Origin of the sequence: Streptomyces sp. NBC_01275 (assembly GCF_026340655.1) — a bacterium.
Classification (GTDB): Bacteria; Actinomycetota; Actinomycetes; order Streptomycetales; family Streptomycetaceae; genus Streptomyces.
The window spans coordinates 1-115343 of record NZ_JAPEOZ010000001.1 but is presented as its reverse complement, the minus strand read 5'-3'; the positions used below and the strand labels follow the sequence as shown (position 1 = coordinate 115343).

Annotated in this window: 88 protein-coding genes and 6 pseudogenes (1 of these 94 running past the window's edge); 35 read left to right on the top strand and 59 right to left on the bottom strand. The window is 72.0% G+C overall.

Annotated elements, in window-relative coordinates; translation table 11 throughout:
* From OG562_RS00470 to OG562_RS00450, 5 genes and pseudogenes are all read left to right on the top strand, one after another.
* Positions 1-554, top strand: the 3' portion of a protein-coding gene (locus tag OG562_RS00470; protein ID WP_266392036.1) for a YihY/virulence factor BrkB family protein. The gene continues 508 nt to the left of window position 1, outside the view; 554 of the gene's 1062 nt are visible here — the last part of the coding sequence; its start codon lies off the left edge, out of view; the stop codon is at positions 552-554.
* Between the two features lie 434 nt (positions 555-988).
* Positions 989-1409 (top strand): annotated as a pseudogene (locus OG562_RS00465) (phage holin family protein).
* Positions 1406-1876, top strand: coding sequence for a DUF3618 domain-containing protein (locus OG562_RS00460; RefSeq protein ID WP_266392033.1), 471 nt, complete (start codon positions 1406-1408; stop codon positions 1874-1876). The pseudogene OG562_RS00465 and the gene OG562_RS00460 overlap by 4 nt, the downstream one beginning before the upstream one ends.
* Entirely contained in the window at positions 1873-2139 is a 267-nt protein-coding gene (locus tag OG562_RS00455) for a DUF4235 domain-containing protein (protein ID WP_266392030.1), read from the top strand. The genes OG562_RS00460 and OG562_RS00455 overlap by 4 nt, the downstream gene beginning before the upstream one ends.
* A gap of 144 nt (positions 2140-2283) precedes the next feature.
* On the top strand, positions 2284-3360 hold the full coding sequence (locus tag OG562_RS00450; RefSeq protein WP_266392027.1) for a hypothetical protein: 1077 nt from the start codon (positions 2284-2286) through the stop codon (positions 3358-3360).
* A 216-nt stretch (positions 3361-3576) separates the two neighbouring features.
* Here OG562_RS00450 and OG562_RS00445 read toward each other — a convergent pair.
* Positions 3577-3717 (bottom strand): annotated as a pseudogene (locus OG562_RS00445) (transposase); the annotation flags it as partial.
* A gap of 209 nt (positions 3718-3926) precedes the next feature.
* Here OG562_RS00445 and OG562_RS00440 point away from each other — a divergent pair.
* The 4 genes and pseudogenes from OG562_RS00440 (at position 3927) to OG562_RS00425 (ending at position 6541) form a co-directional block, all read left to right on the top strand.
* Positions 3927-4457, top strand: coding sequence for a transposase (locus OG562_RS00440; protein ID WP_266392022.1), 531 nt, complete (start codon positions 3927-3929; stop codon positions 4455-4457).
* A gap of 913 nt (positions 4458-5370) precedes the next feature.
* Positions 5371-5550 (top strand): annotated as a pseudogene (locus OG562_RS00435) (MFS transporter); the annotation flags it as partial.
* A gap of 145 nt (positions 5551-5695) precedes the next feature.
* Positions 5696-6214 carry a hypothetical protein gene (locus OG562_RS00430; protein ID WP_266392013.1) on the top strand — a complete coding sequence of 173 codons (519 nt, stop codon included), beginning with the start codon at positions 5696-5698 and terminating at the stop codon, positions 6212-6214.
* 129 nt (positions 6215-6343) lie between these two features.
* Positions 6344-6541: a hypothetical protein gene (locus OG562_RS00425; protein ID WP_266392008.1), complete on the top strand. Its 198-nt coding sequence runs from the start codon at positions 6344-6346 to the stop codon at positions 6539-6541.
* A gap of 113 nt (positions 6542-6654) precedes the next feature.
* Here OG562_RS00425 and OG562_RS00420 read toward each other — a convergent pair whose 3' ends face one another.
* The gene (locus OG562_RS00420; RefSeq protein WP_266392006.1) at positions 6655-8061 is read right to left on the bottom strand and encodes a DUF2252 domain-containing protein; all 1407 of its coding nucleotides are present in this window, start codon (positions 8059-8061) and stop codon (positions 6655-6657) included.
* Positions 8062-8421: 360 nt separating this feature from the next.
* Here OG562_RS00420 and OG562_RS00415 point away from each other — a divergent pair, with 360 nt between their 5' ends.
* From OG562_RS00415 to OG562_RS00400, 4 genes are all read left to right on the top strand, one after another.
* On the top strand, positions 8422-9018 hold the full coding sequence (locus OG562_RS00415) for an HdeD family acid-resistance protein (RefSeq protein ID WP_266408920.1): 597 nt from the start codon (positions 8422-8424) through the stop codon (positions 9016-9018).
* Positions 9019-9164: 146 nt separating this feature from the next.
* A complete protein-coding gene (locus OG562_RS00410) occupies positions 9165-9635 on the top strand; it encodes an SHOCT domain-containing protein (protein ID WP_266392004.1) in 471 nt (156 codons plus the stop codon).
* 40 nt (positions 9636-9675) lie between these two features.
* Complete coding sequence (locus tag OG562_RS00405; RefSeq protein WP_266392001.1) at positions 9676-10110, top strand: hypothetical protein; 435 nt, start codon at positions 9676-9678, stop codon at positions 10108-10110.
* A gap of 5 nt (positions 10111-10115) precedes the next feature.
* Positions 10116-10952: a class II glutamine amidotransferase gene (locus OG562_RS00400; RefSeq protein WP_266391999.1), complete on the top strand. Its 837-nt coding sequence runs from the start codon at positions 10116-10118 to the stop codon at positions 10950-10952.
* Positions 10953-10972: 20 nt separating this feature from the next.
* Here the strand turns inward: OG562_RS00400 and OG562_RS00395 are convergent, their stop codons facing one another.
* The 11 genes from OG562_RS00395 to OG562_RS00345 all read right to left on the bottom strand — a co-directional run bounded on the left by OG562_RS00395 (position 10973) and on the right by OG562_RS00345 (position 23130).
* Positions 10973-11467: a lamin tail domain-containing protein gene (locus OG562_RS00395; RefSeq protein ID WP_266391996.1), complete on the bottom strand. Its 495-nt coding sequence runs from the start codon at positions 11465-11467 to the stop codon at positions 10973-10975.
* Between the two features lie 175 nt (positions 11468-11642).
* On the bottom strand, positions 11643-12641 hold the full coding sequence (locus OG562_RS00390; protein WP_266391993.1) for a sugar phosphate isomerase/epimerase: 999 nt from the start codon (positions 12639-12641) through the stop codon (positions 11643-11645).
* Positions 12642-12670: 29 nt separating this feature from the next.
* Positions 12671-13867, bottom strand: coding sequence for a Gfo/Idh/MocA family protein (locus OG562_RS00385; RefSeq protein WP_266391992.1), 1197 nt, complete (start codon positions 13865-13867; stop codon positions 12671-12673).
* 34 nt (positions 13868-13901) lie between these two features.
* Positions 13902-15401 carry a CoA-acylating methylmalonate-semialdehyde dehydrogenase gene (locus OG562_RS00380; protein WP_266391989.1) on the bottom strand — a complete coding sequence of 500 codons (1500 nt, stop codon included), beginning with the start codon at positions 15399-15401 and terminating at the stop codon, positions 13902-13904.
* Positions 15402-15413: 12 nt separating this feature from the next.
* Complete coding sequence (gene iolD, locus OG562_RS00375) at positions 15414-17300, bottom strand: 3D-(3,5/4)-trihydroxycyclohexane-1,2-dione acylhydrolase (decyclizing) (RefSeq protein WP_266391988.1); 1887 nt, start codon at positions 17298-17300, stop codon at positions 15414-15416.
* Positions 17297-18178, bottom strand: a complete 882-nt coding sequence (locus OG562_RS00370) for an aldolase (RefSeq protein ID WP_266391986.1) — start codon at positions 18176-18178, stop codon at positions 17297-17299. Before OG562_RS00370 ends, iolD begins: the two co-directional genes overlap by 4 nt.
* Positions 18175-19143, bottom strand: coding sequence for a 5-dehydro-2-deoxygluconokinase (gene iolC / locus OG562_RS00365; RefSeq protein ID WP_266391985.1), 969 nt, complete (start codon positions 19141-19143; stop codon positions 18175-18177). Before iolC ends, OG562_RS00370 begins: the two co-directional genes overlap by 4 nt.
* 117 nt (positions 19144-19260) lie before the next feature.
* Positions 19261-20118, bottom strand: a complete 858-nt coding sequence (locus OG562_RS00360) for a sugar phosphate isomerase/epimerase (RefSeq protein ID WP_266391983.1) — start codon at positions 20116-20118, stop codon at positions 19261-19263.
* Positions 20119-20144: 26 nt separating this feature from the next.
* On the bottom strand, positions 20145-21029 hold the full coding sequence (locus OG562_RS00355) for an ATP-binding cassette domain-containing protein (RefSeq protein WP_266391980.1): 885 nt from the start codon (positions 21027-21029) through the stop codon (positions 20145-20147).
* A gap of 5 nt (positions 21030-21034) precedes the next feature.
* Positions 21035-22111, bottom strand: a complete 1077-nt coding sequence (locus OG562_RS00350) for an ABC transporter permease (RefSeq protein WP_266391977.1) — start codon at positions 22109-22111, stop codon at positions 21035-21037.
* Positions 22111-23130 (bottom strand): sugar ABC transporter substrate-binding protein, encoded by a 1020-nt coding sequence (locus OG562_RS00345; RefSeq protein ID WP_266391974.1) that lies wholly within the window; start codon positions 23128-23130, stop codon positions 22111-22113. Before OG562_RS00345 ends, OG562_RS00350 begins: the two co-directional genes overlap by 1 nt.
* 216 nt (positions 23131-23346) lie before the next feature.
* On the opposite strand from OG562_RS00345, the gene OG562_RS00340 reads away from it, so the two are divergent.
* Positions 23347-24378 carry a LacI family DNA-binding transcriptional regulator gene (locus tag OG562_RS00340; protein ID WP_266391971.1) on the top strand — a complete coding sequence of 344 codons (1032 nt, stop codon included), beginning with the start codon at positions 23347-23349 and terminating at the stop codon, positions 24376-24378.
* A 27-nt stretch (positions 24379-24405) separates the two neighbouring features.
* Here the strand turns inward: OG562_RS00340 and OG562_RS00335 are convergent, their stop codons facing one another.
* A complete protein-coding gene (locus OG562_RS00335; RefSeq protein WP_266391968.1) occupies positions 24406-25128 on the bottom strand; it encodes a response regulator transcription factor in 723 nt (240 codons plus the stop codon).
* A 337-nt stretch (positions 25129-25465) separates the two neighbouring features.
* On the opposite strand from OG562_RS00335, the gene OG562_RS00330 reads away from it, so the two are divergent.
* The 4 genes from OG562_RS00330 to OG562_RS00315 all read left to right on the top strand — a co-directional run bounded on the left by OG562_RS00330 (position 25466) and on the right by OG562_RS00315 (position 30179).
* Positions 25466-27004 carry a hypothetical protein gene (locus tag OG562_RS00330; protein WP_266391965.1) on the top strand — a complete coding sequence of 513 codons (1539 nt, stop codon included), beginning with the start codon at positions 25466-25468 and terminating at the stop codon, positions 27002-27004.
* Positions 27005-27067: 63 nt separating this feature from the next.
* The gene (locus OG562_RS00325; protein ID WP_266391963.1) at positions 27068-28342 is read left to right on the top strand and encodes an AAA family ATPase; all 1275 of its coding nucleotides are present in this window, start codon (positions 27068-27070) and stop codon (positions 28340-28342) included.
* A complete protein-coding gene (locus OG562_RS00320) occupies positions 28339-29670 on the top strand; it encodes a VWA-like domain-containing protein (RefSeq protein ID WP_266391960.1) in 1332 nt (443 codons plus the stop codon). The genes OG562_RS00325 and OG562_RS00320 overlap by 4 nt, the downstream gene beginning before the upstream one ends.
* 218 nt (positions 29671-29888) lie before the next feature.
* Entirely contained in the window at positions 29889-30179 is a 291-nt protein-coding gene (locus tag OG562_RS00315; protein ID WP_266391957.1) for a DUF6355 family natural product biosynthesis protein, read from the top strand.
* Here the strand turns inward: OG562_RS00315 and OG562_RS00310 are convergent.
* A complete protein-coding gene (locus tag OG562_RS00310) occupies positions 30158-30946 on the bottom strand; it encodes a GbsR/MarR family transcriptional regulator (protein WP_266408917.1) in 789 nt (262 codons plus the stop codon). The genes OG562_RS00315 and OG562_RS00310 overlap by 22 nt on opposite strands.
* A gap of 225 nt (positions 30947-31171) precedes the next feature.
* Between OG562_RS00310 and OG562_RS00305 the strand changes: the two genes are divergently transcribed.
* From OG562_RS00305 to OG562_RS00270, 8 genes and pseudogenes are all read left to right on the top strand, one after another.
* A complete protein-coding gene (locus tag OG562_RS00305) occupies positions 31172-31840 on the top strand; it encodes a DUF4097 family beta strand repeat-containing protein (protein WP_266391954.1) in 669 nt (222 codons plus the stop codon).
* 77 nt (positions 31841-31917) lie between these two features.
* Positions 31918-32778 carry an alpha/beta fold hydrolase gene (locus OG562_RS00300; RefSeq protein WP_266391951.1) on the top strand — a complete coding sequence of 287 codons (861 nt, stop codon included), beginning with the start codon at positions 31918-31920 and terminating at the stop codon, positions 32776-32778.
* A gap of 656 nt (positions 32779-33434) precedes the next feature.
* Positions 33435-34718, top strand: coding sequence for an MFS transporter (locus OG562_RS00295; RefSeq protein ID WP_266391948.1), 1284 nt, complete (start codon positions 33435-33437; stop codon positions 34716-34718).
* 246 nt (positions 34719-34964) lie between these two features.
* Positions 34965-35099 carry a hypothetical protein gene (locus tag OG562_RS00290; RefSeq protein ID WP_266391945.1) on the top strand — a complete coding sequence of 45 codons (135 nt, stop codon included), beginning with the start codon at positions 34965-34967 and terminating at the stop codon, positions 35097-35099.
* A pseudogene (locus OG562_RS00285) lies at positions 35096-35236 on the top strand (hypothetical protein); the annotation flags it as partial. The gene OG562_RS00290 and the pseudogene OG562_RS00285, both read left to right, overlap by 4 nt.
* Before the next feature lie 1054 nt (positions 35237-36290).
* Positions 36291-36809, top strand: a complete 519-nt coding sequence (locus tag OG562_RS00280; RefSeq protein ID WP_266391942.1) for a hypothetical protein — start codon at positions 36291-36293, stop codon at positions 36807-36809.
* A 51-nt stretch (positions 36810-36860) separates the two neighbouring features.
* Complete coding sequence (locus OG562_RS00275) at positions 36861-37622, top strand: PQQ-binding-like beta-propeller repeat protein (protein ID WP_266391939.1); 762 nt, start codon at positions 36861-36863, stop codon at positions 37620-37622.
* Positions 37619-38440: a hypothetical protein gene (locus tag OG562_RS00270; RefSeq protein WP_266391936.1), complete on the top strand. Its 822-nt coding sequence runs from the start codon at positions 37619-37621 to the stop codon at positions 38438-38440. Before OG562_RS00275 ends, OG562_RS00270 begins: the two co-directional genes overlap by 4 nt.
* A 74-nt stretch (positions 38441-38514) precedes the next feature.
* Here OG562_RS00270 and OG562_RS00265 read toward each other — a convergent pair whose 3' ends face one another.
* Complete coding sequence (locus OG562_RS00265) at positions 38515-40965, bottom strand: hypothetical protein (RefSeq protein WP_266391928.1); 2451 nt, start codon at positions 40963-40965, stop codon at positions 38515-38517.
* Between the two features lie 94 nt (positions 40966-41059).
* On the opposite strand from OG562_RS00265, the gene OG562_RS00260 reads away from it, so the two are divergent.
* Entirely contained in the window at positions 41060-42109 is a 1050-nt protein-coding gene (locus OG562_RS00260) for a hypothetical protein (RefSeq protein WP_266391924.1), read from the top strand.
* A 45-nt stretch (positions 42110-42154) separates the two neighbouring features.
* Here OG562_RS00260 and OG562_RS00255 read toward each other — a convergent pair whose 3' ends face one another.
* The 3 genes from OG562_RS00255 to OG562_RS00245 all read right to left on the bottom strand — a co-directional run bounded on the left by OG562_RS00255 (position 42155) and on the right by OG562_RS00245 (position 47639).
* Entirely contained in the window at positions 42155-43321 is a 1167-nt protein-coding gene (locus OG562_RS00255; protein WP_266408914.1) for an alpha-hydroxy-acid oxidizing protein, read from the bottom strand.
* Positions 43322-43391: 70 nt separating this feature from the next.
* Complete coding sequence (locus OG562_RS00250) at positions 43392-45281, bottom strand: glycoside hydrolase family 97 protein (protein WP_266391921.1); 1890 nt, start codon at positions 45279-45281, stop codon at positions 43392-43394.
* 48 nt (positions 45282-45329) lie between these two features.
* The gene (locus OG562_RS00245; RefSeq protein ID WP_266391917.1) at positions 45330-47639 is read right to left on the bottom strand and encodes a Tat pathway signal sequence domain protein; all 2310 of its coding nucleotides are present in this window, start codon (positions 47637-47639) and stop codon (positions 45330-45332) included.
* Positions 47640-47802: 163 nt separating this feature from the next.
* Between OG562_RS00245 and OG562_RS00240 the strand changes: the two genes are divergently transcribed.
* Positions 47803-48462 carry a polysaccharide lyase family 7 protein gene (locus OG562_RS00240; protein WP_266391915.1) on the top strand — a complete coding sequence of 220 codons (660 nt, stop codon included), beginning with the start codon at positions 47803-47805 and terminating at the stop codon, positions 48460-48462.
* A gap of 123 nt (positions 48463-48585) precedes the next feature.
* On the opposite strand, the gene OG562_RS00235 is transcribed toward OG562_RS00240, so the two are convergent.
* The 5 genes from OG562_RS00235 to OG562_RS00215 all read right to left on the bottom strand — a co-directional run bounded on the left by OG562_RS00235 (position 48586) and on the right by OG562_RS00215 (position 53564).
* Positions 48586-50262: a dolichyl-phosphate-mannose--protein mannosyltransferase gene (locus OG562_RS00235; RefSeq protein ID WP_266408911.1), complete on the bottom strand. Its 1677-nt coding sequence runs from the start codon at positions 50260-50262 to the stop codon at positions 48586-48588.
* Positions 50263-50478: 216 nt separating this feature from the next.
* A complete protein-coding gene (locus OG562_RS00230) occupies positions 50479-50673 on the bottom strand; it encodes a hypothetical protein (protein WP_266391913.1) in 195 nt (64 codons plus the stop codon).
* A gap of 135 nt (positions 50674-50808) precedes the next feature.
* Complete coding sequence (locus OG562_RS00225) at positions 50809-51840, bottom strand: zinc-binding dehydrogenase (RefSeq protein ID WP_266391910.1); 1032 nt, start codon at positions 51838-51840, stop codon at positions 50809-50811.
* Entirely contained in the window at positions 51837-52697 is an 861-nt protein-coding gene (locus OG562_RS00220; RefSeq protein ID WP_266391907.1) for a fumarylacetoacetate hydrolase family protein, read from the bottom strand. Before OG562_RS00220 ends, OG562_RS00225 begins: the two co-directional genes overlap by 4 nt.
* A gap of 33 nt (positions 52698-52730) precedes the next feature.
* The gene (locus tag OG562_RS00215) at positions 52731-53564 is read right to left on the bottom strand and encodes an IclR family transcriptional regulator (protein ID WP_266391904.1); all 834 of its coding nucleotides are present in this window, start codon (positions 53562-53564) and stop codon (positions 52731-52733) included.
* A 50-nt stretch (positions 53565-53614) separates the two neighbouring features.
* Between OG562_RS00215 and OG562_RS00210 the strand changes: the two genes are divergently transcribed.
* Together OG562_RS00210 and OG562_RS00205 are read left to right on the top strand one after the other, a co-directional pair.
* Positions 53615-55327: an IlvD/Edd family dehydratase gene (locus tag OG562_RS00210; protein WP_266391901.1), complete on the top strand. Its 1713-nt coding sequence runs from the start codon at positions 53615-53617 to the stop codon at positions 55325-55327.
* The gene (locus OG562_RS00205; RefSeq protein ID WP_266391898.1) at positions 55314-56009 is read left to right on the top strand and encodes an SDR family NAD(P)-dependent oxidoreductase; all 696 of its coding nucleotides are present in this window, start codon (positions 55314-55316) and stop codon (positions 56007-56009) included. Before OG562_RS00210 ends, OG562_RS00205 begins: the two co-directional genes overlap by 14 nt.
* A 140-nt stretch (positions 56010-56149) precedes the next feature.
* Here OG562_RS00205 and OG562_RS00200 read toward each other — a convergent pair whose 3' ends face one another.
* Positions 56150-57061: an NAD(P)-dependent oxidoreductase gene (locus tag OG562_RS00200; RefSeq protein WP_266408909.1), complete on the bottom strand. Its 912-nt coding sequence runs from the start codon at positions 57059-57061 to the stop codon at positions 56150-56152.
* A gap of 666 nt (positions 57062-57727) precedes the next feature.
* Positions 57728-58195 (bottom strand): hypothetical protein, encoded by a 468-nt coding sequence (locus OG562_RS00195; RefSeq protein ID WP_266408908.1) that lies wholly within the window; start codon positions 58193-58195, stop codon positions 57728-57730.
* Between the two features lie 45 nt (positions 58196-58240).
* On the opposite strand from OG562_RS00195, the pseudogene OG562_RS00190 reads away from it, so the two are divergent.
* Together OG562_RS00190 and OG562_RS00185 are read left to right on the top strand one after the other, a co-directional pair.
* Positions 58241-58456, top strand: a pseudogene (locus OG562_RS00190) (BMP family ABC transporter substrate-binding protein); the annotation flags it as partial.
* Positions 58457-58659: 203 nt separating this feature from the next.
* Positions 58660-58845, top strand: a pseudogene (locus OG562_RS00185) (ATP-binding cassette domain-containing protein); the annotation flags it as partial.
* A gap of 143 nt (positions 58846-58988) precedes the next feature.
* Here the strand turns inward: OG562_RS00185 and OG562_RS00180 are convergent.
* The 12 genes from OG562_RS00180 to OG562_RS00125 form a co-directional block, all read right to left on the bottom strand.
* On the bottom strand, positions 58989-59255 hold the full coding sequence (locus tag OG562_RS00180) for a hypothetical protein (RefSeq protein ID WP_266409870.1): 267 nt from the start codon (positions 59253-59255) through the stop codon (positions 58989-58991).
* Positions 59252-60274, bottom strand: coding sequence for an LLM class flavin-dependent oxidoreductase (locus OG562_RS00175; RefSeq protein ID WP_266391896.1), 1023 nt, complete (start codon positions 60272-60274; stop codon positions 59252-59254). The genes OG562_RS00180 and OG562_RS00175 overlap by 4 nt, the downstream gene beginning before the upstream one ends.
* Entirely contained in the window at positions 60271-61959 is a 1689-nt protein-coding gene (locus OG562_RS00170) for an ABC transporter ATP-binding protein (RefSeq protein ID WP_266391893.1), read from the bottom strand. The genes OG562_RS00175 and OG562_RS00170 overlap by 4 nt, the downstream gene beginning before the upstream one ends.
* Entirely contained in the window at positions 61956-62891 is a 936-nt protein-coding gene (locus OG562_RS00165) for an ABC transporter permease (RefSeq protein ID WP_266391891.1), read from the bottom strand. Before OG562_RS00165 ends, OG562_RS00170 begins: the two co-directional genes overlap by 4 nt.
* Entirely contained in the window at positions 62888-63847 is a 960-nt protein-coding gene (locus tag OG562_RS00160; RefSeq protein WP_266391888.1) for an ABC transporter permease, read from the bottom strand. The genes OG562_RS00165 and OG562_RS00160 overlap by 4 nt, the downstream gene beginning before the upstream one ends.
* A 3-nt stretch (positions 63848-63850) precedes the next feature.
* Positions 63851-65500 (bottom strand): ABC transporter substrate-binding protein, encoded by a 1650-nt coding sequence (locus tag OG562_RS00155; protein ID WP_266391885.1) that lies wholly within the window; start codon positions 65498-65500, stop codon positions 63851-63853.
* Between the two features lie 156 nt (positions 65501-65656).
* Complete coding sequence (locus tag OG562_RS00150) at positions 65657-65782, bottom strand: putative leader peptide (protein WP_266391882.1); 126 nt, start codon at positions 65780-65782, stop codon at positions 65657-65659.
* Positions 65783-65873: 91 nt separating this feature from the next.
* Positions 65874-66950 (bottom strand): phosphotransferase enzyme family protein, encoded by a 1077-nt coding sequence (locus OG562_RS00145; protein WP_266391879.1) that lies wholly within the window; start codon positions 66948-66950, stop codon positions 65874-65876.
* Positions 66947-67720 carry an ABC transporter ATP-binding protein gene (locus OG562_RS00140; protein WP_266391876.1) on the bottom strand — a complete coding sequence of 258 codons (774 nt, stop codon included), beginning with the start codon at positions 67718-67720 and terminating at the stop codon, positions 66947-66949. Before OG562_RS00140 ends, OG562_RS00145 begins: the two co-directional genes overlap by 4 nt.
* Entirely contained in the window at positions 67717-68490 is a 774-nt protein-coding gene (locus OG562_RS00135) for an ABC transporter permease (RefSeq protein ID WP_266391874.1), read from the bottom strand. The genes OG562_RS00140 and OG562_RS00135 overlap by 4 nt, the downstream gene beginning before the upstream one ends.
* On the bottom strand, positions 68487-69536 hold the full coding sequence (locus OG562_RS00130; RefSeq protein ID WP_266391872.1) for an ABC transporter substrate-binding protein: 1050 nt from the start codon (positions 69534-69536) through the stop codon (positions 68487-68489). The genes OG562_RS00135 and OG562_RS00130 overlap by 4 nt, the downstream gene beginning before the upstream one ends.
* A 129-nt stretch (positions 69537-69665) precedes the next feature.
* Positions 69666-70598: an ABC transporter substrate-binding protein gene (locus OG562_RS00125; RefSeq protein ID WP_266391869.1), complete on the bottom strand. Its 933-nt coding sequence runs from the start codon at positions 70596-70598 to the stop codon at positions 69666-69668.
* A 432-nt stretch (positions 70599-71030) separates the two neighbouring features.
* On the opposite strand from OG562_RS00125, the gene OG562_RS00120 reads away from it, so the two are divergent.
* On the top strand, positions 71031-72017 hold the full coding sequence (locus OG562_RS00120; protein ID WP_266391866.1) for a sulfurtransferase: 987 nt from the start codon (positions 71031-71033) through the stop codon (positions 72015-72017).
* A gap of 13 nt (positions 72018-72030) precedes the next feature.
* Here the strand turns inward: OG562_RS00120 and OG562_RS00115 are convergent, their stop codons facing one another.
* From OG562_RS00115 to OG562_RS00065, 11 genes are all read right to left on the bottom strand, one after another.
* A complete protein-coding gene (locus OG562_RS00115) occupies positions 72031-72918 on the bottom strand; it encodes a 3-hydroxybutyryl-CoA dehydrogenase (protein WP_266391863.1) in 888 nt (295 codons plus the stop codon).
* Positions 72919-72950: 32 nt separating this feature from the next.
* Entirely contained in the window at positions 72951-74141 is a 1191-nt protein-coding gene (locus tag OG562_RS00110; protein ID WP_266391860.1) for an acyl-CoA dehydrogenase family protein, read from the bottom strand.
* A 113-nt stretch (positions 74142-74254) separates the two neighbouring features.
* A complete protein-coding gene (locus OG562_RS00105) occupies positions 74255-75373 on the bottom strand; it encodes an alcohol dehydrogenase catalytic domain-containing protein (RefSeq protein ID WP_266391856.1) in 1119 nt (372 codons plus the stop codon).
* Positions 75374-75477: 104 nt separating this feature from the next.
* Entirely contained in the window at positions 75478-76965 is a 1488-nt protein-coding gene (locus OG562_RS00100) for a class I adenylate-forming enzyme family protein (RefSeq protein ID WP_266391852.1), read from the bottom strand.
* Positions 76962-78239, bottom strand: a complete 1278-nt coding sequence (locus OG562_RS00095) for an NAD(P)/FAD-dependent oxidoreductase (protein WP_266391849.1) — start codon at positions 78237-78239, stop codon at positions 76962-76964. Before OG562_RS00095 ends, OG562_RS00100 begins: the two co-directional genes overlap by 4 nt.
* Positions 78236-78559, bottom strand: coding sequence for a 2Fe-2S iron-sulfur cluster-binding protein (locus tag OG562_RS00090; protein WP_266391846.1), 324 nt, complete (start codon positions 78557-78559; stop codon positions 78236-78238). The genes OG562_RS00095 and OG562_RS00090 overlap by 4 nt, the downstream gene beginning before the upstream one ends.
* A 23-nt stretch (positions 78560-78582) precedes the next feature.
* Positions 78583-79782: a cytochrome P450 gene (locus tag OG562_RS00085; protein ID WP_266391843.1), complete on the bottom strand. Its 1200-nt coding sequence runs from the start codon at positions 79780-79782 to the stop codon at positions 78583-78585.
* Positions 79779-80309 (bottom strand): cupin domain-containing protein, encoded by a 531-nt coding sequence (locus OG562_RS00080; RefSeq protein ID WP_266391839.1) that lies wholly within the window; start codon positions 80307-80309, stop codon positions 79779-79781. The genes OG562_RS00085 and OG562_RS00080 overlap by 4 nt, the downstream gene beginning before the upstream one ends.
* A 159-nt stretch (positions 80310-80468) precedes the next feature.
* The gene (locus tag OG562_RS00075; protein WP_266391836.1) at positions 80469-81056 is read right to left on the bottom strand and encodes a MarR family winged helix-turn-helix transcriptional regulator; all 588 of its coding nucleotides are present in this window, start codon (positions 81054-81056) and stop codon (positions 80469-80471) included.
* 34 nt (positions 81057-81090) lie between these two features.
* Positions 81091-81939 carry a fumarylacetoacetate hydrolase family protein gene (locus OG562_RS00070; protein WP_266391833.1) on the bottom strand — a complete coding sequence of 283 codons (849 nt, stop codon included), beginning with the start codon at positions 81937-81939 and terminating at the stop codon, positions 81091-81093.
* A complete protein-coding gene (locus OG562_RS00065) occupies positions 81936-82544 on the bottom strand; it encodes a carboxymuconolactone decarboxylase family protein (RefSeq protein ID WP_266391830.1) in 609 nt (202 codons plus the stop codon). Before OG562_RS00065 ends, OG562_RS00070 begins: the two co-directional genes overlap by 4 nt.
* An 80-nt stretch (positions 82545-82624) precedes the next feature.
* Between OG562_RS00065 and OG562_RS00060 the strand changes: the two genes are divergently transcribed.
* On the top strand, positions 82625-83497 hold the full coding sequence (locus OG562_RS00060; protein ID WP_266391827.1) for a VOC family protein: 873 nt from the start codon (positions 82625-82627) through the stop codon (positions 83495-83497).
* A gap of 78 nt (positions 83498-83575) precedes the next feature.
* Positions 83576-85138, top strand: coding sequence for a phenylacetic acid degradation bifunctional protein PaaZ (gene paaZ / locus OG562_RS00055; protein ID WP_266391824.1), 1563 nt, complete (start codon positions 83576-83578; stop codon positions 85136-85138).
* A gap of 122 nt (positions 85139-85260) precedes the next feature.
* Here the strand turns inward: paaZ and OG562_RS00050 are convergent, their stop codons facing one another.
* The 10 genes from OG562_RS00050 to OG562_RS00005 all read right to left on the bottom strand — a co-directional run.
* Entirely contained in the window at positions 85261-85890 is a 630-nt protein-coding gene (locus OG562_RS00050; RefSeq protein WP_266391821.1) for an RICIN domain-containing protein, read from the bottom strand.
* A gap of 197 nt (positions 85891-86087) precedes the next feature.
* The gene (locus tag OG562_RS00045; protein WP_266391819.1) at positions 86088-87959 is read right to left on the bottom strand and encodes an FAD-dependent monooxygenase; all 1872 of its coding nucleotides are present in this window, start codon (positions 87957-87959) and stop codon (positions 86088-86090) included.
* The gene (gene ubiG, locus OG562_RS00040) at positions 87959-88732 is read right to left on the bottom strand and encodes a bifunctional 2-polyprenyl-6-hydroxyphenol methylase/3-demethylubiquinol 3-O-methyltransferase UbiG (protein WP_266391817.1); all 774 of its coding nucleotides are present in this window, start codon (positions 88730-88732) and stop codon (positions 87959-87961) included. The genes OG562_RS00045 and ubiG overlap by 1 nt, the downstream gene beginning before the upstream one ends.
* An 83-nt stretch (positions 88733-88815) precedes the next feature.
* Complete coding sequence (asnB, locus tag OG562_RS00035; RefSeq protein ID WP_266391814.1) at positions 88816-90657, bottom strand: asparagine synthase (glutamine-hydrolyzing); 1842 nt, start codon at positions 90655-90657, stop codon at positions 88816-88818.
* Between the two features lie 37 nt (positions 90658-90694).
* Entirely contained in the window at positions 90695-91192 is a 498-nt protein-coding gene (locus tag OG562_RS00030) for an SRPBCC family protein (protein ID WP_266391811.1), read from the bottom strand.
* A gap of 53 nt (positions 91193-91245) precedes the next feature.
* The gene (locus OG562_RS00025) at positions 91246-91935 is read right to left on the bottom strand and encodes a class I SAM-dependent methyltransferase (protein ID WP_266391808.1); all 690 of its coding nucleotides are present in this window, start codon (positions 91933-91935) and stop codon (positions 91246-91248) included.
* Positions 91936-91943: 8 nt separating this feature from the next.
* Entirely contained in the window at positions 91944-99239 is a 7296-nt protein-coding gene (locus tag OG562_RS00020; protein WP_266391805.1) for a type I polyketide synthase, read from the bottom strand.
* 68 nt (positions 99240-99307) lie between these two features.
* Positions 99308-105241: a type I polyketide synthase gene (locus OG562_RS00015; RefSeq protein WP_266391802.1), complete on the bottom strand. Its 5934-nt coding sequence runs from the start codon at positions 105239-105241 to the stop codon at positions 99308-99310.
* 72 nt (positions 105242-105313) lie between these two features.
* Entirely contained in the window at positions 105314-111838 is a 6525-nt protein-coding gene (locus OG562_RS00010; RefSeq protein WP_266391800.1) for a type I polyketide synthase, read from the bottom strand.
* 138 nt (positions 111839-111976) lie between these two features.
* Positions 111977-115343: type I polyketide synthase (locus OG562_RS00005; protein ID WP_266391797.1), on the bottom strand; the 3367-nt coding region annotated here is incomplete at its 5' end.

Sequence of the window (115343 nt, the reverse complement as noted above, 5' to 3'; positions counted from 1 at the left end):
GTCCGGTATGGAAGGTGCTGCCGGTGCGGGTCGGCGTGACCGTGGTGCTGATGGTCATGGCCGTGATCAGTGCGCTGATCGTGGTGTTCACCGGCGGTCTGGCCCGGCAGGTCGGCACCGCGCTCGGGGTCGGGGACACGGCGCTGACCGTGTGGTCGATCGCGAAGTGGCCGGTGCTGGTGGTCCTGGTCACGGTGATGATCGCGGTCCTGTACTGGGCGACCCCGAACGCGAAGGTCCGCGGCTTCCGCTGGATCACGCCGGGCAGTTTCCTCGCCCTGCTGATCTGGATGATCGCCTCGGCGGGATTCGCGTTCTACGTGGCGAACTTCGGCTCGTACAACAAGACCTACGGCACCCTCGCCGGGGTGATCATCTTCCTGGTGTGGCTGTGGATCACCAACCTGGCGATCCTGCTCGGCCTGGAGTTCGACGCGGAGATGAACCGCCAACGGGCTGTTGCGGGCGGTCACCCGGCCGGAGAGGAGCCGTACGTCACGCCGCGAGACACCCGGAAGTGGGACGAGGAGGACCGCCGTCGGCTCGGATCCTGAGGTGGCGGAGCACTCGCGTGTGCCCGGGCTCTGCGGGTGGGGGATCGGCGGCTCGTCGCCAGGCGGACGATCGTGCGGGGCCGCCGTGGCTCCGGCGCGGTCGGGGGTGAGGCCGGCTCCCGGGGTCGCCTGCGGGCTGACGGCGACTCGGTCGCCGGGCAGCGGGTGCAGCGGAGCCCGCTACCCCGCCGACGTGGCGGCGGGCGGCGCGATCGGCCTGGCTGTGGCGACCCTGATGCGCGCCGCCCCGCGGCTGCCGCGGAGACACGTGTTCTGACAGGTGGTGATGTGGCGTTGCGGGGGTACTCGGGCACCCGGCCGAATGGGCGCAAGGCGAGATCGCCGTACCGTCGTCCGTTGCCGCCAACGGGCCGGAACGCCGACGAAGTCGCCACGTACGCCGGAAGCAATGACGCAAGGACGGGTGAGCACCCATGACAGCAGACGGCTCCCCTCGCAGCGGCGGGGGAGCGCAGGAACCGGTGGGCGAACTGGTCCAGCGTGCGACGCAGCAACTCTCACAGATGGTCCGGGACGAGATGCGCCTGGCTCAGGCCGAGATGACCGAGAAGGGCAAGCGGTTCGGCAAGGACGGCGGTCTGTTCGGCGGCGCCGGCCTGGTGGGTGTCCTCACTCTGCCAGGCACTGGTGGCCGCCGTGATCGCCGCGCTGTCGCTCGTCATGGATGTGCGGGCGGCGGCACTGATCGTCACAGCTGCCCTGGCTGCCGTCACCGCCCTGATGGCGGCACTCGGCAAGAAGCAGATCGGCAGGGCGTCCCCGCCCACGCCGGAGCGGACGGTGGACAGCGTCAAGGCTGACGTGGCCGAGATCAAGGAGAAGGCACAGCGATGACCCAGGACAAGCCGCACAGGGGTGACGAGGCAGCACCCTCCTCGGAGGAACTGTGCGAGCGTGTCGAGGCTACGCGAGGGGACCTCGGCGAGACCGTCGAGGCGCTCGCGGCGAAGACCGATGTGAAAGCCCGTGCCCATGAGAAGACGACCGCCGTCAAGCAGCAGGTCGCAGAGAAGACCAACCAGGTCACTGCTCAGCTGCGGGACACGGCTGCGCGCGCCGCCCATCTGCTGCAGGACGGGACCCCGGAGCCGATGCGTGCCAAGGCCGCCGCAGCCACCGGGCAGGTCCGCGACAGGGCCGTGCGCGTCGGAGAGCCGGCCCGTGAGAAGGCTCCCGAGCCGGTGCGTGAAAAGGCGGATCAGGGCATGCGGATTGCGCGGGCCAACCGCAGCCCCTTGTTCGCGGCGGCGGGCGCGGTGGTCGCGTTGCTGCTGGTACGTCGAGCCTGGAGGCGGCGATGAAAGCGTCGAAGATCGTCTACAAGCCGGTCGGCCTGGCATTGGGCGCGGTCAGCGGAATGCTGGCCGGCGGAGTGTTCAAACAGGTGTGGAAGAAGCTCGGGCATGAACAGGAGGCCCCCGACGCCACTGACGAGCGCCGCACCTGGCGCGAGGTGCTGTCGGCAGCCATCCTCCAAGGCGCGATCTTCGCCGGCGTCAAAGCCGTCGTCGACCGCGGTGGCGCCGTCGCGACTCGCCGCCTGACCGGCACCTGGCCCGACTGACCCCGCCCGTCGACGTCCGCCGTGGAAGACGCTGTCGCTGTGGCCGAGGCTGCATGCGTTGGACTTGACCAGCTGAACACCGATGCCACCGAAGTTGGTTGAGGCGGCCAGGGGTTGTCAGTGGCTGGTGACAGGATCACCGGCATGGTTTTCGTACGCACTACTCCGCCGCGGCCCGTGGACGTGACCGCGGTCTTTCCCGAGCTGGCGCCGTTGGCACGTCCTGCGATTCGGCTGCACCCTCGTCCCGGGTCGCCTTCGGTCGGGGAGAGCTCGGTCGGGGGGCCGTTGCTGTGGCCGGCTGAGGAGCCGTGGCCGCACTGCGAAGCCTCGCACCTGCACCGTGACAGTGGGTTCCGCCAGTCGCCGGCCGAAGTGCGGCTCATAAGGCGCATGCGGGCCCGGTGGCACGGTGATCACGATGGTCCTGGGATAACGCCCGAGGAGGAGGCGGTCAAGGAACGGAACGCCGCGAGGCTCGCGGAGCGCCTCGACGCCGGCCCTCCGTTGCCCGCGGACTGCCCGGTCCCCATGCTGCCCGTGGCCCAGCTGTATCTACGCGACATACCCCTGCTGCGGCCGCCCGGACAGGGCGATCTGCTCCAGGTTCTGTGGTGCCCCTACGACCACGTTCCGAATTGGAAGCCGTCGACCGCACTGTTCTGGCGGTCCGCCGCGGAGGTCGTCGACATCCTCGCCACACCGCCCGAGCCGTACGAGGTGAACTATGAGGGCTATGTGCCGGAACCGTGCGTGCTGGCACCGGAAGCGATCACCGAGTACCCCGCCAGCCTCGATCTGAGCCCGCAGATGCTGCTGATGGTGGAGGACTGGAGCAGATGGCAGGCAGCCGGCGCCGACGTGGACAGCTCCTACGCGGACTTTCCACGGGACTTCTATGACATCCATCTGGCAGACGCACCCGGATGGAAGGTCGGCGGCTGGCCTCCATGGGGCCGCACCGACCCCAACCCCCGATACTGCACTGTCTGTGATGTGCGGATGGTCCCGCTGCTGACCATCGCCTCCTTCGAATGGGACGGCGGTGAGGGACACAGCTGGGCGCCTTGCGAAGAACAGGCCGCCGCCAACACCGCCGGTCATTGCTGTGGCCAGAACCCCTCGCAGCCGACCAAGGTCGAAGTCGGCAGCACCGACAACATGCAGATCTACGTCTGCCCGACCTCTCCCGAGCATCCGCACACCGACCTGATCCAATGAGCTGTCGAGCCTGTCACACACCCTCCGCAGTCGGTGGCAGAAGTGCCGCCGCGTCAGGGTGTGTGACAAACCGTTTGCCTCACGGCGGAGGAACCCGCAACGCACGAGGCTCCTGTGCCGTTGGGGGAGGTGTTCGAAGTCTCAACCCGTCGGCACAGGAGCCTCGTTGGTTCCCCATCCTGCCGCACTCGACCTGCCGCACGCACTGGTTGAGTGGATCAGCGTCAGGATCTGTGACTCGTCGTTGATCACCTTCGTTGAAAAGAGCCGCTCGCCCTCGGCGCTCACCGCTACCGCCCAGTGATGGCCCTTGCCGGCATCGATGCCGACCCATATGCATGTGTGCCGCCTGGTCACCCGCGTCGCTCCGTTCCTGCGTGCCGAGAGCTTCAACGGTCCGAGGAACACTCCGCCGACAGGCCCTTCACCAGCGATGACCGCAGTTCTCAATCAGCAGTCGGAGCGTCCCGGAGGACCGGGCGGCCAATCCACTCAAGCCATCACCGGCAGGTCACCATCCGCCACACCCGGTCCTCCCGGACCGTCCAACATTCTTAAGGGTCACCATGCTCATCGTCACCCGTGAGGGTGACCGCCGCTGCAAGCTCCCTCCACACCAGCGCGCGCTGGTCGCCTTGGTGTACCTGCGCAAGCACGACACCCTCGCGCAGATCGCCGCCGGCTTCGGCATCTCGCTGGGCACCGCCCACGCCTACACCCACACCGTGGTGGTCACCGATCTGACCGGACGCCTGCTGTGGATCTCGCCCGCTCTGCCGGGCCGGACCCATGACCTGACCGCGGCCCGCGCCCACCGGATCATCCGGTTCTGCGAACGCCAAGGCGTCCCGATCCTTGCCGACCGCGCCTGCATCGGCGCCGGACCGTGGGTCACCCCACCGGTCAGACGCCCACCCGGTCGCGACCTGTCGCCAACCCAGCACACCGTCAACCGCGCGCTCTCGGCAGTACGGGCACCGGTCGAACGGGGCGTGGCCCGCCTGAAGTCCTGGTGGACCTTCCACCACGCGCGCTGTAGCCCGCATCGAATGTCGTCAATCGCCGCTGCCGTCCTCACCCTGGAGCGGCAACGCTGAAATAGCTCAGTGACCAAGTGCCTCTGGGAACCTTCAGCTCCCGGTGGCGGCTCTGCGAGCGTACATAGCCAAGTTGGGGGCCACTGCCCTCTCGGTCGAGTACGGAGGCGCGCTTCACGTCCGCCGCCAAGTCCAGTCGTTCAAGGGGAGGCGGTACTTCACTCTTCCGAAGGGAGGCAAGACGCGCGTCGTCGATATGCCGTCCTCGGTGGCCGAGGAGCTGAAGCGCCATGTCGAGGCGTTTCCGCCTGTGGAGGTGGAGCTCCCGTGGGAGAAGCCGGAAGGGCAGCCGAGGAAGTACTCCCTGCTGCTCGCCACACGATTCGGCAACGCCATTGCGGTTAGTCGCGTGGAACACCAACACCTGGAAGCCCGCGCTGGCCGAGGCCGGCATCATTCCACCGCGCCCCAGAGGGGCAAAACCCTGGCAGTGGCAGGCAGCGCCGAGGGACGGGTTTCATGTGCTGCGGCACACCTACGCCTCGATCATGCTGGAGTCGAGGGAGTCCGTGGTGACGCCGGCGCGATGGCTCGGGCACTCCTCGCCCAATGTCACGCTCGGTTACTACGCCCAATTCATGCCGGAGGCCGGGAGTAGGAGGCGCGCCGTCATCGACGGACTGCTCGGGAGGCCGGGGGAACGGCCTGCTGGTCGAAACTCCCCAGATTCTCCCCGGGGCTGATCGTGGTCGACTCCCGACGCGGTGCGCCGGGCACGCTAGCCGCGGTTTCCATGACCTGTTCACGGCTCCGCCGGTCCGTGGTCGCCGGTCGCGCGGCAGCAGGCTCGCCCGTGGCGGGTGAGGTACCGGACGGGCTGCTGAGCTGGGATGGAGGGGGCGGCCGGTCGGCTGTGGTCGCTGCCCGGGTGACGCCCACCGGCGTCCCGGGCCGACTCGGCGAGGTGGACACCTTGGCGCACTGGCGGGCTCTGATCGTCCTGGGGACGGCCCAGTTCCTGATGGTTCTGGACACGTCCGTCATGAACGTCTCCATCAGCCGGCTCGTCGAGGACTTCGACACCGAGGTCACTGCCATCCAGGCCGTCATCACGCTCCACGCGCTGGTCATGGCCGCCTTCATGATCATCGGAGCGATCACGCTCGCCGGTTTCCTGGTCACCCCGCACCTGCCGACCCGTCCGGCCGCCCGCCCGAATCGGCCCAGGTGGCCCGAACTGCCCGACACCGGTGAGCCGGCCCACACCGTCGGCTCACGTCACTGATTCGGGAGCCGCGATGCCAGGAACCGACGACGCCACCGTCGTAGCGCGCACCGCCGAGGGCCGCACACGCGGCGACTACACCGGCGGTGTCTATGGGTCCATGCTCGCCGCCTCCGTGATCCTCGGCGCGGGCTCCTTCGGCTCGCTTCCACGGCTGGAAGTGGTGGTGCTGCTCCTGCTCACCAGCGTGGCGTTCTGGATCGCCCATGTGCACGCCGAGCTGTTCGGCGCGCGCCTGGCCCAGCTGAGCCTGGACCGCCGGATCGTGCTGCACGTGTGCCGCGAGGAGTGGCCCATCGTCAAGGCCGCCGTCCCGCCGGCCGCCGCCGTGGCCGTCAGCCCGCTGCTCGGCCTCGACCTGCAGGGCGCCCTCTGGTTCGGGCTCGCCGTGGCCGTGGCGGGCCAGGTGGGATGGTCGGCGGCCGCGGCCCGTCGGGCCGGCGCCTCCTGGCGCCTGGTGACCGTCACCGCCACGGTGAACCTGCTGCTCGGCCTGCTGATCATCTCGTTCAAGATCTTCCTGACGCACTGACCTCCCGCAGCGACTTCCGCACCGACCTCACCTGTACTGGGTGAGGCCGTCGGCCGTGCCGAGCAGGACCATCGCAGGGTAGGGGCGCCGCAGCCCGCCTGTCCCAGGCCACCCGGGGGAGAGCAGCTCATGCGCTACGAGATCCGCGTCGACGGATGTATGTCGGAGACGCTGGCCAGAGCCTTCCCGGAGCTCGACCATGTGGTGATGTCCGGCCAGACCGTCCTGTTCGGGCCCGTCGTGGACGAGGCGCACCTCTACGGGCTGCTGGCCCGCTGCCGCTCGCTGGGCCTGCGCGTCCTGGAGATGCGCCAGCCGCCGGAGTGACGGAGCTCGGACGGAGCACAGGAGTCGTCAGCAGGGGGAGTCGTGACAGCGTCGTACGATGCGCGCGACTCGTGGGAGTCGCGCGCATCGTACGAGAGTGTCGTGCGGGGGAGTCAGAGACTCTCGGTCTGGACCCTGCCCGAGCGGGCCGCGGTCCCCAGTGCGTCGAAGTCACGCTGGTTGCGGTCGGCGTACTCCTGGGCGAACCCGGCGAGCGCCCGGTCGAAGCGGTCGCCGCCGCCGAGGTAGGCGGCGATGGCGACGGGGTCGCCGGAACGGGCGTGAGCCCGCGCCAGACAGGCGCCGCACAGCCGCGCGAACAGCCGGAACAGGCTGGGATCCATGGTCTCCGGCCGGGCGATGCCCTTCCAGTCCCGCAGCTGCCGCACGTAGAAGTCCCGGTCCTGCCCGTCGAGGCCGCCCACGACGTGGGTCCAGCCCAGGAAGATGTCGCTGGTCGTCTGGATCAGCCGCTGGCCCGCCACCACACGGCGGCCCTCGTTGTCGAACGTCTCCCCGCCGACGTGGGGCGCGAGGACGGACTCGCCCGCCTCCTTGGCCTGCAGCAGCAGCGGGTCGTCGTCGTCCCGGCCGAGCAGCAGCAGGATCCAGCAGCGCGTTCCGACGCTGCCCACGCCCACCACCTTCCGGGCGATGTCGACCAGGTGGTACTGGCGCAGCAGATGCCGGTGCTGGGACGACAGGGTCTGCCGGTACCCGTCCACGACCTCCTGGATTCCCTTCTCCTCCTCGGAGGCGTTGGTCAGCAGATCCCTGAGCCGCGTGATCAGCGGCGGGTCCGGGGTGATCTGCCGCCCCTCGGCCGTGGGCCGGGTCAGCTTCTCGAAGGCCTGGAGGTGGGTCCGCGTCCGGGCCTTGGCCGTCGCCTGGTCGGTACGTCGGCGGGTCTCCTTGTCCATCGACGAGGCCATCAGCTTCCGCATCCGGTCCACGTCGTCCTGGGCGTACCAGACGTCCAGGGTCCGCATTCCGGCGAACTCCCGCATGCGCCGCCGGTAGGCGCCCACACAGGCCCGTACGGCGGTGTTCTGCTCACGGACCGTGAAGTCGTTCTCGCGGCCGGCGATCACGAAGGAGGCCGCCAGCCGCTTGACGTCCCATTCGAACGGGCCGGGCAGGGTCTCGTCGAAGTCGTTGATGTCGAAGACGAGATGGCGTTCGGGCGAGGCCAGCAGCCGGAAGTTGAGCAGGTGGGCGTCGCCGCACAGCTGCACCGTCAGGCCGGTGTGCGCGGTGGCGCCGAGGTCGGCGGCCATGATCGCCGCCGCGCCCCGGTAGAAGCGGAACGGGGACTCGAGCATGCGGCCGTAGCGGATCGGCACCAACTCGGATACCCGCGTGTTGGACTGACGGTCTATCAGTTCGACCGGGTCGATCCGTTCCGCGGCCTCTTCGAACCGGCCGTGATCCGAGCGTGACATGCGGGTACGCGTGCTCCTGCCGTACGCCGCTCGCTCGCTCGGTGTCAGATGGGCCGTGAATGCGCTCGGTAGCGCCATGACGCACACCTCCTGGACGGCTGTCCCCGTGTCGCGGAGTCCCGCGCCCGGCGCACACCTGGGCGGGCGCAGCGCGAGGCTTCCGCCCTGCCCGGCGATTTCCTGACCGAACCTCCGGGGTTCCAGCCCATCGCTGCCGCGCGCCGCGCGGATCACCCGTGATGGGTGACCCGGCGGGCCGCGCCGGGCGGGACGCTGGCCCGGTGAGGTCACCGCACACCGCCCCGTCGGCGGTCCGGAGGCGACCCGCCGATCGCGCGAGGAGGAGCCATGACCGTGTCGCGTGATCCGGAGGGGCCGCACACCGGGCCGGAGCACAGGTCCGACGGGGCGGGACCGCACACCGCGGGCGACCACCCCATGGGCGACCCCGCGCAGACGCTGGCGGCCCTCGGGCGCTCCTGGACGTGGATGCTCGGCTCGGCGATCGCCACGCTCGTGCCGGGCCTGCTCGTCCTTGTCTGGCCGGACGAGACCCTGCACGTGCTGGCGGTCCTCATCGGCCTGTATCTCCTGGTGACCGGGGCGTTCCGGTTCGTGGCGGCCTTCGCCCGGGACGACCACGGCGAACGGCTGCCCGGACTGCTCCTGGCCGTGCTGTACGTCCTGGCCGGCGTTCTGTGCCTGCGCAACCCGCTCCAGACCATCGCCGTGCTCTCCCTGATCGTCGGGATCGTCTGGCTGACGTCGGGCATCCTCACCCTCTACACGGCCCTCGCCGCCAAGGACCTGCCCCACCGCGGCTTCGTCCTGTGCGCGGCCGTCCTCGGCATCGTCGCCGGAATCGTGGTGCTGTCCCTGCCCACCGAGTCGGCCCGGGCGCTGACCCGGCTGCTCGGCCTCTGGCTGGTCCTGCTCGGCCTGGTCGAGCTGGCCGTCGCCCTGGCCTGGCGGGCCGCGCTGCGCCGGGCGGGCGTGGGCGCAAACGGCCCGCGCGGGACGGCCGGGGGCGACTGAGATCCGGCGAAGGAACCGCCGAGGGGCGCCCCGGACCCCACGGGCACAGCTCACCCGCCTGGGGTGAGGCCCCCGGCACCCGCCGCACGCACTCTGGAAACGGCACGCAACGGCTTTCGGGCGAAAGCCCGGGACGGAGGAGTGACATGAGTGCACCGACGTACCTCGCGTACGACTATCCGCTGCTGAGCGCCTTCTGGACCATGCTGGTGTTCTTCCTGTGGATCATGTGGTTCGTCCTGCTCTTCCGGGTCGTCGTCGACATCTTCCGCGACGACGACCTCAGCGGCTGGGCCAAGACCGGCTGGCTGGTGTTCACGATCGTCCTGCCGTTCCTCGGGGTGTTCGTCTACGTGATCGCCCGCGGCAAGAACATGGGCAGCCGCGATGCGGCGCACGCCCGTGCACAGCAGGAGGCCTTCGACTCCTACGTCCGCAAGACCGCCCAGGGCGGCGACGGACGGCCCAGCAGCGCCGACGAGCTGGCCAAGCTGTCCGAGATCCGGGCCCGCGGCGACATCACGGACGAGGAGTTCCGCAAGGCGAAGCAGCTGGTCCTGAGCGGGCACGGCCCGGCCGAGGGATCGGCCCCCGTCACGTCCGGCTCCGGCCGCTGAACCCACCCGACGAAAGACGACACCGAATCGAGGCATCGGGATGACTGCGACTCACACTCCGCACGCGCACGCGCACTCGGCCAGACTGCAGTGGGCCGACGGCCTGACCGTCTTCGCCGCTGTGACACTCATGCTCGCCGGAGTGCTCGACATCTTCCGCGGGATCATGGGGATCGCCGAGGACGACGTGTTCGTTTCGACGAGCAACTACGTCTTCAAGTTCGACCTGACCGGCTGGGGCTGGATCCACCTGGCCCTGGGCGTGGTCGCGGTGCTCGTCAGCCTGGGGCTGTTCCAGACGGCGAAGTGGGCGCGCGTCGCCGGTGTGGCCATCGCCGGGCTCATCGTGATCGCCAACTTCCTCTCCCTGCCGTACTACCCGGTCTGGTCGGTCGTGATGATCGCCTTCTCCGGGTTCATCATCTGGGCGCTGTGCGTGGCGCGTCCGGCCGGGTCCGGGTCGGAAGGGCGGTAGCCGGGATGTGCCGATGGCTCGCCTACTCGGGAACGCCCATCCTGCTCGAGAACATCCTCTACAAACCGGCGCACTCGCTGATCGACCAGAGTCTGCACTCCAAGCTGGGCGTCGAGACGACGAACGGCGACGGGTTCGGCGTCGGCTGGTACGCGCCGGACGTCGACAACCCCGGGGTGATGCGGGACACCACCCCGGCGTGGAGCAACCGCAACCTGCAGGAGCTCGCCGGCCATGTCCGCTCCTCGATGTTCTTCGCCCACATCCGGGCCTCGACCGGCACGGCGGTGCAGCAGACCAACTGTCACCCGTTCCGTCACGGCCGCTGGATGTGGATGCACAACGGGGCGATCACCGACTTCCACGAGATCCGCCGCGACCTCGCCCTGGCCGTCGACCCGGAGCTGTTCCTCGACATCGAGGGCTCCACGGACTCCGAGATGATGTTCTTCCTGGCCCTCACCTTCGGCCTGGAAGAGGATCCGCCGGGCGCGGTGGCGCGGATGGCGGGCCTGGTGGAGCGGACCGGTCACCGGCACGGGGTGGAGTTCCCGTTGCAGATGACGGTCGCCGTGACCGACGGCCGACGGCTGTGGGCCTTCCGCTACTCCAGCCAGGGCGCCTCACGCTCGCTCTACTACAGCACCCGGGTGGACACACTCCGGGCCCTGCACCCCGAAGTGGCGTTCCTGAGCGAGGTCTCCGACGACACCCGTCTGATCGTCTCGGAGCCCCCGGGCGACCTCCCGGGGGCCTGGAACGAGGTCCCCGAGAGCAGCTGGGGCGTGGTCCAGCCCGGCGCGAACGACGACCTGCTCACCTTCACACCCGCGGCGGCGTAGTCCCCGCGGTACGGCGGCTCTCAGCCGTGGTACGTGATGTACCCGTTGCCGTCGGCGTCGTCGGCGCGCTTCGTGTAGGAGTGCACGTCGGCGCGGGCGCCCGAGGGCTTGACCAGGTAGATGGTGTCCTTGTCGTTGTTCCAGAGGAAGTTGCAGTTCTGGCGGTAGGCGACGTTGCCGGCGTCGGAGTCGGCGCCCCGGCCGCCCCGCAGCTTCACCGAGTCGCCGGGCTCGAGCCGGTGGTCGGCGGCGAAGGTGAACTTGTTGCCGGCGGCGTCCTTCACGACGTAACCCCTGAGGTTGACGGTCGTCGTGCGGGAGTAGTTCTTGATCGTCAGGTACTCGTCCTTGGTGTTGCCGCCGGAGCAACGGTTGGAGTCGCTGCCGGGCGCGTCGTACTGGACGCCCTTGATCTTCAGCGCGGACGTGTACTCGGTGGCGTGGGCCGGAGCGGCGGCGAGCGTCGCGGTGAAGCCCGCCGCGGCGACCACGGCCAGCGCATGACGTATACGCATGAGGAATCCCCCCTCGATGGTGCGAATGAAGCGCCTGGAGCCTACCGAACGGGTGAGTAATCAGTGCGCTATTGGTGTGCATTCCATGAAAGATGCTGATGAGAGGTGGAGAGTAGTGGTATAGGGGGTGGCCCCGCCCCCGGGACAGCGGGGACGGGGCCACGTAGGGGGGTGGTCAGAGCGCGGATGCGGCGCTGTGGAGGTTCTTGGCGGCCAGGGCGAGGCCTTCGGTCTGGGAGTAGGCGGCGTCTTCGTGTTCGATGTTGACGGCCATGTCGGGGTCGATCTCGGCGAGGGCGCGCAGGAACTCGGTCCAGTAGGCCACGTCGTGGCCGGCGCCGACGGCGACGAACTTCCACGCCGGGTTCTCCGGCCAGGAGTTGCACCAGAATCCGTAGCCGGTGGGGACTTTGCCGGGTGCGTCGGCGGGGACGCGGGTGAAGGAGGTGTCCAGCACGCCGCGGATGTCGGCGCCGGGGCAGAGCGTGGCGTCCTTGGCGGCGGCGTGGAACACCAGCGGGCCCAGCCATTTGATGGAGGCGACGATGTCCATGCCCTGCCACATCAGATGGGAGGGGTCCATCTCCGCGCCGACGTGGGTCGCGCCGGTCTCGTCGACGAGGCGCTTGAGGGTGACGGGGGAGAAGACGAGGTTGTGGGGGTGCATCTCGATGGCGACCCGGACGTCGTTGTCGCGGGCGAGGGCGTCGATCTCCTTCCAGAAGTCGACGGCCACGGCCCATTGGTAGTCCAGGACGTCCATGTAGACGCCGTCCCAGGGGTTGACGACCCAGGAGGGGTACTTGGCGTCGGGGTCGGAGCCGGGGGTGCCGGACATGGTGACCACGTGCTTCACGCCGAGCAGGCCCGCGAGGCGGATGGTGCGGCGCAGGTCGTCGGCGTGCTTGGGGCCGACGCCGGGGAGCGGGTTGAGGGGGTTGCCGTTGCAGTTGAGGCCGGTGAGCTCCATCCCGCGCTCGGCGAAGGCGGCCAGGTATTCCTCGCGGGCGGCGGCCGAGGACAGCAGGAGGTCGACCGGGCAGTGCGGGGAGGGGATGAAGCCGCCGGTGTTGACCTCGACGGAGGTCAGGCCGTTGTCCTTGAGGACGTCGAGGGCCTCGGTGAGGGGGCGGTCGTGCAGACAGGCGGTGTAGGCGCCGAGCTTGAGGGCCATGCGAGTGCTCCTTCGGGGTGTGGGGGGTGTCAGGCGGCGGGCGGGACGGCGACGGACGCGCCGCCGTCGCGGGAGGAGGCGACGACTGCCTGGATGATCTCCATGGTCCGCAGGGCGTCGGCGAACGTGGCGCAGGCCGGCAGCGGCTGGGCGACGCCCGCGACCTGGTCGAGGAAGGCGCGGGCCTGGTAGGTGAAGTTGTCGGCGTTGCTGGCGCCCACGCCCGCCGCCTCCATCGGGACGCCGCCGGCGAAGTAGGGCAGCTGCGGTCCGACGATGACCTGCCGGGCGCCTTGGGTCCGGGCGTCGGGCTGGGCGTCGTCGAAGAGGTACTCGGCGGGGCGGTGCTGGTCGAACGCGGCTCGCCCGCCGACGCCCAGGACGTCGAAGGCGAGTCCGTTGGGCAGGCCGAAGCCGGTGCGCGTCACGGAGAAGGTGCCCACGAGCCCGGACTCGAAGCGGGCGGTGAAGGAGGCGGTGTCCTCGTTCTCGACCTCGCCGAACTCGTCGGAGACGGGAGCGGCGTTGTGTCCGACGACCGCGCCGAGCGGCAGGGGCCGCTTGGGGATCTGCGTCGAGAGGAAGGCGCCGGAGACGGAGACGATGGGACCGGCGACGTACTCGGCGGCGTCGATGACGTGCGAGCCGACGTCCCCGAGCGCGCCGGAGCCGGCGCCGCCCTTGAACCGCCAGCTCAGCGGCCCGTTCGGGTCGGTGGCGTAGTCGCACCAGTAGCGGCCGCTGAAGAGGGTGAGGTCGCCCAGCTCGCCGCGCTGGACGTGGTCGCGGATGCCGGCGATGCCGGGGGAGCGGCGGAAGGTGTAGCCGACGGCGGTCACGACCTCGGCCGTGCGCTCCAGTTCGGCCATGGCGCGGGCGTCTTCGAGCGATCCGGCGAGCGGCTTCTCGCACAGCACGTGCTTGCCCGCGGCGACCAGCGCCTCCGCGATGGGCCGGTGCAGAGCATTGCCTACGACGATGCTGACGGCGTCGATCGTGGGGTCCTCGACGACGGCCTCCCAGCTCGGGAGCGCCTTCTCGAAGCCGTAGCGGCGGGCGGCGTCCTCGCCGAGTGCGACGTTGGCGTCGGCTATCGCGGCCAGCCGGACGGGCGGCAGGCCGGCGCCGAAGACCGTGCCTGCGTTGCGGTAGCCGGCGGCGTGGCTGCGGCCGGCCATGCCGGCTCCGATCACCGCGACGGAGAGCGGCTTGCCCGAGGTGGTCATGGTGGTGCCTTTCGAAAAGTCCCGGTGGGGAATCTCAGTTGGAGGTGGGGAAGTTGAAGCCGGCGTTCACCTGCTGGGCGGGCTGCGGCCAGCGGGTGGTGACGACCTTGGGGCGGGTGTAGAAGCGGACGCCCTCGGGGCCGTGAACGGGGGAGTCGCCGATGAGGGAGTCCTTCCAGCCGCCGAAGGAGTAGTACGACATCGGCACCGGCACGGGGACGTTGATGCCGATCATGCCGACCTTGATCCGGCGCTGGAAACGGCGCGCCGCCTCACCGCTGCCGGTGAACAGGGCGGTCCCGTTCCCGTACGGGTTGGCGTTGATGAGGTCGATCGCCTCGTCGAGCGAGTCGACCCGGACGACGGCCAGCACCGGCCCGAACAGCTCTTCCTTGTACGCGTCCATCTCGGCGGTGACCCGGTCGAGCAGGGACGGTCCGGTGAAGAAGCCCTCCTCGTGACCGTCGATCTTCAGCCCGCGTCCGTCCACGACGACCGTGGCGCCCTGCGTGGCGGCGACGCCGACGGCGTTCTCGACACGCTCCTGCGACGCCTTGGTGACGAGCGGCCCCATCTCGACGCCCGGCACGTCACCGGGACCGACCTTGACCTCGCGGGCCTTGCGCTCCAGGGCCTCGACCAGCGCGTCGGCAGCCGCGTCACCGACCGCGACGGCCACCGACACGGCCATGCAGCGCTCGCCGGCCGAACCGTAGGCGCCCGCCGTGATGTGGTTGGCGGCGAACTCGATGTCGGCGTCGGGCAGGACGACGGCGTGGTTCTTCGCGCCGCCGAGGGCCTGGACCCGCTTGCCGTGCGAAGTGGCCTGCTCGTGCACGTACTTGGCGATCGGGGTGGAGCCGACGAAGGAGACCGCCTCGATGCCGGGGTGGGTGAGGATCGCGTCGACCGCGTCCTTGCCGCCGTGCACGACGTTGAAGACGCCGTCCGGAAGGCCCGCCTTCTTGTACAGCTCGGCGACGAAGTTCGCGGCTGACGGGTCGCGCTCGCTGGGCTTGAGGACGAAGGTGTTGCCGGTGGCGATGGCCATGGGGTGCATCCACAGCGGCACCATGGCCGGGAAGTTGAAGGGCGTGATGCCCGCGACGACACCGAGCGGCTGCCGGAAGTCGTGCACGTCGACACCGCGCGACACCTGGTCCGAGAACGAGCCCTTGAGCACGTCGCCGAGTCCGCACGCGAACTCCACGACCTCCCGGCCGCGCGTGATCTCGCCGCGCGCGTCGTCGACCGTCTTGCCGTGCTCGGCCGAGATGATCCGACCCAGCTCTTCCTCGTGCTCCACGAGCAGCTGCCGGAAGGCGAACATCACTTGGGTGCGCTGCGCGAGCGACGACTCCGACCAGGTCTCGAAGGCGGCAGCGGCAGCCGCGACGGCAGCGTCGACATCGGCACCGCCGCCGAGCACGACCCGCGCCTGCTCCTGGCCGGTGGCCGGGTTGAACACCGGCGCGGTGCTGGGGTTCCCACCGGTGACCGGCAACCCGTTGATCCAGTGCTGGATGGTCTTCACGTGAGGGTGTCCTTACAGGTAGTGGCGCTGGTCGAGCTTGTGGGAGGCGTACGTCTCGTACGCGGCGCGGGTGGAGTCCAGGGCGGACGTCTGGGCGACGGGCACGTCCCACCAGCCGTGCCCGGGCGGGTTGGGCCCGTACAGGTCGGTCTCGACGTGCACGACCGTCGTGCGGTGGGAGGCCTTCGCCTTCTCCATCGCGGTACGGAACTCGTCGACGGAGGTGGCGTGCAGGACGTCCGCACCGAGCGAGGAAGCGTTGGCGGCCAGGTCGACGGGGAGTACGTCGCCGTCGAGCTGGCCCGAATCGCCGTCGCGGAAGCGGTACTTGGTGCCGAACCGCTGCGAGCCGAGCGCCTCCGACAGCGCCCCGATGGAGGCGAAGCCGTGGTTCTGGACCAGGACGACGATGACCTTCAGACCCTCGGAGACCATGGTCACGATCTCCTGGGCCATCATCAGATACGAGCCGTCGCCGACGAGTACGACGACCTCCCGCGACGGATCGGCCATCTTCGCGCCGACGCCGGCGGCGACCTCGTACCCCATGCAGGAGTACGCGTACTCGACGTGGTAGGCCTTCGGATCCCGGGCCCGCCACAGCTGCTGCAGGTCGCCGGGCATGGAGCCCGCCGCGTTGATGACCACGTCGCGGTCGCCCAGCACCTCGTTGAGCGCGCCCAGGATCTGCGTCTGGGCGGGGAGTTCGCCGGTGTTCCGCTCCGGTGCGAAGCAGGTCTCCTCGATCTCCCTTGTACGGGCGATGAGTCGGCGTGTCCTGTCCCGGTACTCCTGGTCCACCTCCCAGTCGCTGAGTGCGCCGGCGAGGGCCTGGATACCGAGGCGGGCGTCGGCGACCAGCGGCTCCGCCGAGTGCTTCACCGCGTCCAGGCGGGCCACGTTGAGGTTGACGAAGGCGACGTCCGGGTCGCCGAACACGGTGTGGCTGGCGGTGGTGAAGTCCGAGTACCGGGTGCCGACGCCGAGCACGACGTCGGCCTCGCGGGCCAGCTCGTTGGCCGCGTACGAGCCGGTCGAGCCGAGGCCCCCGACCGCGTACGGGTGGTCCCAGGGCACCGCGCCCTTGCCTGCGTGCGTGTCGGCGACCGGGATCCCGGTGCCTTCGGCGAACGCCCGCAGCACGGTCTCCGCACCGGAGTAGACGGCCCCGCCGCCCACCACGATCAGCGGCCTGCGCGCGCCCCGCAGCAGCCGGGCGGCCCGCTCGACCGCGGCCGGCTCCGGCATCGGCCGGCCCACGTGCCACACCCGCCGCCGGAAGAACGCCGCCGGCCAGTCGTACGCCTCCGCCTGCACGTCCTGCGGCAGCGCGAGCGTGACCGCACCGGTCTCCACCGGATCGGTCAGCACCCGCATCGCCGCCAGCGCGGCCGGGACCAGCTGCTCGGGACGCGAGACGCGGTCGAAGTACTTCGACACCGCCCGGAAGGCGTCGTTGACCGTGACGTCCCCGCCCCGGCCGTCCTCCAGCTGCTGAAGCACCGGATCGGCGGCCCGGGTCGCGAACATGTCGGACGGCAGCAACAGCACCGGCAGTCGGTTGGTCGTCGCCAGCGCCGCACCCGTGATCATGTTCGTCGAACCGGGACCGGTGGACGCCGTGCAGGCGAAGGCCGCCAGCCGGTCGCGCATCTTCGCGTACGCCACCGACGCATGCACCATGCCCTGCTCGTTACGCGCCAAGTAGTACGGCAGATCGGCCTCGCCGGTGGTCGCCGCCTGAAGCAGCGCCTGCCCGATCCCGGCCACGTTGCCGTGCCCGAAGATCCCCCAGACACCAGGGATCAGCCGCTGCTCCTGGCCGTCGCGCTCGCTGTACTGGTTCGCCAGGAAGCGCACGAGGGCCTGAGCCGTGGTGAGTCGGATCGTGGTCGTCACAGCAGGCTCACCGCCCGGTCCACCGCGCCGGCGACGTCGCCGTCCGAGGGGTAGAGGAGCGAACGGCCGACCACCAGGCCCTGTGCGGTGGGGCACTTGAGGGCCTTGCCCCAGGACGAGAAGGCGGCCTGGGGGTCGGTGACCTCGCCGCCGAGCAGCAGCGCGGGCAGCGTCGAGGAGGCGAGGACGCGCTCCATGTCGGCGACGACCGGCAGCTTCAGCCAGGTGTAGGCGGTGCGGCGGCCGAGCCCCGAGGCGATGGTGATCGACTTGGCGACGGCGTCGGGGGAGAGGTCGTTGCGGATCCTCCCGTCGACCCAGGAGGACAGGAACGGCTCGACCATGGCGATGAGGCGACGGTCGTTGAGGGCGTCGACCGCGCGGGCGGTGTTCTCCAGCACGGACGGCGTCGCCGGGTCGTCGAGGGCGATGCGGGTGAGCATCTTGCCGCCGTCGAAGCCCATCGCGGCGATCGTCTCGGCGTCGTAGCCGGTGAAGCGGTCGTCGATCTCGAAGACGGAACCCGCCAGCCCGGCGCGGTTCATGGAGCCGAAGACGCTCTTGCCGTCCAGGACCCCGAGCAGCAGCAGGTCCTCCAGGATGTCGGCGGTGGCCAGCACACCCGTCACGCCGGGCCGCTCCAGGGCGAGGCAGAGGCGGTCCAGCAGGGCGAAGCGGTCGGCCATGGCGGTGGGGTCGCCGCCTACGCCGTTGGCGCCGCGCGCCGGATGGTCCGCCGCGACGATCATCGCCTTGCCGTGCTCGCCGAGCAGCGAGGAGGCCTGCACCCGGCGGGCGGCCGCGGCCGCTACGGCGCCGGGATCGTTGACCCGGGCGGCCACGATCCGGGTCACATGGTCGGAGAGCACGTCGGTCATGCCTTTCGCTCGATGAGGGTGGGGGCCGCCGCGCGGAGCTTCTGCGCCACCTCGGCCTCGGTGGGCATCGCGTCGGAGCAGGCCAGCCGGCCCGCGACGATCGCGCCCGCGGCGTTGGCGAAGGCGACCGTGCGGCCGGTGTCCCAGCCGGACAGCAGCCCGTGGCAGAGGGCGCCGCCGAACGCGTCGCCGGCGCCGAGGCCGTTGACCACGTCCACCGGGACCGGCGGGACCTCGACGGCGACGCCGTCCCGGCCCATGGCCAGCACACCCTTCGGGCCCTGCTTGACCACGGCCAGTTCCACGCCGGCGGCCAGCAGCGCCTTCGCCGCGGCGAGCGGCTCGCGCTCGCCGGTGGCGACCTCGCACTCGTCGAGATTGCCCACCGCCACGGTGGTGTGGCGCAGCGCCTCGGTGTAGTACGGCCGCGCGTCGGCCGGGTTCGTCCAGAACATCGGCCGCCAGTCCAGGTCGAACACCGTCGGCCCGGTCTTCGCCCGGTGGGCGAGGGCGGCGAGGGTGGCCGAGCGGCTCGGCTCCTCGCTCAGCCCGGTGCCGGTCACCCAGAAGATCCGGGCGTCGCGCACCGCGTCCAGGTCCAGTTCGCCGGGCTCGATGTCCAGGTCGGGAGCCTTCGGCAGCCGGTAGAAGTACAGCGGGAAGTCGTCCGGCGGGAAGATCTCGCAGAACGTCACCGGCGTCGGCGCGATGTCCGACGTCCCCACATAGCGGTTGTCGACGCCGTAGCCGGTCAGGGCCGTGCGGACGTACTCGCCGAACGGGTCCCGGCCCGTCTTCGTGATCACGGCGGCCGAGCGGCCGTACCGGGCGGCGGCCACGGCGACGTTGGTCGGGCTGCCGCCGAGGTACTTGCCGAACGAAGTGACCTCCGCAAGTCCCACGCCTGTCTGGAGTGGATAGACGTCCACCCCCACGCGACCCATGGTCAGTACTTCGAACGGCATCTCGCTGGTTTCCTCTCGGTGGTGACTGTTCGGTGGGACTGTTCGGTGGTGACTGTTAAAGCGCTTTAAGAGAAGCCCGGCCGACACCCCAGCTCGCAGGCCGGTACAGGGGGGGGGCTACTGCCCCGCGGACAGGTACTCGGTGATCTTCTCGCGCATGAACACCGAGGACTCCTTGGCCCGTTCCTCCCAGGCGAAGACACACGCGGTGAGGGTGCCGTCGAAACCGTTCGCCTTCAGCTCGCGGAACAGCTCGTCGAAGTCGACCTCGCCCTCGCCCATGTCGAGGTGCTGGTGGACACGTGCCGTGGTGCCGGGCGGGTTGAGGATGTAGCGGTTCCCGGAGGACGCGTTGTGGTCGAAGACGTCGGCCAGGTGCACGTGCGTCAGCAGGTCACCGGCGTACTTGATGATGCCCGGGGCGTCGTTGCCGATGTGGAACGTGTGCGGGGCGCAGTACAGGAAGCTGACGTTGGGGTTGTTGATGCCCCGGATCAGGTTGACCGCGTCGTAGCCGTTCTCGATGAAGTCGTCCGGATGCGGCTCCAGGGCGAGCCGGACGCCCTCCCGCTCGAACACCGGCAGCAGCTCTTCCAGCGACTTCCAGAACTGCGCCTCGCTGCGGTCGGCGTCCTCGGGTCGCCCGTTGAACTCCGAGATCATGCTGTCCACACCGAGGTCCGCGGCGATCTGGATCGAACGCTTCCAGTACCGTACGGCCGCCTGCCGGGCGTCCTCGTCCGGACCCGACCAGCGGAACAGCGGCAGCAGCGAGGAGATGCCGACACCCGCCGTGTCCAGCGCCTTGCGGAACCTACGCACGGTGGCGTCGTCCACGCGGGGGTGCCGGAAGAACGGGATGAAGTCCTCCCGAGGAGACAGCTCGATCCACTCGTAGCCCAACTCGGCTACCACTGCGGGCAGTTCGAGCAACGGCACATTGCGGATCATGTACGGGTCGAGGGCGATCTTCACGGCGGGTTGCCTTCCGGATGTGTCGGTCAGGAGGGGACGGCGGCGGAGTCGGGGAGCTCTTCGACGTCGACGCCCCGTACCTGTGCCAGTTCGTGCTTGAGGGCGGCGAGTTCGGCTCCGCCGGCCATGTGGTTGGTGAGCTCTTCGAGGCTGACCTGGTCGCGGGAGGCGGTGAGTTCGAGGGTTCCCAGGCGCAGGACGCTGAAGTGGTCGCCGACCATGTAGGCGTGGTGGGGGTTGTGGGTGATGAAGATGACGCCGAGGCCGCGGTCGCGGGCGGCGGCGATGTACTTCAGGACCACGCCGGACTGCTTGACGCCGAGGGCGGCGGTGGGCTCGTCGAGGATGAGGACGCGGGCGCCGAAGTAGACGGCGCGGGCGATGGCCACGCACTGGCGCTGGCCGCCGGAGAGGGTGCCGATGGGCTGTTCGAGGTCGTCGAGGACGATGCCCATGTTGCGCAGTTCCTGGTCGGCGGTCTTCTTCATCTTCTCGATGTCGAGACGGCGCAGGGGCCAGGGGCCCTTGGTCATCTCGGAGCCGAGGAAGAAGTTCCGCCACACCGGCATCAGGGGGACGGTCGCCAGGTCCTGGTAGACGGTGGCGATGCCCTTGTCGAGGGCCTGACGGGGGGTGGTCAGGCGGACGGGTTCGCCGTCGACGAGGAACTCGCCCTCGGTGTGCTGGTGGAGTCCGGAGACGATCTTGATGAGGGTGGACTTGCCGGCGCCGTTGTCGCCCAGGACGCAGGTGACCTTGCCGGGGTGGACCTCGAGGTCGACGCCGTGCAGGGCACGGATGTTGCCGTAGGACTTGCCCGTGTTCTTCAACTCGACTACGGGTTCGTCGCCTTGAGGTGCGGCCGCCTTGCGTGCGGCCTCGTCGGGCTTGGTTTCGTTGGCGGTTGTCATGGGGGTCACCTCCGGGTCGCCGCGCGGCTGACCCACAGATTGATGAGAGTGGCGCCGAGGAGCATCACGCCGAGGAAGGCCTTGAACCAGTCGGGGTTCCAGCCGGCGTAGACGATGCCCTGCTGGACCATGCCGAACATGAACGCGCCGAAGACCGGTCCGATCGCGGAGCCGTGACCACCGGTCAGCAGACAGCCGCCGATCACCGCGGCCGCGATGTAGATCAGCTCCTGGCCGACGCCCTCGCCCGACTGCACGGTGTTGAACGTGAACAGCTGGTGCATCCCGACGAACCAGGCGCCGAAGCCGACCAGCATGAACAGGGAGATCTTCGTGAACGTCACCGGCACGCCGACGGCCCGCGCCGACTCCTTGTTGCCGCCGACCGCGAAGATCCAGTTGCCGTACTTCGTGCGCAGCAGCACCCAGGTGGCGATGGCGGCGAAGACCAGCCACCACACCACGGTGATCTTCACCTGCACGTCGCCGATCTGGAACGACGAGGCGAAGAGCTTCCGGGCCTGCCCGAAGCCGTCCATGTCGCTGATGTCGTCGGTGGCGACATTGCCGGTGACCAGCTTGGTCACCGCGAGGTTGACGCCCTGGAGGATCAGGAAGGTGCCCAGGGTGACCAGGAAGCTCGGCAGCCCGGTCTTCACCAGCATCCAGCCGTTGAGGAAACCGACGCCCAACGACACCAGGAGCGCGACGACCACACCGGCCCAGACGTTCATGCTGAGCTGGTAGCAGAGCATGCTCGCGGTGAGCGCCGACGTGATCACCGAGACGCCGGCCGACAGGTCGAACTCGCCGCCGATCATCAGCAGCGCCACGGGCAGCGCCATGATCCCGATGGTCGACGACTGGTACAGGATGTTGGCCATCGAGCTGCCGTCCCGCACCGGCGGCGCGGAGACGAGGAAGAACACGTACACCGCGACGGCGCCGAGGAAGACGCCCACCTCGGGACGGGCCAACAGCCGCAGCGCCAGGGAACGCTGGGTGGTCCGGCCGTCGGTCTCCTTCGGGCCGGAGGCCGGCGGTGTGGTCACCGCCGGCGCAGCCTGCTGAGTCACACTCATCACCTGGTGCCCTTCGCGGCGAACGTGGCGACCGCCTCGACGTTGGACTTGTCGACGAAGGCGGGCCCGGTCAGCACCGGCTGCTCACCGCCGCCGCTGAAGTTGCCGTTGGTCTTGTAGAGCCAGAGGGAGTCGACGGCCAGGTAGCCCTGGAGGTAGGGCTGCTGGTCCACGGCGAACTGGATCGAGCCCTTCTGGATGGCGGAGACGAGGTCCTTGTTCAGGTCGAAGGTCGCGACCTTCGCCTTGCTGCTCGACTCGGAGACCGCCTGCACCGCGGTCAGCGCGACGGGCGCGCCGAGCGTGACGACCTCGTCGATGGAGCTGTCCTGCTTCAGCTTCGCGGTGATCGTCGACTTCACCGACGGCATGTCGGTGCCGTTGACGTAGAGGATGTCCGTCTTGCCGCCGAAGGTCTTCTTCACGCCGGCGCAGCGCTCTTCGAGGTTGACGTCGCCCTGCGCCTGGATCACGCACAGCGTGTGCTTGGCGCCGGTGCCGTTGAGCTTGGTGCCGAGAGCCTGGCCGGAGACGGCCTCGTCCTGACCGAAGAACGACAGCAGGCCCTGCTCCTTCCAGACGCCCAGGCCCGCGTTGAGGCCGACGACCGGGATGCCGGCCTGCTCCGCCTTGGCGACCACGTCCTTCAGGGCGTCGGGCTTGGCGAGGGTGACGGCGATGCCGTCGACCTTCTGGTCGATCGCGTTCTGCACCAGGTTGGCCTGGTCGCCGGCCGTCTCGTCGTTGGAGTAGATCAGCTTGACGTTGTCCTTGGCGGCGGCCGCCTCGGCGCCCTTGCGGATGGTGTCCCAGAACGTGTCGCCGGACGGTGCGTGGGTGACCAGCGCGATCGTCATGCGAGGGGTGCTTGCCTTGCCCGCGGAGGCGTTGTCGGCCTCCTCGGCGGACTTCTTGCCGCCAGAGCTGCTGGAGCAGCCCGCGAGGGTCAGGGCGGCCGCGGCGGCCACGGCCGCCGCGGGAACGAGTCTGCGGGAGCGGGGCAGGGATGTGCGGTTCATGGTGCGTGCACCTCGCTGTGCAACTGGGAGGGGAGAGGAACATGAGCTGTGAGGGGATTGGAAGCATGAACTGCTGAACCACGAGGCCGGGACTCCGGAGTCGACTTCGTCGGAACGTCAGGACAATTTAAAGCGCTTTAATTCCTGGTACTATCGGCGTTGTTTCGTCAGCGTGTCAAGGGTGTTGCGCAAGAAGATTTCGACGGGGAGGCGCAGGTGGAAGAAGTCGGTTCCGCACGTGAACGGAACGGCACGAGCAAGCGCCCCCGGCTGGAGGACGTGGCCGCACGGGTGGGCGTGTCGACCGCGTCGGTGTCCCTGGTGCTGCGCGGTGTGCCCGGACCCAGCGAGCGGACCCGGCAGCGGGTGCTGAAGGCGGCGGCCGACCTCGGCTACCAGGTGGACCGCACCGCGAGCCTCCTGGCCAGCAGGCGCACCCGGCTGCTCGGCGTCATGGTCGACATCCACAGTCCGTTCCACGCCGAGCTCGTCGAGCATCTGCACACGGCCGCCGAGGACGTCGGCTACGACCTGGTCCTGAGCACCCAGACCCGCACCCGCGACGAGCACACCGCGGTGGAGACGCTGCTGGCCTTCCGCAGCGAGGCGCTGATACTCCTCGGCCCCACCGCCCCCGCCGACGTGCTCGCCGCCCTCGACCGCAAGTCACCCGTCATCGCCGTGGGCCGCCGGATCGCCGAGGCCGACCTGGACGTCGTCCGCACCGCGGACGACGAGGGAGTGGGCCAGATCGTCGACCATCTGGTGGGCCTCGGGCATCGTGACATCGTCCACGTCGACGGCGGCAAGGGGGTCATCGCCACCGACCGGCGTCGCGGCTACCGCTCGGCCATGCGCCGGCACGGCCTGGACGCGCACATCAGGGTCCTGCGCGGCGATCACACGGAGGCGGCCGGCGAACGCGCCGTCCACCAGCTCCTCGACGGGGGCCGACTGCCCACCGCCGTCGTCGCGTTCAACGACCAGTCGGCCATCGGCGTCCTGGCCGCGCTCTCCCGTGCGGGCGTCGCCGTCCCGGGCGGGGTGTCCGTGGTCGGCTACGACGACGACTCCTTCTCCCGCATGAGCTGCTTCAACCTGACCACCGTCAGCCAGAGCGCCCAGGAGCAGGCCCGATACGCGGTGACCGCGGCCGTCGAACGCCTCGACCAGGGCCGTACCGAGTCGCGCGAGGTCGTCCTCAGCCCGCGCCTCGTCGTGCGCGGCACCACGGCGGAGCCCGCCTGACGCGGGGGTGTGTGGAGTGTGCGTGCGTCAGGCCGCCGGCCGTACCAGGCCGGACTCGTAGGCGAAGGCCACCGCCTGGACCCGGGCGCGGGCGCCGATCTTGGCGAGGATGTGGCTGACGTGGGACTTCACGGTCGTCGGGGCGATGCAGAGCCGGGCGGCGATCTCGGCGTTGGACCAGCCGGAGGCGACCGCGACGAGGACGTCCCGCTCACGTTCGGTGAGCGCGTCGAGCGCGACGACCCGCGAGAGGGGGCGGGGGGTGCGCTGCTGGCGGACGGCGTCGATGAGGGCGTGGGTCAGACCGGGGGTGATGACCGCGTCCCCGGCGGCCACGACGCGGATCGCCGCGGTCAGTTCGTCGGGGGTGGCGTCCTTGAGGAGGAACCCGCCGGCGCCCGCGCGCAGGGCGGCGGACGCGTACTCCTCATGACCGGCGGAGGTCAGGACCAGCACCCGCGGAGGGGCTTCCCCGGTCCCGGCGGAGGTGTTCGCGAGGGCGGGCACGGGCGCGGGGACGGGAGAGAGGCGGGCGCGCTGCGCGATGCGCCGGATGGTCTCCATGCCCTCCGGGTCGGAGAGGCGGCCGTCCAACAGGACGACGTCGGGACGCAGCGCGGCGCTCATACGGACCGCCTCGGCTCCGCCGGCCGCCGCGCCGACGACGGTCAGGTCGGGCTCGCCCGCGAGGAGCATGCGCAGGCCGAGGCGTTGCAGGGACTGGTCGTTGACGATGAGTACGGAGACCATGCCTGTCGTTCTCCATGCTGGTGCGGGGGAGGGGGGTGAGGCGCGGCCGTGGCGGCCCGAGCGGATCTAAACGAAACGGTTTCGTTCGCTTGCCTCTCAGATTAACTCTCCTCCCATCGAAACGGAACCGTTCCCTTGTGGCTTGCGTCATACCCGGATCCCCGTACCCGGATCCCGACGGGCGGATCCCGACGGGCGGATCCCGACGGCCGGATCCTCATCTCCGGATCCTCGAAAAAGTCCGTGGCGCATGGAGGCGGGGAGCGTTACGATCTGCCGCGATGATCACTCACTCTGTTCATAGATCGGGGGTCCCTACCGCGCAAGGTGAGCGCTGATGCTCACTTCGACCGCGAACGGGGATTCCCGCCTTTCCTTGTGGCTGCGCGTGCGCGAGTTCGCCGTGCCGCCCTCCATGATCGACACCGCGACCGCCCGCCGCCACGCCGGGGACTGGGCCGGGGCGTGCGCCGCCGCGGGCGTCGACGTGGATCTCAACCTGCGCACCCTGGCGCGCACCCATGGCCGGGAGCTGGCCGCCCGGCTCCGGTCCGACCTCCGCCGGCTCGCCCCTGACCTGCTGCGCTGGCACATGCCCAGGATCGCCCCCGACGGACTGCTGCGACCGGGGCTGACCCTGCCGCTGGCGCGATACGACGGGTGTGACGCCGCCGATCGCGACGGCGCGGGCCCGGTGCACCTCGTGGTCCGTACGCCGCCGGCATGGGCCGACGCCGGTCAACGGATCAGCCTCGGAGTGTGGGACGGCTCCTCTGTCGAGGCCGGCGCCCGCCGCCACCCCCATCCCCGCCCCGGCCGACGGTTCCGCCTCGACCTGCACCGCCACCTGTGGGACGCCCGCAGAGCCGATGAACTGCGGATCCGGTCCGGGGCCGATCGGCAGTCCACTGCCTGTCCGCTCTTCCCGGACCTCGACCCCGAGCTGCCGGGGGCGATCCCGCAGGGACTCGGCTGCGCCGTCGACCGATGGGCAGCCGAGGCGGCGCTTCTGCTCCACGCCGAGGGCCGAACCGACCGGACCGTCGTCGTACGCCTCGGCGGTCGGCGTCGGCTGCTCCTGGACCTGCGCCCGGACCCTGAGGCGGACCCTGATCCGGGCGGAGGCATGGGCAGAGGTGCGGGTGTGGGTGCGTGCGGGGAAGGAGACAGGGCCGGCGCCGCGCTCGGCTTCCAGGTCGGCTTCGGGCCGCCCGCGCTGCGGATCGTCGCGGTGCGCGCGCAGGAGGGCGGCGATCCCGCGCTGCCCGTCCTGCCCGACGCGGCGACCTGGACGCTGCCCGACCTGGAGCTGATCCGTACGGGCGCGATCGACGTCGATCGGCTGCACCCGCTGGTCGCCTCGGCGCTGGCGCCGGAGCGCTCACCGGCCGACCCCTCCCGGGGTCCGGACCGGGCGGACCGTGGGGACCGGGTGGGGCGACCGTACCTCGTGCAGTGCAGGGGAGCCGAGCACCGGATCGGCCTGGTCGACGGGGTCCTGGCCCCGCTGGACCACGATCCGGCCGAGATCCGAAGAGAGGAGCTGCTGGCCGCGCTGACCGGCACTCCGCTGCCCTGTCTGCAGGCCGTCGACGCGGCGCACCGGCGTCCCGACTGCCTCACCGGCGTCCGCGAACGCCTGGACCACGGCGACACCGCCGGCGCGCTGGCCGTCGTCGAGAGCCTGCTGGGCCCTGACGCACTGCTGCGCGACGGAGCGCTGCGGGACGAACTGGAGACCGCCGCCCTACGGCGGATCGCCTACGGGTTGTACCGGTCCGGGCTGATCGGCCCCGGCCCCGACCGCATCCCGCCACGTCCCCACCCCCGCGACCGGCGCCTGCGCCCGCACTCACGCCGCATGACCTGGCGCTGACCCGGGGTCCTTCCTCCCCTGCGCCCACTCCTTCTCGTACCACGACCCCAAAGGTGATCACCCATGCCCACACGCGCCCCGTACGACACTGCCCGCACCCTCTCCGACCCGCCCCCCGCCGCCCAACTCGATGTAGCCGGCGCACTGTTGACCCTGCTGCGGGACGCCACCACCGAACCGCGCCCCGACACCCAGCTCGAGGCCCTCACCCTGGCCGTGGCCGCCGACCTGCCCGTCCTCCTGTGGGGCGAGCCGGGGATCGGCAAGACCGCGGCCCTGACCCAGCTCGCCGCGGCCCTGGACCTCCCCCTCACCACCGTGATCGCCAGCGTGCACGAGCCGTCCGACTTCTCCGGCCTGCCCATCGTCGGAGACGACCCCGCACAGCAGGGCGTCCCCATGGCCCCGCCGGACTGGGCGGTACGCCTGGTGCGGGCCGGCCGGGGCCTGCTCTTCCTGGACGAACTGTCCACCGCGCCCCCGGCCGTGCAGGCCGCCCTGCTCCGTCTCGTGCTGGAACGACGGATCGGCTCCCTCCGACTGCCGCCCGGGGTGCGGATCGTGGCCGCCGCCAACCCGCGTTCCTCGGCGGCCGACGGCTGGGAGCTGAGCCCGCCGCTGGCCAACCGGTTCGTCCACCTCCAGTGGACCCACGACCACGAGGTCGTCGTACGCGGCCTCGGCGGGACCTGGCCCCGGGCGACCCTGCCGCGGCTCGACCCGGGGAAGCTGCCGCAGGCCGTCGACTTCGCCCGCCGGGCGGTGTGCGGGCTGCTGGCCGCCCGCCCCACGCTCGTGCACCGGCTGCCCAGCGGCGAGACCCGCCGGGGCGGCCCCTGGCCGTCGCCCCGCAGCTGGGAGATGACCCTGTGTCTGATCGCCTTCGCGACCGCGGCAGACTCCTCCCGGGACGTACTGTCCCTGCTGGTCAGGGGCACCGTGGGGGACGGTCCGGGGCTGGAGTTGCTGGCGAGCCTGGACCGGATGGACCTTCCGGACCCCGAGACGCTGCTCGCCGACCCGGCGGAAGCCGTCCTGCCCGAACGGGGGGATCTGCGGCAGGCCGTGCTCGACGGTGTGGTGGCGGCGGTCCGGGAACGCCCGGAGAGGTCCCGCTGGGACGCGGCGTGGGCGCTCCTGGTCCGGGCGGTGGAGACCGGAGCCCCGGACCTGGTGGTCGTCCCCGCCACCACCCTCGCCACCCTGCGCCGCGAGGACTGGGACGTTCCGCCGTCCATCGAGAAGCTCGCCGGAGCGGTCTCGCTGTCCCGCCGGGCGGACCAGGCGGCGGAACGCACGGCGGCCCGGGTCGACTCCGCCGCGGGGGCCCGCCGATGACGCCGTACGCACCGGACGCGCAGGTGACACCGGATGGACCGGACGGACTGGACGGACTGGACGGGCAAGTTGCACCGGACGCGCCCCAGCTCCCGGACCTGGACCTGGGCCTGGACCGCGACAAGCTCTTCGCCGCCCGGCTGTACGCCGCACGGGCCCGGCCCTACCTGGCGACGGCGCTGTTCGCCCTGCACGCCGTCGCGTCGCGGCGGGTGCCGACGATGGCCGTCGACCGGCACTGGCGGGCTTACGTCTCACCGGCGTTCGTGGACCGGACGCCGGTGGAGGAACTCGCCGGCGTATGGGTGCACGAGGTGTCGCATCTGCTGCGCGACCACCACGGGCGCAGTGACCGCTTCGCACGCGAGCAGGGGCTGACCGGCGCGGGGGAGCGGCTGCGGATGAACATCGCCGCGGACTGCGAGATCAACGACGACGCGTTCGGCGACGGGCTGGTCCCGCCCGAAGGCGCTGTCGTACCGGCGACGTTGAGCCTGCCCGAGGGGCAGCTCATGGAGGACTACCTGCGGCAGTTCCGGCTCGGACCGCATACGCAGGACCTGGCCTGGCTGGACTGCGGCAGCGGCGCCGACGGGCTGGAACGTGCGTGGGAGCTGGGACCGGACGGCGCGCACGGCCTCAGCGAGCAGGAACGGGACGCGGTCCGGTTCCGGGTGGCGCAGGGCATCACCGCCCGTCCGGGGGACACCCCCAAGGGGTGGCGGCGGTGGGCGGAGGAGGCGTTCCATCCGCCGCAGCCGTGGCGGGAGTTGCTGGGAGCGGCCGTCCGCTCGGCGGCGTCCGGTCCCGGCGCGGGCGAGGACTACACCTACGGCCGGCCGTCGCGGCGCTCGGCGGGGGTGCCCGGCGCCGTCCTGCCGAGCCTGCGCCGCAGACCGCCCCGGGTCTGCGTGGTCGTCGACACCTCCGGTTCGGTCAGCGACGCCGAACTCGGCAGCGCGCTTCTCGAGGTCGCCGCGATCTCCCGCGCGGTGGGCGGACGCCGCGACCTGGTCACCGTGGTGCCGTGCGACGCGTCGGCCCGGATCGCCCATCCGCTGTGCCGGGCCGAGGGAATCCCGCTGATCGGCGGCGGGGGCACGGACCTGCGCACCGGCTTCGCCCGCGCCCTGCGCACCCAGCCCCGCCCCGACGTGGTCGTCGTCCTGACCGACGGTCAGACGCCCTGGCCGGACACCCGGCCTCCCTGCCGTACGGTGGTCGGCCTCTTCCCCCGGAACTCCTCGACCCGGTCCTGGCACGAGGACGACCCGGACTACGTGCCGGACACACCGCCCGCCTGGGCGCGAGTCGTCGACATCGGCTAGGCCGCGCCCAGCCCGCCCAGCCCGCCCAGCCCGCCCAGCCCGCCCAGCCCGCCCAGCCCGCCCAGCCCGACCCCGACCCGCCCGGTGAACGGGGAATCACCCCATCGGCGTAGCGGGAAAACGATTCGCTGGGTGAACGGCGCGAGATTCGATCATCGGCGGGACAGGGACGCGACGACTCTGGGAGGGATTTCCGCAGATCGACAAGGAGTTGTGCTGTGCGTGTTCGTCGTTCGCTGACCTGTGCCCTCGGTGGTGTCCTGCTCGCGCTCACCTCGGTGAGCACGGTGACCGCCACCGCGACCCCCTCGGCCGCCGACCCGTGCGGCTTCTACGAGACGAGTTCCGACGCCTACTACAACCACTGCACCTCCGACGGCTCCCGGGTGGTCATCAAGGTGGAAGTCGCCCTGGCGCCCGACTACGAGCGGTGCGTCGGACCCGGGACGACCTGGCTGGGCTCCGCGAGCAAGATCCAGGGGGCTTACTACGTAGGCCGCACCTGCTGAGAGGACACCTGGTTCGAGCCCGGCGAAGGCGGCTCGGCCGGGCCGCGCGGGGTCGTCTCGGCTTTTGTGTAGAGGACCTCGCGGGCCTGCTCCGCGGCGCGGATGATGCTCTCGCCGACGAAGTCGACGAAGCGGGCGATGTTCTCCAGGCGGGCAGCGGCCGGTGTGTCGGGCCCGAGGACGCTGACGCCCTGCCGCGCGGTCTCGACGAGTTGGGCGTGGGACCGGGCGCTGGCGATCATCCCCTGGTACCAGACGTCGTCGTCGACGACGTAGCGCTCGCGGCGGCGTTCGTCCCGTTCCCGGCGGATGAGGCCCTGGCTCTCGAGGAACGTGATGGCTTTGGAGACGGACGCCGGGCTGACCTGGAGGCGCTGGACGAGCTCGGACGCGGTGAGGCTGCCAGCGTCGGTGGTGTAGAGGGACACCAGCACCCGGGACGTCATCTTGGGCAGGCCCGTCTGCATGAAGACGGCGGTGAACGTCTCCTCGTACTCGCGCACCGCCTCGGCGTCGCGTCCGTGGGCCTGCGGGGGAGCCTCCGGCCCACGGGGCGCGGCCTCTCTGCGCCGGTGGGTGCGGCGTTCGGTGGCGCGATGGGCCAGGTCGGCACGGTAGGCGGTGGGGCCGCCGTTCCGCATCACCTCACGCGTGATCGTCGAGGTGGGGCGGTCGAGACGTCTGGCGATCTCCGCGTAGGCGAGCTCGTCGGCCAGCCCCAGCGCGATCTGTTGGCGTTCCTGCTGGGTGAGCCTGCCTCCCGGCATCGCGATCTCCTTCCGTGCTTCCTCGGTGCCCTCGAGTATAGCGTTCACTCTTCATTCATTGCAACGAACGAGATGACTGTTGTTGCGTTAGAGTCAAAGCCATTGCAACGGTTTCTTGGCTTTGACCTGCAATGATGATGATTCTTCGCAACGGATATGTTGCCAGATCTATGAATGCAACGTAGCGTTTCCGGTGTCAGAAACAACGGTTCGAAGGAGCGCACGATGCAGAAGTTCGACACCCCCACCCCCGTCTCCGCCGTACTCGACATCCCCGCGGGACGCATCCGGTTCATCGCCGCCGACCGGGCCGACACCACGGTCGAGATCCTGCCCGCGGACGCCTCGAAGAGCCGCGACGTGAAGGCGGCGGAGCAGACCACCGTCGCGTACGACGACGGCGTCCTGCGGATCGAGGCCGCACCGGCGAAGAACCGGATCCTCGGCGCTTCCGGATCCGTCGAGGTGACCGTCCAGCTGCCTGCCGGCTCCCGCGTCGAGGCGAAGGCGGCCGACGCCGACTTCCGGGGCGTCGGACGGCTCGGCGAGGTCGCCTTCGAGGGCGCGCAGGGCTCGGTCAAGCTCGACGAGGCCGCGAGCGCCCGCCTCGCCCTCCTCGCCGGCGACGTCTCGGTCGGCCGCCTGGGCGGACCCGGGGAGATCAGCACCCAAAAGGGCGACCTCCGCATCGCCGAGGCCGTGCGCGGCACGGTCGTGCTGCGCACCGAGTCCGGCGAGGTGTCGGTGGGCGCCGCCCGCGGAGTCTCCGCCTCCCTCGACGCCGGCACCGGCTACGGCCGGATCCACAACGCGCTCAAGAACGCCGACGGCGCCGCCGACCTGAACATCCACGCGACCACCGCCTACGGCGACATCACCGCCCGCAGCCTCTGAGGGAACCCGGAGCGATGGGAGAGCGGGGGCGTAATCCGGTGCTCGAAATGTTGTATGTCCCCTACAGTGAAGCCCCTATGGCGCTCTTACATGCTCATGACTATGGGGGCGATGGCCCGCAACTGGTTCTCCTGCACGGTTACGCACGGTCGCTCGCCGACTGGGAATCCTCGGCCGCCCTGCTCGCCGCCGGGCATCGCGTCCTCGCCGTCGATCTTCCCGGGCACGGCGGCTCTCCCGGCATCTCTCCCTGGACCATCCCCGCCGTGGTGCGGAATATCGCGGACACGCTCGACGCGCATGGCGTGCCGGAGGCCGTTGTGGTGGGCCATTCCCTCGGCGGGCTGGTCGCGGTCGAGTACGCCCGGGCGAACCCGGACCGTGCCCGGGCCCGTGCCGCCGTGAATCTCGACGGCTTCTGGTGGGGACCCGAGTACGCCGGCGCCGACCGGCTGAGTGAGTGGCTGCTGGCGTCGGCCGGGACCATCGCGCCGCCCGAGTACATCGAGAAGCAGGTCGTCAACTCCGCCCGGCTCGGGATTCCCGCCGACCGTGCGGAGGCCGCTGCCCGCGCGGCCGCCCGCCGGTTGCCCGACGGCCGGTGGCAGACGCTGCCGGAACGGGCGGAGGCGCTGGGGATCCTCGACGAACTCCACAGGCTCGGTGCGCTCGGTGTCACCGCATGGCTGGACCGGGTCGTCTGCCCGCTGCTGGTGGTGCAGGCCGGCCGACGGGTACCGCCTGCGCCCGGCATGGAGTGGTTCGCCGAGTTCAGCACCCGGTTCGCACAAGAGGTCTCCGACGAACTGGCCGCGCTCTCCCGCACCCGGCCGACGCTCAGCGTCGACAGGATCGACGCCACCCACCCCATGCACGTGGAGACTCCGGAAGCGGTGGCGACGCTGGTCGCCGAGTTCGTTCGAGGACTGCCCGACTGAGGACGCCGAACGGGCCGTTCACCGGAAGGACTTGCACGGTTGCCCGCCCGCCCCGGGCGGGCAACCGTGCGTTTCCAGGGCGAAGACCACGCCTGCCAGGTCCTCCGGTGAGGTCAGTTGTGAAGGAAGTCGCTCAGGTGACGACCCCCTCTAGGGTTGATCCGGATCGTGGGCTATCTTGTGTCCGCGCTGTGGTTGACGACTCAACAGGGTGAACTGCCTTACCTCTGCGGAGCGTTCGCCCAAGGCCGGTGCCATCGGCCATGCGCGCCTGCCTCACCACCCCCCATCTCTGAACCCCCCATATCTGAGCGGAGTTCGTGTGACCGGACATCGCCTCGTGCCTCGGACGAGCGCTGCGACGACCCATGCGTCTTTCCGGATGCGGGACGGCGACGTCCGTATGTGACGCGCTTGCGCCCCCTTCCGTGTTCCGTGGGCGTGCTCGAAAGCGTTTCCCCTGCCGATGAGGCGATGTCGGTGCTCACCGTCATGTCCTCATGCCGCACGGCCGGGCCGCAGCCGCACCCCCCCTGCACCTCCTGCACCCTCCCGCACCTCTCTCCCCTGCTTTCTCTGCTTCCCCTGCTTCCCCTGCTTCTCCAGCACTTTGCCCCCGCCCTGCTCCGCACCCGCAATGGAAGTGCTTACCGCCAGTGGCCATCTCTCTTCACAGCGACCGCCCACCGGCCGGCCGCCATGCAGCCGTTCCCCCGGGCACGCTCTTCCGGCGGATCTACGCGCCGCGTGCCTTCGACGCGCTCGCCTTCTCCATGACGACCTACGCGATGCCGCTGCTCGTGCTGGCCACCACGGGGTCGGCACGGCTGACGGGCCTGGCCTTCGCGTTGGAATGGATCCCCCGGGTGGCGGCCTTCGGGGTGGCCGGCGACCTCGTCGACCGGCGCGGGGCCGCCATCGTGTTCTTCCTCGCCTCCCTGGGGCGAGGGGTACTCGTCGGAGCCGCCGGCGTGGCACTCGTCCTGCTCGGTCCTGGCACGGGGGAGACGGTCACCGTCCTGGTGGTGGCCGCCGCCACGGGAACGCTGACGCAGTTCAGCTTCGTCGCGAACGAGGCCCTGGGCGGGATCGTCAGCCGACGGCAGGACACGAAGGCGCACCGGGTCCAGTCCGTGCTGATCGCCATCGACCAGACCGCCACCCTGGTCGGGCCCGCTCTGGGCGGTCTGCTGCTCCTCATCGGCCCGAGCCGCATGCTCGCCGCCCTGAGCGTGCTGTCCCTGCTGGCGGCCGTCCTGGCGCTGCAGACTCCGCCCACTCCGCTGCGTTCGACGCGGTGCGGCGGGAAGCGCGCGGAGACCGGAATGGCGACGGGGTGGCGCACCCTGCTGTCGCTGCCCGCGCTGGGCCGGCTCGTCGCGGGACTGGCCGTCTCGAACCTGGCCCTCGCCCTGCTGCAGTCCACCAGCCCGATCGTCGTCGTCGAGCGCTTCGGCCTGTCCACCGCGGCCGTCGGCACCCTCTGGTCGGTCGCCGCCGCCTCCACGCTCCTCACGGTGGCCGCCTGTCGCTTCGCGCTCGACCGGCTGGGCCTGTGGGGAGTGGGAGTCGTCTGCTCCTGCGTCGCGTCCGCGGCCTGTCTCGCCCTGACCCAGGCGCCGAGCTACTTCTCCTATGTCGTCCTCATGGCGCTGTTCATGGCCGGTGACGGGGGACTGACCATCGTGCTGCGCACGGTCCGCTCCCATGTGATTCCGCCGGCGGTCTTCGGGGCCACCATGTCCCTGACGATCCTGATCCTGCTGCTGCCCTTCCCCGTGGCCGGGATCGTGGTGGCGCTCACTCCGCCGTCCTACCTGGCGCATGCGGTCGCGGTGTGCGGCGTGCTCCAGGCGCTCGCCCTCGGCCTGGCCTTCCTGAGCCTGCGCAACGACCCGGCCCTCGGCGTCTCCGGCAAGCCCAAGGCGATCGAGGCATGAGGCGCCGGAGACCCGCGGGGGCTCTCCCGCCGGGCCTCTCCCGCCGTCCGGACAGCGCGTGAATGAGCAGAGGCCGTAGGGGCCGTACGGGTCGCGCAGGCGTCAAGAGCGCGTCCAGCTCCGGGGCTCGGGCGCGAAGAACGCGCAAGGAGGGGTCGAAAGCGGTGCGCGCGGGACCCAACCTGGGCCTACCCGCGTACCGCCTCCCCGCGTGCGCGGGCCCTTGCGTGAAGGAGCACGGATTCCATGTCTGTCCAGACCGTCGAACCCGGGGGTGCGACCCCGGCCGACGAGGAGCCGCCGGACACCGGCGAACGCCATCGGCTGACCGCGGTCACCGGGCTCGCCGCGCTGTCCCTGGAAGCCATGGCGTCGGTGTGACCGTGCTCATCCCCGAGGTCGAGCCGGAACGGCTCTGGCAGCGGCTGCTGCACAACCAGCGGGGCGCGCTGGTCGCCCACGCCGTCCGCCGGGACACCGACGCGGTCGTCTGCCGACTGCGGTTCCGGGTCTCCTGACGACACCCGAGGCTGAAATCATCATATGAATTAATTTCACGGCACATGTTTGAGTAATTCCCTATCTGGCGGGACATCGCCGGAGACTGGCATCCTGTCGAAGGCACATCGGCTTTTCGCAGGCCCGGGCCACCGCGAGAATGGGCGTCGGTCGCGACGGGCTCGTCTATCTGTCCAGCGGCGGCCCCAGTGGGCAGGCGATCCGACTGACCCCGGAAGGCGCGGACATGCGCTCGGGCACCGTCGGCTATCCGGTCGTCTCGATCGCCGCCAACGCCTGCGGAGTCGTCGCCACCGCAGAAGCGCATTTCTCCCGCCGGGTCGCCCTGTGGGACAAGGAGTTCGCACCCCTGGCTCAGGTCGGCGACTTCCTGGCCGACGACGACACCACCTGGTACGCGCCCTCCGATGTGACCGCCGGCGCGTCCGGCGACTTCTACGCCGTCGACCAGTTCCGTTCCAGGGTGGTGCGCATCAGCCCCTCCGGGGCGCGGCTGGCCGTCCACTCGCTCGCCCTGACCGATCTGGCGGTCAAGGGCAATCTGGTGAGCCTGCGGGTCTGCGAGCCCCTGCGACTCCTCGTCACCGCCTGGACCAAGGGCGGCATCCGCGTCTGCTCCTTCGACGGCGCGGTCCGCTGGAGCCTGGGAGGAACGGTCCCGACCGGACCGTACGCGAGCTCCTTCGACGTCACCGACAGCGGACGACTGTACGTCCACGTCGCCGGCGCCGACTCGGTCGCCGTCTACGACCTCGGCGGACAGCGCCCGATCGGTCTCCTGGGCTTCGCCCCGGGAGGCGCCGCCGCCGAGATCACCGACCTGCGCGTCCTGGGCGACCGGATCCTGGTGCGCCGCAAGGATCCGCGGACGCTGTTCGAGGTCTACCGGCAGTTCGACAAGACCACCCTGGCCTTCGAGCGTGCCGTGTCCGCCGACATCGAGCTTCTGACCGTCGAGGCCCCTTCGGAGGTCTGGACGGCGGGAGCGCCTGTGCCGCTGACCATCGCCCACGAGGCGGGCCGTCGGCCGAGCGCCCCTCGGCTGCGGACCTGGTGGCGGCCGCTGACCTGTTCGCCGACAACCCCGTGCCGACCGTGGACGGACGGATCACCGCGGACCTGCGCACCGCCCCCGCCCGGCTCTACGCCATCGGCCCCGCCGCCGACCTGCCGCTCCCGCAGCCTTCCCAGCCGCCGCTGGAGAGCCTGTTCGGCCCGCGCGTACGCGACCTCGCCGTCTCCGAGCGGGGCGACACGGCCGTCCTCAACGTCCTCGGCTGGGACCACAACCTCTACGGCGTCGACCTGGCCACCGGCGCGACCGGCTGGCGCACCAGGCTCGGCCATTTCTTCGCCTTCGCCCCCGCCTGGCGGCCCGACGGATTCACCGCACAGGGCTACGACGTCTCCACTGCCGAGGGCCACCACCTCTACCTCCTGGACCAGCACGGCCGGCCCGAGCGCCGCTTCGCCGCCTACGGGCTGCCCAAGCGCGCCACCGACTGGGCCTCGGCGGACTGGAGCAAGGACACCGCGATCGACTCCTTCGCCGTGGCCCGCGACCGCACCTGAGCGGCCGCCTGCGGAGACCTCGGCCTGGTCGTGTGGAACAGGGACGGCACCGTGCGCTGGTCCCGGGACCGCTGGACCGACGGCCGCAGGGAGCCCGCACGCCTGCTGAGCCCCGACGCCCAGACCCTCGTGGAGTTCGGCGGGCGGCGCGTGACGGCGTACTTCGCCGACCGGGGCGCGGTGCGCTGGGAGATCACCGTCGCCGACAGCGGGAGCCTGCTCGGCGGGGTCGCCGCCGACGACCACGACACGGTGGTCCTCTGGTCGGACACCCTCGCCGGCCGGGTCTTCGTGATCCGTGGCGGGCGGCTGGTCAACACCCTCGCCACCCGCGCCGAGGAACTCGCCGTCTCCGCCGACGGCCGGCTGATCGTCGTCACCCAGGGGCGACAGCTGCGCGCCTTCGACGCGGCCGGCGGTCTGCTGTGGACGTACACCGGCGACGACGCCCTGCGCCGCCCGTGCGTCGACTCCGCCGGCTTCGCCCCGCGTATCGCCGTCGGCAGCGAACTGGGCGCCCTCACCGTCCTGTCGTCCACGGGCGAGATCCTCCTCGAACGGGACATGGGCGCACTCCCGGCCCCGAAGTTGCTGCTCGGCGGGGACCTGCTGGTGGCCACCTGGATGGGCCGGATCACCCGCCTGGACCGGGCGTACGCCCCCCGTATCCGCTGCTGTACGACGGCGACGGGACCGCACCGGACGGTCCCTGGCTGGAGTGGCCCCAGATCGGCGCGATCGACAGCGGCTGGCAGAACGGGCTGTACGTCCACCTCGACGCCTTCCGCAGCTGGCTGTCGGTGGACGGCGTGACGTTCGCCGAGGACCCGGCGCATCCGGAGTCCTGGCTGCGGGACGTACGGCTCCAGTCCTGGGACCCCACGGCCCGGACCTGGCGCGACGGTCCGCTGCTGCTGTCGGACGAGGCCGTGCACACCCACCGGTTCCCCGCGGTCGAGGCGCGCCGGTTCCGGTTCGCCACCACGGGCGGCGACGGCTGGCCGTCGGGGAACATCCGGCTCGGCGAACTGGTCCTCCACGGCCGGAACCTGGGCAACTCGCACCCGGACGTGCGGGCGGACAACGGGCTCGCGGTGCTCTTCGACGAGGACGAGGACGCCCTGCGCTCGATGTTCCGCGGCTCCAAGCCCTTCGGGTACCGGCGCGGCGGGGCCTACTCGGGCGCGGTGTGCGTGGAGATGGCCTTCGCCGGCGACTCCTTCCCCGAGTACCTCCCACCCTTCGGACACGCCGTGCCGGACTGGGACTTCAAGGTGGTGGAGAACCCGGCCGCGCCGGGGGAGTACCGGTGGCTGCAGTTCGCCTGGAAGGCCCTCGAAGGCTGCACGGGCATGTCCCTGCAGATCGGCCACCCCTGGAACGGATCGGCGATCGCGGTGTCCGCCGGCGAGGTCTCCTGGCCGCCGGAATCGACGGCCGCCGAGCACCGGGAGAGCACGCTGCCGGGCCAGTGGTCACTCGTCCGGCTCGACCTGTGGACCCTCACCCACGGCAACCCGCCGCCGCTGCGAGGCCTGGGCCTGCGCACGGTCGGCGGCGGCGCGCTGTTCGACCAGCTCGTGCTGGGCCGCACGGAGACGGACCTGCCGCCGCCCCGGCCGACGGGGTGACGGGGTGACGGGGGTCTTACGACCTCCGCACACCTCATCGTCGTACGACGTCCAGTGGCCACGGAGGCGGGCGGTCAGGCTCCGGGGCCGTCCCCGGACGGGGCGTCGAGGCGGACGACCGAGATCGTGTACTGGTCGACGGCTCCGAGCCACTGGGTCACCAGGGAGCCGACCTTCTCCCATTCCTCGCCCTGCCAGCCGCTCCAGTCCCCGTTCTTCGTCTGGCGGGCCTGGTGGTCGAGGGTGTCGGAGCCGGGTTCGGCGAACGTGCGCAGGTGGGCGCGGAGTCGGGTGTCGTGCACGCCTGCGATCGCCGCGTCCGCGTCCGCCTCGGTGCCCGTCTCCCAGACGTACGGCTTGGTGTAGGGGACGAGGCTGTCCGGGCCCCGGCCGATGCCCGTCGCGACCCTCAGGGCGTCGAGGAGCGTGCCGTCGGAGGCTATCCGCGCCTGCCAGACGGACCAGCTCTCCTCCGGCAGCTGCGAGGCGCTGGGACCGAGGTCGTGCCGCTCCAGCAGCCGGGCGAGCGCGTCGCCCCGGACGATGTGAGGCACGAAGGAGGGGAGACTCGCCGCGGCCAGGTCCTCGGCGAAGGCGGGGGGAAGCTCCGTCGCGTCGACCTCGAACAGCGACCGGCTCGCGTCGAACCGCAACGCCGGGAAGCCCACCGCGTCGAGCAGCATGAGGTCGTCCAGGGTGACCGTCTCCCGGCCGGTGAGCGCGGCGGGGGCCAGCCATGCGGGATCCCGGTTCAACTCGGTCTCCTCCAGCCAGTTGCCTCCGTAGTAGACCCCGTAGCCCGCGGCGGAGTCGTAGTCCGCCAGGGGACGGCCCAGGAGGACGCCGAAGGCCTGGGTCAGGGACGACGTCCAGTCGTCGGCCTCGCGCAGGTCCGGCCGGACGTGCGGGAACACGGCGCGCACCCGGTCGGCGGTCGGCTTGTCGAGGGCGGTGTACCGCAGGTCGAGCGCCTCGAGTGCGCGGAGCCGGAAGAGGGACTCGGGCAGGGTGGTCAGCTCGTTGAAGGACAGGTCGAGCCGCCGCAGCCCGGGCATGCGGGCGAACGCGTCCTCGGGCAGCTCGGTGAAGGCGGTGCGCAGAATCTCGCCGCCCGCGGTGCGCTCGCCCCAGCGGTCGATCTCCAGGTGTTCCAGCGTGGTGATGTCCCAGACGCCGGAGAGCAGTTCGCGATCGGGCTCGGGCTGGAAGGACCAGGGCGTGTTGCCGTTCAGACGCAGGACCCGCAGCCGGGGCAGCCGGGCCAGGTCGGGCAGCCGGGGCAGCAGGCCGGAGAGCGAGCCGCGCAGGTCCAGTTCCTCCAGGGTGGTCAGGGCGAGCAGGTCGTCGGGGAGCGTCTCCAGGAACACATGCGAGAGGTCGAGGCGGCGCAGGGCCGACAGCCGGGGCACCGCCCGCGGAAACGGGACCAGGGAGTCGTACTCGCCCGGTTGCAGGTTCGACAGGTCCAGCTCGCGCAGGGTGCTCAGCCGGGCGACGGCGTCGGGGACCGGGCAGCTCAGCCGGGCGGCCCGCAGCACCTCCAGCCGGGGAAGGTCGCCGATCTGCTCGGGCAGCGCCTCGAGTTCATTGCGGGAGACGTCCAGGACGCGCAGCTCGCGCAGTCGGCCGATGCTCTCCGGCAGGGCGGTGAGCGACAGCCCGGAGACGTTCAGCTCTTCCAGGGCGGTCAGTTCGCCGATGCGCTCGTCCAGGCTGCCGATGGCCTTGTTGTCGGCGAGGGAGAGGACCCGCAGGTTGACGAAGGCGTAGAGCTGCTCGGGGAGTCGGCGCAGCTTGCGGTCGGACAGGTCGAGCTCGGTGATCTCCTCGGCGCGCGGCAGCAGCGCGTCGAGTTCGTCCAGCGCGAGCAGATGGCTGGGCCGGATGCCGGGGCGCAGAACCGGCTGTCCCGCACGGAGGGCGGCGCTGATGCCGCGTGCGTCCGCGGTGCCGTCCTTGTCGAGGAGTTCGGGCAGGACGAGTTCGTCGAGTTCGTCGTCGGTGAAGTCGACCGGGCAGTTGACGCTGTGGGAGCCGGTGATGAGCAGCGCGTCCGGCTGCTCGGCGAAGTGCATGATGAAGTACAGGGTGCTGATGACGCTCTGGGCGTGGGTGCGGCCGCCGACGGTCAGGCATCCGCCGTCGTCGCCGTAGCTGCCCTGGACGGTGCCGGACGCCGTCAGATTCCCCCGGACGACCACGTCCGGACAGCCGGACAGCAGCACATGGCGGGCCCGCAGATCGCCGGTGACGAGCAGGAAGTTGCCGCTCGCCGAGTCCCACCACTCCAGATCGCCGCCGACGGTCAGGTCACCGTCCACGATCGTGTTGTACGGCACCCAGTCGCCGTCGGGCGCCGCCTCCAGACCGCCCGTGACGCCCAGACCGCCCTCATAGAGCCGTATCTCCTGCTCGTCGGCGAAGTCCTGGTACGGATGACTGACGTCGACGGAGACGCCGAACCGCTCCTCCGCCTCGGCGACGGTGATGACGCGGTAGCCCGCCGGCGAGATCTCTGCACTCATGATCCGGATGCTAACGGCCGCCACTGACAGCCGCCCCGGCCCACGGTCCGGGGGTGGCCGTAGGCTGCGCCGCACAGTCGAGAGGAGCCCCCACGTGCAGCACGTCAGAGCCGTCCCCTTGCACGAGGCCGACGAACGCTTCGCACTCCGGTCGCTGTTCCACCTCGGCAAGCAGGACGACGACGCGGAAGTCGTCGTGTTCACCGGCGACACCGCCCTGGAGAACCTGCCGCTCGACTTCTCCCACCTCGACTCCTGGTCCGGGCTGACGAAGACGCACCCGGACATGTTCGTGGGCGTCGTCGTCGACGGCGACCTCGCCGTCACCGACTGGGTCACCAACTGGGAGTGGGACTTCGGCCCGTTCCTCCTGGTGCGGGGCGACCTGCGGGCGAAGAACCTCGCCACCGCGGGCAGCGAGGTCCTGGTCCAGGGCGATCTGCACGTGACCCAGACCGTCGCCGGCGTCTACAACCACGGCCACACCGTCATCAGGGGCGACACCCGCGCCGAGGTCGTGCTCACCCAGGAGCATCTGACCGAGTTCCACGGCCGCCTGCACGCCGAACTCGGCATCGCGGGAAACTTCCTCAGGATCGTGGACCCGGCGACGACACAGGTCAACGGCTGGGCAGGGTACGTCTGCGACCTGGAGGGACGGATCCTGTCGGGCGTCGGAGCCCGCTCGACCCGGGCCCTGCGCGCCCTGGACCCCGACTTCTGGGACCTCGACAGCCGGAAGATCCTCAGGGCGATGGAGGCCGGCCGCTCCCTGCTGCGCCCGCCCGGCCCACCGCGGACCGGCCCCGGCGCGCCCGAGGACCCCGCCGAGGCGATACGCGACGTGCTGCGCCTGGCCCGGTGCCAGGAACACGACCCCTGGGACGACGGGTTCGTCGTCCACGCGGGCGAGGCCGACGGACCCGTCGAGGTGTACTTCTGCGAGGCCGACGAGGCAGACGAGGGTGATGAGGGTGATGAGGGTGGTGGAGGCGACGGGGGCGGCGAGCCGAACGCGCCCGGCGCGCTACAAGTACTCGACCCCGCCGCGGAGTTGGCCCGATACGCCGAGGCCCTGGCGGCCGCCGGCTACCGGGTGACGGTCGATCCCCACGACGAGGACGTGTTGCAGATCCGCCCCTGAAGGGTGTGCCGGCGGCCGAGGAGTGCCCTCGGCTGAGGGGCGTCGTCATACGACGCGTCGGAGGGCCTCCGGGGTGAGGTCGGAGAGAGCGGGATAGCCGTCGACGGCCATGATCAGGTCGGCTTCGGCGAGGAGCGAGCGCAGGACGTGGACGATGCCGTCGGTTCCGCCGAGGGCGAGGCCGTAGGCGTAGGGGCGGCCGACGCCGACGGCGGTGGCGCCCAGGGCGAGGGCCTTGACGACGTCGGCGCCGGTGCGGACGCCGGAGTCGAACAGGACCGGCAGACCGTCGGCGGCCTCGACGACGTCGGGCAGGGCGTCGAGGGCGGGAAGCCCGCCGTTGGCCTGCCTGCCGCCGTGGTTGGAGCAGTAGACGCCGTCCACGCCCGCGTCCTTGGCCCGGCGCACGTCCTCGGGATGGCAGAGGCCCTTGACGATCAGGGGCAGGTCGGTGAGGGAGCGCAGCCAGGGCAGGTCGTCCCAGGTGAGGGGGTTGCCGAAGAGCTGGGTCCACAGGAGGACCGCGGCCTGCGGGTCCTCCTCCGGTGTGCGGGGGAGGAGGGCGCGGAAGACGGGGTCGGCGGTGTAGTTGGCCAGGCAGTGGCCGCGCAGCTGGGGGAAGTTGGCGGTGGCCAGGTCGCGGGGACGCCAGCCGGTGACCCAGGTGTCCAGGGTGACCACGACGCCCCGGTAACCGGCTTGTCCGGCGCGGTGGACGAGGCTCGCGGCGAGCTCCCGGTCGGTGGGGGTGTAGAGCTGGAAGAGGCCCGGGGTGTCCCCGAACTCGGCGGCGACCTGCTCCAGCGGGTCGACGGAGAGCGTGGAGGCGACCATCGGCACACCGGTGCGCGCGGCGGCCCGCGCGGTCGCCAGGTCGCCGTGCCCGTCCTGGGCGCACAGCCCGATGACGCCGACCGGCGCCATGAACACCGGCGAGGACAGCCGCATCCCGAACAGGTCGACGGACAGGTCGCGCTCGGCCGCGCCGACGAACATCCGGGGCACGAGCCCCCAGCGGTCGAACGCGGCCACGTTCGCCCGCTGGGTCCGCTCGTCGCCCGCCCCGCCCGCGACATACGACCACACCGAGACAGGCAGCGCCGACTGCGCCCGCTCCTCCAGCTCCGCGAAGCCCATCGGGTACCGCGGCACGACGCCGCCCAGCCCGTTGAGGTAGATCTCGTTCTGGTAGGCGCCGAACGGCTGTCCCATGACCTGTCCCATGCGCTGTTCCCTTCCACTCAGGTAGTGACCCGAGTGTGCCTCGTGGACCTCGGCGCGGTCAGCGGTAGCAGGTCGTGACGCCCGGTCGCCAGGGGCAGGCGAGGGCGGCGAAGCCGCCGTCGGCGACGACGTCGACGGTGAGTGCGTCGCCGCCGCGCAGGATCCGCCGGTCCTGGACCAGGCCGTCGGCGCCGTCCCGGACGGTCTCCACCAGCCAGCGTCCGGGAGCGAGGGACAGCGGAACCCGTGCGGTACGCGCCGCGCCGGCGTACACCCCGCCCAGGAACCAGCGGTCGCCGCTGCGGCGGGCGAGCACCGCCTCCTGCCCGGGCTGTCCGGCGAGCAGCCGGGTGTCGTCCCAGGCCGCGGGGACCTGGTCGAGGAAGGCGCGGGCGAGCGGCCGGACGTCGTACGACTCGGGGGTGCCCGCGAACATCTGCAGGCCCGACTCGTAGGCGACGGTGAGGCCGACCTCCGCAGCGTCGGAGTCGGGACGCTGGCCCACCCTCTGGAAGCCGCCGGGGGTGAAGTCCATGGAGCCGATGACATTGCGGGTGAAGGGCAGGGTGGTGAGGTGGGCGGCGGTGTTGGTCCGTTTCTCCTCGCCGCCGACGCCCTCCAGGGTCATCACCTGCGGCCAGGTCCGCTGGACGCCCTTGGGGATCGTGGAGCCGTGGAAGTCGACCATGAGGTGGTGGGCGGCGGTCTCCGGGAGGACGGCGTCGTACCACTGGAGCATGGACTGCGCCTCGGAGTTCATGAAGTCGATCTTGACGCCCTTGACGCCCCACCGCTCCAGGGTGGGCAGCCACCGCTCGCGTTCCTCGGGCGTGTCGAGGTCGCGCTGGTGGATCCAGACGATGATCCCGACGCCCTTGGCGCGCGCGTACGCGACGAGTTCGGGCAGCCAGCTGTTCGTCCGCCAGTCCGGGTCGGTGGTGTCCCACGCGTCGGTCTTGAAGTACCAGCCCGCGTCGACGGCCTCATAGGGCCAGTGTCGCTCGGCGGCGTAGTCGACGTACGCCTTCTGTGCCGCCAGGCTCTGCCCGGCCGCGCGTCCGCCCGCGAGCCAGGTCCACAGCACGGTGCCGGGGCGGATCCAGGAGGGGTCGGCGACCTGGGAGGCGGGGGCGAGGTCGTCGGTGAAGGTGGAGCGGGTGACGGTGGCGAGGTCGCCGGTCACCAGGGCCCGCCAGGGGGTGGCCAGGGGGCCGACGGCGCGGACCCGGTCGTCGGCGAGCTGGATCCGGTAGGCGCCGGCGCCCTGGGTGTGGGCGAGTCGGGCGCCGGAGTAGGAGCCGGTGAGGTCGGACTCGGCGAGCAGGGCGTAGCCGCCGGGGGTGGCGAAGAGCGCCTGGTCGGAGTAGGCGTTGGTGGGGGCGCTCGCGGCGGTGTACCGGGCGAACTGGCCCTCGTTGTCCACCCGGTAGGTGCTGAGCCACGCGGTGGCGTCCGGCGGCAGGTTGAAGGCGGAGGTCTCGCCGAGCACGTCGCCGTGGTCGGCGGGCAGGACGTAGCGGTAGGCGACGCCGTCGGCGGAGGCGCGGACGACGAGGTCGAGCCGGGCGCCGGCGGCGGTGGCGAACGACAGCCGGGTCTCGTTCATCCGGGCCCGGCGCTCCAGCCGCTTGCCGGACCTGGTCCGGTAACGCTCCTCGACCCGGCGGTCCTTGCGGTGCAGGAAGCGCAACCCCTGGGAGAGGTCGGCCTGTTCGGTGACGATGCCGACGGGCGACGGCTCGAGGACCGTACGGCCGCCGCGGGACACCGACAGGCTCAGCGTGCCGGTGGCGTCGTCCAGGGATATCCGTGCGCGGGGTGCGTGTGCGGCCGCGGAGACGGCCCAGGCCTGCTGGTGCTGCTCGGCCCGTGCGGGCGCGGTCGTGCAGAGCGCGGCCACCAGCCCGGCGCAGAGCGCGGCGACCGCGGTCCTGATCGGAACTGCCATGAGAACCATGAGAACCCTCCCTGTCGTGGGATCCGGACGGACGGTCGTCTACGGCAGTCCCCAGGCCGCCCCCGGCTCGCTGACGGCGACGGGCGCGATGACGAGGTCGGGCCGGGCGCCTGAGTGGACGAGCACCTCGCGGCCGCGGGGCAGGTCGATGACGAGGGCGCCGTCGCCCAGATCGTGGGTGCGGGCCGGGGTGCCGTCGTCCAGCAGCACGGTGAGGGCGCCGGTGAGGCCGTGCCGGAGCTTCAGCGGCTCGCCGGCCAGGCTTCTGATCCGGATGAACCGGGTCGCCCCCGCCTCGCGGACGGCGCTGACCAGGAAGGCGCCCTGGGTGCGGAAGTCGTGCAGGGTGACGTCCGCCCAGTCGGACGGGACGGCCGGGAAGACCCGGATCACGCCGCCCCAGCTCTGGCAGAACATGTCGTGCAGCGACTGCGAGGCGGACAACGGCGTCTCGATGACCGGACCGGCCTCGGTGTAGTGGGTGTTGGCCCGGCAGGGATAGCGGGTGGTGGGGTCGAAGAACTTCCGCAGGTAGGCGATCGCGGTGTCGCCGTCGCCGGTCATCGCGTGGATCGAGGCGGCCCCGGTGTAGCTGTAGCCCCGGTGGGCGCCGGTCAGCGCGTGCCAGCGGACCACCGACTTCTCGATCAGCTCGCGGCTGCCCGGCTGGTCCCAGTTGACCAGGTACAGCGGGTACACCATCAGCAGGTGCGAGTAGTGCCGGTGGGACTGCGCGTACGGGGTGTCGGCCCCGATCATGAAACCGTTGTCGTCGACCGGGTACGGCGTGAGCCGGGCCAGCACTTCCTGCCAGCGCGGGATCGACTCGTCGTCGACGCCGAGGAGTTCGGCGGACTCCAGGAGCGTCTGGCAGCCCCAGCGGATGAGCGCCAGGTCGTAGTTGGTGTCCTGCGGCGGCACGACGGGGTACTCGGGCGAGAGGGTGCTCGGCAGGTGGAGTCTGCCGTCGCTGCCCGGGGTGAGGAAGTGCAGGTAGTAGTTGATCGCCCGGCGCAGCACCGGGAAGACCGTGTCGCGCAACAGCGCCTCGTCCATGGAGTGCCGGTAGGACAGCCACACGTTGTGCAGCGCCCAGGTGAGGTCGCCGGTCTCGGCGCCGGTGCCCGGCCGGCCCACCTCCCGGTCGGCGAACATGTCGGAGCTGCGGCCGACGCCGGAGCTGTCCGCGCGGTAGGCGGCTGGCACGTTGGCGATGAGCTGTTCCTGGTTCTGTCGCAGGGTGGTGGCGAGCGCGTCGAGTTCCAGGTGGTTGGAGCCGTGGATGAGCCAGTACTCCAGCTGGACGTTGAGGTTCCACCACACCGCGGGCCACGGAGTGGGCTCCAGCCAGGGGCCGGAGGTGGTCATGACGGGACCGCCCGCACGGCTGGCGGAGGCGACCTTGTAGAGCTGGATCCAGTGGAAGCTCTGCAGCCGCTGGTCGGGGAACGAGACGAAGCTCTTCGGGTAGAACGCGTGCCACCAGCGGGTGTGTCGTCGTCGGAGGGCGTCGTACGACGTCGCGCGCCGGAGGTTGCGCAGCGAGTCGGTCTCGGCGGCGGTGTCGGAGGGCGCGCTGTGCCCGACGCTGAGCAGCAGGGTGTCGCCGGCGCGACGGTACGCGGTGGCGGTCTGGCCGCCGCCGCTGAGGGGCTGGAGCACCTGCTCGGTGCCGTCGGCGGCGGTCCGCGCGGTCCACGGCGGGTTGGCGGTGTAGCCGGCGGGCGGGGCCTCGCTGATCCGGCGGGGGCTGACGGCGTCCTCGGGGTGGAACGTCCAGGCGACCCGTTCGCCGCCGCCGGCCCGGACGCGGACGGCCAGGACCTCGTCGTGGACGAGGGCGGCGAGGGCGAGGGTGCCGGCGGTGGTGGTGACCGTGCCGGTGAGTTCGGCGTTCCACAGGCTCAGCCGCCAGTCCACGGCGGTGATGGCGCCGACCGGTTCGAGCGTGAGGTGTCCGACCGGCAGCCGGCAGGTGCCCCAGCCGCTGCCGAACTCCGGCCGGTGGTCCTGGACGCGGCCGTGCTGGACGGTGAAGCGGATCCGGTCGGCGCCCGGCTCCCGGTAGACCATGCTGCCGAGCAGTCCGTCGCCGAGGAAGGGACCCTCGTGCCAGAGGGCGGGCAGCCTGGTCCACAGGAGGTCCTGGTCGCGCAGGAACCCGGCCCAGGCGTGGTCGGCGGTCATGGTGTCGCGCAGTCGCCATGGGCGTCGGCCGCTTTCCGTCGACGGTAAGGACGGTTCGGCGTGGGCCGTCCCCGGCAGGGCGGCCGTTGCCGCTCCGCCCAGAGCGGTGCCGAGTACGGCTCTGCGGGGCAGGGGTGAGTGCTTCCCCGAGTGCGAGGTCATCGTCGTCCTCCAGACCTGATGGGTCATCAATACATCGGGTGTATCGGGGACCGTAGGTACCGTCCGTGGGCATGTCAAGGGTTCAAGTCCTTGACTCGTCCGATGTATTGGGGTTGCCTGCTGTCATGTTCCTGACTCCCTCCCCATTGGAAAGGAACCCCCGATGAACCGGAGAACCGTCTTACGCGCAGGAGCCGGACTGCTGGCGGGCGGCGCCGTGGCGGCGGCGCCGGCGGCGGCCGCCGACCCGACCGACGGCTGGACGCAGACGTCGTTCACCTACAGCTGGCAGAAGCCCTGGAACCTCGACCTCGGCGACCGGCACAGCTACAGCGGCGGCGTCCACCGCATGTGGGTGTACGCCACCGACGAGCCGTTCGAGGAGGGCAGCTCCACCGACCCGCGCACCGAGATGCGCTGGAAGGTCGACTACACGACGGGCGACCGCATGTGGGACGCGGACGTCTACCTCCCCGCCGGCACCGACGGCGCGTCCTTCGTCCAGATCCTGCGTACCGTCCACCCCTCGGGCACCCCGGCCACCGACATCATGCTCAACGTCTACGACACGGGCGGCGGCACCGTACGGCGCTACGACGGCACGGTGCTCAAGACCGGGGCGTACGACACCTGGTTCAACGTGAAGATCGCCCACCAGGCGAGCAGCGGGACCGGGACCGTCAAGGTCTACTTCGACGACTCCCTCGTCCTGACGGTCGACGACCGGGGCCCCGCCACCCGCTACTTCAAGAACGGCGTCTACAACCACGGCTCCGGTCGCGCCGAGGCCCGCTTCCGCAACATCGCCTACTGGACGCGGTGACCGGACCGCAGGACATGCCCGGCAGCGGCTCGGAAGTCCGCGGGGTGGCGGGGGCGCCGGCCGAGCAGGCGGTGGGCCTTGCACCGGTGACGAGTTCGTCCCCGCTCTCGCGCTTCCCGCCGCTCAGATCCAGGTGTCGAGCCACATTCTGGCGCGCCAGTCGGGATACGGAATCGTCACACCCGTGTAGATCGGAAAGAAGTAGACGAAGCTCCAGACGATCAGCAGCACAAGGGTGCCCGCGGCCACGGCGCCTCGGGTACGGCGTTGTTCACTCGCCCCCGGCGGCCCCAGCAGCGCGCCCAGCATCATCGCCACGGCCAGACACAGATACGGCACGAAGACGACCGCGTAGAAGGAGAAGATCGTACGGTCCTGGTAGTTGAACCAGGGCAGATAGCCGGCGCCCACCGCACACAGGACGGCGCCCGCGCGCCAGTCGCGGCGCAGCCCCCACCGGTAGAGCAGATACCCGAGCGCGCAGCAGGCCGACCACCACAGCAGCGGTGTGCCCAGGGCGAGGATCTCCTGTGAGCAGCCGGCCGCCGCGTGGCAGCCGTCCTGACCGGGTTTCGGCGACTCGTAGGAGAACGTCACCGGACGGCCGAGGACCAGCCAGCTCCACGGGTTGGACTGGGCCCGGTGCGGAGTGTGCAGCCCCACGTTGAACTGGTAGACCCCGTACTCGTAGTGCCACAGGCTGCGGAGCGGGGCCGGTATCCACGACCAGGCGCCGCCGCGGCCGTCCGCCCAGTGCCGTCCGTAGCCGTCGTCGGACAGGAACCAGCCGGTCCACGTCGCCAGATAGGTCGCCACGGCGACGGGAACGACGGACAGCAGCGACCAGCCGAGGTCCTTGCGCAGCACCGCCCGGTACGGGTGGCGTGCTCCCGCGACGCGGCGGGCGCCGACGTCCCACAGCACGGTCAGGACGATGAAGAAGGCCAGGAAATACAGGCCGTTCCACTTGGTCGAGGCCGCCAGGCCCAGGAAGAGGCCGGCCGCGAGCCGCCATGGACGCCATCCCGTCCCGGCGCGGTCCCCGGTGTCCTCGTCGGGGCGGGCGTGGCCGTCCACGCCCACCGGCAGGGCCGCCGCGAGCCGGGCCCGCGCGCTGTCCCGGTCGAGCAACAGGCAGCCGAACGCCGCCAGTACGAAGAACATGACGACCAGGTCGAGCAGAGCGGAGCGGCTCATCACGAAGTGCAGGCCGTCCACCGCCATCAGCGCGCCGGCCAGGCAGCCCAGCAGCGTCGAACGGAACAGACGGCGGCCTATGCGGCACAGCATCAGCACCGACAGCGTCCCCAGCACCGCCGTCATGAACCGCCAGCCGAACGGGTCCAGGCCGAACATCCACTCGCCGAGGGCTATCACCCACTTGCCCAGCGGCGGGTGCGCGACGAAGGACCCGGCGTCGGAGAGCGGGACCACCTGAGGGTCGGCCAGGATCTGCGGGTCGGCGATCTTGCGGTTCGGCCAGGTGCCCTCGTAGCCGAGGTGCAGCAAGGCCCAGGCGTCCTTGGCGTAGTAGGTCTCGTCGAAGATGAGGTCGTGCGGCCGGTCGAGGCGCCAGAAGCGGATCGCTCCGGCGAACGCGGCGACCAGCACCGGCCCCAGCCAGCCCATCGCCCTCGCCACGCGGTACGCCAGTGCCGGGCCGAGGCCGACGAGCTCCCAGACGCGGGTGGCCGGTTCCGGGAACGGGGCAACGAGCCGTTCACGGACGTCGGTCCGGGGGTGTCCGGCGGCGTAGCCGAACAGGCGCAGACGGTCCTTCCAGGCGCTGGGCCCCGTCAACGGACGGGAGCTGTCGAGGACTTGGGAACGTGTCGTGTCGGTACTCGTCACCGGATGACCCTAGATCGTGTCGGGCGTGGTCAGGGCAGACCAGGTCCGGTCAGGTTAGGTCAGGCCCCCTCCGAGCACAGGTGGGCGGCGGCTTCGGCGATGTGTCCCATGGGCGCCCGGGCGCCCGGGCGGCGGGCTCGGCGCGGTCGAAGCGCCGCCCGCCGGTCAGCGAGACGTCTGGGAGACCGCTCCGAGGACGAGGTCGCTCAGCTCGATGAACGCGTCCCCGGAGGACAGCCCTGTCGAATCGAGCAGTTCACGCCCTTGCAGCTTCCCGAGCAACTCGTCCCGCCGGTCGTCATCGAGACGCTTGCGTCCGGTGCCGGTCGCGCGCCGGCCGGTCCGAGAGCCGGGCTCCACAGATACGTCACTCCCTACCGAGGCCGAGCCGTTCCGGTACGGCGTCACGCCTTGTCGTACTGCGGGGCGCCCGGCCATCACCACGACTGCGCCATGGAGTGATCCGGAGCCCGACCGCAGAGCGAAGTCCGCTCGTCAGCTCTGCCGTGGGTCGATGTGCACCTTCGGCCCCGGTCCGGCGTCGGCCGGGCGCTCTCCGGCGAGGACGGGGCCGGCCTGGTCCAGCCCGACGGTCGCGGCGACCAGCGGCCGGGGGTCGACGGATCCGTCGGCGTACGCCTGGATGGTGGCCTCAAGGCCGGGGGAGGCGGAGAGGACGCCGACCGCGGTCACGTCCTTGAGGGCGAGTGTGCGGGTGTCGACGCGACTGGGCTCGCCTGCCAGGCCTATGTAGACGACGCGGCCGGCCGGCTCGACCAACTCCAGGGCCAGATCAGGCAGATGGCTGGCGTTCGAGGCGTCGACGACCGCGTCGAACGGCAGGTCCGGGACGGAGTGCTCCGTCCACGCCTGCGCGAAGCCCAGATTGCGCGCGAAGGCCAGGGAGTCGTCGGTGGCGCCCATCAGGTGGACATCCGCGCCGGCGGCGCGCAGGAACATCGCGACCAGCAGCCCGATGGTTCCGGGCCCCAGGACCAGGGTCCGGTCGCCGGGCCGCGGCGCGGCGGCCTGTGCGGCGCGCAGGGCGTTGCCTCCCGGTTCCACCAGTGCGCCCAGCACGGCGTCGACGGAGTCGGGCAGGACGTGCAACGACGAGACGGGCACCGCGAGTTGCTCCGCCAGGGCACCCGCCCGCCCTCCGCGGATGCCGACTTCCTGCCGTTGCTCGCACACATGCTGGTGGCCCCGGCGGCAGCGACGGCAGGCGCCGCAGCCGAGCATGGTGTCGCCCATGACCCGTCGGCCCACCCACCCGGGGTCGACCCCGGCGCCGACCGCCGCGACCCGGCCCGCCCACTCGTGGCCGAGGCGCATGGGGTAGGAGGAGTGGCCTTGGTGGAGGTAGGCCATCGCGCCGGTGAAGAACTCCATGTCGGTGCCGCACACGCCCACCCGCTCGACGTCGACGACGGCTTCGCCGGAGGCCGCCACCGGCGCCGGGACCTCCCGGACCGCGTACTCCCCGGGGGCCGTCAGCACGAAGGCGCGTAGGGAACGGCTGCTCACCGCGGCGCGACCACGTTCTGGCGCTGGGCGCCGAGGCCCCGGACGCCCAGCTCCATGACGTCGCCCGGCCGCAGCCACACCGGCGGGGTGAGTCCCATGCCGACGCCCGGCGGGGTGCCGGTGTTGATCAGGTCCCCGGGCTCCAGGACGAGGAACTGGCTGAGGTAGTGCACGATGAAGTACGGGTCGAAGATCATCGTCTTGGTGTTGCCGGTCTGGCGGCGTACGCCGTTGACGTCCAGCCACATGTCGAGTGCGAGGACGTCGTCGATCTCGTCGGCGGTGGCCAGCCAGGGGCCCGCCGGGTTGAAGGTCTCGGCGGACTTGCCCTTGGCCCACTGCCCGCCGCGCTCCAGCTGGAAGGCGCGCTCGCTGACGTCGTTGACGACCAGGTACCCGGCGATGGCGTCGCGGGCCTGGTCCACGTCGTCCAGGTAGCTGGTGCGCCTGCCGATCACGATGCCGAGCTCCACCTCCCAGTCCGGCTTGGTGGAGCCGCGGGGGACGCGGACGTCGTCGTAGGGGCCGACGAGGGTGTTGGGCGACTTGGTGAACAGGATCGGCTCGTCGGGGACGGGCATCCCGCTCTCGGCCGCGTGGTCGCGGTAGTTCAGCCCGATGCACAGGATCTGGTGCGGGCGGGCGATCGGGGCGCCGACGCGTTCCCCGGCGAAGCGGGACACCCGGCCCGCGTCCGCCCGCTCGGTCACGACCGGGCGGACGCGGTCGACGCCGCCCGAGCCGAAGAACGCCTCGTCGAAGTCGGTGACGAGGTCGGAGAGGTCGACGTACGTCTCGTCGTCGATGCGGGCGACGGGCTTCTCGGCGCCGGGGGCGCCTATACGCATGAGGTGCACGGGGTCAGTCTCCCTCACGGGGTCGGCGGGCCTTCATCGGTGCGGCTCACCCAGGGTTCCGAGCACGGCACGGATCTCGTCGAGTGCGTCGACCAGGGTGGACAGGGGCGTGCGGTAGGTCAGGGCGCTGATGCTCACGGCGCCGGACGGGGTCGTCGGCGAGGTCGCGTACACGGGCAGGGCGAGGCAGTTGACCCCCCTCTCGTTCTCCTGGTCGTCGAGCGCGTAGCCCCGTACACGGCTCGCGTGCAGGTCGCGATGGAGGTCGTCGGCCGTGCACAGGGTCCGCGGGGTACGGCGTTCCAGGGGGGAGTCGCCGATCCACTCCCCGACCTCCTCGACCGTGTCCAACTGGTGGGCGAGCAGCAGCTTTCCGACGCCGGTGGCGTGCGCGGGGTTGCGGCCGCCCACCGTCGAGGTCAGCCGTACGGCGCCGGCGGGCGGGTCGACCTTGGCGCGGTAGACGACCTCACGGCCGTCGAGGATCGCGTAGTGCGCGGTCTCGCCGAACCGGGCGGCCAGCGCTTCCAGCACGGGACGGAGGCGGATGTGCTCGGGCCGGGCCTCGTGGTGGGCGAAGGCCATACGGAGGAACTCGTCGCCGAGCAGATAGTGACCACGGGCGTCCTGATCGGCCAGACCGGCCCGGCGCAGGGCCCCCAGGGCCCGGTGCACGGTCGGCTTGGGACTGCCGATCACCCGGGTCAGCTCCTCCAGCCCCACCCCGCCGGGATACCGGGCGAGTTCTCTGAGCACGGCGAGCACCCGGTCCGACCCCACGAGTCGACTGCTGTCGGGGCCTGTCGGCCCTGCCGCGCCGTCCTCGCCGGGGTCTGTCGATCCACCGTCCGTCTGCGTATGCTCCATGGCGTTCCAAAAATTAGACCATCGTGTCGATTATTGGAAGGAGCTCAACGATGAGACTCCGTAGTGCACAGTGGTACGAGGGCCAGGACCGCAACGCCTACATCCACCGGGCGTGGATGCGCCGGGGTGTTCCGGGGGGCGCCTTCGCCGGCCGTCCGCAGATCGCCGTCGCCAACACCGCCTCCGACCTGACCCCCTGCAACGCGCACCTGAACGAGGTCGCGGCCTCGGTCCGCAACGGCGTGTACGAGGCGGGCGGCATCCCACTGGACCTGCCCGTCGTGTCGCTGGGGGAGACGCAGGTGCGGCCCACGGCCATGCTCTGGCGCAACATGGCGGCGATGGCCACGGAGGAGATGCTGCGGGCCAACCCCATCGACGGCGTCGTCCTGCTGGGCGGCTGCGACAAGACGATCCCGTCGCTGCTCATGGCCGCCGCCTCGGTGGACCTGCCCGCCGTCGTCGTGCCCGGCGGTCCGATGCTCACCGGAACCTTCCGCGGCACACCGCTGGGCTGCGGCACCGACGTGTGGCGGCTGTCGGAGGAGGTCCGGGCCGGCACGCTGTCCCAGGAGCAGTTCACCCGCTCTGAGTCGTCGATGATCCGCAGCCGCGGACACTGCAACACGATGGGCACCGCCTCGACGATGGCGCTCGTCGCCGAGGCGCTGGGCACGGTCCTCCCCGGTACGGCCGGCATCCCCGCCCCCGACAGCCGGCTGCTGGAGGCCGCGCACCGCACGGGCCGACTGGCGGTGGACATGGTCGGCGCCGACCGGCGGCCGGGCGCCTTCCTGACCAAGGCGTCCTTCCACAACGCGATCGTGGCGCTGGCCGCCGTCGGCGGGTCGACCAACGCGGTCGTCCACCTCCTGGCCATCGCGGGCCGGTCGGGCGTCGACCTGACCCTCGACGACTTCGACCGCATCGGCTCCCGCGTCCCCGTCCTGGTGGACCTCCAGCCGGCCGGCCGCTTCCTCATGGAGGACCTCCACCGCGCCGGGGGCCTGCTCGCCGTTCTGCGCGAGGTTCGCGACCTGCTCGACCCCGACGCGCTGACCGTCACCGGCAAGCCGCTGGTGGACCACCTCGACGACGCCCCGATCTGGGACTCCGAGGTCATCCACACCCGCGCCGAACCCCTCGTCGCCGAGGGCGGCATCGCCGTCCTGCGCGGCAACCTCGCACCGAACGGCGCCCTCATCAAGCCGGCCGCCGCCTCCCCCCACCTGCTGCGTCACCGCGGCCGGGCCGTCGTCTTCGACTCGATCGAGGACTTCCACGCCCGCATCGACGACCCCGGCCTCGACGTCGACGCCGACTCCGTCCTCGTCCTGCGCGGCTGCGGCCCCAAGGGCTACCCCGGCATGCCGGAGGTCTCCAACATGCCCCTGCCGAAGAAGCTCCTCGAGCAGGGCGTCCGCGACATGGTCCGCGTCTGCGACGGCCGGATGAGCGGCACGGCGTACGGCACGGTGGTCCTGCACGTGGCTCCGGAGGCCGCGGCCGGCGGTCCCCTCGCGCTGGTGCGGACGGGGGACTTCGTCACCCTCGACGTCGAGGCCCGCCGCATCGACGTCGACGTACCCGCCGACGAACTCGCCCGCAGGCCCCCCTCCGAGGCCGCCCTCACCGGCTTCGCCACGCCCCGGCGCGGCTGGGAGCGGCTCTACGTCGACCATGTCCTGCAGGCCGACACCGGCGCCGACCTGGACTTCCTCGTCGGGTCCAGCGGCTCGGAGGTGAGCCGTGAGTCGCACTGACCCCACGGCCGCAAGGACGGCCCTCGTCACCGGAGGCGGCCGTGGGCTCGGCGCGGCCGCCGCCGAACGGCTCCGGGCCGACGGGCTGACGGTGACGACCCTCGACCTCCAGGGCGCCGACGTCCGCGCGGACGTGACGGACGAACAGGCACTACGGAGGATCGCCGACGAGATCGGGCCCGTGGACGTACTGGTCAACTCGGCGGGCATCGTCGGACCGAACAAGCCGCTCATCGAGACCACCGCCGAGGAGTGGCGCCGCGTGCTCGACGTCAACGTCCTGGGGACCGTGAACACCCTGCGGACGTTCGTCCCCGGCATGCGCGAGCGCGGCTGGGGGCGCGTGGTCAACTTCGCCAGCATGGCAGGCAAGGACGGCAACGCCGACCTGTCGGTCTACTCCGCGTCCAAGGCCGCCGCGATCGCCCTCACCAAGTCCGTGGGCAAGGAGCTGGCCACCAGCGGAGTCCTGGTCAACGTCGTCACCCCCGCGGTCATCGCCACCCCCATGAACGACAGCACCGCTCCCGACGTGCTGGCCCACATCACCGGCCTCATCCCCATGCGGCGGATCGGCCGACCGGAGGAAGTGGCCGAGTTGGTCGCGTTCCTGGCCTCCGAGAGGGTCAGCTTCTCCACCGGGGCGGTCTACGACATCAGCGGAGGAAGGGCGACCTACTGACAGCCGAGGGCGCGTGCCGACGAACCCGCTGTCGACGAGGGCGGGCCGGCGGCCGTGCAGCAGAAGCAGATTGGCGTCGGGGAACGGCCTGCGCCGCCAGCTCGCCCACGCCGGGAGCCGATCCGCGGCGCCGCCGTCCGTCAACGACCTCCGGGGTCGTCGGGCGAGCCGGGGAGGCGGACGCCGGCGGTGCGGGTCTCCAGGGCGTGGAGCACGGCCACCATGTCCTGCATGCCGTGGCCCTGGGCCACCGTCTCGCCGTAGAGGGTGTGGCAGACGTCGAGGAGGGGGGAGGCCAGGTCGGCGTTTCGGGCGGCTTCGGCGATCAGGCGGTTGTTCTTCAGCACGTCCTCGGCGGCGGCCTGCACGGTGAAGTCCCGGGTGAGGAGCTTGGGGCCCTTCACCCGGGAGACCGCGCTGGCCATCGGGCCGGCGTCCAGGACGTCGCCGAGGAGACGCTGGTCGAGTCCGTGGCGGTCGGCGAAGTGGAAGGCCTCGGCGAGACCGGTGACCATCGTGATCAGGAACAGGTTCACCGAGAACTTCATCAGCAGCGCGCCCGGGACCGGTCCGCAGCCGAACGTCTCCCGGCACACGGGGGCGAGCAGCGGCCGTACGGCTGCCACGGCGTCGTCGTCGCCGGCCAGCATCGCCACCAACTGCCCCTGCTCGGCCGGGACTCGGGAGCCGGAGACCGGGGCTTCGACATAGTTTCCGCCCGCGGCGCGGACGGCGTCCCGCAGGCCGGCCGAGTACTGCGCCGAGGTCGTTCCCATGTGGACGACGGTGTGACCGGCGACCCGTCCCGCGAAGTCGGGAGTGGCCCGGCCCAGGACGGCGTCGACGGCGGTCTCGTCGGCCAGCATCAGGATCACCGTGCCGGCCCGGTCGAAGACCTCGGCGGGGCTCGCGGCGACCTCGGCCCCGGCGGTGCGCAGGGGCTCGCACCGCGCGGGGGTGCGGTTGAAGACGACGAGGGGCGTCCCCGCGCGGGCGAGGTTGAGGGCCATGGGCTGCCCCATGACCCCCAGGCCGATGAAACCCACGTACACCACCATGCACCGCCAGTTCTGTCCCGGGCCGAAGCCGGGGCTGAGGCCGAAGCCGGGGCTGAGGTCTGGGCTGAGGCCCTGCGCCTGCGCCTGCGCCCGCGCCCTCGGCCGCAGCCGTCGCGGCCGCCGACTATGACAGCGGTCATGATAGCCGTCCCTATGACGGTGGTCATGGGGTCGCATCTTCGTCGCCCCCCGCGGCGAGGTCCCTCAGGAAGTGCCGGGCGCCGATCACCCTCGGCCTCCGCTTCGGATACCGGCTCGGCGGTCTCGCCGCAGTTCGCCCCGCCGTTGCGATCGTGTCGCTGGTCTCGTCAACTCCCTTTGGCCATGAAGAAGTTCGGTTGAATCGCGGCCGACGCGGTGAGTTCGGCCGCACGGCCGGGGGTGTTATGTACGCAGTGATGCCGATGTATCGATTCGGCTAACGGCTCCTCGTGATGTGGATGAAATGTGCACGCTATGTGGTTGAATCGTGCACAGCTCGGCCAGGTGGCTTGATCCGACCGCTCGGTTCCCCGTCTCCTGCTTCCCCCGGCAGGATTTCCGCGCGCACGGGCATGTCCACCCGGCCGAGCCGATGTGCTCCGGCCCCCGCTGAACGGCCCCCCACTCCGCGCCGCAGGCCCTCGCGCCCGCCGTGGCCGCGGTGGGGATCGCGCAGCGTCAGGATGCGAGGGTCGCCGTGAACGGCGGCAGGTCGAGGGTCGTGCGGATGCCCGGGGCGGCCGCGCAGACGGAAGGGACCGCGTTGACGGCGCGGTTGGCGGTGTAGTTCGGGGAGACGGCGCCCAGGCGTTCGAAGGGGACGGGGAAGCGCATGTCGACGTCGAGCGGCGCGTCGCCCTCGACCTTCAGATGCCATCCGGTGGCGCGTACGTCCCACGCGGGGTCGAGGTCCGTGGTGCAGTACCAGGTGGCGGCGAACCGCAGGAGCGGGCGGCCGCCGCTCACGGCCGTCACGGTCATCCGCTGCGTGGCCACGGTGCCGGGCCGCAGCGTCCCGGCGGCGATGGCGGTCCGGCGGCGGGCGGTCGCGAACTCCCCGCTCGCCTCGATGGAGTCGACCGGCAGCGAGAGGGCCTGCGCGACGAGCGACAGCGACGGACCGAAGCTGGCCCGTACGTGGGCCAGGCGGCGTTCGTCGACCCGGCCGAGGGCAAGCAGATCGCCTCGGCGATGTACGGGCAGGGCGCCGAACTGGTGTGGCCCGTCGCCGGATCCTCCGGTCTCGGGGTGTTCGAATCGGCGGTCGCCGCCAAGCGGTACGCCTTCGGGGTCGACTCCGACCAGTACAAGACCCTCACCGACGCGGCCCAGCGGCAGACCGTCGTCACCTCCGTCCTCAAGAACGCCGGCAACGCCCTCTACCTGGCGGCCGAGGCGAACAAGGCCGGAACGCTCGCCTACGGCAAGCCCGCCGCCGTGGGCCTGGCCGAGGACGGCGTGGGCTATTGGACAACGCCAACTTCGACAAGCTCGTTCCCGCCGCCGTGCGCGCCGAGCTCCAGGCGCAGGCCGCGAAGGTCAAGTCCGGTGCCGTCAAGGTCCCTTCGGCGTTCTGACCTTCCGACCTTCGAGGAACTCTGGTGGAACCCATGCACGAGACCCGGGACGAGACCGTGGACGCACCCCCCGCCGAAGCCCCTCCCGCCCTGGAGGCCACAGGCCTCGGCAAGAACTACCCCAACGGCACCCGCGCCGTCGGCGACGTCGACCTGTCGGTGCCCGGCGGCGGGATCAGGGCGATCGTCGGACAGAACGGCGCCGGCAAGTCCACCCTGATGAAGCTGCTGTACGGGCTCGAGCAGCCGTCGGCCGGGCAGCTCAAGCGTGCGGGGGCGACGGGTCAGGTTCGCCGGGCCCCAGGACGCCATCGCCCTCGGCGTGGGCATGGTCCACCAGAACCTGATGCTGGTCCCGTCGTTCACCATCGCCGAGAACGTCGTCCTCGGCGTCGAGCAGGGCCGGGCGAGCCGCGTCGACCGCGCGGCCGCAGGATCTCGACGTCCCCGCTGAACCGCACCGGGTTCCCGGCCAGTTCGAGATCGGTGACCGGCCGGTGGGCGGGCGCGGCCGGGTCGACCGTGTAGTGCGCCGTCGCGGTGATCACCTCGTACGCCCCGGCCCCGTCGAAGCGATGACCGTCGGCGAACGGCTCCCGGGCGTGGACGTCAAGTCGTACGGCACTCATCGCGCGGTCTCCGACTGGGCGGGCCGCCAGCCCAGTTCGGGCGCGACCAGATGGCGTACGTCGTGCAGGATCTGCTCGTACTCCTCCCGCCGGAACTCGTACGGCAGTTCGAGGCGCAGCTCCGACACCGCCGACACCGCCGGATCCGCCGCCAGTTGTTCCAGGATCTGCTCCGCCGTGCCGACCACGTCGGGGGCGAACAGGGTCCGCTTCGGGCCCTGGGGGGCCAGGGTGCGGGCGTGGCGGCTCGCCGCGTACTCCCGGTAGCGGGTGCGGGTGGCCCGGTCGGCGCTGTCGAACGGCACGATCACCCGGCCCACGGCGACGCGGCCGGTGGGCCGGGTGCGCCGGTACTCGGCGAGGAGCCTCGACTGGGCGGTGGTGAAGTCGTCGGTGTCCTCGCCGGTGACGATGTTGCCGCTCAGCAGGTTCAGGCCCTGCCCGGCGGCCCAGCGGATCGAGCGCAGGCTGCCGCCGCCGTACCAGAGACGGTCCACCAGGCCGGGGCTGTGCGGTTGCAGACGGGGGCGCTGGGTGTTGCCGGGGGAGTGGATCACCGTGTCCGGTCCGCCGAGGTAGTCGCCGCGCAGGTTGTCGACGACCCGGGCGACCCTGCCGTACGACAGGTCGAAGGCGCGCCAGTCGCCGTCGTACACCAGGTCGCCGAGGAGGTCGGCGTGCGGCATGCCGGTGCTGAAGCCGATCTGCAGCCGGCCCCGGGACAGCACGTCGGCCAGCGCCAGGTCCTCGGCGAGGCGGAACGGGCTCTCGTAGCCGATCGGGATGACCGCGGTGCCCAGCTCGATCCGCTCGGTGCGCTGTCCGGCGGCGGCGAGGAACACGGCGGCCGAACCGACGCCGTGTTCGAGGTGGCGCTGCCGGATCCAGGCGCCGTCGAAGCCCGACCGCTCCCCGTACTCGAAGAGCCCGAGCGTCTCCTCCAGACCGGTGTACGGGTCGTCGTCGGCGAAGTTGCCCGGGGTGAGGAAGGCGAGGGAAGTGAGGGGGGTGAGGGTCATGCGGTCTGCGTCCTCAGGTCGTGGTCGGCCCGGCGGCCGGGGATCGCCGCGAGCAGTTCGCGGGTGTAGTCGTGCCGGGGACGGGTGAAGAGGTCCTCGGGCGCGCCCGTCTCGACGATGCGCCCGGCCCGCATGACGGCCACCTGGTGCGCGATCTGGCGCACGACGGCCAGGTCGTGCGAGATGAAGAGGTACGCCACCCCCGTGTCGGCCTGCAACTCGCCGAGCAGCTCGAGGACTTGGGCCTGCACGGAGACGTCGAGCGCGGACACCGGTTCGTCGCACACCACCAGGTCCGGCGACAGGGCGAGGGCCCGGGCGATCGCCACGCGCTGCCGCTGCCCGCCCGACAGCTCCGCCGGACGGCGCTCCAGCGTCGAGGCGGGCAGCGCCACCCGGTCGAGCAGGTCGCGGGCCCGTGCGAGCCGGGAGGCCCGGTCGCCGACCTTGAACGCGTGCAACGGCTCGGTGATCACCTCGCCTATGGAGAACCTGGGGTCGAGTGAGGCGTACGGGTTCTGGTAGACGAGCTGGGCCCGTCGGCGCAGTCGCCTGGCCTGCGCGCCCCGAGCGGTCGTGACGTCGACGCCGTCGAACAGAACGCGCCCGGCGGTCGCGTCGGTCAGTCGGAGCACCAGACGCGCGGTGGTGGACTTCCCCGAGCCGGACTCGCCGACCAGAGCGAGGGTCTGTCCGCGGTGCAGGGTGAAGCTGACGTCGTCGACCGCGCGCTGCGTCCGGGACCCGCCGCCCGCGCGGGGCAGCCGGAACTCCTTGACCGCGTCGCGGAGTTCGACCAGCGGCGTCGTCGCGGCGGCCGCGGGCGAGGCGACCGGGGCGCGGGGGCGGGCGGTGGTCAGGCTCGGCGCGCTCGCCAACAGCCTTCGGGTGTACTCGTGTCGGGGGTCGGCGAGGACGTCACGGGTCGGGCCGGCCTCGACGACCCGCCCCTGCGACATGACGACGAGACGCTGCGCCCGGTCGGCGGCGACTCCGAGATCGTGGGTCACCAGCAGGATCGCGGTGCCCGACTCCTCGGTGAGACCCTGGAGATGGTCCAGGATGACGCGTTGCACGGTGACGTCGAGCGCGCTGGTCGGCTCGTCGGCGATGATCAGCTTCGGCTTCGCGGCGATGGCGATGGCGATCAGGGCCCGTTGCCGCATGCCGCCGGACAGTTCGTGCGGGTACTGCCGTGCGCGGGTGGCCGCGTCGGGCAGCCCGGCCTGGTCCAGGACGGCGATCGCCGCCGACGGCGCGGAGCGGCGGGTCGCCAGCCCATGGATGCGCAGGACCTCGGCGACCTGCTCGCCGATGCGCTTGACCGGGTTGAGCGACACCGACGGGTCCTGGGGGACCAGACCGATCTGCGCGCCGCGCACGGTCCGCAGCTCCGCCTCCGACAGCGAGGCGAGGTCGTGCCGGCCGAAGCGGATCGTGCCGGCGTCGATGCTCGCGTTCGCCGCCAGCAGCCGAGTGATCGCATGGGCGGTGGTGCTCTTGCCGGATCCGGACTCCCCGACCACCGCGGTCACTTCGCCCGGCCGCACCTCGAGGTCGACGTCCCGCACCGCCCGCACGATGCCGCCGCGGGTGCGGTACGACACCGACAGGCCGCGTATCTCCAAGTTCTGACCGGTCAAGTCCTCACCCGTTCCGGGTACGTTCGTCACGTGGCCGCTCATCGCCCGCGGGACCATTCGCCGTCCAGCGCCCGGGCGATGCGGTTGGTGGCCAGCACGGTCGCGGCGATCGCCAGCCCGGGCAGCGCGGTGAGCCACCAGGCGTTGGCCAGGTAGTTGCGGCCGTCGGAGATCAGCGTGCCCCACTCCGGCGCGGGCGGCGGGGCTCCGTAGCCGAGGAAGCTCAGCGCCGACACGGCCAGGATGGAGGTGCCGAGATCGAGGGTGGCCAGGACGATCACCGGACCCGCGGCGTTTGGCAGGACGTGTCGGCCCAGCACCGAGTACCAGCGGGCCCCGCAGGAGCGCGAGGCCTCGACGAAGACCGCCTGCCGCACCCGCAGCACCTCCGCCCGCGTCACCCGGGCGAAGGCGGCGACGCTGGCGATCCCGACCGCGACCGCCACCTTCACCGTCCCGTACCCGAGCGCGGTGACCAGGGCCAGGGACAGGAACAGCGCCGGGATCGACAGCAGCACGTCGACGAAGCGCATCAGCACGTCGTCGACCCAGCGGCCGACGAACCCGGCGACCAGACCGAGCAGGCTGCCCACCACGAAGGCGACCGCCACCGCGATGAGCGTCGCCTTCAACGACAGTTGCGCACCGTGGACCACCCGGGAGAACACGTCCCGCCCCAGTTCGTCCGTGCCGAACCAGTGTGCGGCGCTCGGACCCCGGAAGTTCTCCGACGGCACTCCTGTCAGCGGATCCCGCGAGGTGAACAGCCCCGGCCAGAACGAGGCCAGCACCACCAGCACGACGACGAGGACCGACAGCAGCAGACCGGGGCGGCGCACCAGGAACCGCAGCACCCGCCGCACGTCGACGCGACGCCCCGCCCCGGGGCCGATTCCCGCATCGGCCGGATCGGCTGGATCGGCCGGATCTGCCGGATCGACCGGGGAGGTGTCATGGACAAGACCCTGGCTCATGCGAAACCCGCCTTCCGGCCCGAGGCGACCACGATCCGCGGGTCGAGCAGCGGATAGACGAGGTCGACGATCAGGTTCGTCAGTACGAAGATCAGCGATCCGAACACCACCACCCCCTGGACCAGCGGGATGTCCTGGGCCGTGACCGCGGCGGCCGTCACCCGGCCGAGGCCGTCACGCGAGAACACCGTCTCGACGACCACCGAACCGGCGATCAGCTGCCCGACCAGCAGGCCGACGACCGTCAACGCCGGCAGGGACGCGTTGCGCAGCGCGTGCCGGAGGTGGACCCGCCATCGGCCGGCGCCCTTGGCGCGGGCGGTCTCCACATAGGCCTGGTCCAGCGCGGTGAGCAGGCTCTTGGCCAGCACCTGCGCGACGAGTGCGCCGGTCGGGATCGCCAGCGTCACCGCCGGCAGGATCAGCCCCCGCAGCCCCTCGTTGCCGAAGGCCGGGAACCAGTGCAGCCGGAAGGAGAACGACTCGACGAGCAGCAGCCCCACCCAGAACGTCGGGACCGACACCCCCAGCGGCGGCAACGACAGCAGCAGTTGCCGCAGCCACCGCTGCGTGGTGTAGGTCGCCAGCACGGCCAGACCGCCGCCGAGGACCACCGCGAGCAGCAGCGCGGCGCCGGTCAACTGCAGGGTCTGCGGCAGCGCGTCGGCCAGCGTCGAGGTCACCGGCCGACCGGTGGAGATCGAGTCGCCGAAGTCCCCGCGCACCGCCCGGCCGAGATGGTCGGCGTACTGCACCAGCACCGGCTTGTCGAAGCCGTACTGGTGGCGGAGCGCCGCGAGTTGCGCCGGATCGACCTGACCGGTGTCCGCTCCGGCGCCCGCCATCGCCGACACCGGATCGCCGGGCAGATAGTCCAGCACGAGGAACGACACCGTGTACGCCGCCCACAGCACGCCGATCGCCTGCGCGAGCCGTTTGACCACATAGCGGCGCATGCGTCAGCCGATCCAGGTGTCGTGCAGCTGGATCCGGCTGGACGCTTCGAAGTCCAGGTTGTGCACCTTCTTCGACACGCCCAGCTGGGTCTGCAGTTCCACCACCGGCACGACGTAGGCGTTCCGCACGATCAACTGCTGTGCCTCGACGGCCAGTTGCTTGCGCTTGGCCGTGTCGGTCGTCGCCGCCTGCTCGGTCAGCAGCGAGTCCAGCGGGCTCGTCGGCAGGTGATAGGCGTTGGCCAGCCGGGTGGAGTACAGGGTGCGCAGGATGTCCGGGTCGGCCCGGGTCAGGTTGCCCCAGAGCGCGTCGAAGTCACCGGACTGCTGCACCTGGGCGATCTGGGAGATCTGCAGCTGCTTGAGCACGACGTCGATGCCGACGGCCTTGAGCTGCTGCTGGATCAGCTCCAGCGCCGGCTGGTTCGTGGCCGAGTTCGCGAACCACTTGACGGTCAGGCTCATCCTGGCGCCGCCCTTCGAGCGGATGCCGTCGCTGCCCGCCTTCCAACCGGCCGCGTCCAGTAGGGACTTGGCCTTGGCCGCGTCGAAGGCCAGGTCCGTGCCCAGGTCCTCGTAGTCGGGCGTGGTGTGCGCCAGGATGCTGGTGGCCGGCTGGGTGCCGGTGGGGAAGACGGTGTCGGCGATCTGCTGCCGGTCGATGGCGAACAGGATCGCCTGGCGTACCTTGGCGTCCTTCAGGACCGGCCGGGAGTTGTTCAGCCCCAGGTTGAACACCGCACCGGGATTGGCGCGCCGTTCCAGGCTCACCTGGCCGCCGCCCAGCGCCGCCTCGTTGGCCTTGCCGACGCTGCTGATCGCGTCGACCTGGCCGGACTGCAGACTGCCGACGCGCACCCCGGCCTCGGGCACCACCTTGAACACGAGCTTGTCCAGGTACGCCTCGCCCTTCTTGCTCCACAGCGAGGAACCCCAGGCGTATCCGGCGCGCTTGGCCAGCGTGATCGACTGGTTCTGCACATACCCCTTGAGCACGAAGGGCCCGGATCCGACCACTCCCTGACTGCACTTCTGCTGCGGGGTCCGCTTCGCGCTCGCCGACGACTCGATGCCCAGCGAGTGCGTCGAAGTGGCCTGCAGGAACTGCGCGTTGGGCTGCTTGAACGTCACCCGGACGGTGAGCGGGTCGACCACGCTGGTGCTGTCCACGCCGCTCAGATAGCCCTCGGCCAGGGTCCCCAGGGCGCCGAGCTTCGGCACCGCGTCGAAGTTGTCCTTGACCACCTGCGCGGTCAGCTTCGTCCCGTCGCTGAAGGTGACGCCCGATCTCAGATGGAAGGTGAACGTCGTGGTGTCCGAGCTGATGTCCCAGCTCTTCGCCAGCCACGGGACGATCTTGCCGGTCCTGGGGTCCTGGTCGGTCAGGGAGTCCACGACCTGCCGCAGCGAGTAGATGGTGTCGTTGCTGCCCACCTGCTGCGGATCCACGCAGCCGGCGTCGGAACCCACCGCGAAGGTCAGGGCGCCACCGGACCTGGCCTGGCCGGTGCCACTGCCGGCGCCGGAGTCGTCGCCGCCCGACCCGCAGGCGGTCAGCAGGACGCTGGTGGTCAGGAGGGCGGCCAGTGCCGCGTATCGGGTGGGCCGGAGGGGAGAACGGAGGGTGCGTCGGACATCCGGATGTGCTCTCACGGAGGAATCTCCTACTCGTGTCACCACGCTCGTGACGCGTGGGGATCACAGCTGCGCATGGGTGTGCCGCTCCCGACGGGAGCTACGGGCGACGACAGACGTCGGTCGGCCGTGCGGAAAGGCCAGAGGACCGTGGAGAAAGAGACGGTCAGGCGATCAGGCGTGACACAGGCAGCTGGTGAAGCGCTGCAGATCGATGTGGCGTCGACGCGAGAGGCGGGAGAACACCGTCGCGGCCGCGAGGGAGACGGACGAGGCACTCAGGTCACTGCTGTGCTGCATGCCGGTCCTCCCCTGATGTCGGTCGTGATCGTACGAAGCGGCCTCGTCGTCCGTCAATGGCGGTCCAGGTGTTGGGCGACACCGGGCAGCCTCAACCTGTCCGCAGCCGTACGCGATCCAGGAGCCGAAGCCCGTCGTCGGTCGTGAACCACCGGGTGTGGTCCACCAGATACCGGTACGCCAGATCGGCGTTGGCCCGCGATCCCGTGACGCCGTGGAAGTAGCCCAGCTCGGACAGGGCGAACTCCGCGTGCACGAGCGGCAGCAGCTCGGGCAGGGCGGCCGACTCGGCGGCGCTGAGCGGGCGGACCGCGGTGTACCCGTCGAGCAGCGCGTCCACGTCGTCCGGGCGGACGGGGCGGGACGGGTCGAGCCACTGGACGGTGTTGCGCTCGATGGCGGTGGCGAGGTCGTGGACGGCGGTCGTGCGGTCGCTGAGGCCGAAGTCGAGGACGGTCGAGACCGTGCCGGCCGCCGTGTCCCACAGCAGGTTCGAGGCGTGCCAGTCGTTGTGCGTCCACAGCGGCGCCAGACGGCCGAGGGACGGCAACAGGCGCTGGTGGAAGGGAAGATGAACCGCGCGCAGGTCCTCCCGCCAGGGACGGCCCGCCAACGCCGCCGTCACCGACGGCCGTTCGGCCGCATACGTCTCCAGCGCGGCCTCGGGATCGACCGCCGCGAAGATGCCGAACGACGAGACGAGAGGCTGCGGGCGCCGACGCGGGGCCTCGAACCCCTCGGCCGCCAGATGGAGTCGGGCCAGCGCGGCGCCCGCGGCCCGGGCATGCGCCACGGACGCGAACGGCGACCACGACAGAGCGTCCCGGTAGAGATCCGTCCCCACCCCGGCCGTATGGACCTCGTACACCCACTCCCCGCGCGCCCGAACCCCCAGCACCTCCACGACGGGCGCGCCCCGGTCGCGCAGATACCGCAGGAAGGCGTGCTCCTCGGCCAGCCCTTCCAGGGAGCGTACGTCGCCGTGGTGTCGCTTCACGAAGAGCCGGCGCCCGTCCCGCTCGACCAGGGCGGCCGCCGACAGCGGGCGCGGGCTGCGCCACAGCAGGCGCGCGGGACCGACGACGGCCTCGACCTCCGCCTCGGTGAGCGGCGGCCAGTCGGGGGCCACCGGCTCCGTTCCCATGCCGTGCGCCAGGAGCCCGCTCATCCGGCCGTCACCTCGTCCTCCACCCGGCTCGCCCGGCCGCCGAGGGCGTCCAGCAGCCGCCGCTCGGTCGCCGCGAACTCCGGCTCGGTCAGGGCGTCGAGACCGCGTGCGCCGGACCGCGGCACCTCGATGCGCTCCACGACCGTCGCCGGGCGCGGCGAGAGGACGTGCACCGTGTCGGCGAGCAGGACGGCCTCGCGGATGTCGTGCGTGACCAGCACGACGGTCCAGCGGTAGCGCTGCCACATGTCGGCCAGCCACAGCTGCATCTCGGTGCGGGTGAGCGAGTCCAACGCGCCGAACGGCTCGTCGAGCAGCAGCACGGGCCGCTCCAGCACGACCGTGCGCAGCAGCGCCGCACGCTGCCGCATCCCGCCGCTGAGCTGGAAGGGATACGAGGACTGGAAGCCGTCGAGACCGAACGCCTCGAAGAGCTCGCCGGCCCTGCGCCGCGCCTCCTTCTTCCGCACCCCCTGCGCCTGAAGGCCCAGCGCCGTGTTGTCGAGCACCGTGCGCCAGGGGAACAGCAGATCCTTCTGGGGCATGTAGGCGACCTTCCCCGAGGCCACGGACGCGGGGGCGCCCTCGACCAGGATCTCGCCCGAAGTGGGCTCGTCCAGAGCGGAGATCAGGTTGAACAGGGTGCTCTTGCCGCTGCCGCTCGGACCGATGACGGCCGCGAACTCACCCGGCTCCACGGTGAGATCGAGGTCGCGCAGCACTTCGAGCGACCCGAACGCCTTGCCCGCTCCCCGTACTTCGAGACTCATGAACGGCTCTCCTTCGCCAGCGCCCGCTCCCACGGCAGGACGATCCGTTGCAGCAGACAGACCAGCCCGAACAGGGCGATGCTCAACAGGGCGGTCACCGCGACCGCCGCGAACACCAGGTCCGTGCGGAACGCGCTCTTCTGTGCCTGCATATAGATGCCGAGGCCGTTCTCCGCGCCCGCGTACTCCGCGAAGACCGCGCCCACCACGGCGTACGTGATGCTCACCCGCAGTCCGGTGAAGAAGTGGGGCAGCGCGCTCGGCACCCGGACCAGCCGGAAGGCGCGCATCCGGCTCGTGCCCAGCGAGCGCAGCAGCCGCATCGCGTCGCGGTCGGTGGACGCGAAGCCCGCCGCCAGGTTCGCCGCGAGCGGGAAGAACGTCGTGAGGGTGACCACCAGCATCTTCGGCAGCAGACCGAAGCCGAACCAGATGATCAGCAGGGGGGCGACCGCCACGATCGGGATGGTCTGCGAGGCCACGAGCAGCGGATACAGGCCCCGGCGGGCCGCCGCCGAGAAGTCCAGCACCACGGCCACCAGCCAGGCGGCGGCGAAGGACAGCGCGAAGCCGAACAGGGTCTCCTGGAGGGTGGGCAGCGTCTGGTCCCACAGGTCGCCACGGTTGGCCCAGCCCTGTGACAGGACGCGGCCGGGGCTGGGCAGCACCGTCGGATCGACTGCGGCGGCGGCCACGTACACCTGCCAGCCGGTCACGAGCACCGCGAGGACGAGCAGCGGCGGCCAGACCGCGCGCAGGACCGCTCTCACTTGGCTTCCGGGAGGTAGGCGTCGGTGAAGAACGTCGAAGCGTCCGGCGCCTTGGTGAGCTTCTTGCCGTTCTTGTCCACCAGCAGCCCGGCCGTGAACTCGAAGTCGGCGAAGTCCTGCCAGCGCTTCGCGGTCTGGCCGCCGATCGTGCCGTCGGCGGCGCGGTAGTACTCCTCGGCGAGCAACGCCTCGCTCTCCTTCACCAGTTCGGTGTTGGTGAGCGTGCTCTTGTTGGCCGCGATGAGAAGGTCGGCGGCCTGGTCGGGGTGGTCCGCGGCGTACTCGTACCCCTTGTCGACCACGGCCAGGAACTTCCTGGCGACCTCCGGGTTCTGCTTCAGGTACTGCCCCGAGGAGGCGATGAGGGTCGAGTAGATGGCCGGGACGCCGTAGTCGGCGAGCTGGAAGTCCTTGAGGGGCTTGCCCGTGAGCTTCGCCTCCAGACCCTCCCAGGTGGGCATGGGCATCGCGAAGTCCGCCTTGCCCGCGTAAAGGGCCGCGTACGCCGAGGTGTTGAGCGTGATCTGCTTGAACGTGCCCTTGCCGCCGGCCTCCTGGACGACCTTCTGGAGCAGTGCCTTCTCGTAGGGGGCGCCGAACCCCGCGTACGTCTTGCCGTCCAGGTCCTTGGGGGAGGCGATGTCGTCGCGGTCGGCGCGCACGGAGACCGTGACGTTCGTCTTCTGCGTGACGGCGTACACGGAGGTGATGTCCTGGCCCGCGGCGCGCGCGGTGGTGACGCCCTCCTGGTAGGAGATCCCGAAGTCCGCCTGGTGGCCGGCGATCAGCGTCTCCGGCGCGGTCGAGCCGTACGGCAGGATCTTCAGGTCGATTCCGGCGTCCTTGAACCAGCCCTTCTGCTGGGCGACGTAGATGCCGGTGTGGTTGGTGTTGGGCGTCCAGTCCAGGGCGAGGGTGACCTGGGTGGCGCCGTTCTTCGCGGCGGCCGACGTGGAGTCCTGCGCGGCGCAGCCCGTCGTGGCGAGGGTGGCGGCGGTGGCCACGGAGAGCAGGGCGGTCGTACGGGATCTCATGCGGGACGTCATGGGGTTTCCTCGGATGGGCGCGGCGGTGGTCAGGGGTGTGGGGGAGTGCTCCTCACGCCCGACAGAGCGCGCTGTCGACCCGCATGAGGTCGATGGCCATACGCCTGGTCAGTTCCTTGGCCTGGCAGGTCATTCGGCGACCGCCGGGGCGGTGGCCAGCAGGTCGTTCGTGTACGACGACCGCCAGTCGTGGGCGTGCCGGACCGCTCCGTGCCGCGCGAGCCAGTCGGCGTAGGGGCCCATGCGGGTCTCGTCGATGACGCCCCAGTTCCCGTCGGCGTCGGTCCAGGTCGGGGCGACCAGGGCGAGGGAACGGGTGATCAGGGGGCGCGAGAAATAGGGGATCACCCGCTCCAGCACGGCGCGGGCGCCGATCTGGTCGGCCGCCGCGCAGGCGTAGCCGCGGGCGGTGGCGGCCAGGAAGGCGCGCACCAGGTCGGGACGGTCGTCGGCGAGCCTCTCGCTCGTGCCGAGGAGGTAGCTGTGGTAGCGGGGAGCGCCGATCTCGTCGACCGGCCAGGTCAGGCGCTCCTCTTCGGGCAGGTCGCCGCGCAGGGCGTCCCAGGACCAGTAGGCGCCGAAGGTCGCGTCCGCCTCACCGGCGGCTATGTCGTCGACGGTCAGCTCCCGATAGCCCGCGTCGACGGTGATCACGGCGTCCGGATCGCCGCCGTCGGCCGCGACGAGGTGCCGGACCATCGCGCGGCCGCGCGGGGTCGGGTTGAAGGCGAGGCGGCGTCCGGCCAGATCGCGGGGGCGGGCGACGCCGGTGGAACGGGTGGTCTGGATCGCCTCCAGGGCCCGGTGGTTGACGGCGGCCACGGCGAGCAGCGGCCGGCCGGGAGCCGTACGGCGGGCGAGCAACCGGTTGGGCGGGAAGAGACCGAAGTCCACCTCCCCCAGAGCCAGGTACTCCAGAGTGTCGCCGCGTCCCGGATCCTGGACGGTGAGTTCCACGTCCAGGCCCGCTTCGCGGTACCAGCCGCGCTCCCTGGCAACGTACAAACCGGCGGAATTCGGCCAGGGGTGGAAGTAGTCGAGCATGACTCGGACGTGCGACATGGGCAGACGGCTCCGTGGACGGCACTCAGGCGTTCGGGCCCGTGAGAGGGCTGCCTGGTGAGGAGAGGAAGGGCGAGCAGAAGGAGGAGAGGGAGACCGGGCGGGTCAACAACAGGAGCAGGCCGCGGCGGACGCCGGGGGACACTGCTGCTCGACTGCTGAAGACATGCGGTACTCCTACGCGGGCACTGTGGCTCAAGTGATGCGGTCGGCGTTCCCATGGGGACCGGCGTCGACTGGTGCCGACACCGCTCCCAGACGCCCTCTCAGCCCAACCGGGTAGGGGCTCCCGCGTAGATGGCCGAAACCATAACCCCGGGCAACCGATGCTGCGCAAGCCGAATCCACTATGTGGGACGATCATGCCCAGTGGTTGAGAAATCCCAGCTCAGGTGCATCGGCCCGGACCGGCTCCGGGTTAGCATCCCCGGCATGACCGACCCTCTGTTCCCCGGACGGCTGTTCCCCGGACCGCTGCTCCCCGGACCGCTGGTGGACGACGTGTGGCTCGCCGCCCGCCTCGGCGACCCCCGACTGGTCGTCCTCGACGCCACCGCGCTGCTGCCGTCACCCCGTCACGACGGCGACCACCGGTCCGACAGCGGCCGCGCCGAGTGGGCCGAGCGTCACATCCCCGGCTCGCGCCACGCGGACCTCACGGGGGAACTGTCGGACCCGGGAGCGCCGTACCACTTCGCGGTCCCGGCGCCGGAGGCGCTGGCCGCAGCCCTCGGGCGGCTCGGCGTCCGCGCCGGCTCGGAGGTCGTCGCCTACGACAGCGGCGGTGGCATCTGGGCGGCCCGGCTGTGGTGGATGCTGCGCTCGATCTCGGTACCGGTGGCGGTCCTGGACGGGGGATGGCAGGCGTGGGAGGCGGGCGGACACCCGATCGCCCTTGGCGAAGAGACGGGCCGCGAAGAGACGAGCCGCGAAGAGACGAGCGGCGGCGAGACGGGCGTCCGGGAGTCGGACGGTGCCGCTCTCGTTCTGGACGCCGGGCCCCTCATCCCCGTACCCCGTCCCGGCATGTGGGTCGGCGTCGAGGCGGTGGAGGCCGTCAGCCGCGGCGAGCGGCCCGGCACGCTGGTGTGCGCGCTGCCGCCCGGCGGCTTCGACGGCTCCGCCCCCACCCGCTACCGCCGACGCGGCCACATCCCCGGCAGCCTCAGCCTGCCGGGGCGCGGCCTCCTCGACGGCACGGGCCGGTTCCTGCCCGCCGTCGAACTCGCCGAACGCGTCGGCACGGTCATCGAGGACGACGACTCGCCGGTGATCCTCTACTGCGGCGGCGGCATCTCCGCGGCGGGCGCCGCGCTCGCCCTCACCCTGCTGGGCCGTCAGGACATCGCCCTGTACGACGGTTCGCTGGAGGAGTGGTCCCAGGATCCGTCCAGGCCGCTCACGACTGAGGGCCCCTGACCTGCTCCGGGGTTCAGGCCGCGGGCGCGTAGTCGTGGAAGCCGCGGCCCGACTTACGGCCGAGCAGCCCGGCCTCGACCATGCGCAGCAGCAGCGGCGGCGCGGCGTGCAGCGGGTCCTTGAACTCCGTGTACATCGCCTCGGCGATCGCGGTGAGCGTGTCGAGGCCGATCAGGTCGGCCAGGCTCAGGGGGCCCAGAGGGTGGGCGCAGCCGAGGACCATGCCGGTTTCGATGTCCGCCGCGGAGGCGAAACCGGACTCCAGCATCCGGATCGCGGAGAGCAGATACGGCACCAGCAGCGCGTTCACCACGAAGCCGGCCCGGTCCTGTGAACGGATCACCCGCTTGCCCAGGGCCACGGTGACGAAGTCCTCCGCGCGGGACTGGGTCTGAGGGCTCGTCAGCAGGGACGGCACGATCTCGACGAGCCCGAGCACCGGGACCGGGTTGAAGAAGTGCACCCCGATCACCTGATGCGGCCGTGCGGTGGCCATGGCCAGTTTCATGATGGGCAGCGAGGAGGTGTTCGACGCGAGGACGGCGTCCTCCCGCACGACGATCCGGTCCAGCGTGGCGAACAGCGCGACCTTGACCGTCTCGTCCTCCGTCGCCGCCTCCACGACCGCGTCCCGGTCCGCGAGGTCCCCGAGGTCGGTGCTGACCCGCAGCCGGGCGAGCGCGGCATCGCGTTCCGCGCCGGTCAGCTTGGAGCGCCGTACGCCGCGGTCCAGCGAGGCGGTGATCCGGGACAGGCCCGCCCTGGCCGCGTCCTCGGTCACCTCGTGGACCACCACGTCCAGGCCGGACCGGCAGCAGACCTCGGCGATGCCCGCGCCCATCAGCCCGCACCCGATGACGCCGACCCTGCGGATGTCGGCCGCCGAGGGCGTTCCGCTCACCGAGGGCGTTCCGCTCACCGGGGACGTTCCGCTCACCGGAAGGCCGCCTGGCCCGTCAGGGACTGGCCGATCATGAGGGTGTGCATCTCGACGGTGCCCTCGTAGGTGAGGATCGACTCCAGGTTGTTGGCGTGCCGGATGACCGGGTACTCCAGGGAGATGCCGTTCGCGCCCAGGATGGTGCGGGCGGTGCGGCAGATCTCCAGCGCGGCACGGGTGTTGTTGAGCTTGCCGAAGCTGACCTGCTCGGGGCGCAGCCCCCGGTCGTCCTTGATCCGGCCGAGATGGAAGGCCAGCAGGGTGCCCTTGGCCAGTTCCAGGGCCATGTCGGTCAGCTTGGCCTGGGTCAGCTGGAACGAGCTGATCGGACGGTCGAACTGGACCCGGTCGCCCGCGTAGGCCAGCGCCGTGCGGAAGGCCGAGCGGGCGGCGCCCATCGCGCCCCAGGCGATGCCGTACCGGGCCTCGTTGAGGCAGGACAGCGGTCCCTTGAGCCCTCGCACCCCGGGCAGGACGGCCGTGCCGGGCAGCCGTACGGAGTCGAGGACCAGCTCGCTCGTCACCGACGCCCGCAGCGACATCTTGTGCTTGATCGCGTTCGCCGAGAAGCCGGGGGCGTCGGTGGGCACCACGAAGCCGCGGATCCCGTCGTCGGTACGGGCCCAGACCACCGCCACGTCGGCCACCGACCCGTTGGTGATCCACATCTTGCGCCCGTCCAGAATCCAGTCGGCTCCGTCGCGACGGGCGGCGGTCCGCATGCTGCCGGGGTCCGAGCCGGAGTCGGGCTCGGTGAGCCCGAAGCAGCCGATGGCGGTGCCGGCCGCGAGCCGGGGCAGCCACTCCTCCTTCTGCTCCTCGGAGCCGAACGCCCAGATCGCGAACATGGCCAGGGAGCCCTGGACCGAGACCAGGGAGCGCAGACCCGAGTCGGTCGCCTCCAGTTCGAGACAGGCCAGCCCGTAGTCGACCGCGCTCATCCCCGCACAGCCGTAGCCCTCCAGGTGCATGCCCAGCAGGCCGAGTTCGCCGAGTTCCTTGGTGAGTCCGCGGATGTCCTCGATCGCGCCCGCCTCGAACCACTCGGCGATGTGCGGTTCGACGCGCCGGTCGCAGAAGGTGCGCACGGCGTCCCGCACGGAACGCTCGTCCGGGGTCAGCAGGGTGTCGAGTTCGACGAGGTCGAAGGGTTCGGCCGGGCGTCCGGCGTGCGGTGCGTGCATCAGGACTCCAGAGATCGGGAGCGGAGCGGGGGACAGGGAGGGGACAGGGGAAGGGGAGGGGCCGCCGGTCAGGGGAGTAAGGCCGACGGCCCCGGCTGGGAGACGGCAGCCCGCTACGCGGTGGCCGTCGGGCTGATGATGAAGTTGCTGAAGCCGCCGTTGCGTTCGGCGATCCCGCCGATGGCGTCGTTGACCTGTTCCAGCGGGAACACCTGGTGCTCCAGCGGGCCCAGGTCCAGCAGGCCCGCCCCCGCCAGGTCGGCCAGGGCCTGGCCCTCGCCGGAGGTGAACCAGGCCGAGCCGATCAGACGCAGCTGCTGGTCCATCATCCGGTGGATGTCGATCGGCAGATCACCGGCGACGGCGCCGATGTTGACCGCGATGCCGCCGCGCGCCATCGCCCGCATCCCGGCCCGGAAGGTCTCGTGCGGGGCGCCGGGGCCGAGCGCGTCGATGTAGATGTCGGCGCCGTAGCCGTCGGTCTCCTCGCGGATCCACTCGTCGAGCGGGCCGTCGTCCAGGGAGTGCAGCCGCAGCCGGCCGTCGGCGAGCTTGCCGACCTGGTCCAGGAGACCCTTGTCCCGGCCGGTGCCGTACACATGGGTCAGGCCGAGGGCGGGCGCGAGGAGCGCGGCGCCGATGCCCAGGGTGCCGCTGATGCCGTTGATCAGGATCGTCTTGCCCGGTCCCGCCCCGGCCTTGCGGAGGGCGGAGTACATCGTGCCGAGGTAGCCGAAGCGGGCGGCGGCCTCGAAGGACAGCGAGTCGGGCAGCTTCACCAGGCTGTACGCCGGGGCCACCATGTACTCGGCGAGGCCGCCCTGGTAGCGGTCGAGCAGGTTCAGGGCGGTCGGGGAGAAGCCGAAGTACCCGGCGAAGGCGTAACTGGCGCAGTTGATCGAGTCGTTGTCGCGGCACGAGCGACAGGAGCCGCAGGAGCGGCCCGGGTTGACGTACACCCGGTCGCCGACCGCGAAGCCCTCGACGCCCTCGCCGACCGCCGCGACGACGCCGGCCGGGTCGAGGCCGAAGATCGCCGGCAGGGTGGGCAGGGGGCTGTGCGGGAACCAAGTGGTCCACATGTTCAGGATGTTGGCGAGGTTCGGAACGATGTTGACGGCGTGGACGGCCACGCGGACGTCGCCGCGGCCGGGCTCGGGAACGGGGAGTTCCTCGATCCTCATCGGCTCGCCGACGTGGTGCATCCGCGCGGCTCGCATGGTCGCACTCATGGCGTCTCCTCGGGTTTGGGTGGGCCGGGTACGGGTGGGGGAGACAGCGCCAACGGCGGTGCTGTCCCTGGGAGTCGGGGTGTCTGAGGTGTGGGGTGCGTGGGTCAGCCGTCGAGCGGCGTCGTCAGCCGCGCGCGCTGGAGTTTTCCGGTCGCCCCGCGGGGCAGGGCGGGCACGACGTACAGACGCCGGGGCCATTTGTGCCGGGCGAGCCGTCCGTCGAGGTGGCCGCGGACGTCGTCCAGGGTAGGTTCGCCGACGTCGGCCACGAGGAAGGCGGTGACGATCTCGCCCCAGATCGGGTCCGGCGTCCCGGACACCGCGACCTCGACGACGCCCGGCAGGTCGGCCAGCGCGTTCTCGACCTCGGCGGGGTCGATGTTCTCGCCGCCGGTGATGATGGTGTCCTTGACCCGCCCGACGACTTCGAGCAGGCCCTGCGCGTCGATCCGGCCCCGGTCCCCGGTGTGGAACCAGCCCTCGGCGTCCGTGGCGGGCCGGGAGCCGGCGGCGGACCAGTACGAGGAGGCCACCGACCGCCCGCGCACCCAGATCTCGCCGGGCGTGCCGACCGGGGCGGGCGCCCCCGTCCCGTCCACGACCAGCAGCTCGACATGCGGCACGGAACGTCCGGCCGCGGTGGCCGCGTCGAGCGCCGAGTACGTCACTCCCGCGCTGGTCTCCGTCAGACCGTAGGAGTCGACCACCGCGACGCCCCGCTCGCGCAGCCGGTCCCGGGTCGCCGTCTGGGCCGGTGAGCCGCCGGACAGGATCCACCGCAGGCTGTCCAGCCCGCCGCTCGCGAAGCGGGGATGGCGGACCAGCAGGGCGGCCATGGCGGGCACCGCGAAGGCGCAGGTGACCCGGTGGTCGCGGACGAGGTCGACGAACAGGTCCGGGTCGAACCGCGGGGCCAGCACCACCGTCCCGCGCCGCGCCCAGGTGTACTGCGGCAGCCCGCCCAGTACGGCGACGTGGGCCAGCGGTGTGGAGACGAGGGCGACGTCCTCCGGGCCGACGGGCAGCAGGTCCAGCCCGTTGACCATGCTCCAGCGCAGGTTGTCGTGCGTCAGCGCGACGCCCTTGGGACGCCCGGAGGTGCCCGAGGTGAACGCGATGACCGCGACGTCCGAGCCGGCCGGCGGGTCGGGCTCGGCGGCGGGCGCGGACGGCTCGTCGCCGGGGTGCAGGTCGTCCCAGGCCAGCCGGAAGCAGGACCCGTCGGCCGGCCGGCTCGCGGGGAACCCGTCGTCCGCGACCACGGCCCGCGGCTGCGTCTCCTCGCAGACGACCGCCAGCTCGCCGCCGGTCACCTGCGGATGGACGGGTACGAGGACGGCCCCCATCCTCGTCACCGCGAACAGGGTGATGAGGGCCTCCGGCCGGGCGGTCCCCTGCATCACGACGCGATCGCCCCTGCGCACCCCGAACTTGTCGAGGCGGGCGACGGTGCGCCGGATGGCCAGGTCCAGCTCGGCATAGGTCCAGGACCGGTCCGTGAAGACCAGGGCGACCCGGGAGCCGACCTCGGCCGCGCTCGCCACGAGGTGAGCGCCGAACCACGTGTCCCTCGACGCGGGGGTCGCCGTCATGTCCGTACCTCCGCGGCGCGTCTGGCGCGGGCGAGGGCGCCGAGGGTGGACCCGGCGAGGTCCGCCGCCGAGACCGGCGTCCGGCGTTCCAGCAGCCGACGGGCGGCCAGGTGTTCCGCGGGCCAGTTCAGCGTCTCCACGGCCACCAGCCGGTCGTCGCGGAAGGCGTACGCGGCCAGTCGCTCCGGGGAGTCGCCCGGCGCCACGCGTACCTCGTCGGTGTTCGCGCGCAGGCCGGCGATCTGCAGTTTGACGTCGCCCTGGTCGCTCCAGAACCACGGCAGGCTCGCGTACGGACTCGGGGAGCCGGCGATCCGGCGGCCCACCAGCGCCCCCTGGTCGGCGGCGTTCTGCACGGACTCCAGCCGGACCAGCCCTTCCGCGTGGGGATGGGGATGGCGGGCGCAGTCGCCGACGGCGCAGACACGCGGGTCGGTGATCGACCGCAGCTGTTCGTCCACGATCACGCCGTCGTCCACGGCCAGACCGGCGGCCCGCGCCAGCTCGTCCCGGGGGGCGGCGCCGACGCCGTAGACGACGAGGTCGGCGGGGAGCGGGCCCCGGTCCGTGACGACCTGCCGCACGCGGTCCGTGCCCTCGATCGCGTGGACGGCCGTCCCGGTGAGGATGCGGACGCCGCTGCGCTCGTGTCGCTCCCGCAGGTGCTCCTGCAGCTGGGGCGAGACGGCCCGGCTCAGCAGCCGGTCAGCCAGTTCGACCACCGTGACGCGGGCCCCGCCGGCCACGGCGACCCGGGCCAGCTCCAGCCCGATGAATCCGCCGCCGACGACGACCACGTCCCGGGCGGTCGTCAGCGCCCGGCCGATCGCGAGGGCGTCGTCGAGGGAGCGCAGCCCGTGCACGCCGGCCAGTTCGGCGCCGGGGACGGGCAGCGGGCGGTTGCGCGCGCCGGTCGCCAGGACGAGATGGTCGTAGGGGACGCGCAGGCCCTGGCCGGTGGTCGCGGTGCGGGCGGCGGTGTCGATCGCGGTCACGGCGTCGCCGAGCCGCAGGCCGATGTCCCGCTCGCGGTAGAAGGACTCCGGCACCAGGTCGACGCGGACGCCGTCCCGGTCGGTGTGGGCCTTCTTGGACAGCGGCGGCCGCTGGTAGGGGAGGTGCGGCTCGTCGGCGAAGACGGTGACCGGGCCGTCGTACCCGGCCGAGCGCAGCGCCGAGACGACGCTGAACCCGGCCTGTCCGCCGCCGACGACGACCACACCCGCCGCGCTCGTGCTCGGGTTCGTGCTGGGGTCCGTGCGTGTGCTCGTCATACCTGCTCCTCGGGCACATGCACGATCAGTCCGTCGAGCTCGTCGGAGAGCCCGATCTGGCAGCTGAGCCGGCTGGTGGGCCGGCGTTCGGCGGCGGTGAAGTCCAGCATCTCGTCCTCGACGTCGTTGGGCGGACCCACCCGTGCGGTGTGCCGGTCGTCGACGTAGACATGGCAGGTGGCGCAGGAGGCGTTGCCTCCGCACTCGGCGACGATGCCCTCGACGCCGTTCGACACGGCCGCCTGCATGAGCACGGTCCCAGGCGCGGCGCTGACCTTGCGTTGGGTCCCGTCGGGCAACTCGAAGATGACGATGGGCATGAAGTCCTCCCGATGGGGACGGCTCAGGCGGTGTGCCAGGTGACGTTCAGCGAGGTGAGGCCCCGGAACACCCAGCCCTCCAGGCGGTCCTGTGGGCTGTCGGCCGGGCGCAGTCCCTTGAGGCGGCCGAAGACGAGGGGCCAGGCCAGGGCGCTGACCTCATGGCGCGCGACCCATGCGCCCATGCAGAAGTGCGGGCCGCCGCCGAAGGCGAGATGCGGTCGGTGGGGGCGGTCGACGTCGAACTCGTCGGGCCGCTCGAACACCGACTCGTCCCGGTTGCCCGACGCGATCACGAGCGCGACGCGGCTCCCGGCCGGCAGGGTCACGCCGGCGATCTCGTGGTCCCGGGTGAGCTGACGCGGATACATGCCGATCGGCGAGACCCAGCGGGCGGTCTCCTCGAACACCCGCTTCCAGCTCCCCGGATCGCCCAGCACCCGGTCCAGCACGTCCGGGCGGCGCAGCAGCGCCCAGGCGCCCACGCCGAAGACGTCGCGCGGCTCGTTGACGCCTCCGCCGATGATGACCTTGACGTTGTTCTGGATCTCGGCGAGGGACACCGGCTCGGCCGCGTGGACCATGGAGGAGATCACCGATCCGTCGGGCTCGCGCCGGACGATCGCGGCCGCCTCCGCCACGGCCTCCTCGATGGCCCGGGTCGCGCTCTCGGCGCGCAGCCACAGGTCGGGGTCGTCGGCGTAGTTGCTGTTGCCGTCCATCATGGCCCGCGACCAGGCGGCGACGTCGTCCGCGCCGGCGTTGCGCAGACCGAGGACCAGGGCCAGGTTGGCCGCCGCCAGCGGCTCGGCGAAGTCGGCGATGAGGTCGGCCTCGCCGCGCCCCGCGATCCGGTCGAGCAGCTCGTGCGCGGTGCGCTCGAAGGCTCCGGCCCACTGGTCGCGGACCTGGCGGGGGCGGGTGGGCGGCTCCGCGGCGGCCCGCAGCCGCCGGTGCTCCGGATCGTCCTCGCGGAGCAGGTTCGGGCCGACGGTGCGCAGCAGCAGCGAGCCCTCCTCCCGCGAGCTGAACACCTCGGGCAGCTTCTCGGCGTGGACGATGTCGTCGTAGCGGGTGAGCAGATGCCGGCCGACCGACGGGACCCAGGCAAGGGGCGCGGTGCGGCGCAGCTCGGCGTAGGCCGGGTAGGGGTCGTGGCGCAGGTCGGCGAGGTCGAGGTCGACCACCGGGGCGCCGGGGGCCGCCGTCGTCGGGACGCTCATGATGTGCCGCCGGCGCCGATCAGGACGAAGAACGCGGTGGCGGGCTCGGTGCCGTTGTTGCGCCAGGCGTGCCGGGTGGCGTTCTGCACGATCAGGTCGCCGGGCCTCAGCACCGCCGTCTCGCCGCCGTCGAGGTCGAGCACGATCTCGCCGCTCAGGACGACGCCGTAGTCGACGGTGGGCGTGGTGTGCATGCCGGGGTTGTCGGGCTCGAAGAGCTCGGCGAGGCCGGGGCTGGCCTGAAGCTGCTCGGCGGCCGCGGCCGCGGGGTCCCAGCTCGGGTCGGCGTAGACGCCGGCCGGAGGGAAGGTGACGGTCAGCGCGACCGTCTCTCCCGGAGCGGGCACGAAGGACGTGAGGGACGCCGTCGGATCGGCCGACGGGACGGCGGGAGCGGCCGTGTTCCACACCAGGGACCGGGCGAAACCCGGGGTGTGGGTGAACTGCAGGGTGCGCGGCGGCTCGCCGTCGCTGACGATCACGGGCTTGCCGCTCGCGCTGAGACCGGTGACGACACGACGGACCATGGCTCTCTCCTTTGAGAAGCATGACGGCATGGAGGGCGGCTGAGACGGTAAGGCGCTCAGCACCGAAAAGGTTAGAGGTGTGACAGTAAAAGTTTTGACGGTATTCGGGTTCCGTCAGTCCAGTCGATCCAGTCGATCCAGTCGATCCAGTCGGTCCCGTCAGTCCGTGACCGGGGCGTCCGGAGCGTTCAGGGCGTTCGGGGCGTCTGGGGCGTCCGGGGTTTCCTGGTTGACCAGCGTACGCAGCAGATGCACCAGCTCACCGAGTTGGTCGTCGCGCAGGATCGCCGTCCAGGCCCGTTCGCGATCGGTCTGGGCCTCGATGGCACGCCGTAGCGTCTCGCGGCCCTCCGGGGTGAGGTCGACGATCAGCTGTCGCCGGTCGGTCTCGACGCGGCGGCGGGTGACGAGACCGCTCTTCTCCAGGGTCGTCAGCGCGCTCGAGATGCTGGCGCGCGTGGAGCCGGAGACCCGCCCGATGTCCTGCTGGGCGAGCCCGCCGTAGGCCCACAGGGCGTTGAGGATGCGAAAGCCCGCCCAGGTCAGGCCGAGCGGCCGGTGGACGTGCTTCTCGAAGTCCTTGGTCAGGCGGGCTTCGAGACGGGTGAGGTCGGTGACCATCTCGATCGCGTCGAGGTCCCGGGGGTCGGTCGTGCCCAGCTCACGATGGTGGTGGCGCAGCAGCTCCGAGAACTCCCGGGTCCGGCTCGCGCTCGTGGTCCCCGGCTCGCGCACGGTGTCGGTCACGATCTCCCACCCTTCCTGGTCCGGCCGGACCGTGTCAGCCGGCGACGACCGGATTGACCATAGTGCCGACGCCCGTGACCTCGGTCCGCAGGACCTTACCCTCGGTCAGGTAGAGCCGCGGAGTGCGGCGGACGCCGCAGCCCGCGGGGGTGCCCGTGAAGATCAGGTCGCCCGGCTCGAACGTCACCCGCTTCGACAGCCAGGCCACCAGCTCCGGCACGCTGAAGATGAGGTCGGAGGTACGGCCCCGCTGCACCTCGAGGTCGTCGACCCAGCCGGCCACCTCGATGTCGTCCGGGTCCTCGAACTCGTCGACCGTCACCAGGTAGGGGCCGATCGGGCTGAAGGTGTCGTACGACTTCGGCAGCGTGAACTGGTTGATCGGCTTGCGCCACTGCTCCTTGCGGTCGCTGACGTCCTGACCCGCGGTGACGCCCGCGACGTGGGACCAGGCGTCGGCCTCGGAGATGTTCTTGCCGGCCCTGCCGATGACCACGACGAGCTCCGCCTCGTAGTCGACCTTGTCGTACCGGGGCTCCACGACGATCGCGTCGTACGGTCCCACCACGGACGAGGCGAACTTGGCGAACACCGACGGCTCGTCCGGCACGGGGAGGTTGGACTCCTCGGCGTGCGCCCGGTAGTTCAGGGCCACCCCGATGGCCTTGTACGGCTTGGCGACGCGGCCCAGGTCGTGCGGATCGAACGCCTTCCAGTCCTCCTCGGCGGCGCGCTCGGCGAGGGCGCGCAGCTCGTCGTGGAGCGAGAGGTCGCAGAGCACCTCCAGGCGCGGCTCGATCGCTCCCTTGCTCGCGTGCGCGATGTCGAGGGCGCGGTCCCCGCGTACGACGACGGGGCGGCCGGCGAGGTTGGCGAGCTTCATGCGTGCACTTCCTTCTGGTGGGCGTCGGGCTTCTGGTCGGCGTCGGGCCCGGTGCGGGGGAGGTCGAGCGCGAGCTCGCCCTCCACCTGGACGCCGAGCGTGTTGATGACGGTGGCGATGGTCAGGTACTGGCCGACGGTGTAGAGGACGTCGATGATCTGCTCGACGCCCAGGTGCGCCGCCAGCCGGCTCCACAGCTCGTCGTCGACGCCCTGGCGCTCGACGAGCGAGTCGGTGGCGGCGAGCAGGACCTGGTCGAGCTCGTCGAGCCCGTCCCACGCGCCGGTCGCGGCGGCGAGGATCGTCTCGTCGGACAGTCCGGCGCGGCGGGCGATCCTGATGTGCTGGTCCCACTCGTAGGCAGCCCCGGCACGGGCGGCGATCCGCAGGATCATCAGTTCCCGGGACGCCAGGGGCAGGGTGTTCTTCCCCAGCACGTGGTTGCTGAAGACGAGATAGCGGCGCAGCGCGTCCTCGTGGTGGGCCAGGGTGGCCCAGATCGTGTAGACGCGGCCGTCCTGGTCGCGGTAGGGCGCCAGGGACGCCAGCGTCTTCTCCTGCAGGTCGGCCTCGTCGACGGGCCGTACGCGGGCTTTCTCGGGCACTGGGACCTCCTCGGCTCGATGGCGTCAACGTATTAGTACGAGTCTTGACCGTCAAGGGTCTGACAAATATCGTCTTTTGCATGACGATCCAGAGCCTTGGCTACGTGGGTATCGGCACGCCCGACCCGACAGCGTGGGCGGAGTACGCCCGGACAGTGATAGGCCTCGCGGTCGAGCCTGCGGACCAAAGTGAGCCCGTGCGCTACCGCCTGCGGATGGACCAGCATCCGTTCCGGATGTGGCTGGAGCAGGCGGAGCCGGAGGCGAACACCGGCGGGGTGACGGTCATCGGCTGGGAGGTCCGCGACCCGGCCGCGATCGACGAGGCGACGGTGCGGCTCAAGGAGGCCGGCGTCGACGTGTCCGTCGGCACGGAGGAGGAGTGCCGGGAGCGTGAGGTGGCCCGGATGGTGCACTTCACGGGCCCGCTGGGGATCCGCACCGAGCTGTTCTGCGGCCGCCGTCTCGCCCCGAGCCAGTTCGTCTCACCGCTGGGCGCCGACTTCGTGACCGGGGAACAGGGGCTCGGCCATGTCGTGATGAAGACGCCCCACGTCCAGGAGGCGGTGGACTTCTACTGCGACGTCCTGGGATTCCGGCTCAGCGACACCGCCGACTACCCCTGGGGCACCTTCTACTTCCTCGGCTGCAACCCCCGCCACCACAGCATCGCCTTCATCCGGTCCTACAAGAACGAGGGCACCCACCACATCCTGTGCGAGGTGACCAGCCCGGAGGAGGTCGGCCGGGCCCTGGACCGGACGCGCGAGCACGACGTCAAGCTCATGGCGACGCTCGGCAAGCACGCCAACGACGGGATGTTCTCCTTCTACATGACCTCGCCCGCCGGCTTCGGCATCGAGATCGGCGCGGGCGGCGTGCAGGTCGACGAGAGCACCTGGGTCAGCCGCACCTACACCGCCGACATCTGGGGCCACCACCCGGTGGAGTGACGGGTTCCCGTCCGACCTCGCCCCAGGCAGTCCCCGAACCGGCCCTCCGACGAAAGCGGTCAGCAGCCCATGCAGCCCATGCAGCCCATGCTCCAGAGCTACTTGCAGGACACCTGGGTCACTCCCACGGCCACGCACGAGTCCACGTCCGCCACCGACGTACGCGACGCGGTCACCGGAGACCTGATCTGCCACGTCACCTCCCAAGGCCTCGACCTCGCGGCCGCGTTCGAGCACGCCCGCCGGTCCGGGAGTCCCGCCCTGCGCGCCCTGACCTTCCACCAGCGGGCCGATCTCCTGGACGCGGTGGCCGCGGCCGTCCGCGCCCGCCGCGAGGAGCTCTACGCCCTCTCGGCCCGCGCCGGAGCCACCCTGCTGGACGCCCGGTACGACGTCGACGGCGGCATCCGCGTCCTGCGCGACTACGCCACGCGAGCCCGGGCCGAACTGCCGGACGCGCCCTACCTGGTCGAAGGACCCGCCGAACGCCTGGCGCGCGGCGAGGACTTCCTCGGCGTCCACCTCTGCACCCCCTCCCCGGGCCTGATGCTCCAGGTGAACGCCTTCAACTTCCCCGTCTGGGCCCCGCTGGAGAAACTGGCGCAGGCGGTGCTCGCCGGGATGCCGACCGTGGTGAAGCCGGCCACCCCCACCGCGTACCTCACCGAACACCTCGTCCGGATCGTGGCCGACGCCGCTGTCCTGCCGCCCGGAGCACTGCAACTGGTCGTGGGTTCGGTGCGCCCCGCGCTCGACCTGATCCGCGAACAGGATGTGCTGTCCTTCACCGGCTCGGCCGCCACCGCGCGCACGCTGCGCACCCATCCGAACCTCGTCGCCCGCTCCGTCCGGTTCAACGCGGAGGCCGACTCCGTCAACGCCATCGTCCTCGCCCCGGACGTACGGCCCGGATCGCCGCTGTTCGCCGCGTTCGTCCGCGAGGTCGTGACCGAGATGACCGTCAAGGCGGGCCAGAAGTGCACCGCGATCCGGCGCGTCCTGGTCCCCCGGGAGCACGAACTCACCGTCCTCGACGCCCTGTCCGCCGAGCTGGCCGGGGTGACTGTCGGCAACCCTGCCGCGGAGGGCGTCCGCATGGGGGCGGTCGTCAGCCTCGAGCAACGTGACGACGTACGCCGGGCCGTGCGGACGATCGCCGCGTCCGGCCGCCTCGTCCACGGCGACCCCGACAAGGTGCGGGTCGTCGACGCCGACCCCGAGCGGGGCGCCTTCCTCGACGCCCTCCTGGTCTCCGCCGACCCGGACGCCGCCGCGCCCCACGAGGTCGAGCCGTTCGGGCCGGCCGCGACCGTCCTGGCGTACCGCGACACCGCGCACGCCACGGACCTGGTGGCGCGCGGCCTGGGCAGCCTCGCGGCCTCGGTGGTCGGCGACGACCTCGACTGGACCGCCGCCTTCGTCCAGGAGGCCGCTCCCTGGCACGGGCGACTCCACCTGCTGGACTCGACGAACCTGGCGCAGACCACCGGACACGGCTCGCCGCTCCCCGCCCTGCGGCACGGCGGCCCCGGCCGGGCCGGCGGGGGGTCGGAGCTGGCGGGAATCCGGGGCGTCGTGGATCTGATGCAGCGAACGGCACTGCAGGCCTCGCCCCGGTTCCTCGACTCCCTGAGGCGGTGATCGCTGCGGCTGCCGCCGTGCCTGTCGCTGGCGCTGGCGCTGTCGCTGGCCACGGCGGAGAGCGGGCAGGGGCGTGGTGCCCCTGCCCGCTCCGCCTGCCTCGGGTCGGCAGGGGCGAGGTCTCACTGCGAGTGAGTCGTCCAGTTCTGGTTGCTCCAGCCGTTGCAGGCCCACAGCTGGACCTTGGCCCCGTTGGCCGGGATCTGGGTGAGGTCACCGTCGAGGCACTGGCCGCCCTCGAGGTTCGTCAGAGTGGCCCCGTGCCACAGCCAGGTCTGGTTGGTCCAGCCGTTGCAGGCCCACAGCTGCACCTTGGCCCCGTTGGCGGGGATGGTGTTGAGGTCGCCGTCGAGGCACTGGTTGCCGCGGGAGTTCTGGATCGTGTAGTAGCCGACCGGCTGCCCGGCCGCGGGCGCCCACAGCCAGGTCTGGTTGGTCCCGCCGTGGCAGCCCCACAACTGGACCTTGGTCCCATTGGTCCCGATGGTGTCGGCGTCCCCGTCCAGACACTGGCCGCCTTCGTTGTTGGTCATGGTCAGCCGGTAGATCGCGCGCAACCCCGCCTGGTCGCCGAGGCCGTCCTTCACGGTCGGGATCTGCGACGTCGACGTCACGTCGATCACGCGTGTTCCGGCCGCGGCGGTGTCGGTGCTGTCGGCAGACGCGACACCACCGGCAGACGCGGTGCCACCGGTCACCAGGCCGATGGCGGCCGAGGCCCCCAGGACGGCGAATAAGATCCGCTTGCGCATGCTGTTCCCCCATGAGTTCGTCGCTGGTGTGTCCTGGGAGAGACTGTGCCCGCGCCGCCCCGGCATGGCTTGAGTAGTCGGTACTCAATCGCCCCGGGGCGATTGAGGCCCTGCGCCGTGGCTGGGCATGCGGTGTGCGGCATGCGGTGTGCGACACACGGCATGCCCAGCCATGAGACCCCTGCGACGAACGGGCGTCAGCGGCCGTTCGGTGCGTGCAGGAGGGTCGCCAGGATCTTCGGCAGCTCCTGGGCCGACGCGCAGGACGGGGCGCGCCAGGCCACATGGCCGTCGGGGCGGACCAGGACGCCGCCGTCCGCGTCCACCTCCCGCAGCCGCTCCCACGTCCCGTACGGGTCGCGCAGGCCCCCCGCCGTGCCGATCTGCCGCACGGTGACCTCGACGCCGGTCAGCCGGGCCGCCTCCCGGGCCGCCTCGTGCCAGGCCTCGCCGCCCAGACCGGTCAGCAGGACGAAACGGCCGCGTCCGACCAGGTCCAGGGTCGAGCAGCGACGCCGTCCGTCCTCCAGCCAGGCGTGCGGCAGCCGGGCCCCCGGCCAGGTCGTCGCCTGGTAGTACAGCTCGGGGTCGCGGTCCTGGGCCGGCTCCGGCGTGCCGTCGTCCACCCGGGCCCCCGCCCGGTAGCGGTAACCGATCTCCATGCCGTGCGCGTTGACCTGACCGTTGATCCGGTCCGTCGCCGCCGCCAGCGCCTCCCGCCGGGCCGCCGCCCCGGGCGTGTCGTCGCCCAGGCCGCGCAGCAGCGCCCACTGCTCCTCGGCGCTCTGGCCCTCCTCGTACCCCAGCGCCGCCGGGATCCCGAGGAAGTCGAGCATGCTGCGTACGGCACGGTCCACGACGTGTCCGCCGACCGGAAGGCGCTCGGTCTCGTAGGTGGCGAGGAGTTCGGGACCGGCCGCGCCCGCGAGGACCAGCCGGAGCTTCCAGGCCAGGTTGTGCGCGTCCGCGACCGCCGAGTTGAGGCCGAGTCCGTTCGTCGGCGGCATCTGGTGCACGGCGTCCCCGACGCAGAACACCCGCCCGGCGGCGAAGCGTTCGGCTACCTGCGCGTTGACCTGCCACGGCGATACGTTCTTGATCCTGATGTCGATGGACGGGTCGCCGATGCTCTGCCGGATGTGGGCGACGATCTCCTCGTGGTCGTCGGCGGAGAAGCCCTCCGGGTCGTCGTCGTGGTCGAGGAAGCGCAGGTACACCCACTCCTGCCAGGGGCGGATGCTCACGAACACCCGTCCGTCCCCCGCAGGACGGCCCGGTATGCCGCCGATGTAGAGGATCGCCGGGCGGTCGGCGCAGTACTGCGACAGGTCGGCCTCGAACCACACCGACGCCACCCGCGCGATGCCCTCGTGCCCCTGCATCCCGATCCCGGCCTGCTCCCGCACCCGGCTGCGCGCCCCGTCGGCGCCGATCACATAGTCCGCGCGGACCGTGTACTCCTGCCCCGAGTGCCGGTCGCGCAGTACGGCGGTGACCCCGCCGTCGTCCTGTTCCAGCCGCTGGAAGTCCTGCCCGCCGCGCACTTCGCCGACCCGGGCCTTCTCGATCTCGTCGACGAGGATCGGCTCCAGCAGATGCTGGGCGAGGTTGCACATGCGGCTCGGGCTGGCCGCGAGGTAGTCCCCGATCCGGTCCGGGCCGTTGCCGTACGCGTCCAGCCGGCTGACCTCGGGGCCCGCGAAGGTCGACATGAAGACGTGGTTGGAGAAGAGGTGACTGGGCGTCGCCTCCGCCGACACCCGCTCCTCGACGCCCAGATCACGGAGGATCTCGCCGGTGCGCTGGTTGAGGAGATGGGCGCGGGGGGTGTGCGCGCTGCCGTCGTAGCGGTCCACCAGGAGGTGGCGGACGCCGTAGCGGGACAGGGCCAGCGACGCGGTGAGTCCGGCGGGCCCCGCGCCCACGATCAGGACGGGAACGTGTACGGACGGCGGGACGGCCGCCTCAGCCGACCCGGTCACCTCGGCCGCCTCAGCCGACCCGGTAACCTCAGCCGCCTCAGCCGACTCGGTCGCCTCACTTGTCTCGGTCGTCTCGGTGGTGCTCATCAGGCGGCCTTCCTTGCGAAACCGGCGTAGATGACGGAGGTGTCCTTCGGGTGGACGCCGAGGCCGAAGCGGCGGCCGAGCTCGCCGTAGGTGATCTCACCCCGGGCGCGGCGGCGCATGTCCTTCAAAAGCTCCAACTGGGGCCTGGTGGAGGCGAAACCGATCGTCTCCTGGTTGTCCAGGCCGTGCCTGTAGAACAGCGCGTACAGCTCCTCGGGCTTGATGAAACTGTTCCAGTCGTGCAGGTCCTTGGGGGCGAACCGGACCGACTTCCAGTCCTGCGCCATCTTGATCATGGCGAGCTTGGAGCGGAACGTACGGTTGATCGTGTCGTAGAGGTAGTAACCGCCCGGCTTGAGCACGCGCACCGCCTCGGCGACCGCCCGGTCGGTGCTGGTGACGTGCTCCAGCGTGTCGCAGCAGTAGACCAGGTCGAACGTGCCGTCGGGGTAGGGAAGTTCCTCGGCCACGCCCTGCCGGTACTCGATCTCCAGGCCCTGCGCGAGGGCGTGCTCACGGGCCGCCTCCAACGAGTTGCCCGACGGATCCATGCCGGTGACCTGCGCGCCCGTACGGCTGAAGCGCTCGGCGAGCAGTCCGCCGCCGCAGCCCACGTCCAGCACCCGCAGCCCCGTCAACTCCAGCCGCAGCCGCGTGGTCAGCACGTCGTGGAAGTACTCGAAGCGGGCCGGGGTGAACGCCTCCAGCGTCGCGAACGGCTGGTCGTCGTCCCACCAGGAGAGCTGGTCGTAGAGCTCGTTGTCGACTGCCATGGCCTTGAGGGCTCCTTCGTAAGGGAGTTGGGGGAGATCAGGGGAGATCAGGGGATCAGGGGAGATCGAAGGGAGGGCGGAGGTCAGGAGAGCTTGACGGCGGGGCGGTGCACGTCGAGCCAGACGGCGAGGTCGAGCACCCGCTCGAACGCCTCCCGCTCGTCGCGCGCGACGGCCTCGGGCCGCGCGGTCACGGCCTTGGCGAGCGCGGCCCGGTCGAAGAAGTCGACCGCCTGGCTGCCGTCCGACAGGAGTTCGCCCACCTGGCGCTGCAACTCGCCGACGTAGCGCAGCTCCTGGGTGTGCGGGTACAGCGCCTTGACCCGCTCCACCACCGAGGTGGGCAGCACATCGCGTACGGCGGCCCGCAGCAGGCTCTTCTCCCGGCCGTCGAACGTCTTCATCGACCAGGGGGTGTTGAACACGTACTCCACCAGCCGGTGGTCGCAGAACGGCACCCGGACCTCCAGGCCCACGGCCATGCTCATACGGTCCTTCCGGTCCAGCAACAGCCCCAGCAGGCTGGTGAGATGGACGTAGCAGAACTCCCGCATCCGCCGTTCGTGCGCGTCCTCGCCCGGTACGACGGGCAGTTGGGCGACGGTGTCGGACCAGCGCTGCGCCCAGTACCCGGGCACGTCGAGCGTGCCGAGCAGCAGCCCGGGGTCGATCAGCTTGGTGGGGTGGGACTTGGGCCCGAGCCCGGAGGCCGTGACCCAGGGGAACATGGCGACGTCCTGCACCACCGGCAGATGGAACCACGGGTACCCGCCGAAGATCTCGTCGGAGGACTCGCCCGACAGCGCCACCGTCGCGTGTTCACGGATCGCCTTGAACAGCAGATAGAGGGAGTTGTCCGCCTCCCCGAAGCCGAACGGCAGATCGCGCGCCGTGACCGTGGCACGGCGCACCGCCGGGTCCGCCAGCGTCGCGTGGTCCAGCCGGATGTCGGTGTGCACGGTCCCCACGTGCGCGACGACCTCACGGGCGTACGGCGCGTCCTGCGAACCCCGCAGCTCGTCCGCGCGGAAGTCGTCCGGCTGCTCGAAGTCGACCGTGAACGTCCTTGTCTCCCGGCCCCGTTCGGCCATGGCACGCCCGGCGAGGGCCGTCAGGGCGCTGGAGTCCAGGCCGCCGGAGAGCAGCACGCACTGGGGCACGTCCGCGACGAGCTGCCGGCCGACGCTCTCCTCCAGCAGCTCCCGCACCCGGCGGACCGTCGTCTCGGTGTCGTCCTGGTGCTCGGTGACCTCCAGCCGCCAGTAGACGCGCTCGCGCAGCCCGGCGCGGTCGACGATCACCATGCTGCCGGGCTTGACCTCGCGCATCCCCGCCCACACGGCCCGGCCCGGCTCCTTGACGAACCCGAACAGCTCGCGCAGCCCGTCCGCGTCCACCACCGGCTCCACCGACGGATGGGCGAGGATCGCCTTGGCCTCCGAGCCGAACAGCACGCCGTCCTCGGTCTCGTACAGGTACAGCGGCTTGATGCCCAGGCGGTCGCGCAGCAGGACGAGCTTGTCGCGGCGGCCGTCCCAGATGCCCAGCGCGTACATCCCGTCGAGACGGTCGGCGACCTCCTCGCCCCACTCCAGGTAGCCGTGCAGCACGACCTCGGTGTCGCTCGCCGTGCGGAACAGGTGCCCGCGCCGCCGCAACTCGTCGCGCAACTCGACGAAGTTGTACGCCTCACCGCTGTACGTCAGCACGACCGGGCCGTCCGGGGTGTCCACTGCCATGGGCTGGACCCCGCCTTCGAGGTCGATGACGGACAGCCGCCGGTGCCCCAGCGCCGCGTTCCGCGACAGCCAGCTGCCCCCGGCGTCCGGGCCACGGCAGACCATGGTCGCTGTCATCGCGTCGAGCGCGGGCCGGTGTGTCTCCAGGTCCCGCTGGAAGGCGATCCATCCGGCGATCCCACACATGTGCGTCTTCTTTCGGTCGAGTGCTTCTGGGGGACGGTCAGCGGTGGGCGGCCATGTAAGGGGACAGCCCGTCGATGTGGGAGCGGCCGGTCGGGGCGAACATGAGCCGGTCCAGCGGGCCCTGGAGATAGGCCCACGGGCGGTTCAGCTCGGCCGCCCAGCGCCAGCTGAACCGGGAGCCGTCGGCCGTCGGCTCCACCACGTAGTCCTCCACGAGGTGCCGGAAGATGTTCTTGGTGCCCTCCACGGCGGTGAACGTCTTGCGCCGGCCCTCCTCCCAGCGGAAGAAGCGCTCACGCAGGACGAAGTCGCCGCCCAGCTCGATCTCCCGGGTGGTCCCCACGCCGAACGGGAGCGGGGAGGTCCAGGTGAGGCGCTTCATCCCCTTGGTCCAGCTCGACACTCCCGTGCCGGTGAGCGCGGCCCAGGTCTCCTCGGCCGGGTACGGCAGTTCGACGGAGCGCGCGTGATAGAGGGACGCCGAGGCGAAGAGGGAGTCGTCGGCCTCTTCGACCGGGTACCAGCGTTGGCCCATGGAGGGTCCTTTCAGAAGGGGGAGCGGGCTTGGAGTGGGCTCTGCGGGAGCGGCTACTTCGGCTTGCGGGCTCGGAACAGGCCGACGCTGCCCCGGGTGGACAGCTCGAAGTCGTCGAAGTTCTGCTCCAGTTGGGCGCGCAGGTCCGCCAGGCTGTCCTGGTCGTTGTGGAAGACGCCCTTGGCGTTGAGGTTGTCCATCAGCCAACGGCCCGCCCGGGTGACGGGGATGCCGGAGGAGAGGATCGTGCTGCCGAACACGGTGCCGCCCGGCTTGACCGCCGCCGCCGCGTGCTTGATGGCGACGCCCTTCTCCCGGAGGCTGCCCGGGATGCAGTGCAGCAGGAAGCTCAGGGCGGCCGAGTCGTGGCTCTCGTCCGGCACCGGAAGCGGTTCCAGGGCGTTCGCGACGACCTTCGTCGTCTCGAAGAAACGCAGCCGCTCGGCGGTGAAGTCGAGCGTGGCGGGGTTCAGGTCGGCCAGCGTGATCTTCGGGTTGGAGACCGGGAAGCGGGTACGGGACAGCAGGTAACCGGTTCCGACGCCGATCTCCAGGTGCTTGGCGCCGATGCTCGTGCGGTACAGCTGCTCGAAGTTGCTCGGGTGGCAGCGCCAGAACCAGGGTGCGCTGCCCCGGAACACGAGGAGGTCGTAGAAGGCGAGGGCACGCCGGTGGTAGGGGGCCTGGCCGTCCAGGACCGCCTGGTCGATCTCGTTCGGCTGTACGCCGTTCTCGGGTGACATCTCTGGGCTCACCTTCCGTGGGTGGAGGAAATCGGGGACCGGGGCAGGGAGAGGGGCAGGGGCAGGGACGCGAGGTGGTCGCGGATCGCGTCGAGGGTCGTCGTCGCGTGGTCGGTGGTCGTCGTGAAGTGGTCGCCGGGGACGTCCACCACGGCGGACGGTCCCGGCCACCGGGCCTGCCAGCCGGTGGCGGGGAAACCGGGCAGCGGCTCTGCGGCGCGGACGAGGAGCGTCGGGCAGCCGGGGCCGGAGCCGGAGCCGTCGTCATGGCCGCCGTCGCTGTTGCTGTTGCCGTTGCCGTTGCCGTCGTCACTGTCCGGCCGCCAGTCGGCGAACAGGCGCGCGTAGCCGCCCATCGCCGTCAGCACGGTGTCGTCGGCCTCCGCCTGACGGGAGTCTCCGTCGGGCAGGCGACCGAGATGGGCCTGGATGTGCTCCAGCACCGGGGCCCCCGGCTCGTAGCTGTCCACCAGGACGAGCCCCGTCGGACGGATCTCCCGCTCACGCAGCCGAGCCGCCACCGCGTGGGCGATCCAGCCGCCCGCCGAGTGGCCGAGCAGCGCGAACGGCCGCCCCTGCGCGATCTGTCCGACGTCGTGGGCGTGGGCCCGCACCAGCGCCTCGACGTCCGAGGGCAGTGCCTCGCCCGCGGTGAACCCGGGCGCGGAGAGCACCCAGACGTCCCGCTCACCCCGTGCGCCGGCCGCGAGTCGGGCGTACTGATGGGCGCCGGACCGGCTGGCGAACGAGGGGAAGCAGATCAGCACCGGCCCGCCGTCCCCGCGCGCCAGTCGTACCGGCGCCGGGCGCCGTACGTCACCGGGCTCCGTCGCCGCGTCGAACGTCTCCCGGAACCGGGCGGCCTCCTCGAGGAAGGAGCCGAACTCCGCGAACCGCCCCTCCCGCCCGGCGCGCGCGGCCAGTTCGGTGAGGAACCCGGACGGCGCGGCGGGAGGAGGCACAGGGGTGTGCGGGCCCGCCGTGAGGAGGGACGCCTCGACCAGCACGGCGTGCAGATGGGCGGCGAGCGCCTCCAGCGTGGGGTGCTCGAAGACGGACGCGGAGGCGAGCGGGGCGCCGGTGGCCGACTCGAGCGCGGTCCGCAGTTCGGCGGCCGTGAGCGAGTCGATGCCCAGCTCCGGCAGACCGAGGGCGGTGTCGACCTCGCCGGTGTCGGCATGCCCGAGCACCGCCGCGACCTGACCGGCCAGAAGCTCCCGCAGGACGCCCTCCCGGTCGGACGCGGACAGCGGGGCGAGACGGGCGTGCAGCTCGGCGGGGCCGGACGGGTCCGCGCTGTCGACGCCGGTCGGGGCAGTGGACGTAGTGCCGGCGCCGGTGGTCCAGGACGCGGTGGGCCAGTAGCGGCGGCCCTGGAAGGCGTACGTCGGAAGGCCGACGGCGACGGTCTCGCGGGCGCTGCCGTCCGGGGCGCCGAGCAGGGCCGACCAGTCCACCGGGACGCCACGGACGTGGAGCCGGGCGAGGGCGGCCACCGCGCTCTCCGGCTCCGGGCGGCCGCTCCGCAGCAGCGGAACCGCCACGACCGGGATACCGGGGCGCTCCTCCGCCGTATCCCGGACGAGTGCCGACAGCACACCGCCCGCACCCAGCTCGAGGACCGTCGTCACCCCGTCGTCCAGCAGCCGGCGCACCCCGTCGTGGAAACGCACCGTCTCGCGGATGTGCCGCACCCAGTACGCGGGGGAGCACACCTCGGCGGCCTCCGCCGGTGCGCCCGTGCGGGCGGAGAGCAGGGGCAGACGCGGCGCGCGGAACGTCAGCCCGCCCGCGACCTCGCCGAACTCCGCCAACACCCCGTCCATCAGCGGCGAATGGAACGCGCGGGACACCCGGAGCCGCTTGGTGCGCCGGCCCCGCTCCGTGAACGCCTTCACCACCTCGTCGACCGCGCCCGACGCGCCGGACACCACGACGGCCCGGGGGCCGTTGACGGCGGCGACGCCGAGGGCGTCGGCGTCGCCGCGGGCCGTGAGCAGCGCGGTCACCTCGTCCTCGGTGGCCTCCAGGGCGGCCATCGCCCCGCCCTCCGGGGAGGCCTGCATCAGCCGGCCGCGCGCGGCCACCAGACGGCAGGCGTCCTCGGCCGACAACATCCCGGCGACGTACGCGGCCGTCACCTCGCCGATCGAGTGACCGCCCACGACGTCCGGGACGACGCCCCAGGACTCCAGCAGCCGGAAGGCCGCCGCTCCGAGGGCGAACAGCGACGCCTGGGCGTGGACGGTCTCGTCGAGCAGCGCGGACGTCACCGTTCCCGCCTCCGCGAAGAGCACCTCGCGGAGGCCGGGCCGCCCGTCGAGCTCGCGGTCGAGCAGCGCGCACAGGTCGTCCAGCGTCTTCGCGAACACGGGGAAGCGGTCGTACAACTCGCTTCCCATGCCCGGGAGTTGACTGCCCTGGCCGGGGAACAGGAAGGCCAGTCGGCCGGTGACGGTCCGGTCGCGGACCAGCCCCGGCGCCGCCGTGCCCGCGGCCAGGGCCGCCAGCCCCGCGTCGAGAGCCGCACGGTCGCCGCCGACGACGACCGCCCGATGCGGCAGCGCCGAACGGGTGAACGCCAACGCCCGCGCCACGGCCGATGCGGAGGGCGAGCCGGAAAAGGCGGGAACGGTGGCACCGGCCGTCGTCTCCAGCCGGTCCAGATGGGTGCGCAGCCGCTGAGCCTGCGCCCGCAGGGCCGCCTCACTGCGCGCGGAAAGCTGCCACGGCACGACGGTGGCGGGTACGACGGGGAGGGGGTCGCCGGTCGGCTCCGGCGCCGCCGGCGGGGCCTCCTCGGGGGCCTGTTCCAGGATGACGTGCGCGTTCGTCCCGCTGATGCCGAACGCGGACACCCCGGCCCGGCGGGGCCGCCCCCGCTCCGGCCACGGCACGGCCTCGCCGAGCGGAGTCACGGCGCCCGCCGACCAGTCCACGTGCGGGGTCGGCTCGTCCAGGTGCAGGGTGCGGGGCAGCACCCCGTGCTCCATCGCCTGCACCATCTTGATCACGCCGGCCACGCCCGCCGCCGCGGCGGTGTGCCCGAGGTTCGACTTCACCGAGCCCAGCCACAAAGGCTGTTCGGCGGACCGGCCCCGGCCGTAGGTGGCGAGCAGCGCCTGTGCCTCGATCGGGTCGCCCAGCGGAGTGCCGGTGCCGTGCGCCTCCACCGCGTCGACGTCGGCGGTGTCCAGCCGGGCGTTGGCGAGCGCCTGCCGGATCACCCGCTGCTGGGAGGGGCCGTTGGGCGCGGACAGCCCGTTGCTCGCGCCGTCCTGGTTGGTCGCGCTGCCCCGGACCACCGCGAGGACCCGCCGCCCGTGCCGACGGGCGTCCGACAGCCGTTCCAGCAGCACCAGACCGACGCCCTCGGCCCATGCGGTGCCGTCGGCGCCGGCCGCGAACGGCTTGCACCGGCCGTCGGGAGCCAGTCCGCGCTGGCGGCTGAAGCCGACGAAGGCCTGGGGCGTCGACAGCACGGTGACCCCGCCCGCGAGCGCCAGTTCGCTCTCGCCCGAGCGCAGGGACTGCGCCGCCAGGTGCAGGGCGACGAGCGAGGAGGAGCACGCCGTGTCGACGGTGATCGCGGGACCTTCCAGACCGAAGGTGTACGACAGTCGGCCGGACAGCACGCTCGCCGCGTTGCCCGTCATCAGATAGCCCTCCACCTCCTCCGAGACCGTCTCCGCGCTTGTCCTCGCGCCTGTCTTCGCGCCCGTCTCCGAGCTCGCCTGCGACGCGGCGAGGAGCAGCGGGTAGTCCTGTCCGCTCAGTCCTGCGAACACGCCCGTACGGCTGCCGTGCAGGGCCGACGGGTCGATGCCGGCCCGCTCGAACAGTTCCCAGGAGGTCTCCAGGAGCAGCCGCTGTTGCGGGTCCATGGCCAGCGCCTCGCGCGGGTTGATGCCGAAGAAGGACGCGTCGAAGCGGTCCGCGTCGACGAGGAAGCCGCCCTCGCGGACATACGTGTGTCCGGAGCGCTCCGGATCCGGGTCGTACAGTTCCTCGACGTTCCACCCCCGGTCGTCCGGGAACGGGCCGATGGCGTCCGTGCCGTCCGCGACCAGCCGCCACAGGTCCTCGGGGGAGGCGACGCCGCCCGGATAACGGCAGGCCATGGCGACGATCACGATCGGGTCGTCGTCCGTGCCGGTGGGCGTGGCGGCAACCGCCCTGGCGCGCACGTCGGTTGCCTGGCCGTCGGGTGCGCCGTCGAGGAGGGCGAGCAGGTGGCGGCCGAGGGCCTGGGGCGTCGGGTGGTCGAAGACGACGGAGGCGGGCAGACGGGTGCCGGTGGCCCGGACGAGGCGGTTGCGCAGCTCCACCGCGGTGAGCGAGACGAACCCCGACTCATGGAAGGAACGCGCAGGTTCGAGCCGTTCCTCCAGCCCGAGGACCGCCGTGGCGTGGTCCGCCACCAGCTCCAGCAGCACCTTCACCCGTCCCGCCTCCGGCAGCCCGGCCAGCCGCTCGCGCAACTCCGCGACGGCCGGGTCGACTTCGCCCGTCGCGTCGGCGTCCACCGGGACGTACGAGGAGACCGCGCCGCCCGCGAGGGTCTCCACCCAGTAGGGCTTGCGCTGGAAGGGGTAGGTGGGGAGGTCGAGGTGGTGGTGAGGGGCCATGGTGAGGGGGGTCCAGTCGACGGGGGTGCCGTGGGTGTGGAGGTGGGCGGCGGAGGTGAGAAGGCGGGTCCAGCCGCCTTCGTCGCGGCGGAGGGTGCCGATGACGTTGCCGGTCTCGGTGGTGTCCTCGATGGCGGGGGTGAGGACGGGGTGGGGGCTGCACTCGAGATACGCGGTATGCCCGTCGGCGAGTGCGGCCCAGGTGGCCTCGGTTAAGCGGACGGTCTGGCGGAGGTTGGTGTACCAGTAAGCCGAGTCGAGAGTTGTGGTGTCGATCGGGGTGCCGGTGACGGTGGAGTAGAAGGGGATTGTGCTGGTGTGGGGGGTGATGCCGGTGAGGAGTCCGGCGAGGTCGTCCTGGAGTGCTTCGACGTGGTGGGTGTGGGAGGCGTAGTCGACGTCGATGCGGCGGGCGCGGATGTCTTCGGTCTCGCAGTGGGTGAGGAGTTCGTCGAGGGCGGTGGCGTCTCCGGCGACGACGGTGGCGTGGGGGCCGTTGAGTGCGGCGACGGATATTCGGCCGGTCCAGCGGCGGATGAGGTCGGCCGAGTCGGACGATGAGAGTGGCAGGGAGATCATGCCGCCGTGTCCGGCGAGTTCGAGGATGGCGCGGCTGCGGAGGGCGGCGATCTTCGCGCCGTCCTCCAGGGTGAGTGCTCCGGCGACGACGGCTGCGGCGATCTCGCCCTGGGAGTGTCCGACGACGGCGGCGGGTTCGACTCCGAGGGAGCGCCAGACGGCGGCGAGCGACACCATGACGGCGAAGAGGGCGGGTTGGAGCACGTCAACACGTGTCAGGGGTTGGCCGTTGCGGAGTTGTTCGGTGAGCGACCAGTCCACGTGGGGTGCGAGTGCTGTTTCGCAGTCGGCGATGGAGTGGGCGAACACGGTTGAGGTGTCGAGGAGTTCGAGGGCCATGCCGGTCCATTGGGAGCCTTGTCCGGGGAACACGAACACCGGCCGTCCGGCGTCTCCGTGTCCGGTGACGGCTCCGGGTGCCTCGTCGCCTTGCGCCAGTGCCTGTAGTCCGTCGAGCAGTTGCCGGCGGTTCGTGCCGAGGACGACCGCTCGCTGTTCGAGCGGGGCTCGCTGGGTGAGCAGGGCGTGTCCTACGTGTAGTACGTCTCGCGAACTGTCTTGGAGGTGCAGGGCGAGCTGCCCGGCCTGGGCGCGTAGGGCGCCGGTGGAGCGGGCTGAGAACACGAGGGGAACCACGGGGGCGAGAGGCGCGGGGGCGGGTGTCGTGTCCGGTGCCTCGGGGCGGGTCTCCTGCGGCGCCTGTTCCAGGATGACGTGGGCGTTGGTGCCGCTCACGCCGAAGGAGGAGACGGCGGCCCGGCGGGGGCGGCCGGTCTCCGGCCAGGCGCGCTGTTCGGTGAGCAGTTGCACCGCGCCCGCCGACCACTCGACGTGGGGGGTGGGTTCGTCGATGTGGAGGGTCTTGGGCAGGGTGGCGTGGCGTAGTGCCATGACGGTCTTGATGATGCCGCCGACGCCGGCGGCGGCCTGGGTGTGGCCGATGTTGGACTTCAACGAGCCGAGCCACAAAGGCTGTTCGGCGTGCCGGTCCTGGCCGTAGGTCGCCAGGAGGGCCTGCGCCTCGATCGGGTCGCCCAGGGACGTGCCCGTGCCGTGCGCCTCCACCGCATCGATGTCGGCCGCGTCCAGCCGGGCGTTGGCCAGGGCCTGGCGGATGACACGTTGCTGGGAAGGGCCGTTGGGTGCGGTGAGGCCGTTGCTGGCGCCGTCCTGGTTGACGGCGGAGCCCCGGACGACGGCCAGCACCCGGTGGCCGAGACGTCGGGCGTCCGAGAGCCGCTCCAGCAGCATGACGCCCACGCCCTCGCCCCAGCCCGTTCCGTCCGCCGACGCCGCGAAGGCCTTGCAGCGGCCGTCGGGCGCGAGTCCGCGCTGCCGGGCGAACTCCACGAACATGCCCGGCGTCGCCATCACCGCCGCCCCGCCCGCCAGCGCCATCGTGGACTCGCCCCGCCGCAGCGACTGCACCGCCAGGTGCAGGGCGACCAGCGAGGACGAACAGGCCGTGTCGACGGTGACCGCCGGACCCTCGAGGCCGAAGACGTACGACAGCCGGCCGGAGATCACGCTGGCGGCGCCGCCGGAGAGCAGATAGCCCTCCAGGTTCTCGGTCGCGCGCTGCACGAGGCCGGCGTAGTCCTGCTGGCCGGTGCCCATGAACACTCCCGTGCGACTGCCGCGCAGTACGGCCGGATCGATGCCCGCGTGCTCGAACGCCTCCCAGGAGGTCTCCAGAAGCAGCCGCTGCTGCGGGTCCATCGCCAGAGCCTCACGCGGGCCGATGCCGAAGAACCCGGCGTCGAACAGGGCCGCGCCGTCGAGGAAACAGCCCTCGCGCCCGTACGTCCTGCCCGGCGCGTCCGGGTCCGGGTCGTACAACTCCTCGACGGCCCAGCCCCGGTCGGCCGGGAACGGGGCAGTGGCGTCCCGGCCCTGGACGACCAGGTCCCACAGCCGGTCCGCCGAGTCTGCGCCGCCCGGGTAACGGCACGCCAGACCGACGATCGCGATCGGTTCGCCCTCGACGGACCGCAGTTCCTGGAGCCGCTTGCGGGTCTCCTGGAGATCGGCTGTCACCTTCTTCAGGAAGTAGCGGAGCTTGTCCTCGGTCGACTCGCCGGCCTCACTGCGCGCCACGCTGGTGCCACCCTCTCTGTTCCGCATCTGTCTTCCGCGTCTCTGTTCCGCGTCTCGTTCCGCGCGGGTCAGGAGATCCCGAGTTCGTTGGTGATGAAGTCGAAGACCGCGTCGTCGTCCGCCGAGTCCAGGTCCGTCGCGTCCGGCTCCGGGGAAGTGCTTCCGACCGCCGTCCCCGCCTCTGACCCGATCCCTGCCTCAGTGCCTGCCGCGGGCCGCTCGCTCCAGTGGGCGACGACCGCACGCAGACGTCCGGCGATCCGGGCGTGGTCCGGGTGGTCGGGGGCGACGCCCGCCAGGACCGACTCCAGCCGGTCGAGCTCGCGCAGCACGGGTTCGACGGCGGGGGCGTCGGCGCGCGGGAGCGTCTCGTCGAGGTGGTGGGCCAACGCCTGGGGCGTCGGATGGTCGAAGACGAGCGTCGCGGACAGCCGCAGCCCGGTCGTGGCGTTCAGCCGGTTGCGCAGCTCCACCGCCGTGAGCGAGTCGAAACCCAGGTCGCTGAAGGCCCGTTCGGGGACCACGGCGCCGAGACCCGCGTGCCCGAGGACCTCGGCGACCGTGCCGCGCACCACCTCCAGCAGGATGCGCCGCCGCTCCTCCTCGTCCACCCCGCCCAGCCGCCCGCGCAGCGCCGCCGATTCAGGCGCGCCGTCGCCGCGCGCCGCCGGGCGCGAGTCGACGGCGGCGGAGGCGTCCGCCCGCAGCGCCCGCAGCAGCGGCGGAACCTGGACGTCAAAAGACCCGCCGTGCGCGCCGAACGCCGTGGGGTCGAGGCGGATCGGGACGACGACGGACGGACGTGCGCCATCGGACCGTAGGACGGCCGTCGCCGTGTCGAACAGGGCCAGGCCCTCCTCGGCGGAGAGCGGGAGGACCCCGGCGCGGCGCATCCGGCGCAGGCCCGTGGCGTCCAGCCCGGCCGCCATGCCGGCGCCGTCCTGCTCCCACAGGCCCCAGGCCAATGACACCGTCGGCAGCCCACGGGCCGTGCGGTGCGCGGCGAGGGCGTCCAGGAAGGAATTGGCGGCGGTGTAGGCGCTCTGCCCAGGACCGCCGAGGGTGGCGGTCGCCGAGGAGAACAGCACCAGGGGCGTGTCCCCGGCCAGCTCGTGCAGGTGCCAGGCCGCGTCCACCTTGGGACGCAGTACGGCGTCCACGCGCTCGGGGGTGAGTGCGTCGAGCGCGCCGTCGTCGAGGACGCCGGCCGTGTGGATCACGGCGGACAGCGGGTGCGCCGCCGGGATGCCGTCGAGGACGGCCGCGAGCGCGTCCCGGTCGGCGGCGTCGCACTCCGCCACCGTGACCTGCGCGCCGAGGGCGGAAAGATCGGCCGTCGACTCGGCTGCCCCGGCGGCGGATCGACCGCTGCGGCTGAGCAACAGCAGCCTGCGCACGCCGTGTTCCCGCACCACGTGCCGTGCGATCAGCGCGCCCAGGGCACCCGTGCCGCCGGTGACGAGGACCGTGCCGTCCGGGGCGAAGAGCGGGTCGGGAGAGGGGGAGTCGGAGACGGCTGTCGGGCGGGTCCGGATGAGACGAGGTGCGAGCAACGTGCCGTCCCGTAGGGCGAGTTGCGGTTCTTCGGAGCGAGCAGCCGTCAGCCAGCTCTCGAAGGCGTCGGTCGCGTCGGCCGCGTCGGTGGCGTCGTCGGGCACGTCCAGCAGGACGAAGCGGCCCGGGTGTTCCGCCTGTGCCGCCCGGGTCAGCCCCCACACGGGGGAGCTGCGGACTCCCGCGAGCTCGTCGCCGGGGCCGACGGCCACCGCGTGGCGGGTGACCACGATCAGCGGGGTCCCGGCGAGCCCCTCCTGCGCCGCCCACGCCACGAGCGCGGAACGAACGGCGTGCACCGCAGCGTGCGCGGCTTCGGGGACGGGGCCGTCGGCGTCGTCGGGATCGGGAGCCGCCAGGAACGCCGCGTCCGGCACGGGCCGGCCCTCCACCACGGCGGACGCGAGCGCCACGACGTCCGGGAACCGCTCCCGTACGACGCCGTCCGGCACCCGCCCCGGGCCCACGGCGACCAGGTCGGGGCGCGTCACCGGCGGTGCCGTAGCCGTAGCCGTATCTGTGGCCGTGGCCGTCCACTCGACGTGGAACAGGTGGTCCGGCCGCTGGTTCCGGGCGGCGGCCCGCAGTTGGGCGACCGAGACCGGACGGGCCCGCAACGACTCCACCGAGGCGACGGGAGCCCCGTACTCGTCCGTCACGGTCAACGACATCGCCCCTGGGTCGGCGGGGGAGAGGCGTACGCGCAGTGCGGTGGCCCCCCTGCGGTGCAGCCGGACCCCGTTCCAGACGAAGGGCAGGAGCACCTCGTCGCCGGTGGCGCCGACCAGCCCGGCGTGCAGCGCGGCGTCCAGCAGCGCCGGGTGGACGCCGTGTCGGGCAGCCTCGGCGTCGTACGGCTCGGGCAGGCGCACCTCGCCGAAGGTGTCCTCGCCCGACCGCCACACCGTGTGCAGGCCCCGGAAGGACGGGCCGTAGACGAAGCCGTCGCGCGCCACGGAATCGTAGAAGTCCGTGAGATCGACGGGGACCGCGCCGGCCGGCGGCCAGACACCGCCGTCGGTCGGCTGCGGGGGCAGTTCCGGGTCCGTCGAGTGCGCCAGGAGGCCGCTCGCGTGGCGGGTCCACGGGAGGTCGGCGTCCGCGTCGGCCGTCGAGTTCCCGGGGGCGGGCCGCGAGTGCACGGCGATCGTCCGCCGCCCGTGCTCGTCGGCCGGACCCACGGTCAGCTGGACATGGACGGCCCCGGCCCCGTCCTGGGCGAGGATCAGCGGGCTCTCCTGGTGCAGCTCCTCGACGGTGTCACAGCCGGTCAACCCTGCGGCGTGCAAGGCCAGTTCGAGATAGGCCGTGCCCGGGACGACGATCGAACCGAGGATCACGTGATCGGCGAGCCACGGGTGCGTGCGCGGTGACAGCCGCCCCGTGAGGACCAGCCCGTCGCCCTCGGCCGGGGTGAACGCGGCGCCCAGCAGGGGGTGTCCGGCGGGGGCCAGGCCCAGGTCGCCCGGCTCGGCCGGGGCGTCCGTGCCGTCGGCGAGCCAGAACCGCTCGCCCTGGAAGGCGTAGGTGGGCAGGCCGACCACCTGGGCGGGCTCCGCACCCGGCCGCGCGACGACGGCCCCCCAGTCCGCCTCCGCGCCCCGGACGTACGCCTGCGCCACCCCCGTGAGCAGGGTGCGGACCTCGTCGTGGTCGCGGCGCAGCAGCGGGGCCGCGACGACCTCGGCGACCCCGCCGTCCGGGAGCAGGGCCGCCGCACTCTCGCGCACCAGCGCCGACAGCACCCCGTCGGGCCCCAACTCCACGAACGTGCGCACCCCTTGGCCGAGCAGGGTGCGGACGCCGTCGTGGAAGCGCACCGCCTCCCGCACGTGCCGCACCCAGTAGTCCGCGGAACGGACCTCGGCGCTCGTGACGGGCCGTCCGGTGACGTTGGAGACGATCGGCAGGACCGGCTCGCGCAGGGTGAGCGTGGCCAGCACCTTCCGGAAGCCGTCGAGCATGCCGTCCATGCGGGGTGAGTGGAAGGCGTGGCTCACGGCGAGTTCCTTGGCGCGCCGGCCTCGGGCCCGCAGCGCCTCGACGACCTCGCGTACGGCGTCCTCGTCGCCGGACACGACGACGGACGACGGCCCGTTGACGGCCGCGACGCCGACTCGGCCGGTCCCCTCAGCATGTCCCGTCCCCTCAGTCCGTCCCGTCCCCTCAGTCCGTCCCGTCCCCTCAGCCCGTCCCGTCCCCTCAGCCCGTCCCGTCCCCTCAGTCCGTCCCGTCCCCTCAGCCCGTCCTCGTGCCTCGGCTCGGCCCGCGAGCAGGGCCGTCACCTCCGCCTCGTCCGCCTCGACGGCCGCCATCAGCCCGCCGGACGGCAGCTCCTGCATCAGCCGCCCGCGTGCCGCGACCGCCGTGACCGCGTCCTCGAGTGAGAAGACGCCGGCGACATGCGCCGCCGCCAGCTCGCCGACCGAGTGGCCGAGCAGATGGGCCGGGCGCATGCCCCAGGACTCCACGAGCCGGTACAGGCTCACCTCCACGGCGAACAGCGCCGCCTGCGTCCACGCCGTGCGGTCCAGCAGCGCCGCGGGCTCGGAGCCGGGCGCGGCGCACAGCACCTCGCGCAGCCCGAGGCCGGCGCGTTCGTCGAACAGGCCGCAGATCCGGTCGAGGGACGCGGCGAACACCGGATACCGGCTGTACAACTCCCGGCCCATCAAAGCCCGTTGGGCCCCCTGGCCGGTGAAGAGGAAGGCCGGCGCCCCGCCCGGCGCCGCCGTGCCCACGAGCGGACGGCCGACGTCCGCCGTGGGGGTCCGCAGCGCCTCCAGCCCGGCGAGCAGGTCCTCCCGGTCGGAGCCGAGCAGGACGGCGCGGTGCTCGAGGCGGGCCCGGGCGGTGGCGAGGGAGCGGGCGAGCGCCGTCGGGTCCCAGTCGGGGTGCGCCGAGACGGCCGTGTGCAGCCGCTCGGCCTGGGCGCGCAGCGCGGCCGGTCCTGCGGCGGACAGCAGCCAGGGCAGGAGCGGACGGCCGCCGTCGGGCTGCGCCTCCGCCGAGGGCTGCGCCTCCGCCGAGGGCTGCGCCTCCGCCCGGAGTTCCGTCGGAGCCTGCTCCAGGACGATGTGGGCGTTGGTGCCGCTGATGCCGAAGGAGGAGACGGCGGCGCGCCGGGGGCGGTCCACCTCGGGCCAGGCGCGCCGCTCGGCGAGGAGGGACACGGCCCCGGCGGTCCAGTCGACCTGGGGGGTGGGTTCGTCCACGTGCAGCGTGCGGGGCAGCACCCCGTGCTCCAGCGCCAGCACCATCTTGATGACCCCGGCGACGCCCGCCGCCAGCTGGGTGTGCCCGATGTTGGACTTCACCGAGCCGAGCCACAACGGCCGTTCGGCCGGACGGCCTTGGCCGTAGGTCGCCAGAAGGGCCTGGGCCTCGATCGGGTCGCCGAGGCGGGTGCCGGTGCCGTGCGCCTCCACCGCGTCCACGTCCGCCGGGGTGAGACCCGCGTCGGCGAGGGCCGTGCGGACGGCCTTCTGCTGGGCGAGGCCGTTGGGCGCGGTGAGGCCGTTGCTGGCGCCGTCCTGGTTGACGGCGGAGCCCCGGACGACGGCGAGAACCCGGTGGCCCCGCCGCCGCGCGTCCGACAGCCGCTCCACCAGCAGGATCCCCACCCCCTCGCCCCACGCCGTGCCGTCCGCCCCGCCCGCGAACGCCTTGACCCGGCCGTCGGGCGCGAGACCGCGCTGCCGGCTGAACTCCACGAACATGTGCGGCCGGGCCATCACGGCCGCCCCGCCCACCAGTGCCAGCTCGCACTCGCCGCCGCGCAGCGCCTGCGCCGCCAGATGGAGCGCGACCAGGGAGGAGGAGCACGCCGTGTCCACGGTGAGCGCCGGCCCCTCGAACCCGAAGGTGTACGCAAGCCGCCCCGAGGCGACGCTCACCGTGGTGCCCGTCAGCAGATAGCCCTCGGCGCCCTCGGACGCGGCGCGCGGACCGGCGCCGTAACCGAGCGGGGAGGCGCCGACGAACACCCCCGTACGGCTGCCGCGCAGTGACGTCGGATCGATGCCGGCGCGCTCGACGGCCTCCCAGGAGGTCTCCAGGAGCAGCCGCTGCTGCGGGTCCATGGCCAGGGCCTCGCGCGGGCTGATCCCGAAGAAGTCCGCGTCGAACCGGTCGGCGTCCCGCAGGAACGCGCCGTGCCGCACATAGCTCGTGCCGAGGCGGTCCGGGTCCGGGTCGTACAGGGAATCGACGTCCCAGCCGCGGTCGGCGGGGAACGGGCCGACGGCGTCACGGCCCTCGTCGAGCAGCCGCCAGAAGTCCTCCGGCGAGGTCACACCGCCGGGGAACCGGCAGGCCATGCCGACGACCGCGATCGGCTCGTGCCGGCTCTCGGCCAGCTTGCGGTTCTCCTGCTGGAGACGCTTGTTCTCCTTCAGGGAGTGGCGCAGCGCCTCCAGCATCCGCCCGGCCTGCTCGTCCTGCGTCACGGGGTTCCCTCTCCGTTCGTGATCGTCGTCTCCGCGGTCCGGCTGGACGTCCGTACGTCCGTACGTCGGTGCTCAGTGGTCGCCCGTGCCGAGCGCCAGGTTGATGAGGTCGTCGGCGTCCAGGTCGTCCAGGTCTTCCAAGTCGCCCGGGCCGTACGGCTCTTGCGGGTCGCCCACATCGGCGGCCGTGCTCTCCGCGGGCCCCGCAGGCCCTGCCGCTCTGCCCAGTTCCAGCAGGGACCCGAGCAGTCCGGACTCCCGCAGCCGGGCGGGCGAAAGGGTGGCCAGCAGCCGCCGTACGTCCTCGTCCGTGAGGTCCGTGAGGGCCGTAGGGTCCGTGAGGTCTGTGGGGGCCGCCGTCGTGGCGGCCGGGGCCAGTTCCCGGAGCAGGTGTTCGCCGAGTGCCGTCGGGGTCGGGTGGTCGAAGACGAGGGTGGCGGGCAGGCGCAGTCCGGTGGCGGCGTTGAGCCGGTTGCGCAGCTCCACCGAGGTCAGCGAGTCGAAGCCGAGCTGCTTGAACGCCTGTTGCGGGCCGATCGCCGTGTTCGACGTGTGCCCGAGCACGAGAGCCGCGGCATCGCGGACGAGGTCCAGCAGCACCCGCCCGCGTTCGACGACCGGCAGAGCGGCCAGCCGGTCCGTCAACTCCTGTGGCCCGGAAGCGGAGTTCGCCCCCGCCGCCGACGTCGTCGACGCGACCGCACGGCGACGCGCCGGCGCCCCGGTCAAGCCCCGCAACAGCGGGTGGACCGGCCCGCCGCCCGCCCGCAGGGCTGCCGTGTCCAGCCGTACCGCCACCACCTCGGAGCGGTCCGACGGCAGGGCCGCGTCGAGGAGGGCCAGCCCGTCGGCGTCGGACAGCGCGTGGAAGCCCGCCCGACGCAACCGGGCCAGGTCGCCCGCGTCCAGATGCCCCGTCATCGCACTCGCCCGCTCCCACAGCCCCCAGGCCACGGAGAGCCCGGGCAGACCCTGGGCCCGCCGCCGCCGGGCGAGCGCGTCGAGGAAGGCGTTGGCCGCCGCGTAGTTGCCCTGCCCCGGACCGCCCAGCACCGCCGCGGACGAGGAGAACAGCACGAACGCGGCGAGATCCGCGTCCCGGGTCAGCTGGTGCAGATGCCAGGCCGCGTCCACCTTGGGTCGCAGTACCGCGTCGAGCTGCGCGGGAGTCATGGCGGTCAGGACGGCGTCGTCGAGTACACCGGCCGCGTGCACGACCCCGGTGAGCGGATGCGCCGCCGGTATCCCGGCCAGAACCGCCGCGAGGGCCTCGCGGTCCGCGCTGTCACCGGCCGCCACGGTCAACTCCGCGCCCGCCGCGCCCAGTTCGGCACGCAGCTCGGCGACCCCCTCGGCCGCCTCGCCCCGCCGCCCGAGCAGCAGCAGATGCCGTACGCCGTGCGCGGCGACCAGATGCCGGGCCACCAGCGCGCCCAGGGCGCCTGTACCGCCCGTGATCAGCACCGTGCCGGCCGGGTCGAGCGCGGCGGGCGGCAGGGTGAGCAGCACCTTGCCCACATGCCGGGCCTGGCTCATGAACCGGAAGGCGTCCAGCCCACGCCGTACGTCCCAGGCGGCCGTCGGCACCGGGCGCAGCGCGCCGCTCTCGAACAGCGGCATCAGCTCGGCCATCATCCGGCCGATGCGCTCGTGACCCGCCTCGATCAGGTCGAACCAGAGGTACGAGACGCCCGGATGGGCGGCCGCGACCTCCCCGGCGTCCCGGATGTCGGTCTTGCCCATCTCGACGAACCGCCCGCCGGTGCGCCCGCCGGCGGTCAGCAGCCGTAGCGAGGCGTCCACGAACTCGTGGGCCAGCGAGTTGAGTACGACGTCCGCCCCGCGCCCGCCGGTGGCCGCCCGCACCCGCTCCTCGAAGTCCAGCGACCGGGACGAGGAGATCCGCTCCTCGGGCACGCCGAGCGCGCGCAGCGTCTCCTGCTTGGCGGGGGACGCCGTCGTGTGGACCTCGGCACCCAGGTGTCGGGCCAGCTGGAGTGCTGCCAGGCCCACGCCGCCCGTCGCCGCGTGGATCAGCACCGACTCCCCGGCCCGCAGGTCCGCGAGGTCGACCAGACCGTAGTACGCGGTGAGGAACGTGATCGGCACCGAGGCGCCCTCCGCGTACGTCCACCCCTGCGGCAGCCGGACGAGCAGCCGCCGGTCGACGACCGCGACCGGGCCGAACGAACCCGGCGCCATGCCCATCACCCGGTCGCCCGGGGCCAGATCCGCGACGTCCGACGCCACGTCCAGTACGACGCCGGCCGCCTCGCCGCCCATCACGTCCTGGTCGACCATCCCCAGGCCCAGCAGTACGTCACGGAAGTTCATGCCGGCCGCACGGACCGAGATCCGCACGTGTCCAGGGGCCAACGGCGCGGACGCCTCCGGGTACGGCACCAAGGCGAGGTTCTCCAACGTGCCCTTGCCGGTGGTGTCCAGCCGCCAGGCCGAGCCGTCGACCGGCGGCTCCAGCAGCCGCCCCGCCGTCTCCCGCACCAGCCGGGGCACCAGCAACCGTCCCTGGCGCAGCGCGCATTGAGGCTCCCCGGACGCCAGCGCGCGGCGCAGCGCGGCCCGCGAGGACTCCCGCCCGTCCAGATCGACCAGCACGAACCGGCCGGGGTTCTCCGACTGGGCCGAGCGCAACAGCCCCCACAACGGCGTGTGCACCAGGTCCGCCACCCCCTCGCCGTCCCCGGCCGCCACCGCACCGCGGGTGACCAGCACCAGGCGTCCGTCGGCGAACCGCTCCTCGGCCAGCCACGCCCGCACCACGGACAGGACGTGATGCAGGGCGGACCGGACGGCCTCCGGAGCGTCCGGAGCGTCCGGCGCGTCCAGCGAGGGCGTGTCGCGGCCGTACGACAGGACGAGCGTGCCGGCCGACGGGGCGGCGTCGAGGGTGGGGCAGGTCGCGAAGCCGAGACCGAGGCCGTCCGCGTCGCCCAGGGCGAACACGTCGTCCGACTCGCCTTCGGGCAGGGGGACTTCGCTCCACTCCGTGTGCAGCAGCGGAATCAAGTCCGCACCGGACGAGACGAGTTGCTCCTCGGCCACCGCTCGGCTCGTGAGGCGGGCGACCTCGGCGACGGGAACGCCGTCCTGGTCGGCCACGGCCAGCGCGAGCGTCTCCGGCCCCTGCGGCGTGAGGCGGACGCGCAGGGCGGTCGCGCCGGTGGCGTGCAGGGTGACGCCGTTCCAGGCGAACGGCAGCCGTACGTCGTCGACGCCTTCGTCGATGCCGTCGGCGAGGCCGGTGTGCAGGGCGGCGTCGAGCAGTGCGGGATGGATGCCGAACTTGCCTGCCGAGTCGTGGAGTTGCTCCGGCAGACGCACCTCGGCGAACAGCTCCTCGCCGCGCTTCCAGACCGCGTGCAGTCCCTGGAAGGCGGGTCCGTAGCCGAGGCCGTGTGCCGCGAGTCGGGGGTAGAGGTCGGTGAGGTCGACGGGGTGGGCGTCGGCGGGCGGCCAGGCGGTCAGATCCCAGTCGGGGCGGACCGTTCCGCCGGTCACCCAGCCGGTCGCATGGCAGGTCCAGGCCGTGTCACCGAGCGTCTCGTCGGGGCGGGTGTGGATCGCCAGGCTGCGACGGCCGCTCTCGTCCGGTGCGTCGACGCTGACCTGAAGGGACAGCGTGTCGTGCGCGGGCAGGACGAGGGGTGCGTGGAGGGTCAGTTCTTCCAGTAGGTCGCACCCGGCCCGGTCGGCGGCCTGTACCGCGAGTTCGACGAGTGCGGTGCCGGGGGCGAGGACGGTGTTCCACACGGTGTGGTCGGCGAGCCAGGGGTGGGTGCGGGTGGAGAGGCGGCCGGTGAGGATCAGGCCGTCGCTGCCGGCGAGGGGGATCGAGGCGTCGAGGAGGGGGTGCCCGGCGGGGTCCGTGATCCTGGCCGACGAGGTCGCGTCGAGCCAGTAGCGGTCGCGCTGGAAGGGGTAGGTGGGGAGGTCGATGGGGGCGGCGGTCCAGGTGGTGGGCCAGGTGATGGGGGTGCCGTGTGCGTGGAGGTGCGCGGCGGAGGCCAGGAGGCGCTGCCAGCCGCCCTCGTCACGGCGAAGAGTGCCGGTGACGGCGCCGGTCTCGGTGGTGTCGCCGATGGCGGGGGTGAGGACGGGGTGGGGGCTGCATTCGAGGAAGGCGGTGTGGCCGTCGGCGAGCGCGGCTCGGGTGGCTTCGGTGAAGCGGACGGTCTGGCGGAGGTTGGTGTACCAGTAGCCGCCGGTGAGTTCGGTGGTGTCGATCGGGGCGCCGGTGACGGTTGAGTAGAAGGGGGTGGTGCTGGTGCGGGGCACGATGCCCGCGAGCGCCTCGGCGAGGTCGTCCTGGATCGCTTCGACGTGGTGGGTGTGGGAGGCGTAGTCGACGTCGATGCGGCGGGCGCGGAGGCCGTCGGCCTCGCAGTGGGCGAGCAACTCGTCGAGGGCGGTGGCGTCTCCGGCGACGATGGTGGTGTGGGGGCCGTTGAGTGCGGCGATGGAGATGCGGTCGGTCCGCTGTTCGAGCAGTCCGGCGGTGTCCTGGCTGGTCAGAGGTAGGGAGATCATGCCGCCGTGTCCGGCGAGTTTGAGGATGGCGCGGCTGCGGAGGGCGGCGATCTTCGCGCCGTCCTCCAGCGAGAGCGCTCCGGCGACGACGGCCGCGGCGATCTCGCCCTGGGAGTGGCCTACGACGGCTGCGGGCTCGACTCCGAGGGAGCGCCAGACGGCGGCGAGCGACACCATGAGCGCGAACAGCGCGGGCTGCACGACATCGACACGAGTGAGCGGCTCGCCGCCGCGCAGTACGTCGGTCAGCGACCACTCCACATGCGGGGCCAATGCCGCCTCGCAATCGGCGATCGACTCGGCGAACACCGCGGAGGTGTCGAGGAGTTCGACGGCCATCCCGGTCCACTGCGAGCCCTGGCCGGGGAAGACGAACACCGGCCGCCCGGAGTCTCCCTGCCCGGTGACGACACCCGGAGCCTCGACGCCCTCCGCCAACGCACCCAGCCCAGCCAGCAGTTGCTCCCGGTCGGTGCCGACGACAACGGCTCGGTGCTCGAAGTAGGTCCGGCCGGTCGCCAGACCATGGCCCACCTCCGCCGGTGTCCACTCGGGGTGGTCGGCGACCGTGTCCCGTAGCTGCTCGGCCTGGGCGCGCAGTGCCTCGGCGGAGCGGGCGGAGACGGGCCAGGCGACTGCCGGACGGTCGGGCGTCGCCTCGGGGGGCGTGTTCTCCGGCGCCTGTTCCAGGATGACGTGGGCGTTGGTGCCGCTCACGCCGAAGGAGGAGACGGCGGCCCGGCGGGGTCGGCCGGTCTCCGGCCACGCGCGCTGTTCGGTGAGGAGGGAGACGGCGCCCGCCGCCCAGTCGACGTGGGGGGTGGGTTCGTCGACGTGGAGGGTTTTGGGCAGGGTGGCGTGGCGTAGTGCCATGACGGTCTTGATGACGCCGCCGACGCCTGCGGCGGCCTGGGTGTGGCCGATGTTGGACTTCAACGAGCCGAGCCACAGGGGTCGTTCGGCGGGGCGGTCCTGGCCGTAGGTCGCCAGGAGGGCTTGGGCCTCGATCGGGTCGCCCAGGGTCGTACCCGTCCCGTGCGCCTCCACCGCGTCCACCAGGTCGGGGGAGAGCCGGGCCGCGGTCAGCGCGGCCCGGACCACCCGCTGCTGGGACGGCCCGTTCGGGGCGGACAGGCTGCTGGTGGCGCCGTCCTGGTTGACGGCGGAGCCGCGCAGCACGGCGAGCACCGGATGGCCCAGCCGACGGGCGTCGGAGAGCCGTTCGACCAGCAGCATGCCCGCGCCCTCGCCCCAGGCCGTGCCGTCCGCCGACGCCGCGAAGGACTTGATGCGACCGTCGCGCGCGAGCCCGCCGAGCCTGCTGAAGTCGACCAGGGTGGACGGGGTGGCCATCACGGTGACCCCGCCCGCCAGGGCCATCGCGCACTCCCCGCGCCGTACCGCCTGCGCCGCCAGGTGCAGGGCGACCAGTGAGGACGAGCAGGCCGTGTCGACGGTGACCGCCGGGCCCTCGAGGCCCAGGACGTACGAGATCCGGCCGGAGGCCACGCTGCCCGCGTTGCCGCTGCCCAGGAAGCCCGCGACGGCCTCGTCCACCTCGCCCAGCCGGGTGGCGTGGTCGTGGTACATCAGCCCCGCGAACACGCCCACCCGGGTGCCGCGCAACGTCGTCGGGTCGACGCCCGCGCGTTCGATCGCCTCCCAGGAGGTCTCCAGGAGCAGCCGCTGCTGCGGGTCCATGGCGAGGGCCTCGCGCGGGCTGATGTCGAAGAACGCCGGGTCGAAGTCGGCGGCGCCCTCCAGGAACCCGCCCTCCCAGACGTACGACGTGCCCGGCCGCTGTCCGCTGGGATCGTGGAACTCCTCGGCGGGCCAGCCGCGTTCGGCGGGCGGCGGCCCGACGGCGTCCCGGCCCTCGGTGACCAGCCGCCACAGATCCTCGGGGGAGGCGACCCCGCCCGGATAGCGGCAGGCCATGCCGACGATCGCGATCGGCTCGCGGTCGGCCTCCTCCAGCTCGGTCACCCGTCGGCGCGCCTCGCCCAACTCGGCGGTGGCCCACCGCAGATGCTCACGGAACTTGTCCAACTGCGCAGGGGACGCCGGGGACGCAGGAGACCCTGGGGACGCCGGGGACGCCGGGGACGCAGAGGACGCTTGGGATGCGGCCGGCGCCGAAGAAGGGGTCGGCTGTTGCTGCTGTGATGACGACACGGTTCCCTGCTCCTAGAGACGCTGCTGGTCCGTCGGCGTTCCGCCTTCGGCGGAGCGCATCTGCTGGAGAACCTCGAAGAGTTCGTCGTCGGACGCCGACGCGAGCTCGGACGGCGCCGGGCCGCCCTCGTCCCCTCCGAAGTCCGGGGTCGGTCCGCCGCCCGGCCAGCGCGACACCAGGTCCCGCAGCCGGTGGGCGACCGTCTCCCTGGCTCCGGCGTCGGCGTCCTCGGCGAAGGAGGCCAAGAACGCCTCCAGTCGGTCGAGTTCGGCCAGAGCCGGCCCCACGGCCACGGCGGAGCCGTTGCCCGCCGCGCCGCCCAGTTCCGCGCAGAGGTGACCGGCGAGGGCGTCTGCGGTCGGATGGTCGAAGATCAGGGTGCTGGGCAGTTCCACACCGGTGGCGTCGTGCAGCCGGTCCTGCAGCTCCAGGTTGGACAGGGAGTCGAGACCGAGGTCGACGAAGCCCTGGTGCGGTCCGATGTCCTGGGCCGACTGGCCGTTGCCCAGCACCACGGCGGTGTGCGAGCGCACCAGGTCGAGCAGGGCCCGCAAACGTTCGGATTCCGGCATCCGCCGCAGTCGCTCCGCGTACGAGGCCTCCGTGGCCTCGGTGTTCGCGCTCCTGTGGACACTCTCGGTGTGCGCGGGCGTCAGCGGGGTCGAGATCTGCCCGGGCTCCGCCAACGTGCGCAGCAGGGCCGGGAGTCGGCCCTCGTCCCGCCGTTCGCGCAGCTGTGCCGGGTCGAGCCCGAGAGGGACGAGGACCGGGGCGTCGGCCGTCGCCCGGGCCGCGTCGAACAGGGCCAGGGCGTCCGCCGTGGCGAGTTCCCGGATGCCGTCCTGTGTGATCCGCGCCCGGTCGGTCGCCGTCAAGTCGGCGGTGAGCGCGCTGCGTTCGGCCCACGGGCCCCAGGCGAGCGAGCGGCCGGGCAGCCCCTGGGCCTGCCGGTGCACGGCGAGGGCGTCCAGGAAGGCGTTGGCCGCCGCGTAGTTGCCCTGCCCGGCGCCGCCGAACGTGCCCGAGGCGGAGGAGAACATCACGAACTCCGCCAGGTTCCGTTCGCGCGTCAGCTCGTGCAGATGCCAGGCGGCGTCCACCTTCGGCCGTAGCACAGCCGTCAGTCGGGCCTCTGTCAGCGTGCCGACCGAGGCGTCGTCCGTGACTCCGGCCACATGGACGACGGTCGTCAGGGGACGGTCCGTGGGCAGGCCGTCCAGGAGCGCCGCGAGCGCGTCCCGGTCCGCCGTGTCGCACGCCGCCACGCTGACCCGCGCTCCCTCGGCGGCCAGCTCGGCCGCCAACCGGGCGGCGCCCGGCGTCCGTTCGCCGCGCCGCCCGAGCAGCAGCAGATGCCGTACGCCGTGCGCGGCGACCAGATGCCGGGCCACCAGCGCACCCAGGGCGCCCGTCCCACCGGTGATCAGTACGGTGCCGTTCGGGTCGACGGCGGGAGCGTCGTCCGTGGACTCGGCCGGGGACAGCCGCGGCACCCACGCCCCGCCCCCCCTGATCGCGACTTCAGGCTCGTCCCGTACGGCGTCCAGCGCGGCCGCCAGCAGTTCCGGCCCAAAGGCCTCAGGGTCGCCCGCCACCGTCAACAGCCCGAAGCGCCGGGGGTGTTCGGTACGCGCGCTGCGCATCAGTCCGCGCACGGCGGCGTCGACGAGGGCGGCCCCCGCACCCGTGTCGTACGTCTTCCGCGAGACCGTCACGAGCCTGCCCGCCCTCAGCCCCGGCTCCGTCAGCCAGGTTCGCAGTACGGCGAGGAGTCCGGCGGTCGCCGCGTGCACGGCGTCCGGGACGTCCGCGCCGGGCGGCGCCGTCAGCGTGGAGACCGGGAGCAGGACCACGTCCGGCGTGGGCGCACCCGCGGCGAGCGCGGCGGTCAGCGCGTCGAGATCGGCGTACCAGCGGTCGACGACCGTCGGCAGGTCGCCTTCGACGCCGAGCGCCACGACGGACTGAACGACCTCGCCCGGGTCGCCCGGCCGGCTCGGCAGCGGCGCCCATCCGGGCCGCAGCAGCGATCCGGTCTGCTCGGGGCGCGGCAGGGGGCGGGAGAGGAGGGCCGTCACGGACAGGACCGGTAGGCCCGTCGCGTCGGCGACCTGCACGGTCACCGCGTTCCCGGCGTCCTCGCCGTACCCCTCGGCCGGTGCGATCCGCACCCGCAGAGCGCCCGCGCCGGCGGCGGCCGCCGTCACCCCGTGCCAGGCGTGGGGCACCCGGCGCTCTTCCAGGGCGCGCGGGTGCGCCGCCGACCACGACTGCAGTGCGGCGTCCAGCAACGCGGGGTGGACGCCGTACCGCCCGGCCTCCGTCTGGAGGCCCTCGGGCAGGGCGACCTCGGCGAACACCTCCTCGCCCCGCCGCCAGACGGACCGCGGCCCCTGGAAGGCGGGCCCGTACGCGATGCCGTGGCGGGCGGCCCGGTCGTGGAAGTCGTGCACGGGGACGGGCTCCGCGCCGGGTGGCGGCCAGGTCACGAGGTCGGCGGTCGCGGGGGGAACGGTGTCGTCGGCGGCCGCGGTCAGGGTTCCGGTCGCGTGCCGGGTCCAGTCGTCGTCCGGGCCGGGGCGCGCGGAGAGGGTCAGGCGACGCCGGCCCTCCGCGTCCGGGGCGGTGACGTGCAGCCGGACCGCGCGCCCGGTACGGTCGCCGTCGCGCGGAGCGGGCAGCTCCAGCGGGGTGTGCAGGGCCAGTTCGGCGATCCGCGCGCAGCCGACGCGCGCACCGGCCCAGCGAGCCAGTTCCACCAGCGCCGTACCCGGCACCAGCACCCGTCCGGCGACCGTGTGGTCCGCCAGCCACGGGTGGGTGGCCGTCGACAGCCGCCCGGTGAACAACAGGCCGCCGTCGTCCGGGAGTTCCACACACGCGCCGAGCAGCGGATGACCGGCGGGCGCGAGTCCGGCGGCCGTCGGGTCGACGGTACGGGGACCGTCGTCGAGCCAGTACCGGCGACGGCGGAAGGCGTACGTCGGCAGGTCGACCGGCGGCGGACCCTCCGGCCCCGGCGCGGGGAAGGCCGCCGCCCAGGTCACGGTCGCGTCGCTCACATGCAGTCGGGCCAGCGCGGCCCACAGCGCATGCCCGTCCTCGTCCTCGTGACCGCCGCCGACGGGGGAGGCGACGACCGGAACCGCTCTCTCCGCCACACCGGCCGTGAGCCGCGGGGCGATCGACCCCGCGACGCCCACCTCCACGAAGAGGCCGTGGCCGCGGTCCGTCAACTCGCCCACGACCCGCTCCAGTTCACCCGGATCGGCGGCGGACGCCGTCAGGAACGGGACCCGGGCGGTACCCGCCTGCGCCGACGCCCCGCCGTCGTACGCCGTCACCGCACGGGCCGCCTCCTTCAAGGTCGCCGCGCCC

Coding starts and splice junctions, on each gene's coding strand:
- OG562_RS00460 (WP_266392033.1), top strand. CDS start 1,406: ATGACCCAGGACAAGCCGCACAGGGGTGACGAGGCAGCACCCTCCTCG.
- OG562_RS00455 (WP_266392030.1), top strand. CDS start 1,873: ATGAAAGCGTCGAAGATCGTCTACAAGCCGGTCGGCCTGGCATTGGGC.
- OG562_RS00450 (WP_266392027.1), top strand. CDS start 2,284: ATGGTTTTCGTACGCACTACTCCGCCGCGGCCCGTGGACGTGACCGCG.
- OG562_RS00440 (WP_266392022.1), top strand. CDS start 3,927: ATGCTCATCGTCACCCGTGAGGGTGACCGCCGCTGCAAGCTCCCTCCA.
- OG562_RS00430 (WP_266392013.1), top strand. CDS start 5,696: ATGCCAGGAACCGACGACGCCACCGTCGTAGCGCGCACCGCCGAGGGC.
- OG562_RS00425 (WP_266392008.1), top strand. CDS start 6,344: ATGCGCTACGAGATCCGCGTCGACGGATGTATGTCGGAGACGCTGGCC.
- OG562_RS00420 (WP_266392006.1), bottom strand. CDS start 8,061: ATGGCGCTACCGAGCGCATTCACGGCCCATCTGACACCGAGCGAGCGA.
- OG562_RS00415 (WP_266408920.1), top strand. CDS start 8,422: ATGGGCGACCCCGCGCAGACGCTGGCGGCCCTCGGGCGCTCCTGGACG.
- OG562_RS00410 (WP_266392004.1), top strand. CDS start 9,165: ATGAGTGCACCGACGTACCTCGCGTACGACTATCCGCTGCTGAGCGCC.
- OG562_RS00405 (WP_266392001.1), top strand. CDS start 9,676: ATGACTGCGACTCACACTCCGCACGCGCACGCGCACTCGGCCAGACTG.
- OG562_RS00400 (WP_266391999.1), top strand. CDS start 10,116: ATGTGCCGATGGCTCGCCTACTCGGGAACGCCCATCCTGCTCGAGAAC.
- OG562_RS00395 (WP_266391996.1), bottom strand. CDS start 11,467: ATGCGTATACGTCATGCGCTGGCCGTGGTCGCCGCGGCGGGCTTCACC.
- OG562_RS00390 (WP_266391993.1), bottom strand. CDS start 12,641: ATGGCCCTCAAGCTCGGCGCCTACACCGCCTGTCTGCACGACCGCCCC.
- OG562_RS00385 (WP_266391992.1), bottom strand. CDS start 13,867: ATGACCACCTCGGGCAAGCCGCTCTCCGTCGCGGTGATCGGAGCCGGC.
- OG562_RS00370 (WP_266391986.1), bottom strand. CDS start 18,178: ATGACCGACGTGCTCTCCGACCATGTGACCCGGATCGTGGCCGCCCGG.
- iolC (WP_266391985.1), bottom strand. CDS start 19,143: ATGCCGTTCGAAGTACTGACCATGGGTCGCGTGGGGGTGGACGTCTAT.
- OG562_RS00355 (WP_266391980.1), bottom strand. CDS start 21,029: ATGACAACCGCCAACGAAACCAAGCCCGACGAGGCCGCACGCAAGGCG.
- OG562_RS00350 (WP_266391977.1), bottom strand. CDS start 22,111: ATGAGTGTGACTCAGCAGGCTGCGCCGGCGGTGACCACACCGCCGGCC.
- OG562_RS00345 (WP_266391974.1), bottom strand. CDS start 23,130: ATGAACCGCACATCCCTGCCCCGCTCCCGCAGACTCGTTCCCGCGGCG.
- OG562_RS00335 (WP_266391968.1), bottom strand. CDS start 25,128: ATGGTCTCCGTACTCATCGTCAACGACCAGTCCCTGCAACGCCTCGGC.
- OG562_RS00330 (WP_266391965.1), top strand. CDS start 25,466: ATGCTCACTTCGACCGCGAACGGGGATTCCCGCCTTTCCTTGTGGCTG.
- OG562_RS00325 (WP_266391963.1), top strand. CDS start 27,068: ATGCCCACACGCGCCCCGTACGACACTGCCCGCACCCTCTCCGACCCG.
- OG562_RS00320 (WP_266391960.1), top strand. CDS start 28,339: ATGACGCCGTACGCACCGGACGCGCAGGTGACACCGGATGGACCGGAC.
- OG562_RS00310 (WP_266408917.1), bottom strand. CDS start 30,946: ATGCCGGGAGGCAGGCTCACCCAGCAGGAACGCCAACAGATCGCGCTG.
- OG562_RS00305 (WP_266391954.1), top strand. CDS start 31,172: ATGCAGAAGTTCGACACCCCCACCCCCGTCTCCGCCGTACTCGACATC.
- OG562_RS00300 (WP_266391951.1), top strand. CDS start 31,918: ATGGCGCTCTTACATGCTCATGACTATGGGGGCGATGGCCCGCAACTG.
- OG562_RS00290 (WP_266391945.1), top strand. CDS start 34,965: ATGTCTGTCCAGACCGTCGAACCCGGGGGTGCGACCCCGGCCGACGAG.
- OG562_RS00265 (WP_266391928.1), bottom strand. CDS start 40,965: ATGAGTGCAGAGATCTCGCCGGCGGGCTACCGCGTCATCACCGTCGCC.
- OG562_RS00255 (WP_266408914.1), bottom strand. CDS start 43,321: ATGGGACAGCCGTTCGGCGCCTACCAGAACGAGATCTACCTCAACGGG.
- OG562_RS00250 (WP_266391921.1), bottom strand. CDS start 45,281: ATGGCAGTTCCGATCAGGACCGCGGTCGCCGCGCTCTGCGCCGGGCTG.
- OG562_RS00245 (WP_266391917.1), bottom strand. CDS start 47,639: ATGACCTCGCACTCGGGGAAGCACTCACCCCTGCCCCGCAGAGCCGTA.
- OG562_RS00240 (WP_266391915.1), top strand. CDS start 47,803: ATGAACCGGAGAACCGTCTTACGCGCAGGAGCCGGACTGCTGGCGGGC.
- OG562_RS00215 (WP_266391904.1), bottom strand. CDS start 53,564: ATGGAGCATACGCAGACGGACGGTGGATCGACAGACCCCGGCGAGGAC.
- OG562_RS00210 (WP_266391901.1), top strand. CDS start 53,615: ATGAGACTCCGTAGTGCACAGTGGTACGAGGGCCAGGACCGCAACGCC.
- OG562_RS00180 (WP_266409870.1), bottom strand. CDS start 59,255: ATGAGTGCCGTACGACTTGACGTCCACGCCCGGGAGCCGTTCGCCGAC.
- OG562_RS00175 (WP_266391896.1), bottom strand. CDS start 60,274: ATGACCCTCACCCCCCTCACTTCCCTCGCCTTCCTCACCCCGGGCAAC.
- OG562_RS00170 (WP_266391893.1), bottom strand. CDS start 61,959: ATGAGCGGCCACGTGACGAACGTACCCGGAACGGGTGAGGACTTGACC.
- OG562_RS00165 (WP_266391891.1), bottom strand. CDS start 62,891: ATGAGCCAGGGTCTTGTCCATGACACCTCCCCGGTCGATCCGGCAGAT.
- OG562_RS00160 (WP_266391888.1), bottom strand. CDS start 63,847: ATGCGCCGCTATGTGGTCAAACGGCTCGCGCAGGCGATCGGCGTGCTG.
- OG562_RS00150 (WP_266391882.1), bottom strand. CDS start 65,782: ATGCAGCACAGCAGTGACCTGAGTGCCTCGTCCGTCTCCCTCGCGGCC.
- OG562_RS00145 (WP_266391879.1), bottom strand. CDS start 66,950: ATGAGCGGGCTCCTGGCGCACGGCATGGGAACGGAGCCGGTGGCCCCC.
- OG562_RS00140 (WP_266391876.1), bottom strand. CDS start 67,720: ATGAGTCTCGAAGTACGGGGAGCGGGCAAGGCGTTCGGGTCGCTCGAA.
- OG562_RS00130 (WP_266391872.1), bottom strand. CDS start 69,536: ATGACGTCCCGCATGAGATCCCGTACGACCGCCCTGCTCTCCGTGGCC.
- OG562_RS00125 (WP_266391869.1), bottom strand. CDS start 70,598: ATGTCGCACGTCCGAGTCATGCTCGACTACTTCCACCCCTGGCCGAAT.
- OG562_RS00120 (WP_266391866.1), top strand. CDS start 71,031: ATGACCGACCCTCTGTTCCCCGGACGGCTGTTCCCCGGACCGCTGCTC.
- OG562_RS00110 (WP_266391860.1), bottom strand. CDS start 74,141: ATGCACGCACCGCACGCCGGACGCCCGGCCGAACCCTTCGACCTCGTC.
- OG562_RS00105 (WP_266391856.1), bottom strand. CDS start 75,373: ATGAGTGCGACCATGCGAGCCGCGCGGATGCACCACGTCGGCGAGCCG.
- OG562_RS00100 (WP_266391852.1), bottom strand. CDS start 76,965: ATGACGGCGACCCCCGCGTCGAGGGACACGTGGTTCGGCGCTCACCTC.
- OG562_RS00095 (WP_266391849.1), bottom strand. CDS start 78,239: ATGACGAGCACACGCACGGACCCCAGCACGAACCCGAGCACGAGCGCG.
- OG562_RS00090 (WP_266391846.1), bottom strand. CDS start 78,559: ATGCCCATCGTCATCTTCGAGTTGCCCGACGGGACCCAACGCAAGGTC.
- OG562_RS00085 (WP_266391843.1), bottom strand. CDS start 79,782: ATGAGCGTCCCGACGACGGCGGCCCCCGGCGCCCCGGTGGTCGACCTC.
- OG562_RS00080 (WP_266391839.1), bottom strand. CDS start 80,309: ATGGTCCGTCGTGTCGTCACCGGTCTCAGCGCGAGCGGCAAGCCCGTG.
- OG562_RS00070 (WP_266391833.1), bottom strand. CDS start 81,939: ATGAAGCTCGCCAACCTCGCCGGCCGCCCCGTCGTCGTACGCGGGGAC.
- OG562_RS00060 (WP_266391827.1), top strand. CDS start 82,625: ATGACGATCCAGAGCCTTGGCTACGTGGGTATCGGCACGCCCGACCCG.
- paaZ (WP_266391824.1), top strand. CDS start 83,576: ATGCAGCCCATGCTCCAGAGCTACTTGCAGGACACCTGGGTCACTCCC.
- OG562_RS00050 (WP_266391821.1), bottom strand. CDS start 85,890: ATGCGCAAGCGGATCTTATTCGCCGTCCTGGGGGCCTCGGCCGCCATC.
- OG562_RS00045 (WP_266391819.1), bottom strand. CDS start 87,959: ATGAGCACCACCGAGACGACCGAGACAAGTGAGGCGACCGAGTCGGCT.
- ubiG (WP_266391817.1), bottom strand. CDS start 88,732: ATGGCAGTCGACAACGAGCTCTACGACCAGCTCTCCTGGTGGGACGAC.
- asnB (WP_266391814.1), bottom strand. CDS start 90,657: ATGTGTGGGATCGCCGGATGGATCGCCTTCCAGCGGGACCTGGAGACA.
- OG562_RS00030 (WP_266391811.1), bottom strand. CDS start 91,192: ATGGGCCAACGCTGGTACCCGGTCGAAGAGGCCGACGACTCCCTCTTC.
- OG562_RS00025 (WP_266391808.1), bottom strand. CDS start 91,935: ATGTCACCCGAGAACGGCGTACAGCCGAACGAGATCGACCAGGCGGTC.